General features: G+C 66.4%; 86 protein-coding genes, 1 tRNA gene, 5 pseudogenes and 1 riboswitch (2 of these 93 cut by a window edge). Of the genes and pseudogenes, 38 read left to right on the top strand and 54 right to left on the bottom strand.

Annotated features, from left to right (window positions below; all coding sequences use genetic code 11):
- A protein-coding gene (locus EVJ50_RS06520; protein WP_150883050.1) for a hypothetical protein crosses the window boundary here: on the top strand, positions 1–97 show its 3' end. It extends 101 nt beyond the left edge of the window; the window shows 97 of its 198 coding nt (coding positions 102–198); the start codon falls outside the window, past its left edge; its stop codon occupies positions 95–97.
- A 2-nt stretch (positions 98–99) separates the two neighbouring features.
- Here the strand turns inward: EVJ50_RS06520 and larB are convergent, their stop codons facing one another.
- The 5 genes and pseudogenes from larB to era form a co-directional block, all read right to left on the bottom strand.
- Positions 100–831, bottom strand: coding sequence for a nickel pincer cofactor biosynthesis protein LarB (larB, locus tag EVJ50_RS06515; protein WP_150883049.1), 732 nt, complete (start codon positions 829–831; stop codon positions 100–102).
- The gene (locus EVJ50_RS06510; RefSeq protein WP_150883048.1) at positions 828–1,265 is read right to left on the bottom strand and encodes a TIGR03792 family protein; all 438 of its coding nucleotides are present in this window, start codon (positions 1,263–1,265) and stop codon (positions 828–830) included. Before EVJ50_RS06510 ends, larB begins: the two co-directional genes overlap by 4 nt.
- A gap of 101 nt (positions 1,266–1,366) precedes the next feature.
- Positions 1,367–2,583: pseudogene (trmD, locus tag EVJ50_RS14980) on the bottom strand (tRNA (guanosine(37)-N1)-methyltransferase TrmD).
- Between the two features lie 10 nt (positions 2,584–2,593).
- Positions 2,594–3,133 carry a phycobiliprotein lyase gene (locus tag EVJ50_RS06495; RefSeq protein ID WP_150883047.1) on the bottom strand — a complete coding sequence of 180 codons (540 nt, stop codon included), beginning with the start codon at positions 3,131–3,133 and terminating at the stop codon, positions 2,594–2,596.
- Positions 3,134–3,161: 28 nt separating this feature from the next.
- Positions 3,162–4,067 carry a GTPase Era gene (era, locus tag EVJ50_RS06490; protein WP_150883046.1) on the bottom strand — a complete coding sequence of 302 codons (906 nt, stop codon included), beginning with the start codon at positions 4,065–4,067 and terminating at the stop codon, positions 3,162–3,164.
- Positions 4,068–4,116: 49 nt separating this feature from the next.
- Here era and EVJ50_RS06485 point away from each other — a divergent pair, with 49 nt between their 5' ends.
- Genes EVJ50_RS06485 through EVJ50_RS06475 form a run of 3 tightly spaced genes read left to right on the top strand, consistent with a single transcriptional unit; the run spans position 4,117 to position 6,277 of the window.
- Complete coding sequence (locus EVJ50_RS06485; RefSeq protein ID WP_150883045.1) at positions 4,117–4,632, top strand: hypothetical protein; 516 nt, start codon at positions 4,117–4,119, stop codon at positions 4,630–4,632.
- Positions 4,629–5,477 (top strand): sulfotransferase, encoded by an 849-nt coding sequence (locus EVJ50_RS06480; protein ID WP_150883044.1) that lies wholly within the window; start codon positions 4,629–4,631, stop codon positions 5,475–5,477. The genes EVJ50_RS06485 and EVJ50_RS06480 overlap by 4 nt, the downstream gene beginning before the upstream one ends.
- Entirely contained in the window at positions 5,471–6,277 is an 807-nt protein-coding gene (locus EVJ50_RS06475) for a glycosyltransferase (RefSeq protein ID WP_191964893.1), read from the top strand. The genes EVJ50_RS06480 and EVJ50_RS06475 overlap by 7 nt, the downstream gene beginning before the upstream one ends.
- Here EVJ50_RS06475 and EVJ50_RS06470 read toward each other — a convergent pair.
- The 6 genes from EVJ50_RS06470 to EVJ50_RS06445 form a co-directional block, all read right to left on the bottom strand.
- On the bottom strand, positions 6,238–7,089 hold the full coding sequence (locus EVJ50_RS06470) for a glycosyltransferase (RefSeq protein ID WP_150883042.1): 852 nt from the start codon (positions 7,087–7,089) through the stop codon (positions 6,238–6,240). The two genes, EVJ50_RS06475 and EVJ50_RS06470, sit on opposite strands and share 40 nt — an antisense overlap.
- A gap of 98 nt (positions 7,090–7,187) precedes the next feature.
- The gene (locus EVJ50_RS06465; RefSeq protein WP_150883041.1) at positions 7,188–7,925 is read right to left on the bottom strand and encodes a Bax inhibitor-1 family protein; all 738 of its coding nucleotides are present in this window, start codon (positions 7,923–7,925) and stop codon (positions 7,188–7,190) included.
- Between the two features lie 23 nt (positions 7,926–7,948).
- The gene (locus EVJ50_RS06460) at positions 7,949–8,971 is read right to left on the bottom strand and encodes a PhoH family protein (protein ID WP_150883040.1); all 1,023 of its coding nucleotides are present in this window, start codon (positions 8,969–8,971) and stop codon (positions 7,949–7,951) included.
- A 5-nt stretch (positions 8,972–8,976) separates the two neighbouring features.
- Positions 8,977–9,366 (bottom strand): 30S ribosomal protein S16, encoded by a 390-nt coding sequence (gene rpsP, locus EVJ50_RS06455; protein WP_150883039.1) that lies wholly within the window; start codon positions 9,364–9,366, stop codon positions 8,977–8,979.
- A 212-nt stretch (positions 9,367–9,578) separates the two neighbouring features.
- Positions 9,579–11,069, bottom strand: a complete 1,491-nt coding sequence (gene ffh, locus EVJ50_RS06450; protein ID WP_150883038.1) for a signal recognition particle protein — start codon at positions 11,067–11,069, stop codon at positions 9,579–9,581.
- Positions 11,070–11,161: 92 nt separating this feature from the next.
- Positions 11,162–13,243, bottom strand: coding sequence for an ARC6/PARC6 family protein (locus EVJ50_RS06445; RefSeq protein WP_150883037.1), 2,082 nt, complete (start codon positions 13,241–13,243; stop codon positions 11,162–11,164).
- 114 nt (positions 13,244–13,357) lie between these two features.
- Here EVJ50_RS06445 and pdhA point away from each other — a divergent pair, with 114 nt between their 5' ends.
- A complete protein-coding gene (pdhA, locus tag EVJ50_RS06440; protein WP_150884904.1) occupies positions 13,358–14,458 on the top strand; it encodes a pyruvate dehydrogenase (acetyl-transferring) E1 component subunit alpha in 1,101 nt (366 codons plus the stop codon).
- A gap of 77 nt (positions 14,459–14,535) precedes the next feature.
- Here pdhA and EVJ50_RS06435 read toward each other — a convergent pair whose 3' ends face one another.
- Together EVJ50_RS06435 and EVJ50_RS06430 are read right to left on the bottom strand one after the other, a co-directional pair.
- Positions 14,536–15,465, bottom strand: coding sequence for an RNA polymerase sigma factor, RpoD/SigA family (locus EVJ50_RS06435; RefSeq protein ID WP_150883036.1), 930 nt, complete (start codon positions 15,463–15,465; stop codon positions 14,536–14,538).
- A 133-nt stretch (positions 15,466–15,598) separates the two neighbouring features.
- A complete protein-coding gene (locus EVJ50_RS06430) occupies positions 15,599–17,266 on the bottom strand; it encodes an NAD(P)H-hydrate dehydratase (RefSeq protein ID WP_225323122.1) in 1,668 nt (555 codons plus the stop codon).
- A gap of 9 nt (positions 17,267–17,275) precedes the next feature.
- Between EVJ50_RS06430 and mnmA the strand changes: the two genes are divergently transcribed.
- Positions 17,276–18,523 carry a tRNA 2-thiouridine(34) synthase MnmA gene (mnmA, locus tag EVJ50_RS06425; protein ID WP_225323121.1) on the top strand — a complete coding sequence of 416 codons (1,248 nt, stop codon included), beginning with the start codon at positions 17,276–17,278 and terminating at the stop codon, positions 18,521–18,523.
- On the opposite strand, the gene EVJ50_RS06420 is transcribed toward mnmA, so the two are convergent.
- Entirely contained in the window at positions 18,415–19,932 is a 1,518-nt protein-coding gene (locus EVJ50_RS06420) for an apolipoprotein N-acyltransferase (protein WP_150883033.1), read from the bottom strand. The two genes, mnmA and EVJ50_RS06420, sit on opposite strands and share 109 nt — an antisense overlap.
- 70 nt (positions 19,933–20,002) lie before the next feature.
- Between EVJ50_RS06420 and EVJ50_RS06415 the strand changes: the two genes are divergently transcribed.
- The 4 genes and pseudogenes from EVJ50_RS06415 (at position 20,003) to sodX (ending at position 21,994) form a co-directional block, all read left to right on the top strand.
- On the top strand, positions 20,003–20,371 hold the full coding sequence (locus tag EVJ50_RS06415) for a phasin family protein (protein ID WP_150883032.1): 369 nt from the start codon (positions 20,003–20,005) through the stop codon (positions 20,369–20,371).
- 54 nt (positions 20,372–20,425) lie between these two features.
- Positions 20,426–21,030, top strand: a pseudogene (locus EVJ50_RS06410) (FKBP-type peptidyl-prolyl cis-trans isomerase).
- Positions 21,031–21,093: 63 nt separating this feature from the next.
- Positions 21,094–21,567: a superoxide dismutase, Ni gene (sodN, locus tag EVJ50_RS06405; RefSeq protein ID WP_150883030.1), complete on the top strand. Its 474-nt coding sequence runs from the start codon at positions 21,094–21,096 to the stop codon at positions 21,565–21,567.
- A 16-nt stretch (positions 21,568–21,583) separates the two neighbouring features.
- Positions 21,584–21,994, top strand: coding sequence for a nickel-type superoxide dismutase maturation protease (gene sodX, locus EVJ50_RS06400; protein WP_150883029.1), 411 nt, complete (start codon positions 21,584–21,586; stop codon positions 21,992–21,994).
- A gap of 6 nt (positions 21,995–22,000) precedes the next feature.
- On the opposite strand, the gene EVJ50_RS06395 is transcribed toward sodX, so the two are convergent.
- A complete protein-coding gene (locus EVJ50_RS06395; protein ID WP_150883028.1) occupies positions 22,001–22,627 on the bottom strand; it encodes an EF-1 guanine nucleotide exchange domain-containing protein in 627 nt (208 codons plus the stop codon).
- Positions 22,628–22,757: 130 nt separating this feature from the next.
- On the opposite strand from EVJ50_RS06395, the gene EVJ50_RS06390 reads away from it, so the two are divergent.
- Together EVJ50_RS06390 and EVJ50_RS06385 are read left to right on the top strand one after the other, a co-directional pair.
- Positions 22,758–23,867 carry a DUF389 domain-containing protein gene (locus EVJ50_RS06390; RefSeq protein WP_150883027.1) on the top strand — a complete coding sequence of 370 codons (1,110 nt, stop codon included), beginning with the start codon at positions 22,758–22,760 and terminating at the stop codon, positions 23,865–23,867.
- Between the two features lie 107 nt (positions 23,868–23,974).
- A complete protein-coding gene (locus EVJ50_RS06385; RefSeq protein WP_150883026.1) occupies positions 23,975–25,552 on the top strand; it encodes a mechanosensitive ion channel in 1,578 nt (525 codons plus the stop codon).
- Positions 25,553–25,571: 19 nt separating this feature from the next.
- Here EVJ50_RS06385 and EVJ50_RS06380 read toward each other — a convergent pair whose 3' ends face one another.
- Positions 25,572–26,003: a cytochrome c oxidase assembly factor Coa1 family protein gene (locus EVJ50_RS06380; RefSeq protein WP_191964892.1), complete on the bottom strand. Its 432-nt coding sequence runs from the start codon at positions 26,001–26,003 to the stop codon at positions 25,572–25,574.
- Between the two features lie 99 nt (positions 26,004–26,102).
- On the opposite strand from EVJ50_RS06380, the gene EVJ50_RS06375 reads away from it, so the two are divergent.
- Positions 26,103–27,614 (top strand): hypothetical protein, encoded by a 1,512-nt coding sequence (locus EVJ50_RS06375; protein WP_150883024.1) that lies wholly within the window; start codon positions 26,103–26,105, stop codon positions 27,612–27,614.
- 87 nt (positions 27,615–27,701) lie between these two features.
- On the opposite strand, the gene EVJ50_RS06370 is transcribed toward EVJ50_RS06375, so the two are convergent.
- The 4 genes from EVJ50_RS06370 to EVJ50_RS06360 form a co-directional block, all read right to left on the bottom strand.
- On the bottom strand, positions 27,702–28,076 hold the full coding sequence (locus tag EVJ50_RS06370; protein ID WP_150883023.1) for a hypothetical protein: 375 nt from the start codon (positions 28,074–28,076) through the stop codon (positions 27,702–27,704).
- Between the two features lie 22 nt (positions 28,077–28,098).
- The gene (locus EVJ50_RS14565) at positions 28,099–28,686 is read right to left on the bottom strand and encodes a rhodanese-like domain-containing protein (protein ID WP_191964891.1); all 588 of its coding nucleotides are present in this window, start codon (positions 28,684–28,686) and stop codon (positions 28,099–28,101) included.
- A 45-nt stretch (positions 28,687–28,731) separates the two neighbouring features.
- Positions 28,732–29,493, bottom strand: a complete 762-nt coding sequence (locus EVJ50_RS14560) for an MBL fold metallo-hydrolase (RefSeq protein WP_191964890.1) — start codon at positions 29,491–29,493, stop codon at positions 28,732–28,734.
- Positions 29,494–29,631: 138 nt separating this feature from the next.
- The gene (locus EVJ50_RS06360; RefSeq protein ID WP_150883022.1) at positions 29,632–29,886 is read right to left on the bottom strand and encodes a hypothetical protein; all 255 of its coding nucleotides are present in this window, start codon (positions 29,884–29,886) and stop codon (positions 29,632–29,634) included.
- Positions 29,887–29,938: 52 nt separating this feature from the next.
- Between EVJ50_RS06360 and EVJ50_RS06355 the strand changes: the two genes are divergently transcribed.
- Both EVJ50_RS06355 and EVJ50_RS06350 read left to right on the top strand, forming a co-directional pair.
- On the top strand, positions 29,939–31,003 hold the full coding sequence (locus tag EVJ50_RS06355) for a transglycosylase SLT domain-containing protein (protein WP_370455617.1): 1,065 nt from the start codon (positions 29,939–29,941) through the stop codon (positions 31,001–31,003).
- Positions 30,975–31,712, top strand: coding sequence for a hypothetical protein (locus tag EVJ50_RS06350; RefSeq protein ID WP_150883020.1), 738 nt, complete (start codon positions 30,975–30,977; stop codon positions 31,710–31,712). Before EVJ50_RS06355 ends, EVJ50_RS06350 begins: the two co-directional genes overlap by 29 nt.
- Positions 31,713–31,772: 60 nt before the next feature.
- Here EVJ50_RS06350 and EVJ50_RS06345 read toward each other — a convergent pair whose 3' ends face one another.
- Entirely contained in the window at positions 31,773–32,111 is a 339-nt protein-coding gene (locus EVJ50_RS06345) for a P-II family nitrogen regulator (RefSeq protein ID WP_150883019.1), read from the bottom strand.
- Positions 32,112–32,220: 109 nt separating this feature from the next.
- On the opposite strand from EVJ50_RS06345, the gene EVJ50_RS06340 reads away from it, so the two are divergent.
- Positions 32,221–32,742 (top strand): tellurite resistance TerB family protein, encoded by a 522-nt coding sequence (locus tag EVJ50_RS06340; RefSeq protein WP_370455616.1) that lies wholly within the window; start codon positions 32,221–32,223, stop codon positions 32,740–32,742.
- Between the two features lie 98 nt (positions 32,743–32,840).
- The gene (locus tag EVJ50_RS06335; RefSeq protein WP_191964889.1) at positions 32,841–33,071 is read left to right on the top strand and encodes a hypothetical protein; all 231 of its coding nucleotides are present in this window, start codon (positions 32,841–32,843) and stop codon (positions 33,069–33,071) included.
- Here EVJ50_RS06335 and EVJ50_RS06330 read toward each other — a convergent pair.
- From EVJ50_RS06330 to EVJ50_RS06295, 8 genes are all read right to left on the bottom strand, one after another.
- Positions 33,008–34,132, bottom strand: a complete 1,125-nt coding sequence (locus EVJ50_RS06330) for an aromatic ring-hydroxylating dioxygenase subunit alpha (RefSeq protein WP_150883017.1) — start codon at positions 34,130–34,132, stop codon at positions 33,008–33,010. The two genes, EVJ50_RS06335 and EVJ50_RS06330, sit on opposite strands and share 64 nt — an antisense overlap.
- Positions 34,116–34,883 (bottom strand): ABC transporter ATP-binding protein, encoded by a 768-nt coding sequence (locus tag EVJ50_RS06325; protein WP_150883016.1) that lies wholly within the window; start codon positions 34,881–34,883, stop codon positions 34,116–34,118. Before EVJ50_RS06325 ends, EVJ50_RS06330 begins: the two co-directional genes overlap by 17 nt.
- A gap of 6 nt (positions 34,884–34,889) precedes the next feature.
- A complete protein-coding gene (locus EVJ50_RS06320) occupies positions 34,890–35,705 on the bottom strand; it encodes an ABC transporter permease (protein ID WP_150883015.1) in 816 nt (271 codons plus the stop codon).
- 34 nt (positions 35,706–35,739) lie between these two features.
- On the bottom strand, positions 35,740–36,744 hold the full coding sequence (locus EVJ50_RS06315; RefSeq protein WP_150883014.1) for an ABC transporter substrate-binding protein: 1,005 nt from the start codon (positions 36,742–36,744) through the stop codon (positions 35,740–35,742).
- A gap of 58 nt (positions 36,745–36,802) precedes the next feature.
- Positions 36,803–37,519, bottom strand: a complete 717-nt coding sequence (gene hypB, locus EVJ50_RS06310) for a hydrogenase nickel incorporation protein HypB (protein ID WP_150883013.1) — start codon at positions 37,517–37,519, stop codon at positions 36,803–36,805.
- Between the two features lie 32 nt (positions 37,520–37,551).
- The gene (locus EVJ50_RS06305) at positions 37,552–37,959 is read right to left on the bottom strand and encodes a hydrogenase maturation nickel metallochaperone HypA (protein ID WP_150883012.1); all 408 of its coding nucleotides are present in this window, start codon (positions 37,957–37,959) and stop codon (positions 37,552–37,554) included.
- A 3-nt stretch (positions 37,960–37,962) separates the two neighbouring features.
- The gene (gene speB, locus EVJ50_RS06300; protein ID WP_150883011.1) at positions 37,963–39,153 is read right to left on the bottom strand and encodes an agmatinase; all 1,191 of its coding nucleotides are present in this window, start codon (positions 39,151–39,153) and stop codon (positions 37,963–37,965) included.
- 27 nt (positions 39,154–39,180) lie between these two features.
- Positions 39,181–39,306, bottom strand: a riboswitch (guanidine-I (ykkC/yxkD leader).
- Positions 39,307–39,374: 68 nt separating this feature from the next.
- Positions 39,375–40,100 carry a putative 2OG-Fe(II) oxygenase gene (locus tag EVJ50_RS06295; RefSeq protein ID WP_150883010.1) on the bottom strand — a complete coding sequence of 242 codons (726 nt, stop codon included), beginning with the start codon at positions 40,098–40,100 and terminating at the stop codon, positions 39,375–39,377.
- Between the two features lie 74 nt (positions 40,101–40,174).
- Here EVJ50_RS06295 and EVJ50_RS06290 point away from each other — a divergent pair, with 74 nt between their 5' ends.
- The 5 genes from EVJ50_RS06290 (at position 40,175) to EVJ50_RS06270 (ending at position 45,417) form a co-directional block, all read left to right on the top strand.
- Positions 40,175–41,116 carry a PfkB family carbohydrate kinase gene (locus tag EVJ50_RS06290; protein WP_225323120.1) on the top strand — a complete coding sequence of 314 codons (942 nt, stop codon included), beginning with the start codon at positions 40,175–40,177 and terminating at the stop codon, positions 41,114–41,116.
- Positions 41,117–41,211: 95 nt separating this feature from the next.
- Positions 41,212–43,383 carry a glutamine synthetase III gene (locus EVJ50_RS06285; protein ID WP_150883009.1) on the top strand — a complete coding sequence of 724 codons (2,172 nt, stop codon included), beginning with the start codon at positions 41,212–41,214 and terminating at the stop codon, positions 43,381–43,383.
- Positions 43,384–43,487: 104 nt separating this feature from the next.
- Positions 43,488–44,837 carry a Rieske 2Fe-2S domain-containing protein gene (locus EVJ50_RS06280; protein WP_225323119.1) on the top strand — a complete coding sequence of 450 codons (1,350 nt, stop codon included), beginning with the start codon at positions 43,488–43,490 and terminating at the stop codon, positions 44,835–44,837.
- A gap of 116 nt (positions 44,838–44,953) precedes the next feature.
- Entirely contained in the window at positions 44,954–45,163 is a 210-nt protein-coding gene (locus EVJ50_RS06275; protein ID WP_225323118.1) for a hypothetical protein, read from the top strand.
- A gap of 41 nt (positions 45,164–45,204) precedes the next feature.
- Positions 45,205–45,417, top strand: a complete 213-nt coding sequence (locus EVJ50_RS06270; protein WP_150883008.1) for a hypothetical protein — start codon at positions 45,205–45,207, stop codon at positions 45,415–45,417.
- Positions 45,418–45,459: 42 nt separating this feature from the next.
- Here the strand turns inward: EVJ50_RS06270 and EVJ50_RS06265 are convergent, their stop codons facing one another.
- From EVJ50_RS06265 to EVJ50_RS06245, 5 genes are read right to left on the bottom strand one after another with little or no spacing between them, the layout of a single operon-like run.
- Positions 45,460–46,863 (bottom strand): glutamate decarboxylase, encoded by a 1,404-nt coding sequence (locus EVJ50_RS06265; protein ID WP_150883007.1) that lies wholly within the window; start codon positions 46,861–46,863, stop codon positions 45,460–45,462.
- A 49-nt stretch (positions 46,864–46,912) separates the two neighbouring features.
- Positions 46,913–47,662 (bottom strand): amino acid ABC transporter ATP-binding protein, encoded by a 750-nt coding sequence (locus tag EVJ50_RS06260; protein ID WP_150883006.1) that lies wholly within the window; start codon positions 47,660–47,662, stop codon positions 46,913–46,915.
- 41 nt (positions 47,663–47,703) lie between these two features.
- Positions 47,704–48,750, bottom strand: coding sequence for an amino acid ABC transporter permease (locus EVJ50_RS06255; protein ID WP_150883005.1), 1,047 nt, complete (start codon positions 48,748–48,750; stop codon positions 47,704–47,706).
- Between the two features lie 7 nt (positions 48,751–48,757).
- Positions 48,758–49,645, bottom strand: coding sequence for an ABC transporter permease subunit (locus tag EVJ50_RS06250; protein WP_150883004.1), 888 nt, complete (start codon positions 49,643–49,645; stop codon positions 48,758–48,760).
- 8 nt (positions 49,646–49,653) lie between these two features.
- Complete coding sequence (locus EVJ50_RS06245) at positions 49,654–50,682, bottom strand: amino acid ABC transporter substrate-binding protein (RefSeq protein WP_225323117.1); 1,029 nt, start codon at positions 50,680–50,682, stop codon at positions 49,654–49,656.
- 117 nt (positions 50,683–50,799) lie between these two features.
- Here EVJ50_RS06245 and EVJ50_RS06240 point away from each other — a divergent pair, with 117 nt between their 5' ends.
- Positions 50,800–51,189: a hypothetical protein gene (locus EVJ50_RS06240; protein ID WP_225323116.1), complete on the top strand. Its 390-nt coding sequence runs from the start codon at positions 50,800–50,802 to the stop codon at positions 51,187–51,189.
- A 9-nt stretch (positions 51,190–51,198) separates the two neighbouring features.
- On the opposite strand, the gene EVJ50_RS06235 is transcribed toward EVJ50_RS06240, so the two are convergent.
- The gene (locus tag EVJ50_RS06235; RefSeq protein WP_150883003.1) at positions 51,199–51,441 is read right to left on the bottom strand and encodes a DUF2811 domain-containing protein; all 243 of its coding nucleotides are present in this window, start codon (positions 51,439–51,441) and stop codon (positions 51,199–51,201) included.
- Positions 51,442–51,832: 391 nt separating this feature from the next.
- Positions 51,833–53,179 carry an FAD-binding oxidoreductase gene (locus tag EVJ50_RS06230; protein WP_150883002.1) on the bottom strand — a complete coding sequence of 449 codons (1,347 nt, stop codon included), beginning with the start codon at positions 53,177–53,179 and terminating at the stop codon, positions 51,833–51,835.
- Positions 53,180–53,233: 54 nt separating this feature from the next.
- On the opposite strand from EVJ50_RS06230, the gene EVJ50_RS06225 reads away from it, so the two are divergent.
- A complete protein-coding gene (locus tag EVJ50_RS06225; RefSeq protein ID WP_150883001.1) occupies positions 53,234–54,313 on the top strand; it encodes a sirohydrochlorin chelatase in 1,080 nt (359 codons plus the stop codon).
- Positions 54,314–54,614: 301 nt separating this feature from the next.
- Here EVJ50_RS06225 and EVJ50_RS06220 read toward each other — a convergent pair whose 3' ends face one another.
- The gene (locus EVJ50_RS06220) at positions 54,615–56,309 is read right to left on the bottom strand and encodes a GMC oxidoreductase (RefSeq protein ID WP_150883000.1); all 1,695 of its coding nucleotides are present in this window, start codon (positions 56,307–56,309) and stop codon (positions 54,615–54,617) included.
- Between the two features lie 35 nt (positions 56,310–56,344).
- On the opposite strand from EVJ50_RS06220, the gene EVJ50_RS06215 reads away from it, so the two are divergent.
- Positions 56,345–57,376, top strand: coding sequence for a mechanosensitive ion channel family protein (locus tag EVJ50_RS06215; RefSeq protein WP_150882998.1), 1,032 nt, complete (start codon positions 56,345–56,347; stop codon positions 57,374–57,376).
- 30 nt (positions 57,377–57,406) lie between these two features.
- On the opposite strand, the gene EVJ50_RS06210 is transcribed toward EVJ50_RS06215, so the two are convergent.
- On the bottom strand, positions 57,407–58,654 hold the full coding sequence (locus EVJ50_RS06210) for a Zn-dependent hydrolase (protein WP_150882996.1): 1,248 nt from the start codon (positions 58,652–58,654) through the stop codon (positions 57,407–57,409).
- 174 nt (positions 58,655–58,828) lie between these two features.
- Between EVJ50_RS06210 and EVJ50_RS06205 the strand changes: the two genes are divergently transcribed.
- Positions 58,829–59,737 (top strand): DUF1028 domain-containing protein, encoded by a 909-nt coding sequence (locus EVJ50_RS06205; RefSeq protein ID WP_150882994.1) that lies wholly within the window; start codon positions 58,829–58,831, stop codon positions 59,735–59,737.
- A 50-nt stretch (positions 59,738–59,787) separates the two neighbouring features.
- On the opposite strand, the gene asnB is transcribed toward EVJ50_RS06205, so the two are convergent.
- The 10 genes from asnB to EVJ50_RS06160 form a co-directional block, all read right to left on the bottom strand.
- The gene (asnB, locus tag EVJ50_RS06200; RefSeq protein ID WP_150882992.1) at positions 59,788–61,818 is read right to left on the bottom strand and encodes an asparagine synthase (glutamine-hydrolyzing); all 2,031 of its coding nucleotides are present in this window, start codon (positions 61,816–61,818) and stop codon (positions 59,788–59,790) included.
- A 98-nt stretch (positions 61,819–61,916) separates the two neighbouring features.
- The gene (locus tag EVJ50_RS06195) at positions 61,917–63,026 is read right to left on the bottom strand and encodes an aspartate carbamoyltransferase (RefSeq protein WP_370455615.1); all 1,110 of its coding nucleotides are present in this window, start codon (positions 63,024–63,026) and stop codon (positions 61,917–61,919) included.
- Between the two features lie 127 nt (positions 63,027–63,153).
- Positions 63,154–63,426, bottom strand: coding sequence for a hypothetical protein (locus EVJ50_RS06190; RefSeq protein ID WP_150882988.1), 273 nt, complete (start codon positions 63,424–63,426; stop codon positions 63,154–63,156).
- The gene (locus EVJ50_RS06185; protein ID WP_150882986.1) at positions 63,423–64,847 is read right to left on the bottom strand and encodes an urea transporter; all 1,425 of its coding nucleotides are present in this window, start codon (positions 64,845–64,847) and stop codon (positions 63,423–63,425) included. Before EVJ50_RS06185 ends, EVJ50_RS06190 begins: the two co-directional genes overlap by 4 nt.
- Positions 64,847–65,011 carry a hypothetical protein gene (locus tag EVJ50_RS14555; protein WP_191964888.1) on the bottom strand — a complete coding sequence of 55 codons (165 nt, stop codon included), beginning with the start codon at positions 65,009–65,011 and terminating at the stop codon, positions 64,847–64,849. Before EVJ50_RS14555 ends, EVJ50_RS06185 begins: the two co-directional genes overlap by 1 nt.
- 69 nt (positions 65,012–65,080) lie before the next feature.
- A tRNA-Met gene (locus tag EVJ50_RS06180) sits at positions 65,081–65,157 on the bottom strand.
- Between the two features lie 77 nt (positions 65,158–65,234).
- Entirely contained in the window at positions 65,235–66,221 is a 987-nt protein-coding gene (locus EVJ50_RS06175) for an asparaginase (RefSeq protein WP_150882984.1), read from the bottom strand.
- Between the two features lie 55 nt (positions 66,222–66,276).
- Positions 66,277–66,783, bottom strand: a complete 507-nt coding sequence (locus tag EVJ50_RS06170) for a CGLD27 family protein (RefSeq protein WP_150882982.1) — start codon at positions 66,781–66,783, stop codon at positions 66,277–66,279.
- A 26-nt stretch (positions 66,784–66,809) separates the two neighbouring features.
- Positions 66,810–67,175 (bottom strand): ribosome silencing factor, encoded by a 366-nt coding sequence (gene rsfS, locus EVJ50_RS06165; RefSeq protein ID WP_150882981.1) that lies wholly within the window; start codon positions 67,173–67,175, stop codon positions 66,810–66,812.
- Positions 67,168–67,803, bottom strand: a complete 636-nt coding sequence (locus EVJ50_RS06160) for a DUF3318 domain-containing protein (RefSeq protein ID WP_150882979.1) — start codon at positions 67,801–67,803, stop codon at positions 67,168–67,170. Before EVJ50_RS06160 ends, rsfS begins: the two co-directional genes overlap by 8 nt.
- 116 nt (positions 67,804–67,919) lie before the next feature.
- Between EVJ50_RS06160 and carB the strand changes: the two genes are divergently transcribed.
- The 7 genes from carB (at position 67,920) to EVJ50_RS06125 (ending at position 79,681) form a co-directional block, all read left to right on the top strand.
- The gene (carB, locus tag EVJ50_RS06155) at positions 67,920–71,237 is read left to right on the top strand and encodes a carbamoyl-phosphate synthase large subunit (RefSeq protein ID WP_150882977.1); all 3,318 of its coding nucleotides are present in this window, start codon (positions 67,920–67,922) and stop codon (positions 71,235–71,237) included.
- Between the two features lie 63 nt (positions 71,238–71,300).
- Positions 71,301–71,996 carry a DUF3386 domain-containing protein gene (locus tag EVJ50_RS06150; protein ID WP_150882975.1) on the top strand — a complete coding sequence of 232 codons (696 nt, stop codon included), beginning with the start codon at positions 71,301–71,303 and terminating at the stop codon, positions 71,994–71,996.
- 122 nt (positions 71,997–72,118) lie between these two features.
- On the top strand, positions 72,119–73,447 hold the full coding sequence (locus tag EVJ50_RS06145; protein ID WP_191964914.1) for a sodium:alanine symporter family protein: 1,329 nt from the start codon (positions 72,119–72,121) through the stop codon (positions 73,445–73,447).
- Between the two features lie 153 nt (positions 73,448–73,600).
- Entirely contained in the window at positions 73,601–75,334 is a 1,734-nt protein-coding gene (locus EVJ50_RS06140) for an ABC transporter transmembrane domain-containing protein (protein WP_150882973.1), read from the top strand.
- An 86-nt stretch (positions 75,335–75,420) separates the two neighbouring features.
- Entirely contained in the window at positions 75,421–77,499 is a 2,079-nt protein-coding gene (locus EVJ50_RS06135) for an ATP-binding cassette domain-containing protein (protein WP_225323115.1), read from the top strand.
- A gap of 22 nt (positions 77,500–77,521) precedes the next feature.
- Positions 77,522–79,015 carry an HlyD family type I secretion periplasmic adaptor subunit gene (locus EVJ50_RS06130; protein WP_225323114.1) on the top strand — a complete coding sequence of 498 codons (1,494 nt, stop codon included), beginning with the start codon at positions 77,522–77,524 and terminating at the stop codon, positions 79,013–79,015.
- Between the two features lie 186 nt (positions 79,016–79,201).
- The gene (locus EVJ50_RS06125; RefSeq protein WP_150882971.1) at positions 79,202–79,681 is read left to right on the top strand and encodes a hypothetical protein; all 480 of its coding nucleotides are present in this window, start codon (positions 79,202–79,204) and stop codon (positions 79,679–79,681) included.
- 192 nt (positions 79,682–79,873) lie between these two features.
- On the opposite strand, the pseudogene EVJ50_RS06120 reads toward EVJ50_RS06125, so the two are convergent.
- The 3 genes and pseudogenes from EVJ50_RS06120 to EVJ50_RS06105 all read right to left on the bottom strand — a co-directional run.
- Positions 79,874–80,821: pseudogene (locus EVJ50_RS06120) on the bottom strand (IS5 family transposase); the annotation flags it as partial.
- A gap of 33 nt (positions 80,822–80,854) precedes the next feature.
- A protein-coding gene (locus tag EVJ50_RS06115; RefSeq protein WP_370455477.1) for an IS3 family transposase occupies positions 80,855–82,446 on the bottom strand; the annotation gives its coding sequence in 2 pieces (ribosomal slippage) (positions 80,855–81,973 and positions 81,976–82,446; 1,590 coding nt in all).
- Positions 82,447–82,497: 51 nt separating this feature from the next.
- A pseudogene (locus EVJ50_RS06105) lies at positions 82,498–82,716 on the bottom strand (IS5/IS1182 family transposase); the annotation flags it as partial.
- Between the two features lie 123 nt (positions 82,717–82,839).
- Here EVJ50_RS06105 and EVJ50_RS06100 point away from each other — a divergent pair.
- The gene (locus tag EVJ50_RS06100) at positions 82,840–83,520 is read left to right on the top strand and encodes a hypothetical protein (protein ID WP_150882967.1); all 681 of its coding nucleotides are present in this window, start codon (positions 82,840–82,842) and stop codon (positions 83,518–83,520) included.
- On the opposite strand, the gene folP is transcribed toward EVJ50_RS06100, so the two are convergent.
- The 3 genes and pseudogenes from folP to EVJ50_RS06085 all read right to left on the bottom strand — a co-directional run bounded on the left by folP (position 83,505) and on the right by EVJ50_RS06085 (position 85,326).
- The gene (gene folP / locus EVJ50_RS06095; protein ID WP_225323113.1) at positions 83,505–84,344 is read right to left on the bottom strand and encodes a dihydropteroate synthase; all 840 of its coding nucleotides are present in this window, start codon (positions 84,342–84,344) and stop codon (positions 83,505–83,507) included. The two genes, EVJ50_RS06100 and folP, sit on opposite strands and share 16 nt — an antisense overlap.
- A gap of 10 nt (positions 84,345–84,354) precedes the next feature.
- Positions 84,355–85,085, bottom strand: a pseudogene (gene tpiA, locus EVJ50_RS06090) (triose-phosphate isomerase).
- A 28-nt stretch (positions 85,086–85,113) separates the two neighbouring features.
- A complete protein-coding gene (locus EVJ50_RS06085) occupies positions 85,114–85,326 on the bottom strand; it encodes an RNA-binding S4 domain-containing protein (RefSeq protein WP_150882965.1) in 213 nt (70 codons plus the stop codon).
- A gap of 42 nt (positions 85,327–85,368) precedes the next feature.
- On the opposite strand from EVJ50_RS06085, the gene EVJ50_RS06080 reads away from it, so the two are divergent.
- The 4 genes from EVJ50_RS06080 to EVJ50_RS06065 all read left to right on the top strand — a co-directional run.
- Positions 85,369–87,108: an ABC transporter ATP-binding protein gene (locus EVJ50_RS06080; RefSeq protein ID WP_150882963.1), complete on the top strand. Its 1,740-nt coding sequence runs from the start codon at positions 85,369–85,371 to the stop codon at positions 87,106–87,108.
- 102 nt (positions 87,109–87,210) lie between these two features.
- Positions 87,211–87,621, top strand: a complete 411-nt coding sequence (locus EVJ50_RS06075; RefSeq protein WP_225323112.1) for a hypothetical protein — start codon at positions 87,211–87,213, stop codon at positions 87,619–87,621.
- Positions 87,622–87,645: 24 nt separating this feature from the next.
- Positions 87,646–87,879 carry a DUF6447 family protein gene (locus EVJ50_RS06070; protein ID WP_150882961.1) on the top strand — a complete coding sequence of 78 codons (234 nt, stop codon included), beginning with the start codon at positions 87,646–87,648 and terminating at the stop codon, positions 87,877–87,879.
- Between the two features lie 346 nt (positions 87,880–88,225).
- Positions 88,226–115,343 carry the 5' portion of a DUF5801 repeats-in-toxin domain-containing protein gene (locus EVJ50_RS06065; protein ID WP_150882959.1) on the top strand. It continues 7,013 nt past the right edge of the window, so only the first 27,118 of its 34,131 coding nucleotides appear in the window; it begins with the start codon at positions 88,226–88,228; its stop codon lies beyond the right edge, outside the window.

Raw genomic sequence — 115,343 nt, 5'->3', positions numbered from 1 at the left:
CGCCCTGGTCGAGCGTCTGAGCCGGTTCGAGTCCGCCAGCCACGGTGAGGAGCTCGAGCGCCTGTCCGCTGATACCCCCGCTGCGATCAGTGCCTGACCTCAGGCCTTCTGCCCGGGCCGCCCATTCAGCAGTCGCAGGGCGGCCATCCCGGCTCCGTAGCCGTTGTCGATGTTGACGACACACAACCCGGGCGCGCAGCTGGCCAGCATCCCCTCGAGGGCCGTTCGTCCTCCGGCGCTCACGCCGTACCCCACCGCCACCGGAACGCCGATCACCGGTTGGGGCACCAGCCCCGCCACAACGGTGGGCAATGCCCCCTCCATGCCGGCGCAGACGATCAGCACCGCGAACTCCTGCAGCCGCTCCAGTTGAGCCAGCAGCCGGTGCAGCCCGGCCACGCCCACATCGGCGATCAGCTCGGTGGCCATGCCGTGGGCCCGCAGGCAGAGCTGTGCCTCCAGGGCCACGGGCAGATCGCTGCTGCCGGCACAGAGCACGCCCACCCGGGCCGATCCGGCGGGGATGGGTGGCGGCGGCCCGACCATCAGCAGGCGGGCGCAGGGCTCGTAGGTCCAGGGATGCAGCAGCGCCTCCACCGTTATGTCCTGGTTCGCAGCGGCGAGGCAGGTCCGCACAGCCGCCTCCTTGTCCGTGCTCACCCGGGTGACGAGAGCCAGTTCGCCGGCGCGCCGCAGGCCCGTGATCACCTCGGCGATCTGCTGGGGGCTCTTGTGCTCCCCCCACACCGCCTCCACCATCCCCAGCCGCTGCCGCCGCTGCAGATCCAGCCGCGCCAGCCGGTCGGCCGGCGGGGTGGCCGCGTCGCTCATCGGGTCGGCGGCGGGGTGGTTCGCAGCGGCTGCAGCTCACCCTCGCGGATCAGGGGGAAGGGCTGATCAAGGTCCAGGACAGCCTGGTCCCCAGTCCCGGCTGCCGCGGGCCCCGGCTCCGGGTCACGAGCCAGGATCGCCCGCACCGTGCGCTCGAACTCCTGCTGCACCTGCTCCACCTCCTCCGCCGGGATCGCCTTCCACTGGCTGCGGCTGGCCCAGCGGATCAGCAGCACCCCTTCCTCACGCTCCGGGTCCCAGAGCAGATCCCGGCCCAGGAAGCCCTCCTGGTCCGCCAGCCAGGGCTCCCATGTGGCAGCTTCGGCTTCCAGCCACACGGCGCGGAAGCGGGCCGGAACCCGCAGGTTCAGCTGTTCCACCACCTGGACCTCCGCCGCCCGGGCGGGAGGGGGCGCATCGGGGCCCGCGAGCATCAGCAGCACTGCAGCCAGTGCGAGCACGCTATGCAGAAGCCGCCGCCGAACGGGCCGGAGACGGTCATGGCGAGGGGGAGAGCCAGGCATGGGGTTCAGGCTCAGCACCGCTCCAGCAGCGCCACGGCGTGGGCGGAGATGCCCTCCTCGCGTCCTTCGGCTCCCAGCCGCTCGTTGGTGGTGGCCTTCACGCCCACGGCGGAGGGCTCCAGCTTCAGCCGGGCCGCCAGATTGGCGCGCATGGCTTCGATGTGGGGCTTGAGCTTCGGGCGCTCGGCGATCACGACCGAGTCGATGTTCACCACGCGCCAGCCCTGCTCCGTCACCAGAGCCAGCACCTGTTCCAGGAGCATCAGGCTGTCGGCACCGCGCCAGCGGGGATCCCCGGGGGGAAGTGGAGCCCGATGTCCCCCAGCGAGAGCGCTCCCAGCAGGGCATCCATCACGGCATGCACAAGCACGTCGGCGTCGCTGTGGCCATCCAGGCCCAGGCCGTCCGGGTGCTCGAGCTGCACGCCACCGAGGATCAGCGGCCGGCCCGCCGTCAGGCGGTGGATGTCGTAACCGTTGCCGATGCGCAGACCCATGCTCCAGGCGCCCTCTGGGGACGCTTCCGATGATGGCGCCCCGGCCCGTCGGGCCAGCCAGCGGCGGTGGAGGTCGGGGCGACGGGCCGCGGTGCGCTGCTCCTGCTGGGTGGTGCGCCAGCGCTGCACGGCGCCGTGGTCGCCGCTGCGCAGCACATCGGGCACCGCCATGCCCCGGAACTCCGCCGGCCGGGTGTAATGGGGGTGCTCCAGCAGCAGATCGCTGTGGCTCTCCTCCTCCAGCGAGGCCGGGCTGCCCACGGTGCCGGGCAGCAGGCGAACGACGCCATTGATCACGGTCATGGCCGGCAGCTCCCCGCCGGTCAGCACGTAGTCCCCCACCGACACCTCCTCATCGGCCAGGCTGCGGATGCGCTCGTCGAAGCCTTCGTAGTGGCCGCAGAGCAGCACCAGCTGCTCGCAGTCCCCGGCCCAGCGCCGCAGGTGGGCCTGCTGCAGGGGTCTGCCCTGCGGGGTCATCAGCAGCACCCGCCGGTTCGGACACTGCGGGATTGCCGCCATCGCCGCGAACACCGGCTCGGGCTTGAGCACCATGCCCGCCCCGCCGCCGTAGGGAATGTCGTCGACCTTGCGGTAGCGGTCGCTGGCGTGGTCCCTCGGGTTGTGGGTGTGCAGCTCGGCGATCCCCGCCGCCAGGGCCCTCCCCACCACGCCGAGTTGCCGCAGCGCGTCGAAGACGCCCGGCACCAGGGTCACCACATCGATGCGCATGGGGCGGCGGTCAGGATCTCAGGCGGCGGATCTCCGAGCAGAAGCTGGCCTGAACCGGGGTGCCGTCGGCCCGCTGGGCCGTGGTGCTGCGCAGGCGCAGATTCGGCTTGGTGAACCAGATGCGCTCGCGCCGCTCGTCGTCGCTGCCGGCGCCGCTCAGCAGCTCCAGGCTGCCATCGGGCCAGAACTGCCAGCGGCTTCCGGCTCCGGCCGGCTCGGGGGCTCCATCGGCGCTCCCGCCCTGCCGGCGGCAGCCCAGCCCGCCATCGGGGTGAAACCAGAGCCAGCTGCTGCCGCCGTCCGGCCCCTGCACCCGGAGACCGCTGACGCCGTCGTGCTCGGCGGCCGGAAGGGCCGTGATCTCCAGCTCACCCCGCTCGCTGCTGTGCCACTCGTCATCCGCCGCGCTGAGCACGAAGCGGCTGCGCAGGCTGAGCCAGCGGCCGCCGCAGAGGCTGAGGAAGGTCTCCAGATCCGCCGGCGGGAAGGTCGGCTCGTCCGCCGTGCCGGCCGCCTCGTCGGTGGCGGAGGCTGAAGGGGTGTCGGACATGGCAGGGGGCGGGTCGCCGGCGCCTCATTCAATCGCCCCGGTAGCCGAGCTCGGCCAGGCGGGCCGGACGGCTGCGCCAGTGGGGCACCACCTTGACGAACAGCTCCAGGTAGACCGGCCCATCGATCAGTTTCTGCATCTGCCGCCGGGCGGCGCTGCCGATGTCGCGCAGCATGCGGCCGCCCTTGCCGATCAGGATGCCCTTCTGGCTGGTCCGCTCCACCAGGACGGTGGCGAGCACCGCGGTGCGGGGTCCATCCGGCACCACGCGCTCCACCTGCACGGCCACCGAATGGGGCACCTCCTCGCGGGTGCGGTGCAGCACCTCCTCGCGGATCAGTTCCGCCAGCAGCAGCCGCTCGGGCTGGTCGCTCACGGTGTCAGCGGGATAGAGCTGGGGCCCGGGAGGCATGGCGGCGGTCAGGGCCTCCTGCAGAGCGGGACAGCCCTCCCCCTCCAGCGCGCTGCAGGGATGGATGGGCCAGTCCACACCCGCCTCGTGCAGCCAGCTCCGGTGCCCCTCCAGGCGGTCCTGCCGCTGCGCCGCGGTGACCTGATCCCACTTGTTCAGGGCCAGGAACACCGGCTGCCGCTGGCGGGTCAGCAGGTCGGCGATGAAGCCGTCTCCCCGTCCCGGCGCCTGGGACCCGTCCAGCAGAAACAGCACGGCGTCCACGTCCCCGATGGCGTTGCGGGCGCTCTGCACCAGCCGCTCGCCGAGCAGGTGATGGGGCTTGTGGATGCCGGGCGTGTCCACCAGCACCAGCTGGGCCGTGTCGGTGGTGAGGATCCCCCGCAGCCGGTTGCGGGTGGTCTGGGCCACGGCGGAGGTGATCGCCACCTTGCGGCCCACCAGCCGGTTGAGCAGGGTTGATTTCCCCACGTTGGGCCGGCCGATCAGGGCCACGAATCCGGAGCGGTGCGTCTGGGGCATGGCTCCAGCCTGGCAGCGATGATGACGGGGGTTGCCCGCACCCCGCGTCATGGATGCCGCACCGACCTTCGAGGAGGCGATGGAGACCAGCGCCCGCCTGCTGCGGCTGTGGGACGAGGAGCAGATCAGCGATGAGGTGCTGGCCGATCAGGTGGCGGGCCTGGTGAGTCATCGCAACGGGGCCCGCGGCTTCTTCGTGGTCGCCCTCTCCGGCGAGTCCGCCCTGATGGACCGTCTGCCGGAGGCTCTCGCCCGCTGCCTCAGCGATGCGGGCCCGCCCGTGGTGGACCTCACCGCCCGCAATCTGGCCATGTGCACGGCGATGGCCCTGCACCACGGCCGCCGGAACAACCCGGGCCAGCAGGAGGGCTCACTGCGGGTGCAGGAGCGCTGCATCGAGCTGCTGCGGGTTCTCGATTCCGCCGCGGTGAGCGAGCGACTCACCACCCTGCTGGCCGCCGCGCGGGATGGTCAGGGCAGCGATGTGGCCTTCCTGGAGCGCTGGGGCTACGACGCCGACCAGCGTGCCGCCATCGTTGAGGCGATCGCCCGGGTGCCCAGTTGACGGCGCCGCTGCTGGTGACGGGGATGCACCGCAGCGGCACGTCGCTCCTGGCCCGTCTGCTGAGCCGGCTCGATCTGGCGATGGGCGGTGATTTCCCGCCCGCTGATGCCGGCAACCCCGACGGCTACTTCGAAGACCGGAGCGTTCTGGCCTTCAACCGTTCCCTGCTGCGCCGGCTGGTGCCGGCCGGTGAGGAGGGCTGGCCCGACTGGGGCTGGACCCGCTCCGGTGTCCTCGCCTCAGCCTGCTCGCCGGAATGGCTCGACGGAGCCCGGCGGTGCCTGAACCGCCTCGCTGAGCAGCATGCCTCTCCCTGGGCGGTGAAGGACCCCCGCTTCTGCCTGCTGCTCGATCTCTGGCTTCGCGTCAGCCCCGATTCGCTGGTGCTGGCGATCTACCGCCACCCCTGTGATGTGGTGGATGCCCTGCAGCGGGTGCGACCACCGCTCTTTCTGGAGCATCCCTCCTGGTGCGTCCCGATCTGGTTGCACTACAACCGCCCGCTGCTGGCCCTGAAGCGCCGCCACCCGGACCGGTGTCTGCTGCTCAGTGCCCAGCGCCTGGTGGCGGACATCGATGGTGTAGCCGCCTGGTTGAGCCGGAGGCTGCTGCCGCAGCTCCCGACCCCATCGGCAGGGTCCTACCGCTCCCTGCTGCGCGTTGGCCGGCTGGCCTGCACGTCCCCCACATCCCATCTGCGGGGCCTGTACCGGAGCTGCGCTCCCGACGCCGAGGCGCTGCACGCCGACCTGGAGGCCCTGGCCGATCGGCCCAGCCTCGCCTCGCCGGCCGCGGCGAGCCCCCCGGCCATCGGGCCTCCCCCGGGCCGGACGCTCCCGTGCTGAGCGTGATCATCGCCACCTTCAATCCCTCTGAGCTGATCCTGGAGGCCCTGGCGAGTGTTCGGGATCAGCAGCATCTCCTCAGCTGTGGTTCGCTTGAGATCGTTGTGGTGGACGACGGCTCCACCGATCCGGCCAGCCTGGCCCTGCTGGATGGAATCGCCGCCGAGGGAATCGCGGTGCTGCATCAGCCCAACCGCGGGCTTTCCTCGGCCCGCAATGCCGGCATCCGGGCGGCGCGTGCCCCCATCCTGCTGCCCCTGGATGACGACAACCGTCTGCTGGCGCCCTATCTGCGCAGCGGTGTGCCGCTCCTGCTCGAGCATCCCGAACTGGCCGGGGTCTACGGCGACCGCCAGGACTTCGGCATCGACAACGGTGTGCGCCGGATCGGGGCGCTGACGCTGCCGGAGCTCTGCAGCATGAATCGGATCGATGCCTGTGCGCTGATCCGGCGTGAGTGGTGGGAGCGGTGCGGCGGCTACGACGAGTCGCTGACCGCCCTGGAGGATTGGGACCTCTGGCTCGGCATCCTGCGCCGTGGCGGGGTCCTGCACCATCTGCCGGAGCTCTGCTTCGCTTACCGGACCCGGCCCGGATCGATGGTGCGACGGCTCTATGACCAGCCCGCCAGGCTGGCGGAGCTGCATCGTGTTCTCTCGGCGAAACACGGGCTTCAGCTGGGGGTCGCCCGCCAGGAGTTCAGTGCCTCGATCACCCTGCCCGACTGCCGCACCTGGCTGGATCTGTCCGCCTACGGGCGCTACGGCGATGGGGCCATGGCCCAGGGACCCACCCGGTAGAGGCGGTAGGGATCCGATGCCGCTCCCGTGGGATCCGGCGGCCCATCGGACTGGGGATGCAGGGAGACCCTGCCGTCGAAATTCAGTTGCAGCCTGAAGCGATCGGCCCAGCCCCTGCGGTACAGCGCCTCCCGGGCCACCGCGTAGGCCTCGGCCACGGTGCGCTGCCGATCCACGCTTGAGGCGCTGGCGGTGTGGAGGCGGTGCCGATAGAGCGTCCGCGGCAGATGGGCCACATCCCCGATCTCGGCCAGTCTCAGGCTGAGGTCGTAATCACCCGCGTAGGGAAATTCCGCTCTGTAGCCACCGATGGCCCGGTAGGACGACATCCGCACCAGCCGCAGGTGGAACGGGATGAACTGCACCAGGCTGGCGAGCGGCGAATAGGGCGTGAGGCTGCGGTCGCCCTGGCCGATCAGGGCTCCCTTCTGATCGATCTCCTCATAGCGTGAGTAGACGAAGCTGCAGGACGGATGCTCCCGGAGCGCCTCGGCGCAGAGCGCCAGGGCCTGCGGATCCAGGACGTCGTCTCCATCGAGCTGAGCGAAGGCTTCCGCTTCGGCCTGGCGGAGCATCCGGTTGAGGGACCCGAAATTGCCGAGGTTGCGGCGGCCGACGAGGACCGTCAGCCTCCGGTCCCGGGCGGCCTCGTCCTGCAGCCAGCGGCCCAGATCCTCTCCGCAGGCGCCGGGACCATCGATGCGCAGGATCAGGCTCAGATCCTGATGGGTCTGGGCGCGCACGCTGGCGATGGCCTGCTGCACCATCCACAGCGGCTGCCGGTAGATCGAGGTGGCAACGACGATGTGCATGGCGCAAGTCGGAGGCTCTCTGGGCTCCCCGGTGCGTTCCGCCCAAAGAAAAAGGCACCCCGCGAAGGGTGCCTGGTGAGGATTCTCTGGAAGCGGGTTCAGTCTCGCCGTCCGCCGCCCTGAATGGCGATGATCAGGCGCAGGATGAAGATGAACAGATTGATGTAGGTGAGATACATGCCCAGCGCACCGGCCAGGTACTGCTCATCGCTGTAGGTGCGCGGCATCGTGTAGAAGTCCACGAAGGCCGCACCCACAAACAGCACGGTGCCGAAGCCGGCGATCATCAGCTCGAAGCCGTTGCCGCCGAACATCCCCGGTGCGAAGAAACTGCCGATCAGCTGCACCACCATGGCGATGATCAGGCCGATCAGACCCAGGCCCACCACGGCCGAGAGGGACTGACCGACGCTGTCGCTCATCCGGCGCCCGGCGAAGGAGGCCACCACGAAGGTCAGGCCGGTGGCCAGAGCCGCGGTGCCGATGGCCCCGATGCCCGCCACGCCGATGGCGTAGGCCACCAGTCCGCTGAGGGTGAAGCCCGTGATCAGGCTGTAGGCCGAGAGCAGAGGGAGGGCGGTGCCGTTGTTGCCCTTCATGGCCACGTTCTGGGCCACGAAGAAGAGGATGAAGTTGCCGATCAGTGCCACCCAGAACAGGGGCATGAACAGGGGGCTGCCGCTGCCGATCAGGCTCAGGCCACCGATCACACCGGCGGCGGTGAGCACCATGCCGCCTCCCACGTAGGGAAGGGCCTTGTTGACGACGTTGGGACCCACCAGGGCGCTCGACTGCGCCTCGCGGATCGCTTGCTGAAAGTTGCTGCTGGCTGGCATCTGCCCCAGAAGACGAGTGCCAATCATCCTGGCAGGGATCGGCGGGAGACAGGTGCGGATCTCCCCATGCCCGCACGGCTGCGGTCGCGGGCGGCATAGGCATCCACGACCCGCTGCACAAGCGGGTGGCGCACCACATCGGCCGAGGTGAGCCGGCAGACGGCCACCCCGTCCACCCCGTCCAGCACCGAGGCCGCCTCCACCAGGCCGCTCGTCTGCCCCGGAGGCAGGTCCACCTGGGTCACGTCGCCGGTGACCACCATGCGCGAGCCCTCGCCGAGGCGGGTGAGCACCATGCGCATCTGGGCGGATGTGGTGTTCTGGGCTTCGTCCAGGATCACGAAGGCGTGGGAGAGAGTGCGCCCGCGCATGTAGGCCAGCGGGGCCACCTCGATCACCCCCTTCTCGAGCAGAGCGGTGGTTTTTTCGGCACCCATCAGGCTGTGGAGGGCGTCGTAGAGCGGCCGCAGGTAGGGATCCACCTTCTGCTGCAGGTCACCGGGCAGAAAGCCGAGCCGTTCCCCGGCCTCCACGGCGGGGCGTGTGAGGATCAGGCGCTCCACCGCCCGGTCGTTCAGCATCCGAACGGCCAGCACCGTGGCCAGGAAGGTTTTGCCCGTGCCGGCCGGACCCACGGCGAAGGTGAGGTCGTGCTCCTGCATCGCCTCCACGTAGGCCTTCTGGCGCAGGGTGCGGGGCCGGAGCAGGGTGCCGCGCTGGCTGCGGGCCAGCACCTGGCGGTTCATGCCGGCATGGTCATCACGGCGCCCGGTGTCCAGGGCGGTGAGGGCCGTGCGCAGGTCCACCTCCGTGACGTCCTGGCCCTCGCTCCAGAGGGGACGGACAAGCTCCACAACTGCAGCCGCCCGTTCGATCTGAGCCGGCCGGCCGTTGACCACGAGCTCCAGACCTCTCAGCACGCAGGAGGCGCCCGTCAGGGCCTGGATCTGGCGGAGATTGGCCTCGGCCGGCCCGGAGAGGGCCAGGGCGGCCTGGGGATCGTGCAGATCGAGGCTGAAGCGACCGGTGCTGGTGGCTTCAGCCATGGACGTCAGGAATCGGCGTCGCCATCGCTGCTGTCAGCCGCGGCGGCGGCTTCCGCTTCCTTGGCCGCGCTGGCTTTTTCAGCGGCAGCGGCTTTGGCCGCCTTGTCGCGCTCGGCCGCCTGCTTGGCCTTGCCGATGCGTTCGGCCGGCCGCACGGTCTTCTCCAGCAGACCGCCTTTCTCCAGCAGCGTGCGCACGGCGTCGGTGGGTTGGGCTCCCTGGTTCAGCCGCTCGCGCAGGGCCTCGGCATCGAGGCGGGTCTCCTTGGTGCGGGGGTTGTAGAAGCCGAGCTCCTGAAGAGGCCTGCCGTCGCGGCGTGAGGTGCTGTTGCAGGCGACGAGGCGGAAACTCGCCTCCCGTTTCTTGCCGAACCGCTTCAGGCGGAGCTTGATCATGACTGGGTTGGTGGGATGAGGATGCTGTTGGGAAGGTGAGTCGCCATGCCGATGAGGGCGGCACGCGAGCACTGGCCCTGCGGCACCCACTGGACGCTCTCAGATCGTCTCTGACTCAGGGACGAGCGGAGCCCTCATGGAACAAACGACGATCGTACCGTCCGGGTGGCCGCCGCGATCCGGAACGAAGGGGTCCCTCGCGGTGGCGGCGTTCACAGGTCGCCGAATCCCTTCTTCTTCTTGAACGGACGCTGCCGGCGGGGAGGAGCTCCCTTGCCGCCGCGGCCCATCGCCCCCATCGCCGGTGCACCGGGCATGCCGCCGCCCAGGCCGGGGAATCCTCCGCCCAGGCCGGGCATGCCGCCACCCATTCCAGGGAAACCACCGCCCATGCCCGGGAAGCCCCCACCGTTGGTCATCTGACGCATCATCCCGCGCATCTTCTGGAAGTCCTCCAGCACCTTGTCCACCTCGGCCGGGGTGTGGCCGCTGCCGGATGCGATCCGGCGGCGACGGGACGGCTGGGCGGCCAGAAGCTCGGGCTGGTTGCGCTCCACCACCGTCATCGAGCCGATCATCGCCTCGATGCGCCGGAGCTGCTGCTCGCCCTGTTCGAGCATGCCCGAGTCGATCTTGTTCATGCCCGGGATCATCTTCATCAGGCCGCCCAGGGATCCCATGCGCTTGATCAGACGCATCTGCTGCAGGAAGTCGTTGAAATCGAACGATGCTTCCTGCAGTTTTTTCTGCATCTTCTCCACGTCGGCGAGCTCCACCTCCTTCTGAGCCCGCTCCACCAGGGTCAGCACATCGCCCATGCCGAGGATGCGGCTCGCCATCCGCTCCGGATGGAACGGTTGCAGCGCCTCCACCTTCTCGCCGGTGCCGATGAACTTGATCGGCTGCCCGCTGATCTCGCGGATCGAGAGGGCTGCTCCCCCCCGTGAATCGCCATCCAGCTTGGTGAGCACGGCACCGGTGATGCCCACCTGGTCGTGAAAGGCGCGTGTGAGATCGGCGGCCTCCTGGCCGATCATCGAGTCCACAACCAGCAGCACTTCATCGGGCTGCACAGCGGTGCGGATCCGCACCATCTCCTGCATCATCCCCTCGTCGATCTGCAGGCGACCGGCCGTGTCCACCAGCACGGTGTCGAAGCCTTCAGCCCGGGCCCGGGCCAGGCCCGCCTCGGCGATCGCCTCCGGTCTGGCGTCGGGCCCGAGGCTGAACACCTCCACCCCGATCTGCTCACCGAGGGTGTGGAGCTGATCGATCGCCGCGGGGCGGTACACGTCGGCGGCCACCATCAGTGCCCTGCGCCCCTGGTCCTTGAGGTGGAGGCCGAGCTTGGCGGTGGCGGTGGTCTTGCCGGCCCCCTGCAGGCCCGCCATCAGCACCACCGTGGGCGGCGTTCCGGAGTGGGCCAGAGGCGCGTTGTCGCCACCCATCACCTCCACCAGCTGCTGATGCACCACCTGGATGAAGGTCTGGTCGGGACTGACGCCACGCACCACCTCGGTGCCCACCGCCTTCTGCCGCACCTCCTCCACGAAGCGCTTCACCACCGGCAGGCTGACATCCGCGTCCAGCAGCGCCCGGCGCACCTGCTTCAGCGCCCCCTCCACGTTGGTCTCGGTGATCCGGTCCTGCCCCCGCAGACCCTTGACGGCATCTTCAAAGCGTTGGGAGAGTTCGTCGAACATCAGCGGTCAACCGGGCGGAGCCCGCACCTGCAGCGGCTCCCATGGCCCGTGATGCTAGGAGCGGGCTGGATCGGATCTGCCCGACGCCGGCTTCAGCGGCCGCTGATGTACTCGTGCAGCCGCCACCGCTGGCCGTCCCGGCCGAGGATGTACGTGACTCTGAGATCGGTCGGCGCCGTCTCCTCGATCAGGCGCCCATCGGCGCCGAGCACCCGGTCCTGATAGCGAACGGTTGCGGACACCTCGATGCGTCCCGGTGCGCGGCTGCTCACCTCCAAGCCGCTGATCGCCGCCTCAATCTCCTGGCTCCGGCCGACGCTTTCGTCCTCCCTGCGCTCCTTCAGCACCCGCTGCTGCAGCGCCGGCCTGGCCACCTCGGCGAGAACCGAGCCGTTCTCCCGGCCGCTGAGCACAGCGGCCTTGGCATCGAGCCAACCACCGAGAAGCTCCTGTAACTGGTCGGTGGACGGGGCATCGTCGGTGAGTGGTGGCCGGGGGGCGCTCGATGGGGCTGGAGCCTCAGCGGTGGATGGCGGTTCTGTGGTGTCGTCGCTTTCCTCGCCGTCGTCCGCCGGGGGGGCCGTGGCGGTGGCGCCGGCTGCCGGTGTGGTGGCTTCCGGTCCGGTAGAGGTGGCTGCCCCGTTCGCATCGGCACTCTGCGGCTGCTCTTCCGGCGCGGTCTCGTTGCCGACTGCTGGTTTCTGGCCATCGGCCGGCAGGAGTGCCGGCCGGGGGCGGCTGGCCCACCAGGTGATGGCGGCCAGGGCGGCCAGCAGCCCCAGCAGCACGGCAAGAGCCGGCTTCGGCTGCAGCAGATCACGGTTCCGCAGGCGCTGCAGCCACGCTGCCCGCCACGGTGGGGTCAGGGGGCTGGTCGGTGCCGGGGACTCTGCAGGGGCTTCAGAGTCATCGCTCGACGCCTCATCGCTGGGGCCGGCAGCCAGGGAATCCGAGCCCGGCCAGTCCGTTTCGATCGGCGCGAAGCCCGTTGCCGGGGCGGGCGCCGGATCGCGCGACTCGATGTAGGCCTGCACATCCCGGTCGCTGAACCAGGCCTCGAGATCCGCCACCACCTCGATGTCCCGGTAGCCGGCCAGCACCTCCCGGTTCAGCCACTCGCAGCAGTATTCACAGAGCACCGCGAGGGGGTCATCCGCCTTCTGGCTGATCCAGTCCTGAATCGCCGGTGTGCTGCAGAGGCCGAAGCTGGCCTCGGCGCTCTCCACATCCCCGAGCAGCAGCTCCAGGCAGGCCAGCACGGGTTCCAGCCCCTCCGCGGCCGTGGCCCGCAGGCGGCCATGGGCTGAGCTGAGCCGATCGGGTTTGCGCTGGGCGTAGCCGCTGGCGATCAGGGTATAGCTGCCCAGAAACGCCGCCGTCGAGGACCCGTTCTGCTCCCAGCTCAGGAACAGGTCCAGCTGCTCCTGCACGGTGAGGTAGCAGCGGATCTGCTTGAAGAACGCCTGAAAGACGTCCTGATCCATGCCCGCCGCGTCCCGGCTGCCCTCCAGGCCGCCCCGCCGCTGCACCAGATCGCGCAGCAGCGCCAGGCCCTCCTGCCGTTCGCTGCGGTTGGACAGATCGCGGCTGACCAGATCGAGCACCCGGAAGGGCAGCAGCTCCTCGAGCTGCGCATCGATCTGACGCCGCTGCTGCGGCCACTGGCCCGTGCGCTGGAGCAGCTGGCTACCGCGACGGAGCAGGTGGGCCGAGGCCTCGAAGCGCCGTGCCTCCTGTTCCTCCTTCGCCGCGGCCCGGCAGGACAGTGCCGCCAGCAGGCCGAGGTCGCTCTCCCGGGTGCTGCCGAGAGCGGGAGCCCGCGGCGGCTGCAGCGCCCGGCTGGCCGCTTCGAACGCCTCGGCATCCAGACCGGCCTCATGCAGGAGCAGCAGTCCACCGAGATCCAGCGACGAGGCGATCTCCAGCCCGGCCACACCATCGGGATGCCGGTCCTGGAGGCTGGTCAGTTCGGATTCATAGGTCAGTCGCTGCTCCGGATCGGCCAGGCGCTCGGCGCTGCCCCGCAGCAGGGCGGCGCGCATGTCGAGGATCTCGTCGCTGAAGTCGCCGGCCGGGCTCTGGTCGAGGCGCCGTTCCAGGGCCCGCAGCACCGTCTCCGGGTCGGCCGATGGCGCCACACCCAGAAGGCGGAAATGATCGATCGGGAGCTCCAATCCACGCCGGCGATGGCGGGACTTTACGCATGGTGGCCCCGTCCGGCAGAGCCTTTGCGAACAGGCCCCGACAGGCGGCAACCCCTAAAGTCACGCCACATGCGCGTTCCTGATATGGCCCAGGAGGTCGCCGGTCATCCCCCCGGATCCGCCCTCGAGGCAACCAGCAGTGCATCGGCCGTGGGTGCCCATGCCGAACGACTCGATGGTCTGGCGGTGAGCAGTCGCGCCTCCATCGATCGCGACCAGGGGCTGATGCTCTTCCGCGACATGACCCTGGGGCGCCGCTTCGAGGACAAGTGCGCCGAGATGTACTACCGGGGCAAGATGTTCGGCTTCGTGCATCTCTACAACGGTCAGGAAGCCGTCAGCACCGGCGTGATCAAGGCGATGCGCAGCCAGCACGACTGGTTCTGCAGCACCTATCGCGACCACGTGCATGCCCTGAGCGCCGGTGTGCCGGCCCGTGAAGTGATGAGTGAGCTCTTCGGCAAGGCGACCGGCTGCAGCAAGGGCCGCGGCGGCTCGATGCACCTGTTCTCACACGAGCACCACCTGCTCGGTGGCTATGCCTTCATCGGCGAGGGCATTCCGGTGGCCCTCGGTGCGGCCTTCACCAGCCGCTACCGCCGCGACGCCCTCGGCGAAGCCGACAGCGATGCCGTCACGGCGGCCTTCTTCGGCGATGGCACCTGCAACAACGGTCAGTTCTATGAGTGCCTGAACATGGCGGCGCTCTGGAAACTGCCCATCGTGTTCGTGGTGGAAAACAACAAGTGGGCCATCGGCATGGCGCACGACCGGGCCACCAGCGATCCGGAGATCTGGCGCAAGGCTGCCCCCTTCGGCCTCGCCGGTGAGGAGGTTGATGGGATGGATGTCCTCGCCGTGCGTGCCGCCGCCGAACGGGCGGTGGAGCGTGCCCGGGCCGGTGAAGGACCCACGCTGCTGGAATGTCTTACCTACCGCTTCCGCGGCCATTCACTGGCCGACCCCGACGAACTCCGCCGTGAGGAGGAGAAGCAGTTCTGGGCCCGGCGCGATCCCATCCAGGCACTCGAGCGGGATCTCACCAGCCAGGGCCTGGTCGCGGCCGGGGAGCTGCGGGCGATCGAGAAGGAGATCGATGCCGAGATCACCGATGCGGTGAGTTTCGCGCTGGCGGCGGATGAGCCTCCGGCCGAGGAACTCACCCGTTACATCTGGGCTGACTGAGTTCGTCGCGGGGGGCAGGTGAACCTGATCCTCTCGCGACGCATCGTCACTCCCGCCTGGGGAGTAATCCCCGGGTTTCAGAGGATCACCGAGCAGCGGCGGGTCAGGTTGCGCAACTTCCGCAGCGATTTGAGCTCCACCTGACGCACCCGCTCCCGTGAGACCTCCAGCAGCCGGCCGATTTCGGCCAGGGTGTGACGCTCCTGGCCGTCGAGGCCGAAGCGGAGCCGCAGCACCTGCTGCTCCTGATCGCTCAGGTGGGAGAGCCAGCGCCCGAGCTGCTCCTGATGCATGCCCCGTTCGACCTGCTCGAGGGGTTCCTCCTGCCGGCTGTCGGCGATCAGGTCGCCGAGGAAGCTGCGGCCCTCGTCGCCGTTGACCGGCGCGTCGAGGCTGCTGGTGGTGAGTGCCTGACGCAGCAGCGCGTCGAGTTCGTCGAGGGGAATGTTCATGGCCTCGGCGATCTCCGTCCTGCTGGGCAGGGCTCCGAGCTTGTGGGCCAGATCGAGACTCACCTTGCGCACGGTGGTGAGTCGTTCGCTGAGATGCACCGGAAGCCGGATCGTGCGGCTCTGACAGGCGATGGCCCGGGTCATGCTCTGGCGAATCCACCAGAAGGCGTAGGTGGAGAACTTGTAGCCGCGCGTGGGATCGAATTTCTCCACGGCGCGCTCCAGACCGAGAGACCCCTCCTGAATCAGATCGAGCAGCTCCAGCCCCTTGCCCTGGTATTTCTTCGCCACGCTCACGACCAGCCTCAGGTTGGCCTGGATCATGCGCTGCTTGGAGCGCCGGCCGATCCGAACCAGCTTGCGGTCGTGCTGGCTGAGGGACTCCTCGGTGTTCTCCTCCAGCAGACGCATCATCGTCTGCACCTGATTGCCCAGTTCAATCTCCTCAGCGGCCGTGAGCAGGGGCACCCGGCCGATGCTCGAGAGGTACCAGCTGACGGGGTCCGATCCCCGACGTCTGAGAGCCTCGCTGTTGCGTGTCGCGCTGACGGTCATGGGCACAGCGAAGGTGGAGGTTGACTGTGCTACGCCGACAGAGAAGCAGCGAGTGTTTTCAAGAACCTTTCAGAATTGAGAAAGGAAAAGCACACATAGTTCATCTAAAATTGCGTCTTGAGACCCATGCGAATCAGTGTTTCGGCCGGGTCTGACGGGCCAGTGCGCCGGCCACGGCCGAGGCCGTCGTCTCACCGGCTGCCGCGGCGCAGTGGCGTCCCGCTTCGGCATGGCTCAGGGCCGCCCAGGCCAGGTGGGCGGCATCGGCGGTCTCCATCTGCGCGCCGATGCCGGCGCTGAAGCCCGCCAGCACGTCTCCGAGTCCCGCCCGGGCCACGGCGCCGGAGGCGTGGCGCAGCTGCCAGCGGCGCCCATCGGGGGCGGCCACCACGCTCCGGGCCCCCTTGAGCAGGATTGCGGCACCGCTGCTCCCGGCGGCGGTGGCCGCCGCCTCCAGGGGCTCGGCGCCCCTCAGCTCCGGAAACAGCCGCCCGAATTCGGCCGGATGGGGAGTCAGCCATGTTGGGCCGTGCCGGCCGGACAGCCAGGCCGCTGCCTCGCCTCGGGCGGCCAGCCGGTTGAGGCCATCGGCATCCAGCACGAGCAGCTGCGGCCAGCGGCGCAGCGCCTGCCAGATGCCCTCGCTCGCGGCTGCGCCGGCGGCCGGAGCCGGGCCGATCCCAGGACCGATCAGCAGGGCATCCAGTCGCCCGGCCCAGGCCCCTGCGTCATCCAGCAGGGGCAGAAGCGGCTCCAGCTGGAGACTTCCATCCGCCGCACCGCTGAGGGCGATCTCGGGCACCACCTCCGGCATCCCGAGCCAGAGGCTCTCGCAGAGAGCTCGGGGCAGGCAGGCTCTGAGGCTGCCGCAGCCGCTGGCCAGGGCTCCGCGCAGGGCGAGGGCGGCCGCTCCCCGGTAGCGCTCGCTGCCGGCGATCACCATCAGCCGGCCCCGCTCGTATTTGGAGGCCGCGGCGGGCGGGTGGGGCCCGGGCCCAGCGCCGATGTCCTCGCCGCTCAGCGCCAGCGGCGTGTCGGCCGGCAGGGAGGCCAGCAGCCTGGCCGGCAGCCCGAGATCGATCCGCTCCAGCCGGCCCACCCAGGCCAGCGCCGGATCCTGGATCAGGCCCCGCTTGCAGAGCCCGATGGTCAGGGTGAGCGCGGCGCGGCAGGCGGAATCGCCGAGGGGCGTGCCCCTGTCGGAGCAGAGCCCGGAGGGCACATCCAGCGCCACGACGCGCCCCGGACGGCAGCGGTGCCGCCGCGCGAACAGCTCCTGCAGGGCTTCGGGGAGTGGGCGCTGCTGGCCCACCCCGAACAGGGCGTCGACCCAGAGGGCGGGATCGGCGGGATCGGGGGGCTGCTTCAGCTGCGGCAGGCCGAGCCAGCTGGCATGGCGCCAGTGGTCCTCGCAGAGGGGTTTGCGCCGTTGGAAGGGGGCCCAGATCCGCGTTGCGATTCCCGCCTGCGCCAGCTCCCGTGCCACCACCAGGCCGTCCCCGCCGTTGTGGCCCGGTCCGGCCAGCACCAGCACCCCCCGGCCGAAATCCACGCCATTGCCGGCCGCCGGTTCACGCCCGAGGGCGAGAAGGGTGCGAACCATGGCCAGGGCCGCCTTCTCCATCAGGGCGGCCACCGGCAGGCCCGTCTCGAACAGCTGCGCCTCCAGCTCCTGCATCTGCCTGCCGCTGACGAGCAGGTGGGCGGCATCCCGCTCCGGCCAGGCCGCCGGCGACCCGCCCCGGTCTCGCGGGCCGGCAGTCGCGTCGCGCTCCATCCGAGCCAGGCAGAGGGCCAGCATGATGGTGTCATGGCTCTGACGCCCGCCACCGGCACGACCCCGGCCTTCGCCACCACTCCGGCGCCCGCCGAGGTGGTCGAGGCGCTGCGCCGCTGGCCGGGCTCGCATCGGGTGGCGGTCGGTCTCTCCGGCGGAGTGGACAGCTCCCTCACGGCGGCGCTCCTGGTGGAGGCCGGCTGGCAGGCGGAGGGAGTGACGCTCTGGTTGATGCAGGGCAAGGGGGCCTGCTGCTCCGACGGCCTTGTGGATGCGGCCGCCATCTGCGACCAGCTGGGGATGCCGCACCACGTCGTCGATGCCCGCGAGCGCTTTCAGGCCCAGATCGTCGACACCCTGATCGAGGGCTACGGCTCCGGCCTCACCCCGCTCCCCTGCTCGCGCTGCAACCGGGAGGTGAAGGTGGGACCGATGCTGCACTGGGCTTTGGAGGAGCGGCAGCTGCCCGTCGTCGCCACGGGGCACTACGCCCGCGTCAGGCCGAGGCTCCATCCCGAGAACGGCACCGATCGTCATCAGCTGCGGCGCGGCCTCGATCGCGGCAAGGATCAGAGCTATTTCCTCTACGACCTGCCCCAGGAGGTCCTCGGCCGGCTGGTCTGCCCCCTGGGAGATCTGCGCAAACAGCAGACCCGTGAGGAGGCCCGGCGCCATGAGCTGCGCACGGCCGCCAAGCCGGAAAGCCAGGACCTCTGCCTGGTGGAACGGCACGGTTCGATGCGTGCCTTCATCGATGCCCACCTGCCGCCCCGGCAGGGGGAGATCACCCTGGCCGACGGCACGGTTCTGGGTCAGCACGACGGCATCGCCCACTTCACCATCGGGCAGCGGCGCGGGCTCGGCATCGCCTGGCATGAGCCGCTGCATGTGGTCCGCCTGGACGCGGCGATGAACCGGGTGGTGGTGGCGCCCCGCTCGCAGGCCGCCAGGGATGCCTGCTCGGTCGGTGCGGTCAACTGGGTCTCGATCCCGCCACTGGATCGGCCGCGCGAACTGATGGTGCAGGTGCGTTACCGCAGTGAGCCCCAGCCGGCACTGCTCACTCCGGTGCCCGCGCTCGAGCTGGATCGGGCCAGCGGTCGCCCCCATCGGGTGGCGATTCGCTTCCGGGAGCCCCAGTTCTCCCTCACCCCAGGCCAGGCGGCGGTGTTCTACGAGGGTGATCTGCTGCTGGGAGGCGGACTGATCGATCGGGACGCCACCCTCAGCCCCGAGGCCACCAGCAGGGCCAGCAGCGGCCACGAGCCCCAGCGCGCGTAGAGCGTTCTGTCGTTCCGGGGCTGCAGCTCCACCGGCAGCAGGCCGGGACGGCCGCCGGTGAGCAGGGCCTCGATCGCTCCGTCCGGCCCAAGTGAGGCGGTGGGGCCGGTGTTGGCCGCCAGCAGCACGGGACGCCGGGTCTCGATCGCCCGCAGCCGCGCCAGGGCGAGGAACTGCTGCTGCAGCATCACCGGGTAGGGATCGAGATTCGCGATCGCCAGCAGCCAGCCGGCCCCCCGGCGCACAGCGGCGGCCAGGCTCTCGCCGTCGCTGATCTCGTAACAGATGGCCAGGCCGAGATCGGCTCCGGGGCGCCTCATCAGCCGCGAGGGGGCGCCGGGCTCCACACCGCCCACAGCGGACAGGCCCGTCCAGCTCCACCAGCGGGCCAGGGGGACCCATTCCCCGAGCAGCACCAGGCGGTGTTTGTCCAGCGCCGATCCCGGGCGCGCTCGACCATCCTCAAAACGCAGCAGGCTGCTCCGCAGTCCGGTGGCGGTGCGTCGGAATCCACCGCTGAGCAGCTCGCCGTCCCAGGGTTCGGGCCGCAGGGCCCCCGCGCTCAGCATCCCCTCGGGCGCCACCACCCCGGCCAGACCCATCGCCCGGGCCGCGGCCTGGGCCGCTTCCAGGCCGCGCCGCATCCGCCGGATCTGGCCGGGATCGAACTTCTCCCGTGTCGGCACCGCCGGCTGGTAGGCCAGCAGGGCCACGGAGGCCTGATCGGGCTCGGGCCTGAACGTCTGCGCCGGCGGCGGGGTCGCGCCCACCAGTGCCCAAGCCCCCAGCCCGTGAAGCGCGAGCACGACTGCCGCAAGACTCAGGCCCCGCCGGGCCGCTGTTGTCCACGGTTCCAGTCTTGGCCGGCCGCTCCGCACCGGCCAGCAGCGATGCAGCCCCCAGCCCAGCATCAGCTGGACGGTGGCCAGACCCCCCGCCCCGATCCCGCTCGCCAGCCCCGCCAGGGCCGGATCGCCGGGCAGGACGACGGAGCCCAGGCCGAGCCAGAACAGGGGCAGCCGGGCCAGCACCACTTCCGCCAGACCCCAGAGGCAGGCCAGCAGCAGGGCCCGGTCCGCCGTGATCGGAGTGAGGCGCCCCGCCAGGGCGGCCCAGGCCCCCACCAGCAGCGCGGCCAGTGCCGCGCAGAACAGCCAGAGCATCACCACCAGCGGCAGGCTGATGGGCAGGGGAATCCCCAGCCAGTCGAGCGGGTGCAGGGCCAGGAGCCAGCGGTGGCTCACCAGCACCGCGGTTCCTCCCCAGAGCGCGCCGGCCAGGGCGGGCCGGGGCGCCGCGGCGCACAGCCGCCAGAGCACGGCCAGGCAGGGCCAGAGCAGCCAGGGCCACCCCTGCGGCGGCAGCGCCAGGCCGGCGAGCAGACCGGCGATGGCAGCCCGGATCGGCATCGATGCAGCCACTCCGTCATCGCCGCCGACCCTAGGGAGGGGTCAATGTGGGGGCAGGTCATCGCCACCGATGGAGCAAGCCAATCCCCTTCAGCAACTTCTCCTGCGCGGGCTGGGCACCACCACCCTGGTGGCTGACCGGCTGCGGGAGGTGACCCAGGCCTGGGTCGTGAGCGGCCGTCTGGACCCTGTCCAGGCCTCCGCCCTGGTGGATGACGTGATGAAGGCCCTGCGCGGTCAGGACCCGGAACTCGAGCAGCAGGCGGGTCGGTCGCTTGAGCGCAATGTCGATCATTTCCTCCAGGACCTGGGCCTGGCCCGGCAGCGCGAGGTGGACGAGCTGCGGGGGAGGATCGACCGGCTGGAACGCCAGGCGCGCGAGCAGCGGCGGGAGCCACGCGATGCGCCAGCTGCCGGACCGGAGAGCACAGCCGACTGAGGGCCGGGCGCCGCTGGCAGAATCCGGGCACCGAATTCCGCCCGACCGGCCTTCATGCGCGACATCCTGATCAGCACCGCCGTCTGCGTGGCCTGCCTCGCCCTGGCCCTGGTCAGCCAGCTCGTGTCGCCTTCGGTGGTCCAGGCCGATCAGGCCGCTGAGGCTGTGGTGGCCGCCCCCCTTCGCAGCCCGCCGCGGCCGCGGTTCCGGCAGTGTCCCTGGCGGGCGCTCCGATGGAGCTGGATCCCGACGATCCCAACCCCCGCCTGTTCATCATGGCCTCAGCCGATGCATTGGGTGGACCGATGGACGCCGCCAAGGAACGCATGACAGCCAGTGGCCTGCGGATCACGGACCTGGAGACCGGCAGCGGTGCGGAAGCCGTTCGCGGCGCCACCGTCTCGGTCAACTACCGCGGCACCCTGGAGAACGGCCGTGAGTTCGACAGCAGCTACGGGCGCGGCCCCTTCCGCTTCCCCCTCGGTGCCGGTCGCGTGATCAAGGGCTGGGACGAAGGCGTGGCCGGTATGAAGGTCGGAGGCAAGCGCCGTCTGGTGATTCCCCCGGATCTGGCCTACGGGGAACGGGGTGCTGGCCGCGTCATCCCGCCGAACGCCACCCTGATCTTCGAGGTGGAACTGCTTGAGGTCCAGCCCTGAACGCGTCCCGGCCGTGTTGGCCACGCGGGTAGGGTTTCAGAAGGATTTGCTTCTCCCCCGCTGATGTTGCGTTCGGCACTCTCCGCCATCCTTCGCCGTCGTCCCGCCGCTCCGGTGCAGGCCCACTGCGATGGCCCCTGCGGCGTGTATGACCCGGCCTCGGCCCGCGTGGCCGCCGAAGCCGTGCTCTCGATGACCAAGAAGCTCCTGGCCATGACCCCGCCGGACGGGGCCGATGCCGCAGCCTGGGCCACCTACAACAACACCTTCTCCCGTTTCGTGGCGGTGAAGGAGGAGCAGGCCCAGCTCACGAAGAAGGAGCTCCTGATCCTCTGGACCGACTACTTCAAGCCCGAGCACCTCGCCACCTTCCCCGACCTGCACGACACCTTCTGGAAGGCCGCCAAACTCTGCAGTGCCTGCAAGGTCAGCATCGATCAGGCCAAGGCCGAGGAGCTGATGAAAGCCGTGGAGGCCATCCACACCATGTTCTGGACCAGCAAGGGTCGTTCCGACGCCTGGGTCACCGCCAGCTGAGGCCCTCCTGAACCCCATGCCCGGCTCCGGCACCCCTCCCCGCGCCGGAACCGGGCATCTGCTTTCTGTTCTGATCGGGCGGCGCGATCAGTGCCGTGTGGAGGGGGATTCCATGCTGCCGGCCCTTGCCGACGGCGATCGGGTGATCGTCAGGCGTTGGTCACCGGTCCCGAGCTCAGAGCGGCGCGATCTGGAGCCGCTGGTGGGCGCAATCGTGGTGCTGCAGCATCCGCTCGAGCCCGGCACCCGTCTGGTGAAACGGGTGCGGTCCGTATGCGGGGCGGCGCTGGATGTGCGCGGTGACAATGCAAGCGCCAGCCGGGACAGCCGCCAGTTCGGGCTGGTGTCCGCGGCTGCGCTGCAGGGAGTGGTGGAGGCGGTGCTTCCCCGGCGGGCGCTCCGGGCCGGGCGCCCGCCGGGGAGCTGACGCTGGTCAGTGGCCCTCGCCGGAGCCGTTGGCCTCGGCGTGATCCCGCAGCAGGCCCTCAAGCTCGTTCAGGCTGCCGGAGACAGCCGTTCGGGCCCGCTCAAAATCGCCATCGGCACGCTCCAGCAGCCGGCCGGCGACCCGATCGAGCAGGTCCTCGCGGATCTCCTGCACCATCGCCAGCAGCTCGTTGTCCACCAGCTCCCGCAGGGCCCGGGCCCTCAGGGGATCGGCGTTCACGGTGGCGTAGGTGCCCTCCACCAGCTCCTGCACGAAGAGGTGGTGCACCTCCGGGCTGCGAAGGAAGCTCTCGGTGGCATTGATCATGCCGTCCACCAGGGTCTGATCCGGCTCTCCCGGTGCCGTGGCATCCCCCTCCACCCGTGCGCTGTCGCGGCTGAGCTTGAACTCCCAGTCGAGGTGGCGCCGCTGCCAGCCCGGGGCGTTCAGGGTCGGCAGGACCTGCTCGGAGAAGGTCTCCACGGAGATTTCATAGATCCGCTCCGCCAGACGCTCGCACCAGTGGCGTCCATGGCTGGAGAGGTTGCGCTGCATGACGGCCCGGCGCACGGCGTGGCCGCCGTGGTGGCTGTGACAGACCCCATTGGGACATTCGATGGCAGTGAGGGCCATGGACGGGGTTGTGTCTCGCTGGCCCCGGCTTAGCCGCGTCCGGATGGTGCCGGAACACCCGTTAGGAAAAGTGCCGATCCGATACGAAATGATGAAGCAGGCGTCGGGCCCGCTCCGCCGGCTGCGCACGATGAGCGGGGATGGTGTGCCTGCTGTGGCCGTCTGGCAGCGATGGATCGACCGCTTCACCGGTCAGTGGGCCATGCATCTGGAGCGCCCGATCGATCGGAAGGACCTGCATCGCGACCGCATCGCCTCGTCGCTGCCGTCCTTCGGGTTCTTCGTGCTGCTGGTGACCTCGGCCATGCTCGCCAGCTTCGGGCTGCTGGCCGACAGCGCGGCTGTGGTGATCGGGGCAATGATCGTCGCCCCGCTGATGAATCCGATCCTCAGCATGGCCTTCGCCATCGTCATCGGCGATGGACGGCTGGTGAAGCGCTCGCTGGTGACCCTGGTGCTCGGGGTGGTGGTGGTGGTGATCACCGCGATGCTGATCGCCCTGCTGCTGCCGGTGTCCATCGTGGGCTCGGAGATCCTGGCCCGCGCCACACCCAACCTCATTGATCTGGGGATCGCCGTTGCCGCCGGCGTGGCCGGGGCCTTCTCCCTCACGCGCGCCCGCATCGCCAATTCCATCGCCGGTGTGGCCATCGCCGTGGCCCTGGTGCCACCCCTGTGCGTGACCGGAATCGGCCTGCTGCTCGGTCCCGAGGTGGGGGCGAGCTTCGGTCAGGACGTGGTCAGCGGCCTCAATCTCGATGTCTCCCAGGGGGCCTTTCTTCTCTTCCTGGCCAACCTGATCGGCATCACCGTTGCCGGTTCGCTCACCTTCCTCAGCCAGTCCTACGGGAGCTGGCGCCGGTCCTGGCAGCCGCTGATGGCCTGGCTGGCGCTGATGGCCGTGATCAGCGGGCCGCTCAGCTTCGCCCTGCAGGAGTTCATCCTGGCCAAGCGGATCGACATCGAACTCTCCCGCATCGCCGCTGAGGACGCCGCCACCTGGCGGCAGGTGCAGGTGCGCTACATCAACATCGATGTGGCGGGTCGCGCCGCCAGCCTCGATCTGGTGCTCAATGCCCCCGAGGGACTGCTCAGCGATGCCGTGCTCGCCCGCACCAATGAAGCGCTGTTCCGCTCGCTGCTGCGCTTCGGGATCCGGGATCTGGATCTGCACCTGCGCATCGTGCCGGTCCGGGTGAAGGACTTCCGCGACAGCCTCTCGGAGCCCGGGAATTCTTGAGGTTTGATTGCAGCTGCGGGTCATCCCTCAGCGGCTGGTCAGGGTGAATCGAGTGGTGGCTCCGCCAGAGCGGGGTGCACCCTCCCAGATCGCATCCAACCTCTGCCATGGCCTACCTGCCGCCCTGGTCTCCACCGCTTGCCGCTGTGGAACTGCCGGTGCAACCCGCCCTTCTGCCCCAGACGATCAATCTCATCTCCGCCCTGCTGATCCTGCTGGTGGGCTGGATCGTGGCCGGGCTGGCCCAGCGCCTGGTGCGCAGCCTGCTGCGGCGCACCCGCGTCGACGAGATGATCACCTCCGCGGTGGTGCCGACCGACGGCAAGGGGGAACCCCTCTTCCGGCTCGACCGCACCCTGGCGGCCCTCACCTTCTGGGTGATCCTGATCCTGGCCGTGGTCGCCGCCCTCAACCGGCTGGACCTCACGGCGGCGTCGGAACCGCTCAACGCGTTCCTCAATCAGATCTTCGGCTTCCTGCCCCAGCTCGGTGCCGCCGCGGTGCTCGCGGCCGCCGGCTGGATCGTGGCCAGCCTGGCGCGCACGGTCGTGCTGCGGGTGACCCGCCAGTTCCAGCTCGACGACAAGCTGTTCGAGTCCGACGCGGCCGACGCCACCCCTGGGCTGGTGGTGAGCGAGACCCTGGCCAACGTTCTCTACTGGCTGGTTCTGCTCTTCTTCCTGCCGCTGGTGCTCAATGCCCTGAATCTCGGCAGCCAGCTGCAGCCCCTGCTCAACCTCGTCAACGACTTCATGGCCGCGCTGCCGCGCATCGCCAAGGCCGTGGCGATCGGCGCGGTGGGCTGGTTCATCGCCCGCACCGTGCGGCTGCTGGTGAGCAACCTGCTCAGCGCCACCGGTGTGGACAAGGTGGGCCAGGAGTTCGGCCTCGATCCCGCCCAGCCCGGCCAGTCGGTCTCGGCGCTCAGCGGCACCGTGGTGTTCGTTCTGATCCTGATCCCGGCCGCCACCGCCGCTCTGGATGCCCTGGAGATGCCCGCCATCGCCGGCCCGGCCGTGGCGATGCTGGAGCGCACCCTCAATGCCCTGCCCCAGATCTTCACCGCCGCTGTGATCCTCGGAGCGGGTGTGGTGATCGGCCGCTTCATCGGCCAGCTGGTCACGCGTCTGCTCAGCGGCATCGGCTTCGATCGCGTGGTGCAGTGGCTCGGTGTCGTCGAGGCTGCCGATGCCGCGGCGGCGGCCCCAGCCGCAGCGGAGAACGGTTCTGCCGCCACCAGCCGCCGGACCCCCTCGGAGATCATCGGGGTGCTGGCCCTCGGTGCGGTGGTGCTCTTCGCCGCGGTCGCCGCGTCGAACGTGCTGGATCTGCCGGCGCTGACGGAGATCATCAGCGGCCTTCTGCTGCTGTTCGGCCAGATCCTCTCCGGTCTGCTGGTGTTTGCGGTGGGCCTCTATCTGGCCAACCTCGCCGCCCAGCTGATCCGGAGCTCCGGCACCCATCAGGCCCAGCTGCTGGCCCAGATCGCCCGCGTGGCCATCCTGACCTTCAGCGGCGCGATGGCGCTGCAGCAGATCGGTGTGGCTACCACCATCGTCACCCTCGCCTTCGGGCTCACCCTGGGTTCGATCGCCGTGGCTGCGGCGGTGGCCTTCGGTCTCGGCGGCCGCGAGGTGGCCGGCGAGCAGCTGCGGGCCTGGCTGAAGGGGACCGGGCAGAGCTGAAGGGCCGTGGGTGGATCGTTCAGATGACCGGTCCGCCCGAGCCGGGGAGCCCCTCCCGGCAGGCCGGAGCCGCTTCGGCCGGCAGCAGGTCCAGCTCCGCTCCAGCGCCGGCCCGCAGCTCCAGCTGCAGGAAGCACCAGCTCCCCTTCTCGCGCCGGGCGTCGATCCGCAGCCTGCCGGAGGCCCGGCTTCCCTCCACCGGCAGAGTCAGACGAGCCATGCCGGCGTCGCCGTTGCGGCGCACCTGGCCGGTGAACCACCAGCCCCTGCGGACCGGCTCTCCCAGCTGCCGCACGGCCTGAGGGTTCTCGCGCAGGGCCTCCAGGGCCTGTCTGGACGGTCCGCTGGTCTGCACCAAATGGACCACCAGCAGCAGGATTCCGCCGGTCAGCGCAACCCCGGCCAGGATCAGGCCGGCCACCAGGACCAGCACCGTGCGCAGGGTTCCCATGGGGCGCCGGATCAGGGCGTCTAGTGTGGGCTCCGATGAGGGGAGCTGCCGCGGCAGGGAGACCAGCTTCCGCATCATCAGCTGTTCAATCTGTTGGGTATGAAGAACGGCTTCTTCGATCACTCTCTGGACCAAGGTGCGGTCAAACGCCGCATCCGGGCGCTCGAACAGGGACGGGTGGGCTTCTACAGCGTCGGCCTCTACCCCGGCTCGCTGGCCTACAACTGCGCCATGCAGACCGATGGCTCGCGCCTGGTGCTGGCACCCCGGCCCGGGCGCACGCTGCTGGGGGCGTTCGGCGGGCAGGCGATCGAGGGGATGGACCCCGATCACGTGGCCACGATGGAGCGGATGGCCACCCACGACGAGGACGGGGTGCGCGTGCTCAACACGCTGGAGCATCTGATCGCCACCTGCGAGATGGTGATCCTCAGCGCCAACAGCAATCACATCGAGGAGGATCTCCGTCTCGCCTGTGAGCTGCGCCGCGACATGGACCGTGAGCAGGTGCTGCTGGCCTGCCTCGCCGGCTCGTTCAGTCACGATTTCATCAACAACGAGTCCTACGTGCTGTGCGAGAAGGAGCCCAACCTGGGCTTCTTCTCCGGCTTTCACCGTCACGGTGCCCTGCGCAACCCGGTCGACAGCTTCACGGCGAACTTCTGCCATCCCAATGCACTGACCGCTCTGTTCGGTGCCCGGATGCTGGACAAGCTCTCGCCCAACATCCAGGTTTCACCGGGAATTCACAACGTCGAGGCTCAGTACATCAAGGCGGCGAAGAACATGTCGTCGATCTTCGCCGGCTTCGGCTACACGTTCCATCGCGACAACCCCGGGGTGCTGCCGACGCTGCTCACCCTGCTGCTGGATCAGTGCATGGACCAGGCCGCCAGCGTGTCGATGATGCGCCGCGACCGGCAGCGTCTCTACAACCGCCAGCCGATTGCGCTCACCGAACTGGGCTACGGCGTCCAGCGCATTGAAGCGGCCCTCAGCCGGGGCGGTGACATGGAGAAGGTCCGGGACCACACCTTCGCCCAGCTCACGGCCATGGTGGCTGATCTGCGCGGCAGCATGATGATGCCCGTCACAGGAAGCCCGACCCGCAACTTCCAGGCCGGTCAGATCCTGGCCGAACGCATGCGGGAGCTGCAGCGCTGCCCCCAGGGGATCGAGGAGCTGGAGAACTGGTGCGAGAGCGCCGGACTCAGCAAGGGAGGCCTGGAGGGTCTCAAGGCTCTGCGCTACTGGCCCCAGATCGTGCGCAAGTACCAGATCCAGGTTCACGACGCCTCGATGATCAATCTCCTCTACATGTCGTTCTACGGCAGGCCGTCCACCAAGGACGTGGCGTTCTCGGTGATGACGGAAAGCCGCGAGCTCAGCAATTACTGCCAGGAATCGGTGCGCCCGTCACACGGAAGGAAATATGCGGAAGCCCTCCAGAATCTCGAGCTTCCAGGAGCTCTGGAGCTTGTGGCCAACGTGGTGATTGCTGATGTGGCCCGCAATGCGATTGAGAATGAGAGCTTCCTTGAAGACAGCGACCTGGTTTCGGATCCCCCCGCCTACATCCAGGCCATGAATGTGATCGAAAATGTCTGGTGAGCGCTCCTGCCTCCGGCCTGCGAGCGCAGCTCCTGATGTGCCAGTTGGTTCGAACCGGGCCAGTCGCGAGCCATCACTCCTTCTGAATCACTGCCGTTTCTCGAGCGATCTGCAGCGCCCCGAGCTCCTTTCGCCTGAGCGATGCGCCACTCCGCTGCGGCGCTCGATCCGGATCGAGGCGGCTTTCGAGAGGGATCCTCCCTCCAGGTACGACACGCTCAGGCGGTTGTCGGTGAAGACCGCCTGTGCCGGCCGGCTCTCCCCATCGGGAAGGCGGTGCAGCGTGGCCACCGAACGCTCCGGGTCGGCCTGGATCAGGATCAGCTCCTCGGGCGGCTCCGCGTCGGGGAAGCGGCACTGCAGCACCAGAGCCTGAGACTGGGCCCGGGCCGGGCCCGTGATCGCGGGGAGCAGCAGAAGCGCCAGGCCGATGGGCGCTGGCAGGCGGAGGGGAGGGGCCATCGGAGCGGCGAACCTCGGTCCATCATCCCCGCGTCTGGGCGACCCGGTTCCAGGGCATGGCGGCCAGCAGGCGGGCCATGCCGCAGAACCCGCTGATGCCGGCGGCGATCAGCCCGGCGCCCACGAAACCCGAGAGCCAGACCCAGCCGGGTGCCACCAGCTGACTGAGCAGAACACCGGCCAGCACCAGGCTCCCGGCCGCGATCTGCACCTGCCGCATCAGGGGCAGGGGCGCTCCCTTCCGCCGGCGCAGGGGCTGCCCGGCCCGGATCCAGGCCTCCAGCCCCCCCTCCAGCTGCATCAACGTGGCGGGCTCGTTCCCGGACCTGCCGAGCAGGGCCATCAGACCCTGATGGCTGCGGCGGCCGCTCTGGCAGACCAGCACGATCGGCCCGCCCGGCAGCGCCTCGTCGGTCAGGCGGCCCAGGGGTCGGTTGTGGCTGCCGGCGATATGCCCGGCGATGAACTCCACCGGTTCCCGCACATCCACGATCGTCACCTCGCCGGCGGCGTGCCGCTCGGCCAGCTCAGCCGGGCTGATGCTCCGCTCGCCCGGCCCGGCTGCTGCAGAGGAGGTGGCGGGGTTCGCGTTCGAGGTGGAGAGTGACATGGTCGGCAAGACGTGGCGGTGATCGGCAGGGGCTGAGGCCGGGGCTTAGGGGAGCGGAACGGCCGGTGGGCCGTGCTCCGGGCGGGGCCGGCCGGAACGGAGGTTGGCCGGCAGGGCTTCCGCGATGCGGCCGGGCGGGGGGAGCTGCAGCTGCTGCATGGCCTCGATGAAGGCCTCCTCACTCGCCTGATGACCCAGGCGGGCATTGAGGGTGATCTCCTCGGCCACGCTGGTGACCGTTCGGCCCTGGTAGTCGTGGGCGGGGTAGAGCCGGCAGTGAGGAGGCAGGGAGAAGATCTGCTCGTGGATCGAGGCGAACAGCCGGCGGGGGTCTCCCTGCTGGAAGTCGCAGCGGCCGCAGCCCCGGATCAGCAGGGCATCGCCGGTGAAAGCCATGCTCCGGTCGTCCAGCACGAAGGTCAGGCAGCCGTCCGTGTGGCCCGGGGTGGCCCGCACCTCCAGCCAGCGGGGACCGAAGACCACACGATCGCCGTGCCGAAGGCTCCGGGTCACGTTCGCGGCTCCCGCAGCCGCCGCCAGGCCGATGCCGCAGCCGGTGGCCTGGTGCATCAGCCAGCTGCCGGTCACGTGATCGGCGTGGGCGTGGGTGTCGAGGCAGATCAGCAACCTGAGCCCCAGCTCGTCGATCAGGCCGAGATCACGCTGGTGCCGCTCGTCCACCGGATCGATCAGCACCGCCTCGCCAGTGTCCACATCGGCCAGCAGATGGGTGTAGGTGCCACTGGCGGCATCGAACAATTGCCGGAACAGCAGATCGGCACCACCGGCGGCGTCCCGCAGGTTCACTGCCGCCGCCGGTGGAGATGGGTGCCGGGAAGAGGCGTGCAACGACCCAGGAGGAAGTGCCTATGAGCTTACACGCATAAGCGGGGCGACCTGCTGGGTGTGGCGCGCGCGTGATGCCGTGATCCCCGTTCGGCCAGCTCAGGGGAGCAGTCCCAGCTCCTCGAACCGGGGCACCAGCCAGTCGGGGATGCCGTCGCGGTCCCAGCACCAGGAGCTGCCACGCTCCAGGAACACGGTTTCGTTGGCCAGGTAGGCCTGAGCCAGGGTCGTCAGGCTGACGGCGCGCATCGCCTCATCCCGGCGGCTCTCCAGCAGGCGGCCCGCTGCGGAACCGCCGGGAGCCGCCCTGTGCGCTGCCCGTCGACCGCTCAGACCGAGGAAAGGCAGTGCCATCAGCCCGATGCATGGAAGTCCGGCGAAGATAACCGCCGCGGCCCTCGATTCCGTGCCTGTCTCCCGCCGCCGTCATGCCGTGCGCCTGCTGCTGGTTCTGGCGCTGGCGCTCTCCGCCCTGGTGCTAGCCCGCGCGGGCCGCGAGCCCTCGTCCGCGCCGGCCCTGGCCGGAGACGATCCCCCGCTGCGTGAGAACTCACCCCAGGCGGACCCGCTGCTCCTCCCCACGGCCCCCGGCCTGCCCCGCACAGCCGATGGCCGCCACCATCCGCTGGTGCCGGCGGAACCCGTTGCCACCGCAGCCCTGCTGGCCTGGGTGGAGGAGGCCCTGAGGGACCCGGGCACCCCGGATCAGCAGCTTCCGCGCCTCGGCCATCAGCAGCAGGTGATCTACCGGGTGCTCTCGCGGGATGAGCCGCGCAGCCGCCGCGTGCTGGCCCTGCTGCCCGATCGCTGGCGCCCGGTCGCCGAACGGCATCTGGCCGCCCGGCGGGAGTTTCTGGCCATGCACAGGCGCAGCCGCCCGCCGGAGCGGCTGCCGGCCTGGCGCATCCGCGCCCCCGAGCCGCCGGAGCAGCTCCTGGCGCACTACCGCAAGGCGGAGGCCGCCACCGGCATCGCCTGGGAGGTGCTGGCGGCGGTGAATCTGGTGGAGACCGCCATGGGGCGGATCGATGGCGTCTCGGTGGCCAACGCGCAGGGGCCGATGCAGTTCCTGCCCACCACCTGGGCCGAAGCCGGCATCGGCCGCGGCGACATCCGCGACCCCCACGATGCGATTCAGGCCGCGGCCCGTTATCTCGTGCGTCGCGGCGGTCTGGAGGACATCCGCCGAGGGCTCTGGGGATACAACAACAGTGACCGCTACGGCCGCGCCGTCCTGCACTACGCCGCGCTGATGGAGGAGGACGAACGGGCCTTCACCGGCCTGTACCACTGGGAGGTGCACTTCGCCTCCGCCCGGGGCGATCTCTGGCTGCCGGTGGGCACCGTCCACCGCGCCCCGGTGACGGTGGAGGCCTTCCTGCAGCGCCAGCCCGCCGGGGCTCCGCCCGAGCTTTACGCTGCTTTTCCCGTTTCCGCCGCTGATGCCGAAGGATCCGATCAGTCGCGCTGACGAGCTGACCGCGCTGGGCTGGCCGTCTGAGGAGGTGGCCCGCTACGCCGAACTGTGGGAGTACCGCCGGCGCTGGGGGTCGATGAACCTGGAGCGGGAGGACCGTCTGTTTCTGCGCAAGGCCGAAGCCGCCCTGCCGCCCCTGCCCACCGGCAAGGCCGCGGCGCGCAAGAGCATCCGGGAGAAGTCGTATTACCGTTGGCTGCGCTTCAACCTTGAGGCGATGCAGGCCGCCGAAGCCTCCATGGGCCTGGCTGAGGGCGAGTGCGGAGCCTGGACCATCGTTCTGGAGGAGGAGCTGAAGGTTCTGGACAGCTGCCAGCCGGTTCTGGGCCTGCCGGACACGATCAAGGCCCGCGAGCTCACGCCGATGCGCGAGGCCTGGGCTGCCGAGGCGGCTGAGCTGGGCCGAAGCCTGAGCTTCGATTTCGCGGCACCCCTGATCGCTCTGAAGGAGCAGCAGACCACCAGCTGGAAGCCGCTGCGCGACCCCTCTCAGGCCGGGGACACGAGCTACCCCGTGCTCGACACGGATGGCGCAGCCGCGTTCCGCGCCCGCATCGGGGCGGCGATCGACCAGCAGATCCGCAGCAGCTTCCCCTCACTGGCCGACTCCAACCCGGCCCCGGAACCGGCTGCCCCCGAGAGCGGCTCCGAGACGCCATCTCCTGAGGCGACCCCTGGCGCGGTTGAGGAGGCCACGGTCTGAGGGCCATCCCCGGCGCCATGGCGACGCCGGGCTCAGCCCCGCAATCCGATGGAACTGAGCTCAGACGACGGCTGCGTCGCGCTCGCCGGTGCGGATGCGTACGACGGTGTCGAGCGGGGTGACCAGGATCTTGCCATCGCCGATGTTGCCGGTCTGGGCCAGGGCCACGATGGTCTCGATGGCGGTCTCGACCAGCTCGTCGGCCACGATCATCTCCACCTTGGCCTTCTTGACGAAGTCCACCTTGTATTCGGCACCCCGGTACACCTCGGTCTGACCGAGCTGCTTGCCGAATCCCTTCACGTCGGAGACGGTCATGCCGACGATGCCCTTCTCGACAAGTTTGTCCTTGAGTTGATCCACCGTGGTGGGCCGGATGAAAGCCGTGACCAGCTTCATGGTGAGAAGCAGAGAGTTCTCTCGGATTCAAGCGAAAGTTGCGGCAGCCTGCTGCAAAACCGGTCGCCGTTGCTACAAGAACACTGATGCGTCTCCTCGCTTCCCCGTCATGGCCGTCTCCTGTCCATCGAGAGTGCTGATCGGTAGCGTCCGCTACCCCGGCCAGGGTGCTGTTTCGGCCATGACCGCTCCAGAGGTGTTCACCGTCGGTTTGGACTCCCTGACCGCTTTCGCCGCCATCGCTCTTACCGCCGTCTCCTGGGATGGTGTGCTCTCCCAGGCGGGCTCCAGGGCGCTGCGCCATGAGCTCGACTACCGCGAACCCTTCGCCTCGATGAAGGACGGTGAGATGGTGGCTCTGATGGATGAGCTGCTCGAACGGATGCGGCGGCTCGGCGTCCACGAGCTGATGGTGGAGGCCGCCCAGGCGCTCAGCCCGGAGCAGCGGCGCACCGCGTACGCCGTGGCGGCCGAGATCATGCGCTCCGACGGTCCGCTGGTGGAGGAGGAGCGCTGCATGCTCGGAACGCTCGCCACCACCCTTTCGATGGAGCCGGGCGATGCCCAGCGGATCAGCTCGGTGATGGATGTGCTGCATGGCAGCGTCGTTGACTGCGCCATGACCGTCTAAGTCGATTCGGCGGGCAGGTCGGGAACCCGCCGACGGCCCAAGCCGGGCAAAGGTGTTAGAACCGCTACAGAATTCGCCAGTTTCAGGCGTTCCCGGCCATGGCCTTCCACGATTCCAGCTCCGCTGCGCCTGCCTCCTCCTCCGTGGGCCTTCGCGGTAATGGTGCGGCTCATTCGGCCCCCCGGCGTGACGCTCTGCTCGGTTCGCTCCGCCTGCGCTACGGCCAGGCTCTCGAGCGCGGAGACCGTGAGGCGCAGCTGGAGATCTACCGCGAGGCGGTGTACCTCGGCGTGCAGCCCGAGGAGCTCAGCCGCCCGGCCGCGGCCTGACGGTAGAGCCGGTGGTGGTGCAGGATCCGAGCCTCCAGTCTGTGGGCCGGGCCCGGCTCCACTCCGGCTTCAAAGCCCCGCTGGGCGGATTCCACCAGGGCGGTGTCCTCGTCGAGAAATCGCTCCATCTCCGCCAGCCAGGCGTCGGCTGTGTCCCTCAGTGCCTCCGGCCCAAGCAGCCGCAGCGCCATCCGGCACTGGCCAGGCCCGTCGGGCACGAAGCTGATGGCCGCCAGGCGCCCGTCCGGCCAGAAGAGCAGGTGGTGACAGGGGGGCACACCGAAGGTCAGAAACTCACCGGCGAGCGTCGCCTGGTCTGATGGTCCCGTCCAGGGTGTGGCCAGCAGGTTCGATTGCCGTCCGAAGCCGTGCCGGTAGCCGCTGACCGGTCCCTGCAGAGGATGCAGGGTGCGGGGGTGGGCAATGGCCACGTGGTAATCATCGAGCGTGTTGTCGTGCGCCAGCTTCCAGTCGCTGCGCAGCGGCCGGTTCAGGCAGCGGAAGCCGGACCGCGGAGTCTCCAGCAGCCCGCCGGCCTCCTCCAGCACCAGATCCAGCTGCGCCTCCAGATCGATGGCAGACGGGCCATCCGGTTCTTCTCCAACGGAGGAGCCACCCTCCGGTGCAGGCCGAAGCCGGATCCAGATCAGCCCGGCCAGCTCCCGGAAGGGCAGAGGGATGAGGTTCCAGCGGCTGCGCTCGAAGGGCTCATGGAACTCCCCCTCCCGAGCGGCGGCCCGCAGCCGGCCGTCGGTGGTGAAGGTCCATCCGTGATACGGACAGACCCATTTCCTGCAGGCCCGGGCCGGCCCGTCCGCCAGCAGGGCCACTCCGCGGTGCGGGCAGGCATTGGCGAAGGCCGACAGCAGCCCGTCCGGGCTGCGGCTCAGCAGGATCGGCTGATCCAGCCACTGCAGGGCCTGGCTGTGGCCCGGCGGGAGATCCCCGGCGCAGGCCACCGGGTGCCAGAAGGAGGGCAGGTAGGCAGCCCGCTCCCATTCGAGCAGGGCCGGGTCCCTGTAAAGCCGGGCCGGCAGGAAGCCCTCAGCTGAGGCGTCCATCCAGGCTGCGCAGCTGGTGCACGAGCTCCTGGCGCACGTGCAGGAAATCGGGATCCACCCGCAGCCCTTCGAGATCGCTTTTCTCCAGCGTCACGTCCACCGTGTGGATGATGCGGCCGGGATTGGGGGCGAGCACATGGACCCGCTGGGCCATGATCAGCGCCTCCTCCACGTCGTGGGTGATCAGCAGCACCGTGAGGCCGGTGCGCTGCCAGAGCTGCACCATGAAGTCCTGCATGGACTCCCGGATCTGAAGGTCCAGGGCCCCGAAGGGTTCATCCAGCAGCAGCACGCGGGGGTCGGTGGCCAGGGCCCGGGCGATCGCCACCCGCTGCTGCATGCCGCCGGAGAGTTCCTTCGGCAGCCTGCGGGCGGCGTCCTGAAGGCCCACCACCTCGAGGAAATAGGCCGTGCGCTCCCGCACCTCCCGCTCGGGCATCCGCCTCAGACGCATCCCGAAGGCCACGTTGTCCGCGGCGGTCAGCCAGGGATAGAGGCTGTACTTCTGGAACACCATGCCCCGGTCGGGGCCCGGTCCGCGCACCGGTTCGCCGTCCACGGTGATCGAGCCGCTGCTGGGGTGATCCAGCCCGGCCACCAGGCGCAGCAGGGTGCTCTTGCCGGAGCCCGAACTGCCGACCAGGGCGGTGAAGTCGCCCGAGCGCATCGTGAAGCTGATGTCGCTGAGCACGAGCTTGCGGCGGGCACCCTCGCCGAACTGCTTGTTGACGTTGCGGACCTGGAGTTCCATGGGGGGTCAGGTGGCCCAGCGGCAGCTGACGCGCAGCAGCAGACGGAAGGCCATGTCGATGGCGAAGCCGATCAGGCCGAGCACCAACAGCACAGCGAAGATCTGATCGGTGAGGAAGAAGCGCTGGGCCAGCTGGATGCGCTTGCCCAGGCCGGTTTCAGCGGCCACTAGCTCCGCGATCACCACCAGGTTCCAGGAGGTGGCGATGTTGATGCGGAGGGTGTCGATGATGCTGGGCATGCTGTAGCGGCTGATCACCTGCAGCAGCAGCTGGCGCGTGTTGCCGCCCAGGGTGAGGGTGGTCTCCACCAGCTCCTCAGGCACGAATTTCACCGCATCCATCACCATCAGCACGTTGAAGAAGACCGTGCCGATGAAGATCAGCGCGATCTTAGGCTCTTCGCCGATGCCGAGATAGATGATGAGCAGCGGAATGAACGCGGCCGCCGGCATGTAGCGCAGCATCGCGATCAGCGGCTCCAGCAGGGCGCGGATGCCCGGATAGGAGCCCATCAGGATCCCGATCGGAATCGCCGCCAGCGTGGCGAGGGCGAAACCCGCCATCACCCGGCCGGTGCTGGCGGTGATGTCCTGGAACACGATGCCGCTGCGGATCATCTCCACGAGCGAGCGATACACCGCGCCGGGTGAGGGCAGGAAGGCGCTGTCCACCCAGCCGAAGGCGCTCACCGTCAGCCAGATCAGCAGCGGGACCAGCAGGGAGCTGGTCTGGAGTGCCGTGCGGGTCTGGCGACCGGGCACCTGGCCGAAGCGGAGCCAGCCCGGGGGCTGGGCGTCACCGGTGAACGCAGTCGGGGTCATGGGTGGTGGAGGCTGAGGGCGGTGGGAGTCGGCCTCAGCTGAGGGCCTTGATGAAGCTGGGATTGAACAGGTTGCTCATGTCCGGCTTCTCGGGGATGAAGCCCACCTTGACCATGAAGTCCGCCATCTTCTCGGCTGCGTAGGGCATGTGCTGCATGCCTTCGCCGGGTGAGAAGGCCTCGATGTTGTCCTCGATCGTGAAGAAGCGGGTGCCGTCGCGGTACTGGTCGTATTCCTCGGGCGTGATGCCGGCCCGGCGGGCCATGATTTCATCGGAGCGCTCGGGCTCGGCCGCCATGAAGTCGCGCACATCCCACCAGGTCTGCACGATCTTCTGCACATCGTCGGGCCGCTGATCGATCAGATCCGCGCTGACGGCCATCAGGTCGGGGATGGCGCCGGGGTACTCCTTGGAGCTGGCGATCACGTGGGCTCCCTCACGCTTCATCGCGGTGCCGGTGAAGGGCGGGAAGGCGCCCACCGCATCCACCTGACCGGCGGCGAAGGCCGTGGCCGCCTGATCGGTGGGCAGGCCCTTGATGATCACATCGTCCCGGGTCATGCCGTTGTCCTCCAGCGCCAGGCTGAGCAGGAAGTCGTCGACAACGCCCTCCTCGACGGCCACGGTCTTGCCCTTGAGCTCCTTGATCGAGCGGATCGACTCATCGGCGATGATCTGGTCGTTGCCGGCCGAGTTGTCGTTCACGAGCACCACCACTGCTCCACCGTTGGCACCGGGCAGAAAGGAGATGGTGTCGTTGAGGGTCTGGCTGTTGCCGTCGATCTTGCCGGCGGCGAACGTCTCCATCGACTGCACGTAGCCGTCGAACCACTGCATCTCCACATTCACGCCGTTCTTCTCGAACAGCTTCTCCTCCACCGCGATCGCCCAGGGCCACCAGCCGGCCCAGTTGCTGTAGCCCAGCACGATCGGTTCACCGGTCGCGGAGCCGCCACCGCCGGGTCCGCCGCGGGCGCAGGCCACGGCGAGAACAAGGGCCAGGGCGGCGAGAGCAAGGGTGCGGAGTTGTCGCAGCATGGGAATCGGGAAATGGGTGGGAAGTCGGAACGGAACGGACGCCGGGCGGCGCCGGCGGTCAGCGCGGACCAGCCGCGAGGGCTGCGGGCTGCTCTGAGCCGGCCTGGAGGCTGCGCTGGCGCTCGATCCAGGCATGCCAGAGATCGAAGCCCCGGCCGTTGATGGCCGAGAGCTGCAGCACCGTGGCTTCGGGGTTGACGCTGTGGATGTTGCGCTCGAGTGCGGCCACATCCAGGGGAAGGTGGGGCAGCAGATCCACCTTGGTGATCAGCACGCAGTCGGCCTCCCGGAACATCACCGGGTACTTGAGCGGCTTGTCCTCGCCCTCGGTCACGCTCAGCAGGGCCACCTTGAGGTGTTCACCCACCTCGAATTCCGCCGGGCAGACGAGATTGCCCACGTTCTCCACCCAGAGCAGGTCCAGTTCCTCCGGGTTCAGGCGCTGGCGCAGCAGCTTGAGCCCACCGGAGACCATGGCGGCATCCAGATGGCAGGCCCGACCCGTGGTGATCGGCACCACGGGGATCCCGGTGGCCTCGAGCCGTTCCGCATCGAGCCGGGTGGTCATGTCGCCCTCGAGCACCGCCATTCGCAGGCTGCGGGCCAGCACCGGCAGGCTTCGCTCCAGCAGGGACGTCTTGCCGGCTCCGGGGCTGCTCATCACATTGAGACAGAGGGTGCCCCAGGCATCGAAATGACTGCGGTTGTGCTCGGCCTGCCGGCTGTTGGCCGCCAGCAGATTGATGCCGAGCGTGTCCTGAAGGGGCATGTGCATGGTGCTTGGCGGGTCCCGATGGGGTGAGGGTTTCAGGTGCGATGGGCCGCCGCTGCGGCGAGGGGGGCGGCGATCGATTCGCCGGAGGGAAGCGTGTACTCCACATCCCGGATGCGCAGTTCCCGGCCGGAGACGATCTCCTCGAGCGGCCGGTCGCAGCAGGGAGAGCGGTAGGCCTCTTCGGCGCTGGGGGAATAGGTGGCCCGGCAGCAGGAGCAGCGGCCCACCAGGGGAATGGTGTGGATGGTCAGACGGGAGCCATCCAGCCAGCTGCCGGCGACGGCGGCGGCGTAGGTGCCCAGGAGGGCGTCGGGTTCGACGCAGGTGAAGCGACCCACGTCGAGGTGAACCGTCTCCACCCGGGGCCGGTCGGTGTGGTGCTGCTGGCGCCACTCCTCCAGGGCCAGCAACAGGCAGCGGGTCATGTCCACTTCATGCATGACTCACCTCCAGGCCTGATCGACGGCCATGTTGCAGGTGTCATGCAGCCAGCCCGGACGCTCGCGGCGGGGCAGCTGACCGCTCACCACGAGGTGGGCCATGGTGTCGCAGATCACACGGGTCGCCATCAGCGAGGTCATGTCGCTGATGTCGTAGGGAGGGGAGACCTCCACCACTTCCAACCCGCAGACGGGGACCCGACGCACGATCAGCTCCAGCAGTTTCAGGGCCTCTCGGGGCAGCAGGCCGCCGGGCTCCGGCCAGCCGGTCCCCGGCACGAAGCCGGCATCGATGCAGTCGATGTCGAAGGAGATGTAGACGCAGTCGGTGCCGTCGGTGGCCCGCTCGATCGCGAACTCCGCCGCCGCCTCGAGGCCCATGTCGCAGATGTCGGTCACCGTGAGCACGTTGGTGCCCCGTTCCCGGCACACCTTCACCCCCTCGCGGGGCACCTGCCAGCCGCCGATGCCCAGCTGCACCAGATTCCGCGCCGGTGCATTCGCCATGTTGGTGGCGTGGAACCAGGGACAGGTGTGCATCCGTTCATCCAGATCCGTCTCCTGGGTGTCGACGTGCCGGTCGAAATGGATGATGCCCACCTTGCGATCGCCCAGATGGCGGCAGACCCCCCGCACCGTGGGAAAGCCGATCGAGTGATCGCCACCGAGAATGATCGGGAAGGCGCCGCTGGCGAAGACGTGGGCGACCCCCTTGGAGATCTGGTCGAAGGACTTCTCGTTGTTGGCGGGAATGGTGAAGATGTCGCCCACATCGCAGAGGCTGATCTGCTCGCGCAGGTCCACCCCCATTTCGTAGTTGTAGGGGGTGTAGAGAGCTGAGATGCGGCGGATGCCCTGGGGCCCGAAGCGTGTGCCGGGGCGGTAGGTGGTGCCGCTGTCGTGGGGAACCCCCAGGATGGCCACGTCGTAGTTCCCCACCTGGTTCACATCCTCCAGATAGGGCGCCTTCATGAAGGTGTTGATGCCCGCGTAGTGGGGCAGCTCGCCGCGGGAAAAGGTGGAGAGGCGTCGATCGACGATGCTGGCGGCGGCCTCGAGGCCGAGGGCCTTGCCACGGTCCACCTCCTGCTGCCAGCCGGTGAGCGGGAGCCGGGCTTCCTTCTCCAGGGCCTCCATGCCCTGGCTGGGGTCGCGTCGCTCGAAGGCAGCGCCGGACGCTTGGGACGAGGTCATGGGCGGCGGGAGGTCTCTGGTTGAGCGGTCTCCCGGGCTTTTATCCCTCCGTGACCCGGCAGCGGTGCTCCCGGGTCGCCCCTCTCGGACCAGTCATCGCCGCCCTGGTGGGGGCACCACCGGATGGCGACCGGAACCCTAGGAGCGATGTCCGCCCGTTCATCCTGCGCAGCGGCCCGGCCCGGGGATGTGGCCGTCACTACCGAATGATCGGCATCGGCTCAGAAGCCCGAGGGTCGAGGCCGCTCGCTCGAGAGCGACACATTGCCGGCCGCCGCCGCCCGCCGCGGCTCCTGCACCGAGAGGGACGGCGCGGACGGCCCCGACGGCTGCGGCACCGCCAGCACGTTGAAGGCCAGAGACCAGCGCTGCCCCTCGCCCCGGAACGGGGCCACCGAATGGGGCTGCCAGGCCGGGAACACATAGAACGCCCCGGGTTCCGGCATCACGTAGTGCGCCATGCCGGTGCGAAAGCTCTGGATGTGCCATTCCTCGGGGCCGTGGAAGCAGAGCTGGCCATCGAAGCGATCCGGACGGATCTGATCCGGCACCTGGAGGAACACCACCCCGGAGAAGCTGCCGCCGTGGGTGTGGGTGGGGTTGTAGTCGCCGGCGCACTGGCAGTTGAGCCAGACATCGATCAGCTGCAGGCGGTAGCGACCCGGCGTCCAGGGGCCGCGGCCCTGCGGCGGCTGACGGTCGATCACGTGGCGGATCCAGCGCTCGCAGCCCGGCAGCAATGCCGTGCGGCACAGCTCCTCCACCGCCGGCTGGGCCGGATTCAGCTCCCGCTGCTGGCTGAGCTGCCCCGCCAGTTTCACCGAGGCGTCGGGGCTGGCCTCCGGTTGCCGGAGCACGCTGCGGGAATGGGCGATCAGCCGTTCGAGCAGATCCGGCTTGAGTTCGCCCCGGAGAATGGAGCGCGGAAACAGATCCAGCACCTCCACGGGTGGACTCGGCGGCTGTCCGCACTGTGGCAGGGCCCTCGAGCAGGATCCCGGCAGTCGTGCCGGACAGGGCCGTGCCAGCTCATCCACCCTCGCGGCAGGAGGCGCTCTCCGTCCCTTCGGACCTCTGGTCGCCCCTGCCCCTGGAGGCTCTGCCACCCCTGAGCGACCTGCAGCTGGCGGTGGTGGGGCACACGGAGGTGGTGACCTTCGTGCGGGTGGACCGGTTGCCCCGACCCGGAGAGGTGGCCCACGGCCGGGATCTGGCGGTGATGGCGGCCGGGGGCGGGCCGGTGGTGGCGGCTCAGATGGCGCGGCTGCGGCCCGGTCGCGTGCGCTTCCTCACGGCCCTGGGCCGGGATGCGGCCGGTGCGCGCGCCGCCGAGGAACTGGTGCGGCTGGGGCTCGACCCTCACATCGCCTGGCGGGATGCTCCCACCCGCCAGGCGATCACCTTCGTCGAGAGCGGTGGCGAGCGCACGATCACCGTGATCGGCGAACGCCTGCAGCCGTGTGCCGCCGACGCTCTGCCCTGGACGGAGCTGGCGGACCGCCACGGTGTCTTCGCCACGGCGTGCGATGCGCCGGCGCTGCAGCTGGCCCGCCGGGCGAGGGTCCTCACGGCCACCCCGCGCGTCCGGCAGGCCGTTCTCGAGGCCTCGGGGGTGCGTCTCGATTCCCTGATCGGCAGCGCCCTCGACCCTGGTGAGGCGCTGGCGGCTGATCAGCTGCCCGCTCCGCCGGTTTGTGTCATCCGCACGGCCGGTGCGGCGGGGGGCGAGGTCTTCCCCGGCGGCCGGTTCTCGGCGCCGCCGCGCACCGCTGCGGTCGTGGATGCCTACGGCGCCGGCGACAGCTTCGCGGCGGGGGTGACGGTGGGACTGGCGGCGGGCTGGAGCCTGCGGGAGGCCATCAGCCTCGGCTGCCACTGCGGCTCCGCCTGCCTGGACGGTCAGGGCCCTTACGCCACGCAGCTGCGTCTGCCGGACGATGGCCGCTCAGATGAAAGCCATTGAAACGAAAGGGGATTCGGTAACAATCGCGTCATTCGGGATCCACCTCGGTTCCGTTGCATGAGGGTTCGGCCATTGGTCACCAACGCCCTCTCTTCATGCCCAGCCCCAACCGTTTCTCGGCCATTCAGCAGATCGCCGGGAGACCGCCTGTGCCCACGCCAGAGGTGGAGTCGCTCGAGAGCCTCTGGGCGCGCGATGTGTTCACCCTCGCGAAGATGAAGGATGCGCTGCCCAAGGCGGCCTTCAAGTCGATCCAGCGCACCATCCGCGACGGCGGCAAGCTGGATCTCTCGGTGGCCGACATGGTGGCTCAGGCCATGAAGGACTGGGCGATGAACCGGGGCGCGCTCTACTACGCCCACGTCTTCTATCCCCTCACCAGCCTGACGGCTGAGAAGCACGACGGTTTCATCGTGCCCCAGGGCGATGGAACGGCCCTGGCGGAATTCTCCGGCAAGCTGCTGGTGCAGGGCGAGCCTGACGGCTCCTCCTTCCCCAACGGCGGCATCCGCACCACCTTCGAGGCCCGCGGCTACACGGCCTGGGATGTGACCAGTCCGGCCTACCTGATGGAGACCGAGAACGGCATCACTCTGTGCATTCCCACGGTCTTCGTCTCCTGGACCGGTGAGGCCCTCGACAAGAAGACACCGCTGCTGCGCTCCAACGCCACCCTCAACAAACAGGCCCAGCGTCTGCTGCGTCTGCTGGGTGAGGAGACCATCGCCCCGATCAACTCCAGCTGCGGCGCCGAGCAGGAGTACTTCCTGGTGGACAGCGCCTTCCTGCCGCTGCGCCAGGACCTGATGCTCACCGGCCGCACCCTCCTGGGAGCCCCCTCGGCCAAGGGACAGCAGTTCGATGACCACTACTTCGGTGCCATCCCGGAGCGGGTGCAGGTGTTCATGCAGGACGTGGAGCACCGCCTCTACCGGCTCGGCATTCCCGCCAAGACGCGTCACAACGAGGTGGCGCCCGGTCAGTTCGAGATCGCGCCTTACTTCGAGGCGGCCAACGTGGCCACCGATCACCAGCAGCTGATCATGACCGTGCTGAAGAACACGGCCAAGAAGCACGGCTTCACCTGTCTGCTGCATGAAAAGCCCTTCGAGGGCATCAACGGCTCCGGCAAGCACGTCAACTGGTCCCTGGGTAATTCCAGCCAGGGCAATCTGCTCGACCCGGGCAAGACTCCCCACGAGAACATGCAGTTCCTGCTGTTCTGCGCGGCGGTGATCCGCGGGGTGCATCTCTACGGACCGCTGATGCGGGCCGTGATCGCCAGCGCCAGCAATGACCACCGCCTCGGCGCCAACGAAGCCCCGCCGGCGATCATCTCGGTCTATCTGGGCAGCCAGCTGGAGGATGTGTTCAATCAGATCCGCGCCGGCGATCTCAAGGCCTCCACTGACGGTGGTCTGATGAGCCTGGGCATCGACACCCTGCCCGAGTTCCCGAAGGATCCCGGCGATCGCAACCGCACCTCCCCCTTCGCCTTCACCGGCAACCGCTTCGAATTCAGGGCGGTGGGCTCCGGTCAGTCGGTGGCGGGTCCCCTGATCGCGCTGAACACCCTGCTCTCGGATTCGATCAGCTGGGTCTGCGACCAGCTGGAAAGCCGCATGGCGGGTGGAGCCACCCTCGACGCGGCGGCCATGGGCACAATCCAGCAGATCATGAACGAGCACGGAGCGGTGGTCTTCGGTGGCGACGGCTATTCCGAGGCCTGGCACCGGATGGCCGTGGAGGAGCGGCATCTGGAGAACCTGCCCACCACCGCCGACTCCCTGCCGGTGCTGACCCGGCCCCAGGTGCGGGATCTGTTCGACCGCATGGGCGTGCTCAGCCCCGTGGAGCTGGAGAGCCGCTTTGAGGTCTATGGCGAGCAGTACGTGCTGGCCATCGAGGTGGAGGCCAAGGTGCTGCTGCGCATGACGCGAACCCAGGTGTATCCGGCGGTGATGGAGTACCTCGACGCCCTGGCCCAGTCCCTGCGCGACCAGGAGTACCTCGGCCTGCCGCCCGACCGCAGCAGCGCCGGCAAGGTGGCCCAGCTCAATCAGAGCCTGCTGGCCGAATGCGCCGCGCTGGAATCGGCCATCGCCGAAACGCCGGAGGACGGGGTGGAAGCCTCCATGCGCCACTGCGCCGATGTGATCCTGCCCCTGATGACCCGCATCCGCGAGGCGGTGGATGGACTGGAGATCATCGTTGCCGATGACCTCTGGCCGCTGCCCACTTACCAGGAGATGCTGTTCAGCCGCTGAGGCGGCGGGGATGGCCGGAGCCCATGGCTCCGGCCATCTCACAACCACTCCCGCAGCCTTGCCAGGATCGCGCCGCCAGCTGATGCACTGACGCTCCGATCGCCATGGTTGCCAGTCCGACCCGCGCCGAAGCGCCGACCCGCTGGAGCGTGGGCCCCGTCTGGTGCGATCAGTGGTACCCGGTGGCCTATCTGCGCGACCTCGATCCGGGCCAACCCACCGCCTTCACGCTGCTGGGGCGCGATCTGGTGCTCTGGTGGGATCAGCAGAGCAGCCGCTGGCGTGCCTTCGAGGACCGCTGCCCCCACCGGTTGGTGCCCCTCAGCCAGGGGCGCATCAACGAAGCCGGCCAGCTGGAGTGCCCGTATCACGGCTGGTCGTTCGATGGGGCCGGCACCTGCCAGGCCATTCCCCAGGCCGAGGAGGGGGTGTCTCCGGGCAGTCGCCGTGCCAGCTGCCTGGCGCTTCCCACGGCGGAGGGTCAGGGGCTGCTGTTCGTCTTCGCCGGAGAGGCGGGCCGGGCCGACGCCACACCGCTGCCCCTGATCCCCTCGCTGGAGGAGGAGGGTGACGCCTGGCTCATCCAGGACACCTTCCGGGACCTTCCGATGGATGCGGTGACCCTGCTGGAGAACGTGCTCGATGTGAGCCACGTGAACTTCACGCACCACCGCACCGTCGGCCGGCGCGACAACGCGGCTCCGGTCCGCGCCGAGCTGCTGCGGGAGGGGCCGGACGGCTTCGAGGCCACATGGGCCGAGGGCCCCAGGCGGGGCCGTCTCGGCTCACAGCACACCACGTTCCGGGCGCCCCAGCTGATGTGGCACGAGCTGGAGGCCAAGGGGTTCGCGCGCATTCTCACCGTCGTCTACGCCGTGCCGATCCGCCCCGGTGAGTGCCGGCTGTTCGCGCGTTTCCCCTTCCGCTTCGCCTCCCCCTGGTCGAGGCGGCTGCTCAGCCTGAGGCCCCGCTGGCTGCAGCACGTGGCCAACCACACCGTTCTGGAGGACGATCAGGTGTTTCTGCACTGGCAGGAGCGCAGCCTCGCCGCGGCGGGCGGCAGCGAGCGGTTCGAGCAGGCCTGTTACCTCCCCACCGGCAGCGACCTCTACGTGAAGGCCCTGCACCGCTGGCTCAACGGACCCGGTTCGGCTCCCTTCCCCGGCCAGGCCCCGCCGCCGCGGCTCGAGCTTCCGGACCTGATGGATCGTTACCACAGCCACACGATCCACTGCCGCAGCTGCTCGGGAGCGCTGCGCCGCCTGCGGCAGCTGCAGCCGCTCGTCCTGGTGGCCCTGGCCCTGGCCCTTGTGGCCTCGGCCTGGGCGGGCCCCTCCTGGAGCGGCGGGCTCGATCTGGGCCTGGCCGGGGCCCTGTGGCTCGCCTGGCGCTGGATGCGCGGCAAGGAGCAGGGGCTGCTGCGGGGATCGGGCCTGCCCCCGCGCAACCGCTGATCCCGGGCTGGCCGCCGCTGTGTGACGGAATGTGGTGCTTCCGCACGCACCCGGAGGATCGGACCGGAACACCAGGTCTGCTGTGCCACTCTGTCGGCTGTCCTCTTCCTGGGCCGATGACTGCTTCCGTTGCCGCTCCTCATGACCTGTCCGGTGAGTGGCTGGATCGCCTGAGCCGGCTCCGCCAGCGGGTGGATCTGTTGCGCCGGCGCCTGTCGCGCCAGGTGCAGCTGCTCCCCAGCGGCAATGACAGCTGGCTGGAGACCGAGCGGGAGCTCTGCGCTGCCGAATCGGCTCTGAATCAGCTGGCGGACGACGCGATCTGAGGCCCGCCTCTGCGTAGGGTGCGGCCAGCGCTGCCGCCGGCATGTCTGCCCACCAGGCCAAGCTCGATGCGATCGAGCTCATGATCCGCGACCTCCAGACCCGCCACGAGGAGATCCGCCACCGTGCCGCCTTTCGCGGCTGCTCCGCCGAGCTGCGCATCCTCCAGGAAGAGCTGCTCGCCTACCTCCACAGCAAGCGCCAGGGGCTGAGCGAGGCCGGCGCGGCCGCTGCCGAGAACCCGGCGGACTCCTGAGCCGCGCTCCGCGTCGATGCCGCCGTGTGGCGCGCCGCGCGTCTAGAGGTGGGAGAAGGAGGCGGCTTCCGAGGCGGTGAGCGGTGCGCTCACCGGGTGGGCCTGGAAGAAGACCAGGGCCTGGCGGATGTCCTCCAGCAGCAGATCCGCCATCTCGCGCGAGAAGTCCCGCTTCACCAGGATTCGTTGGTACGCCGTCCCGGCCAGCGATCCGGTGAAGGGATAGGCCGGCACCTGCCAGCCGCGCATGCGCAGCCGGTCGGCCAGGTCGTAGAGGCTGAAGCGAGTCTCGGCGCCCTCTGCCAGAGTCCAGACCACGGCGGGGATCCCTGACGCGGCGTCGCCGTCGTGCACCAGCGTGAAGGGACCGAGGGCGGTCAGCCGTTGGGCGAAATGGCGGGCATTGTCCGCACAGGCCTGCTGGATCAGGCGGTAGCCCTGGCGGCCGAGCCGCACGAAGTCGTAGTACTGGGCGATCACCTGCCCGGCGGGCCGGGAGAAATTGATCTGGAAGGTGGGCATGTCGCCACCGAGGTAGCTGACGTGGAACACCAGCTCCTCGGGAAGATCCTGCCGGTCCCGCCACAGCACCCAGCCCACCCCGAGCGGCGCCAGCCCGAACTTGTGCCCCGAGGCGTTGATCGATCGGACCCGCTCCAGGCGGAAGTCCCAGATCAGCTCGGGAGCGGTGAAGGGGGCCAGGAAACCGCCGCTGGCCGCATCCACATGCACCGGCACATCCAGGCCGGTGCGCTCCTGCAGTGCGTCGAGGGCGGCGCAGAGCTCCGCCACCGGTTCGTAGAGGCCGTGATAAGTGACCCCCAGGGTTGGCACCACCATGATCGTGTTCTCATCCACCTGCTCCAGCATCCGCTCGGGATCCAGGCAGAGGCGGCCCGGTTCCATCTCCACCTCGCGCAGCTCGATGTCCCAGTAGCGGGCGAACTTCTTCCAGCAGATCTGGACGCTGCCGCAGACCATGTTCGGCCGGTCCGTGCTCAGTCCCCGGGCGCGGCGACGGGCCCGCCAGCGCCATTTGGCCGCCATTCCGCCCAGCATCGCGGCCTCGCTGCTGCCGATCGTGGAGCAGCCGACGGGGGACCCGGGCGCATTCCAGAGATCGGCGAGGAAGGCCACACAGCGGCGCTCGATCTCGGCGGTCTGGGGATACTCGTCCTTGTCGATGAGGTTCTTGTCGACGGCCAGGGCCATCAGTTCCCTGACCTCGTCGCCTTCGTAGGTCTGGCAGAAGGTGGCGAGGTTCTGCTTGCTGTTGCCGTCCAGCAGCAGTTCGGCCCGCAGGGTCTGCATCGTGACCTTGGCATCGCGCCCCTCGCTCGGAAAGCGGTCGTGGGGGAGCGGAGTGACCAGCAGTTGCAGGTTCAGGTCCTGGTCGGCTGACGTCGCCCCGCTGGCACGGCCGGAGCGGGGTTGATGCAGAGGCATGGAAGCCGTCGGCGGTCTGGCCGGAGCCTATTCCCGCTGCGCTGTGGGGTCAGAGGATGCGGCTGAGGAACAGACGGCTGCGCTCCTCCTGCGGGGTGCTGAAGAACGTGCCCGGCGGGGCGATCTCCACCACCTGACCGGCATCCATGAACACCACCCGGTCGGCCACCTCGCGGGCGAACCCCACCTCATGGGTCACCACCACCATGGTCATACCGTCGGCGGCGAGGGCACGGATGGTCTCCAGCACCTCCTTGACCCGCTCGGGGTCCAGGGCGCTGGTGGGTTCATCGAAGAGCATCAGCTCCGGCCGCAGGGCGAGGGCCCGGGCGATGGCCACCCGCTGCTGCTGGCCGCCGCTCAGCTGGGAGGGGTACTTGTGGGCCTGCTCGGCGATTCCCACCTGCTCCAGCAGCGCCATGGCCCGCTGCTCCGCCTCGGCGCGGCTGCAGCGCTGCACCTGCATCGGGGCGAGGGTGATGTTGCGCAGGATGGTCAGGTGGGGAAAGAGATTGAACTGCTGGAACACCATCCCCACCCGCCGGCGGATGCGACGGATCGCGCGGATGTCCCGGTCGGCGTCCAGGGCGATGCCGAGCACCTCCAGCCGACCCTCGTCGACCGACTCCAGCCCGTTGAAGGTGCGGATCAGGGTGCTCTTGCCCGAGCCGGAGGGACCCATCACCACCACCACCTCGCCCGGGTCCACCTCCAGATCCACCCGCGTCAGGGCGCGGTGGCCATTGGGATAGGTCTTGCTCAGGGCTTCGGCCCGCACGACCGGTGAGCTCTCGCTCAAGGGGCTTGCATCCGTTGGCTGGGCATCATCCTCCCTGCCCGTCACTGGCCGCGGTTGAGGCGGTTCTCCAGACGCCGGGCCATCAGGGCCATCACGGTGCACACCGCCCAGTAGAGCAGGGCCAGCCAGCAGTAGACCTCCAGGTGACGGCTGAGGAAGGCGGGGTTGGCCAGCAGGCTGCGGCTGATGCCCAGCAGTTCCACCAGGCCGAGGATGGCCAGCAGGCTGGTGTTCTGGAGCAGGCCGACGGCCTGGTTGGCCAGGGCCGGCAGGGCGATGCGGAGGGCCTGCGGCAGCAGCACGAAGCGGGTGGCCTGCCAGTCGCTCAGTCCGAGGGCATGGGCCGCTTCGGACTGGGTGCGCGGCAGGGCCTGGAGGCCGCTGCGCACGTCCTCGGCCACATAGGCGGCCGCGAAGGCCGCCAGGGTGAGCACGGCCCGCAGCACCCGGTTCACCTCCCAGTCGCCGGGGAGGAAGAGCGGGATCAGCAGCTGCCCGAAGAACAGCACCGAGATCAGCGGCACGGCCCGCATCAGCTCGATGTAGGCGCTCGCCGTCCCATGCACCAGGGGCAGGCTCGAGCGACGGGCCAGGGCCAGAACCGTGCCGAGGGGCAGGGCGATCACGCCGCTCGCCGCCGTGAGCATCAGGGTCAGGGCGAGGCCGCCCCACTGGCGCGTGCTCACCCCCTCCAGCCCCAGCCCACCGGCCAGCATCACCAGCCCCACCGGCAGCAGGGCGATCCAGGCCGCCGGCAGCCAGCGCGCCACCGCGGCCGATCCCGGCCGCAGGGTGAGGCCGCTCAGCAGCAGCAGCGCCGCCATCCAGCTCAACGGCCGCCAGAGCTGATCCGGCGGGTAGCTGCCGGCCAGGTACAGCGGCAGGTTGCCGCTCACCACCTGCCAGTCGGCGGCGGTGAAGGCCCACTGCAGCGTGGCGCCCAGCACCCACCCGATTCCGCTCAGCAGCACCAGGGTGATCAGCGCGTCGAGGGGCGTGCGGAAGAGCTCCCGCCGCAGCCGGGTGAGCAGGCTGCCGGCGCGACGGCCGGGCCTGGAGGCGGTGGCAGAGGGGGTTGATGGGGTCATCGTGCGATCAGCGTCGCCGCAGCACCAGACGGTTGAGCAGCCCCATGGCCCCGCTGATCAGCAGATCGAGCAGCAGGAACCCGGCCAGCAGCATCAGGAAGCCCTCGATCGCCCGGCCGGTCTGGGTGATGGTGGTGTCGCTGACGGCATAGAGGTCGGCGAAGCCCACTGCGATCGCCAGCGTGCTGTTCTTGGCCAGGTTGATGTACTGGCTGGTCAGGGCGGGCAGGATCGCCGGCAGGGCCTGGGGCAGCACCACCCGCGTCAGGCCGGTCGGGTCGCTGAGGCCGAGGGAGCGGTAGGCCTCCCACTGGCCGCGGGGCACGGAGCTGATGCCGCCGCGCACCACCTCGGCGATGGTGGAGCCGGTGAACACCGTCAGCCCCACCAGCAGGGCCGAGAACTCCACCGACAGGGGAAGGCCCAGCAGTCGGATGCCCTGGTTGGAGAGGGTGAGCAGCTCTCCCAGCGGAGCCAGCGGCGTGCGCGGCAGGCCGAGGAAGGCCACGAAGTACCAGAACAGGAGCTGCAGCAGCAGCGGCACATTGCGGGCGAGCGCCACGTAGCCGAAGGCCAGGCGCCTCAGCAGCAGGTTGGTGGAATAGGTGGCGCTTCCGGCCAGGGCCCCCAGCAGGGTGGCGAGCACCAGGGCGATCGCGATCACCAGCAGGCTGTTGGTGAAGCCCACCAGCAGGGCCCAGGCGTAGCTGTCGGACGGGCTGTAGGGCAACCAGTGCTGCCCCAGCGCGAAGCCGGCCGGCTGGCTCAGCCAGCCGAAGCTCAGGCCCAGGCCGGTGCGGGTGAGATTGACCTGCAGGTTGTGGGCCAGAAGGGCGAACAGCCCGGCCAGTGCCCCGGCAAGGATCAGTTGGGGGCCCCAGCGCCTCCAGCCCATCTGCCGCCTCAGTTGAAGGGCGGGGCGGACTGGAGACCCCCCTGGCTGGCGAGAGCGTTCTGGCCCCGCGGGATCGGCACCGGGCTTTCGGGACCGAGGTGGCGGTCGTAGATCTCGCCGTAGTTCCCCACCGCCTTCACGGTCTCAACAACGAAATCGTCGGAAAGGCCCAGCTTGCTCCCGAGTCCGCCATCCACCCCGAGGAAGCGTCGTAGCGCCGCCTGATCCGGGTCGGCGGCGGCGGCATCGCGGCGTGCCTCCACGTTGGCCTGGGTGATGCCCAGTTCCTCGGCCGTGATCAGGGCGTAGACGGTCCAGCGCAGGGCGTCGGTCAGAGAGGGCTCGCCGCCCGCGGTGGCCGGTGCCAGGGGCTCCTTGCTCATCACCACATCGAGAATCCTGTGCTCACCGGGATCGGCGTAGCCGGAGCGCAGGGCGGCCAGCTGCGACCGATCGGAGGTCATGGCGTCGCAGCGGCCCTGCAGGTAGCCGGCGGACACCTGGCTCACCTCCTGGAACTTGAGCGGTGTGTAGCTGAGCCCGCGGCTCTGGAAGCTGTCATTGAGGTTCTGCTCGGTGGTGGTGCCCGAGCCGACGCAGATGGTGGCGCCGTCGAGATCCTCGATCGTCTCGATGCCTGAGCCGGCCTGAACCATCAGCCCCTGGCCGTCGTGGAACACCACCGGCCCGAAGCTGACACCGTTGCCGCCACTGGCATCACGGCTCAGGTTCATGGTGGTGTTGCGGGAGAGGAGATCGATCTCACCGCTGCGCAGCGCCGTGAATCGCTCCGGTGCCGTGAGGGTGCGGAAGGCCACGCGGTCGCCATCGCCCAGCGTGGCCGCGGCCACGGCGCGGCAGATGTCCACATCGATGCCGGCGTAGCTGCCGTCGCTCTCGAGAAAGCTGAAGCCGGGAATCCGGCCGCTCACACCGCAGTTCAGCTCCCCGCGCTGCTGCACCAGCGCCAGCCGGCCGGCGCCGCCATCGCTGCTGGCGCAGGCGCCGAGAACGAGGCTCATCAGCAGCGGCGCCATGACACGGCGGAGCCGGGGCCGCTGACCGATCAGCCTCGACAGACGTGCCCGCACCGTTGATCACCGCAGTGCGGGCAGCTTGACAGGCCGCCACCCATCCCCGGCGGCGGCATCATCATGAGCGTTGTAGCTCCGGTCACCCCCGCACCGATGCGACCCCATCCGGCTGCCCTGGTCGCGCTGATCGTCGCTCTGGCGCTGGGGGTTCCGGCTGGCGCCAGCGCCCAGACCGCTGAGGCCGGCCGCTGGCGAGACGGTGACCGCCAGCTCTACGACAACAAGATGGCCCTGCTGGTGGTGCTGCTGGAGGCCGCCCTGCAGCGCGCCCAGGAGAGCGGAGACGAGGAGACGGCCTGCCTGATCATGAGCATCGGCAACGACGTGACGGCTCAGTACCTGATCAGTGCACCGGGCGATCAGGCCATCCGCGATCGTCTCAGCGGCCTGAAGCGCGATCTGGCCTCCTGCCTGGAGCGGATGCCTCCCCGCCTGGGCCCAGGGTTCTGAGGGCTCCGCTCAGCCGCGCTCGGGCCGGCTCTGCACCGGAATGCGAAAGAGACCGTCGAGGTAGTGGCGTGCCACGGCCCGGTCGCCGCAGCCCTGCTGGAACAGGAATCCGGCCAGGGCGGCCTGCATCAACCGGTACTGATCCCACTCCGGATGGTTCTGGATGAAGATCCGCATGGCCTGAAACAGGTCTTCCGGGAACTGATTTTCCACACTGACGCTGACGGGGGCGTGATCAGGGATCAAGGTCATCTCGGCGACGTGGCTCTGCGGTCCTGAGCACCATCACGCCACGGCGGGGCGGGGTCCGTCAAAGGGCGGCAGCCCGGCACCTCTGCAGCCATCTCCCTTCGAGAATGCCTGCGCGGCAATCGATCTCAAGGACAGGACCGAACCCTGCGCTCTGCCCTGAGTGTGGATCGCGCCAGCGTCAAGGGGAAAGCGCTGATTCCCCAGCAACCCGGTGAATGCCCGTTCTGGCGCGCTGTTCTCGGTCACGCTGCTGTGAGGAAATCAGCAGGAATTGTGGAAAACCCCTGTTCCGTGTGGAAAAAGGTGGGGTGGTAGCGGGGCTTAAGCGCTGCTGATCAGTCGCAGGTCGCTCGCCGACGCCACACACCTCTTCATCCCCGTTCGGCGGCCCTCAGACCAGCGGCGGCAGGACGCCGTGGGGATCCCAGGAGGTCTTCATCCGGTGCAGCTCCGGCAGGCAGGGGCCGAAGGCCCGTTCCAGCTCCTCCCCGTGCCGGGGCGAGTCCGGTCTGTGCTGGGCGAGATGAACACCGCCGAAGTGCGGCGCCAGAGCGTCCCAGCAGCCATCCAGCCAGTAGTGGGCCCTTGCCTCTCCCTCGGCGTCGCCGCGTTCCCAGACGGCCGTGATCCAGGGCTTCCAGCCACTGCGGTGGTGGGGGAAGGCCCGGCTGTCCGCTGCGGGCTCCGCCATGGCTCCGCCCATCTGCTGACTGGCGATCTGGCAGGCGGGGTGCGGACGCTGTGCGATCAGGGATCGCAGCAGCTCGGCGCAGCGTTCCTCCGAACCGCTCAGGCTCTGGTCCGCCCGCTCGAGCAGCCCGATCACCGCCTGCTGCGGGCGGGACCGGCGCGGCGCCGGCCCATGGCCGGACTCCCCCCGGTCCTGCCTTGGCCAGCGGAAGGGGGGCAGCTGCTCCTGGCCAGCCACGGTCACCGTCTCCTCCCAGAGCAGCCGGCCCCGGGGACCCGCCAGCAGCGCGGCCCGGAAGCGATCCAGATCGCTTCCGCTGTCGCCGGCCAGCACATGCAGATAGATCCGCCCAGGCTCCAGCTGCCAGTTCACGCACAGATCCCGCGGCAGCCCGGCGGCCAGGCGATGCAGCGGGCCCAGCAGAGCGTCCGGCACCAGGGCCCGCCAGCAGCGCAGGGGCTGGCGGGGAACCGTCTCCAGGGTCAGGGCCGTGACCACGGCCAGGAAGGGAGCGGCCCCAGTCAGGGCCCAGGCCTCCGCATCGCCTGCCGCGAGGGTCTGCGCCTGACCATCCCCGCGCACCAGCTCGATCTGCCGCACCGCTGCGATGGCCAGCCCATGCCGCCGTCCCAGGGGGCCGATGCCGCCGCTCAGCACGTATCCCATGCCCGGTGCCCCTGAGAGCCCCTGGGGCACGGTGCGCCCGTGGATGGCCAGGGCACGCACCAGCTCTCCCATGCTCACGCCCGCTTCCACGCGCACCTGCTGGGGCCGGCCCTCCCGCCCCTCGAGCATCCGCAGGCCCCGGAACCCCGGCCGCAGATCGAGCATCCAGCCCCCGCTGCCGCTGCAGAGGGCCGAGCAGCCACCGCTGCAGACGTGAACGGCCCGCCCCTCGCCGGCGGCCTGCCGCAGCAGCGGGCCGAGCTCTGCGGCGCCGGCCGGCTGCAGGATCCGCTCCGGCGCCGAGGCGGCCGCCACCGGGTGAAACAGAGAGGCCAGGCAGCGCTCGTAGGCGTCCTCACCCGGCAGGAGCACGGTGGTCATGGGCAAGGGCAGGGAGTGCCCCTAGGGTCGCTGAAGCCGTTTCAGCGCCTGCCGATGCCCACCTCGCTGGAGGATGCCTCCCTTCCTTCGGACGGTTCGGTGGGGGTCATGGTCTGCGGCCATGGCAGTCGCAACCGCCTGGCCGTGGACGAGTTCGCCGCTCTGGCCGACCGCCTGCGGCAGACGTTCCCGGGCGTGCCGGTGGAGCACGGCTACCTGGAATTCGCCCGCCCGATCCTGCGCGATGGCCTCGAGGCGCTGAAGGCCAGGGGCGTGCGGCGGATCCTGGCGGTGCCGGCCATGCTTTTCGCCGCCGGGCACGCCAAGAACGACATCCCCTCGGTGCTGAACCAGTGGGCGTTCGAGTCGGGTGTGCCGGTGGACTACGGCCGCGAGCTCGGGGTGGATCGCCTGATGCTGCAGGCGGCCGGGGCCAGGCTGCAGGAGGCGCTGAACCGGTCCGACCGGGAGGACCGGGCGGCGGGACGCGAGCCCACGGCTGCGGCGGAGACCCTGCTGGCGGTGGTGGGCCGCGGCTCCTCCGACCCGGATGCCAACTCGAATGTGGCCAAGATCACGCGCCTGCTGGTGGAGGGCTTCGGTTTCGGCTGGGGCGAGACCCTCTACTCCGGTGTCACCTTCCCTTTGGTGGAACCGGGTCTCAGACAGGTGGCCCGGCTCGGCTACAGCCGCATCCTGGTGTTTCCTTACTTCCTCTTCTCAGGCGTGCTGGTCAGCCGCATCCGCCAGCACACCGGGCGTGTGGCCGCCGACCATCCCGCCGTCCACTTCTGCCATGCCGACTACCTCGGCGACCACGACGGAGTGATCGCCACCCTGCGTGAGCGGGTGCTGGAGGTGGTGACCGGCCAGACGGCCATGAACTGCGCCCTGTGCAAGTACCGCGATCAGGTGCTGGGATTCGAGTCCGAGGTGGGTTCCCCCCAGCACAGCCACCACCATCACGTGGAGGGTCTGGCCGAGAGCTGCAACCTCTGCGAAGCCGAGTGCACGGGGGCCTGTCAGCCGGATGGCGTGCCCGCCGTCGCGCCGCACAGCCATCACGCCCCCTACCCCCATGCCGACCATCCGCTGGGACCGCGAACGCTTCGGCGCATCGATCAGGGACGCTGATCCAGCTGCGTTTTCCCCGGCGGCACCACGTTTTCCCCAGGTTTCCGGCCTGTTTTCCCCAGCCCGCGGTCAAAGGACCTTCTTGGTTTGCTGAATCTGTGGAAATTCTTCAGGTGTTCACAATTGGCTTGACAGAATCCCGGGCACTGCATCTCTGACCTGCTTCATGCCTTCCCATTCCTCCATCGTGCAGTCGAGGACAGGGATCCTGCTGCGGTCTCAGGCTGGGATCGCTTCCGGCCCCGGGTCTTGCCTGCTGTGGGGTGCTGTGGCTTGATCGGAGGCTGACGGGGCGGACCGCTCATGCCGGTGTCCGCTCCCCGCGCCTCCGCAGCGCCTGTTCGCAGGCCCGCCAGCTGAGGGCCATCGAGGTGAGGGTCGGGCTCTGCCAGCCGGAGGAGGGCCAGCAGGAGCCGTCGGTGACCAGGCAGTTCGGGCAGCGCCAGAGCCGGTTCCACGGGTCCAGCACACCCTCCTCTTCGCTGGCGGCCATGCGCGCTCCGCCCAGTTCGTGGATGTAGAAGCCGGGCGGCGCGGCCTCGCCGTCCCGGCCCCCCTGGGCGCGACGCAGCACCGGTTCCACCAGGGGCAGGCGGAAGAGATCTTCGAACCGTTCGGGGGTCCCTCCCGCCGCCTCGATCACCTGGCCCATGCGCAGCGCCATGTGCCTCACCATCCGCGTTTCATTGGGGCCCCAGCGCATGGTGATCCGGGGCACCTGCAGCCCCCAGGCGTCGCGCCGCTCGCTCAGCTCCACCCGATTGGCGGGGTCGGGCAGAACTTCGCCGTGGCCGATCAAAAAGCCACTGGCACAGGCGGGGTGGCGCCGCAGTGCCGCCGGCGGGTCGAACCGCTGCACCGCTCCCCAGAGGCCGTAGTGGCGCAGGAAGGGAGGCGCTCCGATCTCGCCGGGCAGGAGCGGATCCGGCAGAAAGATGCTGCCAGCGCCCGAGAGCTCCGCCGCCGCATCGGGAACCGCCCCCACGGGCAGACGGAAGAAGCAGCTGGTGGACACGTGGTCCATCAGATGTCGCCCCAGGCCGCCGGAGGGGTCCACCAGAACCCCGCCGGAATCCTCCGCCTCACGGGAGGCCAGCAGCAGCCGCACGCTCTCGATGGTGGAGGCGCACAGCACCACCAGATCGGCCCGGAGCCGGTGCCGCCGGCCGCTGCTCCGCTCCAGCGCCAGCACCCCCTCCGCCCGCTCACCGGACCGGTTCAGCAGCAGCCGGGCCACGATGGCGCCGGAGGCCAGCTGGGCGCGCCCAGTGGCCAGGGCATGGCCCAGCGCGCCGCCCTGGGCACTGGAGCCCGGCCAGCCGGCCAGGCCGGGATGGGCCAGGCGGAACCCGCGCGAGTGGATCAGCGCCAGACCCAGCGCGTCGCGGCAGTGGCGCTGCAGCCAGAGCTCGCCGGGGGTGAAGGGCAGCGGCGGCTGCAGATCGCCGTCCGGCAGATCCGGCAGGCCATCCCGGCCGCCATGCACCCCCAGCAGTCGCTCCAGTCGGCGGTAGTGGGGCTCCAGGTCCCGGTGGCGGATCGGCCAGTCGATGCCGATGCCGTCGCGGCCGGCGGCGGAGAACTCCCGGTCCGAAAGGCGCAGGGTGATGCCGCCCCAGGTGAGGCTGCGCCCGCCCACCTGGCGGCCCCGTGTCCAGAGGAAGGGGGCGTCGGCCGGTGTCTCGTAGGGATGGCGGTGCTCGTCGACGTACAGGCGCGGATTGGCCTTCCAGTAGCCGGGATGGCGGGCCTGCAGGCGGTGGCGACCACTGGCCACACCCACCGCCCGGCGCAGACCGTTCAGCGGTTCGCCGGAGAAGGCCTCCGCCGCCGCGAGGGCCGGACCGGCCTCCAGCACCAGCACCCGGCAGCCGCCGCGGGTCAGCACCATCGCGGCCACACCGCCTGTGGCCCCGGACCCCACCACGATGGCGTCGAAGGTCTCGCCGGCCAGTTCGGCGAGGCTCAGGCGGCGCTTCCCCCCGGCCGGTCCCATACGCTGCCATCTCTTCGCCCAGTCTGAGCGACCCGATGCCGGTGCCCGATTTCCTGGTCGACAGCAGCGCCAGGCTGGTGCTGGGATGCCTGATCGTCTGGCTCGTGACGCGGCTGCTGCGCCGCGTCCTGATGGGCCTGGCCCAACGCACGGTCAGCAGGGCGGATGACTTCGTGGTCAAGGCTGTTCTGGCCACCGCCGAACCCCTGGGCTACCTCGGCGTGGCCTACTGGGCCTGGCAGAGCCTGCCGATCGAGGGCCGCGGCGACTGGATCGTGTCCTTCATCACCCGTCTGCTGGCGGTGGTGCTGGTGGTGCGTCTGGTCAACAGCGTGCTGCTGCGTCTCCTCCGGGGAGTGCTGGCCCGCGTTCCCAGCTCGGTCACCACCGAGACGCTGGTGGCGCTCTCGCCCCTGATCCGCACCAGCGTCTGGATTTTGGGGGCCCTGATCTTCCTGCAGAACCAGGGGGTGCAGCTGGGGGCGATCTTCGCCACCCTGGCCGGGGCCGGCATCGGCCTCGGCCTGGCCTTGCAGGGGCCGGTGAAGGATTTCATCGTGTACGTGACGATCCTGCTGGACAAGCCCTTCGTGGTGGGGGGCGTGATCCGCTACAAGGACCTGATCGGTGTGGTGGAGCGGGTCGGGGTGCGCTTCACCCAGATCCGCAGCCTCGACGGCCAGCGGGTGGTGGTGGACAACACCGCCCTGCTCTCCGATGAACTGCAGAATCTCGACGATCTGCCGCGTCGGCGCATCGTGCATCGCATCGGCGTCACCTACGACACGCCGGCGGAAACCGTGGCGGCGATTCCCGGGATGATGGAGGAGATCGCCACTTCAGTGGAGGGCGTGGAGTTCGATCGGGCCCACTTCATCAGCTTCGCCGATTCCGCCCTGCTGTTTGAGTTCGTCTACGCCGTGCCCAGCAGCGATTTCGTGCACGCCCTCGACCTGCAGCAGGTGGTGAACCTGGCCCTTCTGCGCCGCTTCGCCGCGGAGGGCATCCAGTTTGCCTTCCCCAGCCAGACCCTCTACCTGCAGCAGCAGAAGACCGACCCGGCCTGAGGCCCGCTGCCGCCGCGGGCCACCACCGGATCAGGCCAGCTTCTGATCCAGTGCGATCAGGCTGCGCAGCAGCACCTCGGTGCCCTGGGCGCACTGCTCATCGGAGGTGTATTCCTCGCCGGAGTGGCTGACGCCGTCGCGGCTGGGCACGAAGATCATGCCCATCGCCGTGAGCCGGCCGATCTCCTGGGCGTCGTGGCTGGCCCGGCTGGGCAGGTGGGTGTGGGAGAGCCCGAGCCCATCGCAGCAGTCCACGATCACGTCCTGGATCGTGCCGTCGGCCGGGGTGGGATCCACCACGAACTGGGGCTCCATCTCGATCCTGTTGCGGCTGGTGACGGCGATGTTCTCGATCTTGCGCTCCAGGTGGGCGCGCATGTGATCGATCACGGCATGGGACAGATCACGCATGTCCAGGCTCATGTCCACCCGTCCCGGCACGATGTTCGCGGCATTCGGCCAGACCGAGAGCTTGCCGATGGTGGCCACGGGATCGCCGGGGAAATGGCGGGCCATGTCCTCCACCGCCAGGATCAGCTGGGCCGCCGTGGTGAGGGCGTCGTGCCGCATCCCCATGGGAGTGGTGCCGGCATGGTTCGCCTGGCCGTGCACCGTGAGGGTGTAGCGCTGCTGCCCCACGACGCCCTCCACAACTCCGATCTGGCGGTTCACCGCCTCCAGCACGCCGCCCTGTTCCACATGCAGTTCCAGGTAGCAGGCCAGATCGGCCGGGCCCCGGCGGGCGCTGGGCAGGCGGTCCCAGTCACCGCCGATCCGCTCCAGGCAGGTGCGGATCGGCAGATTCACATTCGTGCGGAACCGTTCGGGATCCGATGCCGCGGTGCCCACGATCGACTTGCAGCCGATCATCGTGTTCTCCTCATCGGCGAAGGCGATCACCTCGAGCGGGTGATCGAGCTGCAGGTCGGCCTCCTGCAGGCACTGGGCCACCTCAATGCCGGCGATCACACCCAGCGCCCCGTCGAAGCGGCCACCGGTGGGGACGGTGTCGATGTGGGAGCCGGTCACCAGAGCCCCCGCAGCGGCCCGGTTGCCCTCGCGCCGCCCGATCAGGTTGCCGGCGGCGTCGATGCGCACCGTCAGCCCCGCCTGCTCCATCCAGTCGCGCACCACGGCCCGGGCGGCCACGTCCTCATCGCTGAACGCCAGTCGCTTGACCGCGCCCGAGGGCAGGCCGCCGATCCGCGCGAGCTCGCTGATGCGGCCCATCAGACGGCCGGGATCGATGCGCAGCTGGGGAGGGGAGAGGGTGGTCATGGATGTGACGGCGACGGTGCGGACGGAAGCGGACGGATGACCAGGGGGTGATTCGGTGGCGGATGACACAGAGGGTCACAGCACTCCAGTTTTAAGACCCATGCACCACCCTGGGATGATCATGGCCCCCGCCGTGACCCGGCCACGGCCTGCCCGGCCAGCTCTGCCCCGTCCATGACGTATTCCATCGTCGCCTGGGATGCCCGCACGGGGATGACCGGCGTTGCGGTGGCCACCAAGCATCTGGCGGTGGGTTCGCTGGTCCCCCATGCCCGCGCCGGCGTGGGGGCAGTGGCCACCCAGGCCAGCACGAATCCCTACCTGGGTCCCTGGGCCCTGGATCGTCTGGAGCAGGTGCACGGCCATCTGCGCGATGCCCTGCCCGCGGCGCGGCGACCGTGGATGAGCGCCGTGCAGGAGAGCGACAGCATGCGGGCGAGTGAGAGCGGCTCCGAAGCCCAGGCGGTGCTGGATTCGCTCCTGCAGGACGACCCCGGCCGCGACAGCCGGCAGGTGCATCTGGTCGATGCCAGCGGTCGCTGTGCGGCCTGGACCGGATCCCTCTGCGGCGCCTGGGCCGGCCATCTCTGCGGCGACGGCTTCTCGACCGCGGGCAACTTCCTCACCGGTCCGGAGCCGCTCGAGGCCATGGCCCGCGTCTACAGCGATGGCGGCGACACGCCGTTCCTCGAGCGCCTGCTGCTGGCGCTCGAGGCCGGTGAGGCGGCGGGGGGCGACCGCCGCGGCAGGCAGTCGGCCGCCGTGCTGGTGATGCAGCACGAGAGCTACCCGCTGCACGACTACCGGGTGGATCACCACGACGACCCGCTTAGCACGCTGCGGCTGATCATCCGTGAGGCCAGCCAGCCCTACTACACGGAATTCCGCGAGCAGCTGCCGAGCACCCGCCTGCTCACGGGCGCCTCGGCTCTGGAACTGGAGACCGCGGCCGCTGGCGAGGACCCCCAGCCCTCGGACTCGTCGGCCGGCAGCGCGAAGCCGCGCTCCTCCCCCTGGACCGCCTGGCTCCGGCCCCGCTGGCTGGGGCTGCCCGACCGCTCCTCCCCCGGCCGCGTGGCCTGATCGCGTGGCCTGATCGCGGCGGGGGCCTGCCGGCGCGAGCGACCTCCGCTTCAGGCCGCGGTGGCGGCCACGGTCCAGCCCAGACGATCCGCCTCGCGGCGGGCCAGGGCGGGCACGTCCCTGGCGATGAACAGCTTGTGCAGGATCTGCACGCCGAGCAGGTGGTTGATCACCGCATCCATCTGCACCCGATCCGCGTCGCTGGTGTCCGGATTCTCGTGGCGGGCGAAGAGCTGGCGCACCCCCTCGCTGCTGAGCAGTCCGGCGGACTCGATCGCCTCCTCGCTCAGATGCTCATCGGCCAGGTCGAGCATGCGGCGCCACTTGCTGGCGTCCGTGTGGGCCGGGGGAGCCATGAAGGCGAATTTCTCGCGCTTGTAGAGCACCTCGGGCAGCAGGCCCTTCATCGCCTCACGCAGCACGTATTTCTCGGTCCGCCCCTTGATGCGCAGCTCCGGCGGCACCTGCACGGCCACCTCCGCCAGGTGGTGGTCGAGGAAGGCGGGCCGGGCCTCCATCGAGTTGGCCATGTCGACCCGATCCCCGCCCCAGGTGAGGATCTGGCCCTCGAGCATCGTCTTGATCCAGACGTACTGGGCCTTGTCGAGGGCGTGGCGACCCTCCAGCTGATCGCGGTCGAGCGTGGCGGCGATCGCCTGGCCAGGGCTGTAGTCCCGCAGCTGCTCGCGCAGCTCGGGATGCAGCAGGGGCAGCACCAGCGGAGCGCAGGCGAGCCAGGGTTGCAGGCAGCTGGGGGTGAAGCCCACCACCGCATCGAGCGCGGGGTCCTCCACGGCATCGGCCGCCAGCATGGCCCCCTTGACCAGGGCGTTGCTGCGCTGCAGCAACTCCTGCCATTCGGCCCGCTCCGCCGGCGGCAGGTCGTCCAGCCCGTGCAGGAACATGTCGCGGCGGAAGGCCGGATAGCCCCCGAAGAGCTCATCGGAGCCCTCGCCGGTCATCACCACCTTGTAGTCCACCTCGTTGACCCGGTGGCTCATCAGGTACTTGGCCACTGCCAGCGTGTTGTAGATCGTGCGCTCGGTGTGCCAGAGGGTGGTCTCCAGGTGGCCGTAGAGCTCCTCGGCCGAGAGGGTGATCACGTCCTGGTCGGCGCCGCAGGAGTCGGCCATCTCCCGGGCGATCGGGGTCTCGTCGTAGCGGGCGTCGTCGAAGCCGATGGTGAAGGCCTTCACCGGAGACTGACTGATCGCCCCGGCCAGGCCGAGGATCGAGCAGGAATCGATGCCGCCGGAGAGGTAGCAGCCCACCGGTACATCGGCGACCATCCGCACCTCCACTGCCTCGAGCAGAGCGCGGCGCACCGCGTCGATGTGCGCGTCCTCGTCCAGATCGGTGCGCCGCTCCCCGAGCCGCGGGAAGCCCACATCCCAGTAGCGCTCCTCCTCAATCTGGAGCCTGCCGCCCTCCAGGCGGCGGATGCGCACCAGGTGACCCGGCTTGACCTGATGGATGCCCTCGAAGGCGGTGGTGCCCGGCACCATCGTCTGCATCAGCTGGTGGTACAGCCCCTCGGGGCTGAAGCGCCGCTGCACCGAGGGGTGGGCGAACATCACCTTCAGCTCGGAGCCGAAGACGATGCCTTCCTCGGTCTCGCACCAGTACTGGGGTTTGATGCCGAACCGGTCCCGCACCAGGGTCAAACTGTCCTCGTCGCGGTCGTAGAGGGCGAAGGCGAACTCGCCCCGGAGCAGGGGCAGGCTGGCCGCCAGTCCCTGCTGCTGATAGAGCCGCAGCAGGATCTCCGAATCGCTCTTGCTGGTGAAGCGCACCCCGCGGGCGATCAGATCGGCCCGGATCCGCTGGAAGTCATAGAACTCGCCGTTGTGGGCCATGAGAACCCGGCCGTCCTCGGAGCGGAACGGCTGGCGGGCCCGCTGTTCGTTGAGGTCGATGATCGAGAGGCGGGCGTGGCAGAAGCCCACCCCGAGACCCTCCGGTGTGGCGATGCCGAAGCCGTCCGGGCCGCGGTGAACCTGAATCGCGGCCATGTTCACCAGCAACTGGGGATCGACAGCACGATCCGCGTGACGATGAAGGATGCCGCCGATGCCGCACATGAGGGGAGATCGCTGAGGGAGGAAGAAATGGAGCTGCGGCGCAAGGCTGGCTGCCCCGGCCGGGTGAACAGGCGGGTCGGGCTGACCCGCGTCTGGCGTCAGATCACATCCATGACGCGATCCATGCGCTCCACCAGACAGGTGAGCAGCGCCATGCGGATGAACACCGCCCCGCGCGCCTGGGCGAAGTACCAGTTGTGCGATGTCGCGTCGAGACAGGTGCTCAGCTCGGGGCCGCGCGCCAGGGGGTGCAGCACGATCGCCTCCTCCTTCAGCGGCAGATCGGCGCTGAGCCGGAAGCTGGTGCCGAGCCGCTCGAAGCTGTCCTCGACCCAGGCGATGGCGTTGATGTACACCACATCGAGCTCCGGCAGCTGGCCGTGCAGGTCGGTGGCGATGCTGATGCGCAGGCCCACCTCCTGCAGCTCCTCGAGCTGACCGGGCGAAAACACCTCCTCCTCACTGAGGGAGGGATCGTGGAAGATCACGATCTCGCTGGAGATGGTGGGGAACTGGGCCAGGGTGCGCAGCAGGCTGCGGACGGTGCGCATGCGACTGGGAACGCCGACGATCCCGATCCGAACCCGCTGATCGGCCGGTACCTCGGAGGCGATCAGCTCCGGCCGCCATTTGAAGATCGTGTAGAGATCGGCCATGGCCTGGGTGGGATGTTCATCCACACCGTTGCCGGCATTGATGATAGGAATCCGCAGCGTCTTCGCCATGGTGTAGACCGATTCGGCATGCGAATCGCGCAGCACCACACAGTCGCCGTAGTTGTTGAACATCTCCGCCACATCCTCCAGGGATTCCCCCTTGGCCATGCCGGTGCTGGCCCGATCGGTGATGGTGATGATCGATCCGCCGAGCCGGTGCCAGGCGCTGGCGAAGGAGAGGCGGGTTCGCGTGCTCGGTTCGTAGAAGGCGTTGATCAGAACCTTGTGGTTGAGCGGCGAATTGATGTTGATGTAGCGTTTCGGATTGCTCTCGAACTTGGCCGCCAGCCGGAAGACCTGCAGCAGCAGTTCGGCGTCGAACTGGCTGGAGGAGATGATGTGTTCCGTGGCCAGGGGCTGCAGCGCATCGCCGTTCTCGTTGATGGTGCGCAGCAGGGCCTGGGGGTGGGCGTTGCCGTAGACGTCGGGGCTCTGACGCTTGAAGTGGGTGGTGGGTTCAAGCTCCTGCCGGCGGATCTGAAGTGCCTTCACGCTGTCTGCTGCCGCACGACTTCTCACATCCATAGAGAAGAACGCCCCGGGCGGCAACCGGATCGCAGCGGTTGTTCGCCAATGGACGCAGGGTCTGCCTGGATCGGACCCGGCCGATCGGGCCGCCCTACCAGACCTTGCCGTTCCGCCATTCGTGCAGCCAGATCAGCACGATCGTGAGGGTGGCGGCGGCGAGCCCCAGCAGGCTGCCCTGAACTATCAGCCGGTAGACCCCTTCCGAGGCCAGCCACACCGGCGCCGCGGGCTCCGGCGAGGACTGGGCGATCAGCAGGGGCTCGCTGCCGGCCCGGCCGGCCAGCCAGGGCGTGAGAGCAGCCAGGCCCGAGGTCAGGAGCACGGCCCCGGTGCGGAGCAGGCGTGGGGTTCCGGAGGTCTTCATCCCTCGGCCAGCTCCCGCCAGTTGAACGCTTCAGGGGCCAGCTGGGTCCAGGCGGCCATCACCACGGCCGACACCGCCGCCGAGAGCAGGGCCGCGCAGTAGGGAGCGATCAGGAAGTACGCCGCCAGCCCCACCGCCGAGCCACTGGCCATGGCGGCGAGGGCGCCCCAGCGGTTGGCGGAGCGCCAGTAGAGGCCATAGGCGATGGGCCAGATGGTGGAGGCCACCAGGGCGCCGGTGAACAGGAGCAGCTGGTACATGGAGGTGACATACCGCCACGACAGCAGCATCGTCACCACACCGAGCAGCACCACGAAGCCACGGGCGGCCCGCTTGACCCGGGCGTCATCCGCACCGGGATGGAGCATCTTCACGTACACATCCTCGGCCAGCAGGTCGGCCGTGGAGGCCAGCAGGGAATCGAGGGTGGAGGTGAGCGAGGCGAAGATCAGCACGAAGACCATCATCGCCCCGCCGCTGCCCAGCAGCCTGGCGGTGACGATGGGAAAGACCATGTTCACCTGGGGGACGTCAAAGTCCTGGGCCAGGGCCATCAGGGCCACGGCGCCGGTCACGATGGGAACGGTGAACCAGGCCAGACCGCCGAAGATGAAGGAGCGGAACACCACCGATTCCCGGCTGGCGAAGACGCGCGACCACCAGATGTTGTTGTGAAACACCTCGCCCATGCTGAAGAGGCCGGTGTTCCAGGCGAACAGCAGACCGGCCGGCAGCAGCAGGTTGAGATGACCGGGGTGATTGACGCTCAGGCGGCTGTAGATCGCCTCCACCCCGAAGCGGTTGTAGCCGAGCACGGCCACGACGATCAGCACCACCATGATCAGGAGCGACTGGATGAAGTCCGTGCCGATCACGGCCCGCATGCCCCCGAAGAGGGTGTAGATCGTTGACACGCCGATCACCGCCACCATGCCGAGCCGGTAATCGAATCCCGACAGGGATTCGAGCAGCAGTCCGGCTCCCATGCCCTGGGTGATCAGGAATCCGGCCGTGTAGATCAGGGTGATGATCAGAAACAGCACCCACACGGCCCGTCCGTAGCGCAGCCGCACAAAGTCACCGCTGGTGCGTGCCGATGGCATCAGGCGCTTGATCCGGATGGCCAGCGGGGCGAACAGCAGCAGGCCGAGGCCGGCCAGGGCGTAGCCGAACATTCCCCAGAGGCCGAGGGTGTAGCCCACCTCCGGTGCGGCGAGTGTGGTGTTGCCCGTCACCCAGCTGGCCATCAGGGTGGCGGTGCTGAGGGCGAGGCCGATGTTGCGTCCGGCCAGCAGGTAATCGTCGGTCGTGCCGGAGCCCCGCCGGCCCCACCAGACCCCGAGCGCGATCCAGAGCACCGAGAAGCTGATCAGCAGGAACCAGGCGATTCCAGGGGCCAGGAAGGGAGCGTCGGTCGTCATCAGCGGCCCGCCCGATGGGCCCCATCCCGCCCCGTGGCGGGGGTGGGGTCATAGGGGTCGCGGCCGCGCCAGTGGTTGTGTCCCCGCAGGATCATGATCAGCGTGGAGAGGGTCACGATGCCTCCGAGCACGAACAGGAGGATGGCACGCTGAAACTCATCCACGGCGGACGGGGGCAACAAAGAAAAACCCCCGGAGATGCCGGGGGTTGTGCTGAACAACAGCAGGTGAATTGGTGGCGGGGGGGAGATTTGAACTCCCGACCTTCGGGTTATGAGCCCGACGAGCTACCAGACTGCTCTACCCCGCGTCGATGTGTTGAATCATACAGGCCGGGGGTGGTGCCTCCCGCCGGCGCAGGCCGGCTGAGGGGGCATCGACTGCCCCTCAGGCTCCCTGGTCGGCGAAGCGCAGCTGGCCCTGCACATCCAGCTCCAGGCCGTTCTCCAGGCGCATGAACGCCTCGTCCAGCTCCTGCAGCCCCATGGGAGTGAGCCATTCCAGCTGGTGCAGCAGATGGAGGGCAACGGCCTGCTTGGCCCGCCTGGCGCCGTCCTCCACCTTGATCGCGATGCCCAGGCCCTCGCCGAGGCGGCTGAGGCACTGCACCCCCTCGGCGCCGCCCTTGCTCAGCACCTGCTGGTGGCTGCGGCGCATGAGCTCGGTGTCGAAGCGTCCGTCTCCGGCCACCAGGTCGGGGTGGGCCAGCATCGCCCTGCAGAGGCGCTCGAGCTCACTCTGCTCGGAGGCTCCGAGGTGGGCGAACAGCAGGGCCATCTGGGCCAGCTGCAGCCGCAGCGTCGGTGCGCCGCAGTCGTCGCGGGCGGTGAGCAGTTCGGCGGGGGGCAGGCCGAGCAGCTCACCCACCCGGCGCACCACCTCGACCTGCAGAGGGTGATCGTCCTGCAGGTAGCTCGCCTCGGGCCAGCCCATCTGGCGGCAGGTCAGCAGGAAGCCCGCATGCTTGCCGGAGCAGTTGTGCTCCAGGGCGCTGCGCGCACCGGCCGGCACCGGGCACTGCAGCATGCTGCTGGGCAGATCGGCATTCCAGAGCAGGCGGAAGGCCTCCCGGGCCTGCCTGGGCTCGCCGGCGTGGGAGGCGCAGGCGATGGCCAGGCCACGATCGCCGGCATCGAAGCGGTCGGCGGCGCCACTGCTCAGGAAGGGCATCGCCTGAAACGGTTTCAGGGCCGAGCGGATGAAGCTCTCGTAGTGGGGATCTCCCGCCCGCATCAGGATGCGGCCGCGCCGGTCGCAGACCACGGCATGCACCCGATGGCGCGACTCCAGGATGCCGCTGCGCCTGAGGTGAACCTCCAGCGGTGGGATGGCGGTGATGGAACCGCTGCTGCGCAGTCCGGAGGGCAGGCTCATGGGTGCGGGTGGGGTCCGGTGAGCCTGGCAGAGCCTCCGGGCCGGGCGTCGGCGGTCAGAGGGCCTGGCAGAGGGTGGCTCCCGACAGGAGCAGAGCGGCGAGGATGCCCATACCGCTCTGAAGCCGCATCAGCACGGGCCGCACCTGGTGGCGGGCCACCAGCAGATCCTGCTGCCGCCAGGCCAGGGGCTTCTCCCAGACCTGCCCGTCGTACCAGCCCGATTCCTCGTAGGCCACCCGCTCGCTGATCAGGCGGCGCTGCACGTAGGTCCAGCCCAGCCACTGGCGCACCAGCAGCAGCAGGGGCAGCGCCAGGGCCGCCACGGCCCCGGCGATCACCAGCCGGGGCAGGTTGTGGCGCAGGGGCACGCTGCCGCTGGCGATCAGCAGGGTCAGGGGCAGCAGCAGCACCCAGCTGGTGACCAGAGCCGTGCGCAGCCGGCCGGCTCCGTCGCTGGGCCAGCGGAAGAACCAGGACCGCTCCAGCTGGCGGTATTCCTCGAGCGGGCGTTGCTCGTGCGGAACGGGGCAGGTGTCGTCCTGCTGGCTGACCTCAGCCATGGAGTGCGGAATGGATGAGGCGGCCTTCAGCCGGCTGCGGACTCGACGGAGCCTAGGAAGGGGCGTCGGGTGCCGTGCGCCCAGAAGGATTCCAGGTCGTAGTAGCGCCGTTCGGCCGGCGTGAGGATGTGCACGATCAGCTCGCCGTAGTCGAGCAGCACCCAGGTCCCCTCCCGGATCCCCTCCTTCCGCAGCGGCTGGCGCCCGATGGTTTCGAGGCGGTCCTCGACCGAGGCGGCGATGGCCCGCACCTGCACATCGGAGAGGCCGCCGGCGATCACGAACCAGTCGGCCAGGGACGAGACGTCCTCCACCTGGATCAACTGAATGTCCACCGCCTTGCGGTCGTCGCAGGCCTCGGCGGCCAGCAGGGCCAGCTGTTCACTATCCATAGACGTTCTCGCTGGTGACCGACTGGCGGCTGCCCTGCTGCTGGGCCATTTCGGCCCGGGCGCGGCTGGCGCTCTTGCGCAGAGCCTCGAGCCGGTTCTCGTAGAAAGAGCGCTTCTTCTTCTTGCGGGTGCGCTCGACCAGGTCCTTGAGGGCTCCGCCGAGGCTGCGGTAGGCGTTCGGGAGGCTGTAGCCGAAGCGGCCGGCCAGGTCGATGGCGCGCTCGTCGGCGGCGATCGCATCGGCGAGGCGCTTCTCGGAGTTGTTCTTCAGATAGAGGCGATAGCCGGAGAAGCCCGAGAGGCCGAGGGCGAGCACCAGCAGGAGGCCGTCCTGAACCCAGAGCTCACCGATGGCACCGCCGAGGCCGATGGCCAGGGCGGCCATCTCCCAGCCGTCCCGGGGAACGGTGTCGTTCTGGATGCGGCCCACCTCGTGCCAGAAGAGAAGGTTGCGATGGTCGATCGCCAGCTGGTCCCACGGGTCGAGATCCACCTGGATCTCCACCTCATCGCGACCGATCTCCTCAATGCTGATCAGGGGCGGGTCGGCAGCGGCGGCGGCTTCCACGAACACCCAGCTCTGCATCTCCGGGGGTAGCAGCCCCTTGAGGCGCTGGAGCTCGCTCATCGACGGATTCGGTGCGCGGGAACAGGCCTACGCTAGCGATCGGCTGCAGGCCGTTCGGAGAGAACGACTCCGAAGCGCGTGAGAGGGTAAGCAGGACTCACCGCCGCCGTCCGGTCATGCCACGCCGCACCGATCTGCGCCGCATCCTGCTGCTCGGGTCCGGACCGATCGTGATCGGGCAGGCCTGCGAGTTCGACTACTCCGGCACCCAGGCCTGCAAGGCCCTCCGGGCCGAGGGGTTCGAGGTGGTGCTGGTGAACTCCAACCCGGCGTCGATCATGACGGACCCGGCCCTGGCGGATCGCACCTACATCGAGCCGCTCACGCCCGAGGTGGTGCGGCGGGTGATCGAGGCGGAGAAGCCCGACGCCCTCCTGCCCACCATGGGCGGTCAGACGGCGCTCAACCTGGCGGTGGCCCTCGCTGAGGACGGCACCCTCGAGCGGCACGGCGTCGAGCTGATCGGCGCCAATCTCGAGGCGATCCGCAAGGCGGAGGACCGGCTGCTGTTCAAGCAGGCGATGGAGCGCATCGGGGTGAAGGTGTGCCCCTCCGGCATCGCCTCGACCCTGGAGGAGGCGGAGGCGGTGGGGGCGGCCATCGGCAGCTTCCCTCGCATCATCCGCCCGGCCTTCACGCTCGGTGGCTCCGGCGGCGGCATCGCCTACAACCCGGAGGAATTCTTCGCGATCTGCAAGAGCGGCCTCGAGGCCAGCCCCGTCTCCCAGATCCTGATCGAGCAGTCGCTGCTGGGCTGGAAGGAATTCGAGCTGGAGGTGATGCGCGACACCGCGGACAACGTGGTGATCATCTGCAGCATCGAGAACGTGGACCCGATGGGGGTTCACACCGGCGATTCGATCACGGTCGCCCCGGCCCAGACCCTCACCGACCGCGAGTACCAGCGCCTGCGCGATCAGGCCATCGCGATCATGCGCGAGATCGGCGTCGACACCGGCGGCAGCAACGTGCAGTTCGCCATCAATCCCGCCGACGGCGAGGTGGTGGTGATCGAGATGAATCCCCGCGTGAGCCGCAGCTCCGCCCTGGCGAGCAAGGCCACCGGGTTCCCGATCGCCAAGATCGCCGCCCGCCTGGCCGTGGGCTACACGCTCGACGAGATCATCAACGACATCACCGGCAAGACGCCGGCCTGCTTCGAGCCGACCATCGATTACGTGGTCACGAAGATCCCCCGCTTCGCCTTCGAGAAGTTCCGCGGCAGCCCGCCGCTGCTCACCACCTCGATGAAGTCGGTGGGCGAGGCCATGGCCATCGGCCGCAACTTCGAGGAGTCCTTCCAGAAAGCGGTGCGCTCGCTGGAGACGGGGCATGCCGGCTGGGGCTGCGACCGCCCGGAGCCCGACTGGCCGGCTCCCGAGCTGGAACGCCGGCTGCGCACCCCCTCGCCCGATCGTCTGTTCGCGGTGCGGGCCGCGCTCTGCCTCGGCCGCAGCGACGAGGAGATCCATGAGCTGAGCGCCATCGATCCCTGGTTCATCGCCAAGTGGCGCCGGATGATCGAGAGCGAGCGCCGCCTGCTGCAGGGCAGAGCGCTCGAGGAGCTGGATGGATCGGCTCTCCTGGCTCTCAAACGGCTCGGCTACAGCGATCGCCAGATCGCCTGGGCCACCGGCAGCAGTGAACTCGAGGTGCGCCGGCACCGGCTCGATCTGGGCATCCGGCCCGTCTACAAGACAGTCGACACCTGCGCGGCCGAATTCGCCTCCAGCACGCCCTATCACTACTCCTCCTACGAGCGCCCGGTGGAGCGGCTCGATGCGGAGGGCGGCCTCACGCTGGAGACCGCCGGTGCCGACGAGGTGGCCCCCGAGACGCGCCGCAAGGTGATGATCCTCGGCGGCGGGCCCAATCGCATCGGTCAGGGCATCGAATTCGACTACTGCTGCTGCCACGCCTCCTTCTCGCTGCGCGATGCCGGCTTCGCCACGGTGATGGTGAACAGCAATCCGGAGACGGTCTCCACCGACTACGACACCAGCGATCGCCTCTACTTCGAGCCTCTGACGCTGGAGGACGTGATCAATGTGATCGAGGCCGAGCGCCCCGAGGGCGTGATCGTGCAGTTCGGAGGGCAGACGCCGCTCAAGCTGGCGATTCCGCTGCTGCGCTGGCTGGCGGGGCCCGAGGGCCTGGCCACCGGCACCCGCATCTGGGGCACCTCGCCGGAGTCGATCGACCGGGCCGAGGACCGGGAGCAGTTCGAGGCGATCCTGCGCCAGCTCGACATCCGCCAGCCACGCAACGGCCTGGCCCGGAGCGAGGAGGATGCCCGCCGGGTGGCGGCCTCGGCCGGCTATCCGGTGGTGGTGCGGCCCAGCTACGTGCTCGGCGGCCGGGCGATGGAGGTGGTGTACGACGAAGCCGAACTCAACCGCTACATGCGGGAGGCGGTTCAGGTGGAGCCGGATCATCCCGTGCTCATCGATCACTACCTCGAGAACGCGATCGAGGTGGACGTGGATGCCCTCTGCGACAGCACCGAGCAGGTGATCATCGGCGGGCTGATGGAGCACATCGAGCCCGCCGGCATTCACTCGGGCGACTCCGCCTGCTGCCTGCCCTCGGTGTCGCTCAGCGACTCGGCTCTGGCCACCATCCGCGAGTGGTCGGCGGCCCTGGCGGTGAGCCTGCAGGTGCGCGGCCTGATGAATCTGCAGTTCGCCGTGCAGAACGACGTGGTGTACATCATCGAGGCCAATCCCCGTGCCTCGCGCACCGTGCCCTTCGTCTCCAAGGCCACGGGGGTGCCCCTGGCCCGTCTGGCCAGCCTGGTCATGGCCGGCCGCACCCTCAGGGAGCTGGGCCTGACGGCCGAACCCCGGCCACCGCTGCAGGCGGTGAAGGAGGCCGTGCTGCCCTTCAAGCGCTTCCCGGGCTGCGACTCGGTGCTCGGCCCGGAGATGCGCTCCACCGGCGAGGTGATGGGCTCCGCGGCCGCCTTCGGCATGGCCTATGCCAAGGCCGCCCAGGGGGCCGGTGAGGCCCTGCCGGTGGAGGGTCGCGTGTTTCTCTCCACCCACGACCGGGACAAGCCGGCGCTGGTGCCCGTGGCCGCCCGCCTGGTGGATCTCGGCTTCTCCCTGGTCGCCACCAGTGGCACGGCCCAGTCGCTGGCCGATGCGGGCCTGCCCGTGGAGCCGGTGCTCAAGGTGCATGAGGGGCGCCCCAACATCGAGGACGCGATCCGCTCCGGCCGCATCCAGCTGGTGATCAACACCCCGATCGGCCGCCAGGCCGCCCACGACGACCGCTATCTGCGGCGGGCCGCGCTCGACTACGCCGTGCCCACCGTCACCACCCTGGCGGGCGCCCGCTCTGCGGTGGCCGGCATCGAGGCACTGCAGACCCAGCCGCTCTCGATCGCCGCCCTGCAGGATCTGCACGACCAGGCCGCTCCCCATCTCGCCTGAGGCCATGCGTCAGCGTCCCCGCGCCTGCGCTGGGTAGGGTCATGGACCCGACGCTGCGTGCCCATGACCACCACTGCCAGCCCTGCAGGGGAACGGACCGAGCCGACCGCCGTCGTTCCGGGAAGCGACGTGCGGGAGCTGTTCCGTGCCGCCTATGAGAACCGCTACACCTGGGCACCCGGCTTCCAGGGGTATGCCGGCACGTGCCAGTGGCAGCAGGGTGAGCGCAGCGTGGAGGGTCGTTTCCGTGTGGGCGCCGACCTCAAGGGTGTGGTGGAGGGTGTTGATGATGCCGAGGTGAGCAAGGCGATCGGTTCCCAGCTCTGGGAGGTGTGCATCCACCGCGTGCGCCGCCCCTTCGATCAGGTGCACGGCGAGAACGGCTTCACTGCGGGCGATCGCACCGATGAGGGCCTGGAGGTGCTGATCTCCGGCAAGGGTGAGGGCGACCGCTACCGCATCCGCGACAACGTGGTGACGATGGTGCACCGCCACATTCACGGCACCGTGGTGACCATCCACACCGGCTCGATCACCGACACCGGCTCCGGCTACCTCAGCCGCACCTACACCAGCCGTTACGCCGACCCGGCCAGCGGCGCACCCCGCGGTGGCCAGAGTGCCTTCACTGACACGTTCGTGCAGCTGCCCGGTTCCGATGTGTGGGTGCTAGCCGAACGTCGGATCGACACGGACGCCCACAACGATCAGCCGGCCGCCAGTCAGACCTTCCGCTTCAGCGACCTGCAGGCCCTCTGAGCGTTGCCGGCCCGGTTCAGGTGTGACACCATCCGCCAAATTATGACTGAACCGCGGTGATCACGGCCCCTGCCGGCGGACCTCCGGCTCTCCTCCCCCTTCTGGCTCAGGCCCCAACGGGCGTGGAGGACCTGATCAGCGCCATCAACGGGCCGATCAACAGCTTCGCCTGGGGCTGGCCCACCGTGATCCTGATCGCCGGCACGGGGCTCGTGCTGATGGTGGGCCTGGGCTTCATGCCCCTGCTTCGCCTTCCCTACGGCGTGCGGATGATGCTCGGCCATGCCGGCAGTTCCAGGGACGGGGAGATCACCCCCTTCCAGGCCCTGATGACCTCCCTCTCGGCCACGATCGGCACCGGCAACATCGCCGGAGTGGCCAGTGCCATCGCGGTGGGGGGCCCCGGGGCGGTGTTCTGGATGTGGCTGATCGCCGTCTTCGGCATCGCCACCAAATACGCGGAGGCGGTGCTGGCGGTTCGCTTCCGGGAGGTCGATTCCCTCGGCAACCACGTGGGCGGGCCGATGTACTACATCCGCAATGGCCTCGGGCCCCGCTGGGCCTGGCTCGGCGCGCTCTTCGCCCTGTTCGGCATGCTGGCCGGCTTCGGCATCGGCAACGGGGTTCAGTGCTTTGAGGTCTCCAGTGCCCTGGCCGATGCCGGAATCCCCAGGCTGGTGACCGGCGTGGTGCTGGGGGCGCTGGTGTTCAGCGTGATCATCGGCGGTATCCACCGCATCGCCCAGGCCGCCTCGGCCGTGGTGCCGGCTATGTCGATTCTTTATGTGGTCGCCTGCCTGGTGATCATCATCAGCAATCTGCCCGAGGTACCCGGCGCCTTCGCCACCATCTTCTCCAACGCCTTCACCGGCAAGGCCGCCGCGGGCGGCACCCTGGCCCAGGTGATCCTGATGGGCTTCAAGCGCGGCATCTTCTCGAACGAGGCCGGTCTCGGCAGCGCCCCCATCGCCCATGCCGCCGCCAGCACCCGCGATCCGGTCCGCCAGGGCACCGTGGCCATGCTCGGCACCTTCATCGACACTCTGGTCATCTGCACGATGACGGCCCTGGTGATCATCACCACCGGCGTGTACGGCTCGGGTGAATCGGGCGCCAACCTGTCCATCGATGCCTTCAACACCGGCCTGGCCGGCACGGGTTGGGTGGTGACGGCCGGCCTTGTGGTGTTCGCCTTCACCACCGTGCTGGGCTGGAGCTTCTACGGGGAGCGCTGCACCGAGTACCTGTTCGGCGTGCGGGCGATCCTGCCCTTCCGCCTGGTCTGGGTGGCGGTGGTGGTGATCGGCTCGGTGGCGGGCGATCGCGGCGCGGTCTGGGCCGTGGCCGACACCCTCAACGGCCTGATGGCGCTGCCCAACCTGATCGCCCTGCTGCTGCTCTCAGGAACTGTGTTCAACCTGACCCGATCGTATCGGTTTATGTCGGATTAGAACCCAGTGGCTTCAATCGTGTATGGGAAACGACCTGCGATTGTCTCCCGCTGCGACATATGGAACCACTTTGGTGTTATGTCTTCCATTCCTTGATGGGCGATGTCAATCCACCCAGGATGGCTAGCGTAGGACGGTTTATAGCTCAGCTCAGTGACCGAAGCAGCCAGGGCCGACGACAGCCAAGGCCTTAGAAGCTGGTGGCGGGATCCGCTGGGGCAGTTTCGACGCGTCAATGAAGAGAATATTGACCTTCTTGCTGAATTCTTTCAGCACCCCTTCTTTCAGTCGGTCATTGATTCTGACTGGAGTCGATACCAAATTGGTCCGATCATCACAGCCTCGATCGTCATCAACCTGCTCGAACTAGCAAGTCCGCTGTATATCAATCTCGTCTACACGCAGGTTCTGCCAACCGGATCTCTCCCCAGTCTGGCTGTTCTGACGTTGTTGGTGCTGCTGCTGCTGCTGCTGTCGGGGGTGATGAAGATCTTTCGCCTGTCGTTAACCGGTAACGACAGCGCCCATATCGAGCATACGCGCCGCATGAACGCGCTGAGCCACTTCACTCAACTGCGTTTGAGTGAGTATCTCAGAGCGTCTCCATCAACCCACGCTGATCGGCTCAGCACGATCAGCATTCTTCGCGATGAAAGCTCCATTCAGGCCTTGACGACATCGATTGATCTTGTCTTTTCCCTGTTTTTCGTCCTGGTGCTTTTTCTTATTGGTGGCACCATCGGTTTCATCGGTTTGATCGCAATCGCTGTTTATCTGCTGAGGGCTCTCTCGTTTGCTCGACAGCTTGAGAGCGCAGCCAAGCAACGAGATCTTCTCGAGCAGGATCGGCTTGGTTATCACGGACAAATCGTCCGAGCAATCAGCCAGATCAAATCCAACGGACTTGGGCGAAAGTTTCTGGTTGGCAATGAGGAGCGTCAGGAAGACCTGTCTCGGGTTCGCATCCGCAGCAACACGATTGCAGCCAAGTATCAGTCGTTTTCGTCTTTGATGAGCCAGATCACCTTGGCTGCCACCGTGACCTGGGGAGGCATTCTCGTCATCAATGACAGGCTGCTTGTTGGGGCCTTGGCGGCATGCCTTCTCCTGGCGGGGAAGGTGCTGTCGCCATGGCAGCAAGCCATGTCCCTTTGGAATAGTTACCGCCGCTTCACCCATTCTCGCTCAGAGTACGAGCACCTCATGAATACTCCCACGGAAGATGAGGGCGGCTCCATCAAGTTTGAGATTGGGGATGTGTTCGCTGTGTCGATGGGATCGCGCCAGATCGCAACTGTTCCAACGGGAGGATGTCTTCTTCTGCGCGACAGCAATTATGGGACGGACGTTCGGCACCTCTTCATGGGGCTTCTCCAGATCGAGACTGTCGATGACCTTCAGATCGGAGGGCGTCCGATCCATGAGTTCAATCGCTACTCACTTCGTCAGAGCATTGCCTACGCCGATCCCTCGCTTGACTTTTTCGAGGGGTCTCTTCTCCAGAACATCACCAGCTTTCAGCCAGCTGTTTACCGACGCCACGCACTCTTCTGGTCGTTTCTCACAGGCCTCGATAGCAAAGTGAGGTCACTTCCTCAAGGCTACGCAACGACAATGGGCTCGAGCGTCCCGAGTGGTCTGTCTTCGGACGTGGAAGGTCTGTTTCAGATCATCCGTGCTCTGACCACGGGCCCTGATGTTCTTCTCCTGAACCTTTACAACAGCTCATTCGGTAAGGAATTCATTGTCGGGCTGGAAAAGATCCTCAAACGTTGTCGAGGGCGAACGACTGTTCTCCTCGCTGGCTCCGGCAATGTTCTGAGCAAGTTGTCTGACCACAGCGCCGACCTGCCCCTTCTTGACCAGGCTCTTTCACCTTTCGCATGACCAGTACTGCTGACCGCCCTGCGCCCGCTGAGAGGCCGCCCAGCCAGATGCTCCTCAGGGATCTCACGCTCAGTCCTCAGGCGCCCATGGCGTTCTGTGTGCGTCTTCTCCTGCAGCAGTTGATGTGGACGGGGCGACCGGAAGAGCTCTACGAGCTGATTCGGCGAGACCCCAGGGAGATGGATCTGGTTGATGCACGCAATTTATTACTTCGACTCGGATACAGCAGCCGTTTGGAGAGGGTTGAGTCATGGTCCCAGATCAGCCCACAGCTCCTACCGGGCCTTTATGTGAGTCCTGATAACACACCCTACGTGGTGTCTCAGGCCCGCAACGGCCAGCTTTATGCAGCCAATGCCTACGGTCGTGCCGATCTTGAAGCTGTTCAAGCCGGTGGGGAACTGGCTCTGCTGCAGGAGCGAGCCACCACGGAGCGGATCTCACTGCTGCAGCAGCTCTTCTATCGCTTCACAAAGCGAATTCGTCTGCTGTATTTCACCAGCTTTGTTCTCGCACTCCTGGCCTTAACTCTCCCGTTTTACCTGCGGGCCATCTACAGCATCTCCATACCCGGTTCCAGCGTCTCGTCCGCCCTGTGGCTCTTCCTGGGCGTGATGGTTCTCTTTGCGCTCGACTGGTCGCTGAGGATGTGGCGCGCCGGTGAACTCTCGAAAATCACCGGTCGGCTTGAAGCGATCATCGGTGTCAGCATTCTTGAGAAGCTGTTCGGCCTCGATTACAAGCAGGTCGAAATTCTCGGCCGCTCGGGCCTGAACAATCGTCTCCGAAACCTTGACAGTCTTCTGGCTTATGTGCAGGGGCCGTTGGCACTGGCATGCCTGGACTTCCCATTTGTCATCATCTACCTCCTGGCCATCGCTTTCATTGGTGGCTGGCTGGTGCTGGTACCACTCGTGATGATGCTGGTCAGTGCTGTGGTTGTGCTGACGCTTGCTCGCCTGTACACCGGTGCGGCCCAGCTCCAGATCACCACAGGATCAACCATTCTGCAAACACAGGAAGAGCTGGCCAATCGCTTCATCGAGGTGAAACTGGCCAATCTCGAATGGGTGTGGTTGCAACGTCTGCGAGGACTCTCGGCCCAGAGCACCAGCAGTGGGCGTGACATCAACCGACAGGTTGGGCAGCTTCAGATCATTGCCAGCATGTCCGCTCAGTTGGCTGGAGTTCTGACGTTGTCCTTCGGTGCGTGGGTCGCCTTCCAGCAGCCATCAGGCCCTGTGGCTCTGGGCAATCTGATTGCTGCCATGTTCTTTGTTTGGCGTGTCTTCAGCCCGTTCCAACAACTGATGAATGCACTGCTCCGCTACAGCTCGATGCGGAATCAGTACCAACAGCTCAGTCAGTATTTCAAGCTTCGCACACCGCCCCGCGTTGATTCGGGAACAGCTCTGGGCCGGTTCCGCGGCAGCATCATCCTTGATTCAGCGGCCTGCCGACTGGGCGCCGAGAATCAATTGGCCATCACTCGAGTGAGCCTGTCCGTCAATCCAGGCTCCATGCTTGCCCTCACTGGAGCCAGTGGCTCCGGCAAGACCACGACCCTACGAGTCATCGACCAGGTCAACAGCCTCGCCAGTGGCAGCTTGTTTTTTGATGGCATTGATTATCGCCAGTTCAGCCTTGAGGACATTCAGAGAAACATCTCTCTGTTGCTCAAGGATCCGCAGCTCTTCCCTGGCACGATCTGGAGCCACCTCACGATGGTCAACCCTGATGCCACCGAAAGCATGGTTCGGGAGGTCTGCACTCGCCTCGGCATCATGCAGATCATCGACCGCCTTCCTGAAGGAATCCATACGCCGCTTGAGAGTGGCACTGTCTATTTTCTTCCCAATGGTGTCCGCAAGCTAATCTCCTTTGCCCAAGCCGTGATCAAAGATGCCCCGATCCTCCTGATCGATGACATCACACGAGGCCTCACACCGGCACAGTTTCAGTCTGTGATTGCTTACCTGCCTGATCTTCGCCGTTGTATTGGAAGTGGCCAGGATCGATCCATCATCCTTGCCACTGACAACATGGCCCTGCTTCAGATGTGTGATCAGATCTGCATCCTCGACAAGGGTGTCACAGCCTTCATGGGTACCCCTGATGAGCTCAAACAGAAGATGCAGAATCGACCTACCGCGCCAAGCCGCTAGTTGATTGCATCCGGCATTTTCCTTGCACCATCCCTCCACCTCCTCAGACCTGATCTGTCTCACGACCCACGCCTGCGATGACCGACTCTTCCCCTCCAGCTCCTCTCCGAAGTCAGACTCCCTGGCTCTTCCCATCTCGGAGGGTGTTCTCTCCAAGCTTCCCGGGATTGACAACAGGGACACCATCGCACTGGTTGGTCGACAGCGCCTCAGTCAGGCGCTGGAGCTTGAGGAGCAAACCGATAATCGCTTCTTGCGTTACAGCGTCTATGCAGCCGGTGCCGCCCTCCTGATCTTCCTTCCCTGGGCCGCGTTGACCCCGATCACGCAAGTGGCCTACGCCTCAGGTGAGGTGATCCCCGAGGGGGAAGTGTCCGTTGTTCAGCACCTTGAGGGTGGCATCGTTGATGAGGTGCTGGTTCAGGATGGTGAAACAGTCGTTGAAGGCCAGGAGCTCCTCCTCCTTAGGCCCAACCTCCTCGAGACCGAATATCGGGCCATGCAGCAGAAGCTCGCCAACCTCACCCTTCAGCAGCGGCAGCTTCAGGCCGCGATTGATGGCGAAACTGCCTTTGAAGCGGGTGACGATGACCCTGTGGCCCAAGCTCAGTTGGAACTTCTGGCTGTCCGACAGCAAAACCGGCGCGACCGGATTTCCTCGCTAGAAGCACAGATTGCGCAGAAAGAGGCTGAAATTCGTGGGATCGATGATCAAATTCGACAGTTCCGCTACGAGCAACAGCTTTACCGCCAGGAAAAGGGTATGTACAAGGATCTTGTTGACCAGGGAGCTGCCTCTGAGCTCAATCTCCTCGATGCTGAGCAGAATGTTGCCTCGTCCCTCACGAAGATGGCTGAGCTTCAAGGGACCCGTGCTGAAGCCGTCAAATTGCTTCAGGAGGCTAGAGCCGAGCTGCAGGGCCTGAAATCGGGCCTTCAGTTTGAGCAGACCTCAGAGAAAGCAGCCCTCATCAACGAGCAGGAGGTTCTTGCCGACGATATCAATCGTGTCGAGATCCAGCTGGAGCGAACACGGATCAAGGCCCCGGTTACGGGTGTGATCAATGACCTCCGCTTTCCCAATCCTGACTCCGTGGTCGCACCGGGCGCCACTGTCCTTCAGGTGGTCCCGAATGACACCACCAAAGTGGTCCAGGCCCGTGTTCGCGCGACCGATATCGGCTTCATTTACGAGGGTCAGCCCGTTGAAGTGAAGGTGGAACCGTATGACTCCAACATCTACGGCACGGTCTGGGGAACCGTTGAGAGCATTTCTCCATCCACAGTGCAAGACCCTGACACAAGAGCCTATTTCTACACAACCCAGATCGCTCTGAACTGCCAAGCTGTGTCCAGAGACAACAGCAAAACCAGCTGCGGTGAGAAAGGCGCGTTGCCGATTCAGGTCGGCATGCCTGTTGTTGCCGACTTCCAGGGACCGAAACGCTCCGTGCTCCGCTACCTGTTCCAGCCCTTCACCCGCACGCTCGATTCGGCCTTTCGTGAGCAGCGCTGAGCATTCCCTCAGTGAGCTCTCAGCTAGCACAACTCCAGTCATGGCCTGGCTTTTGCCATGGCGCCGTCCCCCTGGCTCCCAGCAGCGTCATGGCGCCCTGCCTCTTCAGGCGTCCATGCCGGGCAGGGCAAGTAGGTTTGGATCAGTGGTGACTCCGTCACGTCTGACGCACGTCCCACGCATCCCATGGAACCAACCCCTCCTGAGAACGGGCCGACCCTCTTCTCCGACATCGGTCAGCTGGTCGACAGCCTGTCCAAGTTGGAGGCTCCGAGTGTGGATATCGGTCCAACGTCCATTGATGGGCTGGCGCAGTCGTTCATGAGCTCCGTCGAGCAGCTGGAGCCTTCCGACGCCCCTCTGCGCCTCGAGATTGCCTACGAACTTGACCAGGCCATCAGCGATTTCATTGATACACACGGACTCTCCCCTGAGGAGCATGCCCAGCTCCAGAACGACGTTCTCGGCTCCATCCGACACAGTCTTGAGCATCGCGGCATTCTTGAAGCCGCCGAGGCCGATGATCCCAGCGGCGGTGCTGATGACGGCCTGAGTGTGCTTTTGGGCCTCGAGCAGCTCTCCGGTGCCGATGATCCTCTGACCACCCAGTCTGATCCATTGGCCTTTGAGCCCCTTGACGACGCCCCTGGCTTCCCTGAGGTTTGATCCCCCTCCTTCAGATGGCCTAAGAGGCTGCTGAAATTGCAGCCGAGACAGGAGCTGGTCCTGCTGTTTCCCACCTCGGTGCTTCTGGCAGCGATTCCCGAGTCGCCGGAGTGACGGCTTTGATGCAGCCGCCAGCCGGCACTATGTCGGAGAAGGCTCTTATTTGCATCGGACCACCCGGTTGCCTGCGTTTCATGCCATGGCCTCCCGTGAGCTGAGCAGGTTGGCCAGTCGGATCAGGTTGTAGGCCGCCACATGCAGCCGGAATACTGCCCCGACCCTGGATCGCCCTCTGGCCTTGAGCTGCCGCAGCCCCGCAGCCTGTTTGATCCAGCCAAACACCTGCTCGATCCGCTTCCTGGCCTTGATCGATTGGCCGTAGCCGGCATGGCGGACGGTTCGCCCGTCGATTGCGGAGCGGCGACGCGGGCCGCTGTTCTGGGCGACATGCGGCGTGACGCCGGCAAAGCGAACACCTGCCACGAAATCCCTGGTGTCATAACCCTTGTCCGCGGCGAGAGTCTTCTGGTGAGTACCCGGCAGAGCCTGTGCCATCCGCAGCGCAGCGGTTCGTTCCCCATGGCCATCCGCCCGGGTCACTTCACTGGCGACCACCAGGCCATGGCGGTTCTCCATCAGGCAATGACCCAGATAGCTGAGAAACGCTCCAGTGCCGCTGGATTTGCGGAACAGCCGCGCATCGGCGTCACTGCCGGATCGATGGGTCCGGTTGGAGAGCAGCAGCCCCCTGAAATCACCTCTGGTCCGTTTGCGGCCTTTCGCGGGAGCCCCACCAAATCCATGGCCACCACTGGGCGGTGGTGGACCGTCACCGTCATCCACTCCGTCCAGACGCTCGAGAGAGCTGTGGGATGCCCAGGCCCGCAGCAGGGTGCCATCGACCGAGAAGTGCTCGGAACTCAGCAGCGGCTTGACCTCGGGCGAGGCCAGCAGCAGCTCAAGGAACCGGGCCATGAGGTCCTCATTGAGCAACCGATCCCGGTTCTTGGTGAAGGTGGTCGGATGCCAGACGGGATCGTCGGGGTTGAGGCCGACGAACCAGCGGAACAGCAGGTTGTAGTCCAGCTGCTCGATCAGCATCCGCTCCGAGCGGATGCCATAGATCGCCTGCAACGGTGACTTTCAGGAAAGTTGTCACTCCTGGGCTGCTCTTCAGGCGGCCTGACCCAATGGTATGGCCAGTGCCCTCTGCGGCTCTTCTGGTGGCTTGTTGATCCACACCACCGCTGGCTGACGCCAGCAGCGGGTGGATCGGCTCCATCGACGCGGGTGCTTCTGCCGGGCCTTCTCGTAGACATCGGCACGACGCCGGCAGAGTTCGGCCGCATCCCCGCTGTGGCGCTGGTCCGGCGTCACGAACTTGATGCCGCTGTGGCGGTGCTGGTGGTTGTACCAATCCACGAACGACGCCACCCACTCGCAGGCCTCTGCCTTGCTGGTGAATGGCCTTTTCGGGTAGTCAGGACGGTATTTGACGGTTCGGAACAGGGATTCCGAGTAGGGATTGTCGTTCGACACCCGGGGCCGGGAGAACGAACGCAGCACCCCCAGCTCTTCCAACCGGGCCTCGAGGGTGGCGGCCCGCATGGCGTTGCCGTTGTCGGCGTGGAGAACCAGCGGTTGGCGGCAGCCTCTGCTGATCCGCTCCCGCAGACAGGCCCGACCCACCAGGTCAGCGGCGATCTGCGCGTCTTCTCGTTCGGCGACATCCCAGGCCACCACCTTGCGGCTCCAGACGTCGATCACCAGATAGAGGTACAGCCACACACCCCGCACCGTGGTGGGCAGATAGGTGATGTCCCACGACCACACAGCATTGGGGCGATCCGCTCGCAGCCGTGGCACAGGCCGTGGCTCCTGTGGTGGTCGTGCACGGCCCCGGCGATGGGCCTGACCATGCGCGTGCAGCACCCGGTACAAGCTGGACTCGGAGCCGATGAACAGGTCCTGATCGGCCAGTGCGGGCACGATCTGTCCCGGCGGCAGCGAGGCGTACTCCGGTTGGTTGCAGGTGAGCAGGATCCGCTGGCGTTCTTCCTCGCTCAGGCGGTGGGCGACATGGCGAGGGCTGCCTCTACGGCGGTCTTCTCCGTCCCCATCACCCAGAAAGGCCTTCCGCCAGCGCTTGAGGGTGCGCAGGGAAATGCCGATCTCCCCGCAGGCAGCGCTGAGGGTGGCTCCGCTGGCCTTGGCCTCACCGATCAACGCGATCGCCTTTTGCCGATGCGCGGCACTCGTCAGCCTTCCGCGTCCTCCGAGCAGAAGGCCTCCCACTTTTTTCGCAGCACCAGCAGTGCTGCTGCCTCCGCCAGGGCCTTCTCCTTGCGCTGCAGCTCCTTCTTGAGGGCCTTGATCTCTCGCTGGTCCCGGGCGCGGAGCCTCTCCAGATCCTTCTGCTCGGCCCTCGTCAGCACTGGCGCGGCGTTGGCATCGGTGGCGGCCTGACGCCAGCGGCTCACCTGCTCAGGGAACAGCCCCCGCTCACGGCAGTAGGCACCGAGCTCGGTGTCGTTGAGGCCAGCGGTCTCCAGCACCACCGTGAACTTGTCGGCAGCGCTCCAGCCTTCTGGCTCCCTCTCGGATGCGGGCACCACCTCTCCCTGCAGACGCCAGGCCTTTCTCCAGTTGTAGAGGGTCACCACGTGGATGCCCAGCTCCTCGGAAATCCGAGCCACGCTCTGTCGCTCGGGCGGGCTCATTCGTCTCTTGACATCAGCCTTGACGGCCTCGCTGTAACGACGCATTGAACTGCTCCATCAAGCCCCCGGGTGTGCGATTGAGAGGGGTGACAACTTTCCTGAAAGCGGGGGCAACAACAGGGCCAGCAGCAGCTGTTCCGGTGGGATGGAGGGACGACCACCCTCGGGATAGAGCCTGCAGAAGGTGGGATTCAGTCGGTCAAGGGCGTGATCCGCAAGACGCCGCACCTGCCTCAGGGGATGGGCCTTGGGAATCCGATCCTCGGTGGAGACATAGGAGAACAGGGGACCGGTCCGCTCCTGCTGTCCGCGCATTCGCCTGGTGCCGTTGGCTCATTCTCCCGCAGCTGACAGGGTTTTTCAGCAGCCTCCTAACTCCGTCACACGAAGCCATCAGGCCTGCATGGGGCTACCCTGAGCTGGCTGAGTTGCCGCGTCATGTTCCGTCTGCGTCTTCGCTCCGACCATGCTCAGATCGAGCTGATCGCGAACGGCACATCACGACAGCTGCCCTTTCAGGTCGTTGGCCCGGTGACCGAGGCTTGTTTCATCGAAGAGTTGTTGGAGCAGGAGTTTGGTTCCCTCAACCTCAATCCAGCTGATCTCTTCCGCTTTCTCAGCGACGATCCCTTCGTTCAGGAGAAGTTCAAGGGGCCTGATCTGATTGAGGGAGATCTCCAAAGCCATGCCAACTCCACCGAAACCGAGCTTCCGTTCTCACGCCAGGCTCTGGGAAGCAAGTTGGTCAACGTTGGTGCCATCGATAGTGCTCAACTGGACGATCTCCTTGAGCAGTACAGACCTTTTTCGGCCACGCAACGCTTCGGGGAGTTCTTGCGACTCAACATGGAAGTTCCTCCTGCGCTGCTTGATCTGCTTCTGAACCCAGACCACTTTGACTCCAAATCCTTTTCCTCTCTCCGCCTGGGAGAGAAGCTGGTCGAGGTGGGAATGATTACTCCTGAGCAACTGCAGCAGGCCCTCAAGGAGCAGAGGCAGACGTCTGGTCGTCTGGGAGAGTGCCTTGTCAGGATCGGAGCCATCAGCGAGAAGACCGCCGACTTCTTTTCCACAGCCCGTCTCTCCGAGGAAGGCGACCTCACTTACGCGGCTGTCTGAGGGGCTCGGGGCCACAAGGCCTCTGCCATTTTCACCGTAGCCACCATGGCTCCAACGTCATGGACGCGCACAATGTCAGCGCCCTCAGCCACGGCGAGGCATACGGCGGCCGCCGTGCCCCAGATTCGCGCTTTTGGCCGGGGTTGATTGAGCACGTCTCCGATGAACCGCTTGCGCGACGGTCCAACCAAGAGTGGAAATCCCTCCCGTTTCAGTGTGGAGAGATGGCGCATCAGGGCAAGCGACTGGTCTGTCGTTTTGGCGAAGCCGATACCGGGATCCCAGATGATCTGATTCTGTTTCACCCCCGCTTTGATCACTCGTTCGGTGGCAAAAAGCAATTCCTCGTGAACCTCCCGAACCACGTCGGTGTAGTGGGCATGCTGATTCATCACGCTGCTGGGTGCTCTGTGGTGCATCAGGACATAGGGGCATCCATTCGTCCGCACGCAATCCAGAATGGCGGGGTCACGCTTTCCCCCCGTGACGTCGTTGATCCAATCGGCCCCGACGTCAAGCGCTGCCTCGGCCACCGCCGCATGGAAGGTGTCGACCGAGAGAATGGCCTCGGGAAAGCGCGTCCGCACGGCCCGAAGCGCCGGCAACAGCCTGGTGGCCTCCTCCGCGGCTGTGACCTCCACGGCTCCCGGTCGGGTGCTCTGGCCACCGAGGTCCAGAACCGCCGCCCCCTGCTGCAACTGGCGGCCTGCGGTGCGGCAGGCATCGGCGATGCTCGCCAGCGCTCCGCCATCACTGAAGGAGTCGGGAGTGAGATTCATCACACCCATCACATGGGTGCAGGCTCCCCAGCGCAGCGTGCGCATCGGCGTGGTGTCAGCCCTCCCCGTACCGGGCGATGCGGGCAAAGCTCTCGGGTTGCAAAGATGCCCCTCCCACCAGCACACCGTTGATTTCCGGCTGCTGCATGATCTCGTCGATGTTGGAGGGCTTCACCGACCCTCCGTATTGGATGAGGAGATTGTCCTCACAGCTCCAGCGCCGGATCAGGCCACAGACCCGATTGGCCTCCTCGGACGCGCACGTCTTGCCGGTGCCGATGGCCCAGATCGGTTCGTAGGCCACCACCAGTTTCTTGAGGTCCAGCCCATCGAGGCCCTGATCCACCTGCCTCCGGATCACACGCTCGGTGTCGCCGGCCTCCCGCTGGCTGTCGCTTTCACCAACGCAGACGATCGGAATCAGCCCTGCCTGCTGCGCTGCCCGGGCGCGGCGGTTGATCTGCTCGTCGCCTTCACTGAAGTACTTGCGAGGCTCACTGTGGCCCACGATGGCGTAGCGGACGCCGTGTTCCAGCAGCATCGGAGCCGCGATCTCGGCTGTGTAGGCACCGTCATGCTCCCAGTGCACGTTCTGACTGGAGAGATCCACAGGGCTGCCGCTCAGGGCCTGGGCCACCGCCTCCATGGCGGTGAAGGGGGGGCCAGCACCACGTGGCGATCCGCAGGGAGGTCACCAAGCAGGGGCAGAAACGCTTGCACGTAGGACCTGGCTTCAGCACAGGTCATGTGCATCTTCCAGTTTCCCGCGATCACGGTCTGCGCCACGACGCTCCATCCACTCCCAGCCGCCAACTTACGGGGTGACCGGACCGGCGCCGCCCCCGTTGTCGACCGGCACGATCACCCGCTCCCCATGGCACTCAACAGCATCGCCCGGGTTGAGTTCGCGGCCCCGCCGCGTTTCCACGCTGCCGTTCACGCGCACCTCCCCAGCCTGGACTGAGCGTTTCGCCTGTCCGCCGGTCAGTGCGAGCCCCCGCCACTTGAGGAACTGATCAAGCTTCACGTCGCTCCGAACTCCATGGATGCTGACCCCTAATCTGCCGCCATGGCCCATGTCTCATCCGCAGGCTTCCGGAGGCTGCTCCCCCTGCTGTCGCCGTACCGCGGTCAGCTCATCGCCGGCGGAATCTGCATGCTGGTGTACGTGGCCTGCTGGCCCCTGCTCGCCTGGCTCGCCGGCCGGCTGATCCCCGCCATCGGCTCAGGAGAGCTGCCTGTGGTTCTGCGGGTGATCGCAGGCGCCCTCAGCGTGTTCCTTCTGCAGAAGCTGGCCCAGTTCGGCCAGGACACCCTGCTCGCGGAGCCCTCCCTAATGGTGGGTCAGAGCTTGCGACGCGACCTCTTCCGGCGGCTTCAGACCGTTCGCCTCGGGGCACTGGAGCGCCTCTCCTCCGGAGATCTCACGTACCGCCTCACGGAGGACGCCGATCGGGTGAGCGAGGTGATCTACAAGACCGTTCAGGACACCACGCCCAGCGTGCTGCAGCTGGTCGCCGTCTTCGGTTACATGCTCTGGCTGGACTGGCGTCTGTCCCTGGCGACTCTCGTGCTGGCACCGATGGTGGCGGTTCTGGTGGGTCAGTTCGGAGCCCGCGTCATGGAGGCTGCTGAGCGCAGTCAGCAGCGGGTGAGCCGCCTGGCGGCATTGCTGGGGGAGGCAATCCAGAGCCTGCCGCTTGTGCGGGCGTATGCGGCCGAACCCTGGCTGCAGGCGCGTTTCGAGGATGAGATCGATCGTCACCGCCAGGCGCGATTCACCACGATGCGACTGCTGGCGTTGCAGCATCCCGTTGTGGGGTTCATCGAGGCGGCCGGGATCCTGGCCGTTCTGGCCATCGGCGCGGCCCGCATCCAGAGCGGCGCTCTGGATGGAACCGGCTTCAGCAGTTATGTGGCCGCCCTGTTGATGCTGATCGACCCCATCAGCCACCTCACCAGCAACTTCAACGAGTTTCAGCAGGGTCAGGCGTCGCTCCGGCGCCTGCGGGCGATCGAGGCCGAACCGGTGGATCCACCCGACCGGGCCGATGCCAGGCCGCTGCCGCGCCTGCAGGGAGCGGTGGATCTCGAGGGCGTCTGCTTCGCCTATGACGATCAGGCTCCGGTGCTCCGCCGCATCACGCTCTCGATTCAACCAGGAGAAGTGGTGGCCCTGGTGGGTCCCTCCGGGGCAGGAAAGAGCACCCTGTTTTCCCTGCTGCTTCGCTTCAACACGCCTCAGGAAGGGGTCGTGCGGCTCGATCACCAGGACCTGAGCTCGCTGCGAGCGCGGGACCTGCGCAGGCAGGTGGCGTTGGTGCCCCAGCGCCCCACCGTCCTTTCAGGCACCGTGGACGAAGCGATCCGTTTCGGGCGTGAGGCCAGCCCGGAGCAGGTGCATACAGCGGCCCGACTGGCCAATGCGGATGGCTTCATCCGGGCGCTGCCCAATGGCTACAGCACGGTTCTTGAGGAACGCGGCACCAACCTGTCCGGTGGTCAGTTGCAGCGCATCGCCATCGCTCGTGCCGTGCTGGGTGACCCAGCCCTGCTGTTGCTGGATGAGGCCACCAGTGCTCTGGATGCGGAAGCGGAAGAGGCCGTGCAGGATGGTCTGCATCAGGCCATGCGCGGTCGCACGGTGCTGGTGATCGCCCACCGTCTCTCCACGGTGCAAGGCGCCGATCGCATCGTTGTGCTTGAGCAGGGTCGCGTGATCGAGCAGGGCAGCCATGATGACCTGATGTCCCGTGGTGGCCGGTATCGCGACCTCTGCAACCGCCAGCTGATCCGCGCGGCCTCCTGATGGCGTCGTTGCCTCCGCCACCCCCGCGCTTCATCTCTCATGGCAGATCCTGACTCCTCAACACCTGCTGGTCGGCCGTCGACTGACGCGTCGTCGGACGCCGTGGAGGGTGCTCCTGAACGCAAACGTTGGGAATACCGAGTCATCCATATCAACATCAACACCAATGCCGGCAAACCCACACCGGGTGATGCCAGCCGCCACATGCATGGCGCATTGAGTCCGGAGTTTCTGCAGCGGGAGTTTCCCGATCTGTACGCGAAGAAGAAGGCCGCCCCGCATCCTGCTGAGCAGCTTCAGGTGTTCCTTAATTCTCTGGGCGCCAAGGGTTGGGAGATGGTCGAAGCAGCCCAGGTGGGCGCTCTGCTGATGTTCTTCTTCAAGCGGGAGCAGCTGGATGCCTCCGAAGCGAGAGCGGCCGGAAGCAGCGATCGCGGCGCTGCTGCAACCACTCCCACGCCAGCACCGGCTTCAGCACCTGCACCTGCGGACAGCCCGCCAGACCCCAGTTAATCTGACACGGCTTCCGGTACCTCCATGACCAGCTCCGATTCCTCGACCCCGCCCGTGCTCACCTTCGAGGGTAAACGGTACGACCTCAATTCTCTGCCGGATGAAGTGAAGCAACTCGTCCGCGGCATGCAGGTGGCCGATGCTCAGCTCCGCATGCACGAAGACACGATCAAGGTTCTTGCCGTTGGACGTCAATCATTGGCGGCCCAGCTGAACGCCAAGCTCCAGGACATTGCTCCTCTGCCCGAGGACGGCTGAGCCTCAATCCCCGATCGAGCCGCTGGCCACCCGGGTGCGTCGACTGAGTCCGACGCCGGGACTGGGCCAGCGCGACCCACTGGATCAACGCAGCCAGGCTGGCTGGTCCCCTGGTGACACACCCGTCAAATTGGTGCAGCTTTCAGGGAGCTCTCAGACTGCTCAGATCCCTTCCCCTGCAACGTCTTTCCTCGCTGGATGCCGCCCAATGGATGCGACCCCGGGGATTGCTGTGATTCGGCAGGCGTTGTTCGCCTGATGCCAGCCTGAATCAGGGACATAGTACGTACATGGCAGACCCTGGCTTGCTGCCAGGACCCTGTTCGTACTGCCCGGTTTCTGAGTCATGGCTTCCTCCAACCCCGCTGATTTCCTGCAGCAAGGCCTGGATCCCGAGCTCGAGGCCGAGCACAACGAGGAGCTCCGGAAGGAAGGCCAACAGGGAGTGTCCGTGCCGGAGCACCAGAGCGCGGGTTCGCTGGACAACCCCGAGGGAGCCACTCCCCCCACCCCGGTGACTCCCGACAGCTTCGTTGAGGAAACGGAGATTCCCTCGCCGGGTCAGGTCGGCGCCACCACCCCCGTCACCACGCCCACCGGCGGCAACCCCGAAGTCACCGAGGCAGGCGGTGGCACGGGGGGACTGCTGGGCGAGGCGCCCGTTGATCAGCCGCTTCAGGATCAACCGGTGCTGGCGGACGAGCTGGGTGCTCCGGATGGCGATGCTCTCCCAGAGGTGGAGGCGGCCGCTGCGACACCGGAAGCGGAGACGCCACCGGAGCCCGAACCTCCTGCAGAGCCCGAGGCGGTCACGCCGGAGCCCACGCCGGCCCCGGAGGCGGAGGCACCGGAAACCATCATCCCGCTGCCTCCGGCACCTGAGTTCCCCGGGATCACACCACCGCCTCCCACCACTCCGACCCCGCCTCCCACCACAACAACCCCAACCCCACCCCCGATCACCACCCCTCAGGTGGGAATCGACAAGTCGGTTGTTTCGGTGATCCGCGCTGACGGAACCGTGGTCGATGACGGCTCTGTGACCGGTGCTGGTGATCAGATCGAGTATCTGATCACCGTCACGAACGACGGCGACACTGCTCTCACCAACGTGGTGGTGAACGATCCACTGCTGGGTGATCTCGGTGCGCCGGATGGCGACACCAACAGCAATGGGGTGCTTGACATCGGCGAAACCTGGACCTTCAGCGGCACCTACACCGTCACGCAGGAGGACATCGACAGCGACGGCACTCTCGAGCCCAACGACCTTCTCGCGGGTTTCCTTGAGAACGTGGCGACCGTCGTCACCGATCAGACGCCGGATCCGGAGACCGACGAGGCCAATGTCCCTGTCGAACAGAACCCGGATCTCGCCATCGCGAAGGTGGCTACCGCCATCGATGGCGTGGCCATTCCCGATGGCCAGGACGGTGTGGTCACGGCTGCGGATCAGGTGATCAGCTACACGATCACTGTGACCAATGAGGGCAACCAAACCCTGACCGATGTCGTGGTGACGGATCCGCTGACGGGTCTCAACCAGACCATCGCCAGCTTGGCTCCTGGTGCAAGTCAGAGCTTTGAAACTGAATACACAGTCCAGCAGGCTGATATCGACAGCGCTGGAGGTGGCGACTTCGACATCGACAACGTTGCTGCGGCATCCTCTGAGCAGACTCCTGACCCCGAGCAGGCCGGTGAAGAGGTTCCCCTGCTGCTCACGGACGATGAGACGGCCGAGGTTGAGGAAGAGGCCCTTCCCTCCGGATCCAACCCCACAAGTCTCGGTGATGTCGCCACAGGAACGCTTGTGGCTGGGAGCCCCACCGATGTCGACTTCTCCAGCAATGACCCCAACAGCACATCGTCAAACGGTGTCACCACTGTGCCGGGCACCTATGGCACGCTTGAGATCAATGAGGAAACCGGTGAATACACTTACACGCTGACCTCTCCGGTTTCTGATGCACCCGGTCAACCGGGCCAGAACGTCGTCCCGGATGCGGAGCAGTTTGAGGTTGTGGTGACCGATGAGAACGGGAACACCACCACCACCACACTCTCGATTGACGTCGTTGACGACGTGCCCACGGCACGCGCCGATCTGAACTCCGTGGGCGAGGGTGCTGTCGTCACCGGCAATGTTGTGGGTGGGGACACGGCCTCGCCTGGGGATGCGGCCGATGAGTTTGGTGCCGATGGGCCGGTGAGCACCTCCCCGGCAGGCGGTGTTGTGGCCGTTGGCAGTGCAACGTCGGAGCTCTCCTCAGCTAATGTCGGTAATCAGATTCAAGGTGAGTACGGCACACTCACTCTCAATGCCGACGGTAGTTACACCTACCAGTCGAACCCCAACACCATCACGGATGGTGTGCTTGACGTCTTCCAATACACTATTGAGGACGCAGACGGTGATCTGAGCACAACCACGCTCACCATCGACGTCAGTGATAGCGGCATCAGCGCCTTTCCTGAGATTGCCCGGGTTGAAGAAGAGGCTCTCCCGTCCGGCTCCAATGCGTCCTCTCCGGATGAGACGGCACGTGGCACCCTCAAGGCCGATAGCTCGACCGATGTCAGCTTCTCCGTGCCCGGCGGCACATCCAGCAACGGAGTGACCACCGTCGATGGCACCTACGGCACACTTGAACTGGATGAGGAGACAGGAGAGTTCACCTACACACTCACCTCACCTTTCACCGATCCAGTCAACATCCCCGGTCAGAACCTTGTTGTCGAGGCGGATGTTTTCACCTATGTGGTGACGGATGTCAATGGCAACACCACCACTCAGACGCTCTCGATTGACATCGTGGATGACGTCCCACAGGTGAGTGGTGCCACGCCTGGGACTGGCGTGACACTGGACGAGACTGATGCCGGTGAGGCCTTTGCTGATGGTCCGATCAGCGCGAGCAGCACAGATGCGGCCGTGACGGCCACGACTCTGTTCGGAGCCGATGCAGCGGCAGCGGCGAACGCAACGCAGTACAGCCTGGAACTGACCGGTCAGTCGGGTGTGACGCCACTGGAGACCACGACAGGTGAGTCGATTGAGCTGGTTCAGATCAGCGACACGGAATTCGAGGGTCAGTTCGGACCGAATGCCGATGCGGCTTTCAGCGTGTCGATCGACGCTGCGACGGGCGTGCTGACTGTGGAGCAGGGCGTGGCTTTGAACCACCCCGATCCCAGCGATCCGGATGATGCAGTGGATCTGGATGGTCTGTTGAGCGCGCGGATCACGATCACCGATGGAGATGGTGATCAGGCCAGTCAGGCGGTGGACATCGGCGGTGAGGTGATCTTCAAGGACGATGGCCCGAGCATCGAGCTGGGCGACGATGCGATTCCGTCCCTGACCACGGACGACAGCGACATCACCGACACCGATGGTCCGACCAGCTTCGAGGGTGTGTTTGATACCAGCTTCGGCGCGGATGACTTCAAGGACAGTGATGGCGACGGTGAGGAGGATGCGGATGCGATCAGCTACGAGCTGGGCATCAGTGGTGCGGATGCCCTGAGTGGACTGACGGACACGCTGACCGATGAGGCCGTTGTGCTGAATCTGGTCAACGGCGACGTGGTGGGCACCACGGAGACGAGCGGTGAGGTGGTGTTCAGCATCACCGTCGATCCGGAGAACGGCGAGGTGTCTCTGACCCAGAACCGCGCGGTGGTGCATCCCGATACGACGGATCCTGATGATTCGACTGGCCTGGCGTCAGCGGACCTGGTCACGCTGACGGCGACGATCACTGATGCCGATGGGGATAGCGACAGTGAAACGGTTGAGATCGGCGAGGCCTTCAGTTTCCGGGATGACGGTCCGGAGGTGAGTGGTGCAACGCCCGGGACTGGCGTGACACTGGACGAGACTGATGCCGGTGAGGCCTTTGCTGATGGTCCGATCAGCGCGAGCAGCACAGATGCGGCCGTGACGGCCACGACTCTGTTCGGAGCCGATGCAGCGGCAGCGGCGAACGCAACGCAGTACAGCCTGGAACTGACCGGTCAGTCGGGTGCGACGCCACTGGAGACCACGACAGGTGAGTCGATTGAGCTGGTTCAGATCAGCGACACGGAATTCGAGGGTCAGTTCGGACCGAATGCCGATGCGGCTTTCAGCGTGTCGATCGACGCTGCGACGGGCGTGCTGACTGTGGAGCAGGGCGTGGCTTTGAACCACCCCGATCCCAGCGATCCGGATGATGCAGTGGATCTGGATGGTCTGTTGAGCGCGCGGATCACGATCACCGATGGAGATGGTGATCAGGCCAGTCAGGCGGTGGACATCGGCGGTGAGGTGATCTTCAAGGACGATGGCCCGAGCATCGAGCTGAGCAATGCTGCGATTCCGTCCCTGACCACGGACGACAGCGACATTACCGACACCGATGGTCCGACCAGCTTCGAAGGCCTGTTCGCCAATCCGGATTTTGGCGCGGATGACTTCAAGGACAGTGATGGCGACGGTGAGGAGGATGCGGATGCGATCAGCTACGAGCTGGGCATCAGTGGTGCGGATGCCCTGAGTGGACTGACGGACACGCTGACCGATGAGGCCGTTGTGCTGAATCTGGTCAACGGCGACGTGGTGGGCACCACGGAGACGAGCGGTGAGGTGGTGTTCAGCATCACCGTCGATCCGGAGAACGGCGAGGTGTCTCTGACCCAGAACCGCGCGGTGGTGCATCCCGATACGACGGATCCTGATGATTCGACTGGCCTGGCGTCAGCGGACCTGGTCACGCTGACGGCGACGATCACTGATGCCGATGGGGATAGCGACAGTGAAACGGTTGAGATCGGCGAGGCCTTCAGTTTCCGGGATGATGGCCCCTCGATCGCCGACGCTGGTGCGCTGGATGATTCGGCCACGCTCGATGAATCACCACTCCCGACTGCCGGCGATGGCATCTATGTGGCGACCCTGGATCTGTCTGATGTCTTCGGTGCTGAGGACTTCGGCAATGACCAGCCTGGCGAGATCGACTATGCCGTGAGTGTTCAGGGGGATGCTGCAGCCTCAGGGTTGTTCGTTGTTGATGCCACTGAGCCCAATGGCAAAGGTGCGGCCATCAATCTCGTTGATAACGGCGATGGAACTGTCTCTGGTCTTGTTTCAGGTACCGGGCAGACTGTGTTTGAACTTTCCGTCGATGCCACCGGTCAGGTCAGCTTTGCCTACAGCGATCAGGTCAACCCGCAGAACATCTGGCATTCCGATGCAACGGATGCTGACGATGAAGAGGCTCTTCAGACATCCGGTGAGAACATTCTCATCGTTACCAAGACCGTGACCGATGCTGATGGCGACTCAGTTGATCAGTCCATTGACATCGGCCAATCCGCCCTTCGGATCGGTGATGACGGCCCTTCCATCGCGGATGCCAGCACGCTCCAGCTCACGGCAGCTCTTGATGAGTCTCCGCTGACAGAGGGTGGTGCTTATGAGGCCACACTCGATCTCTCCACCACCTTCGGCGCAGAAGACTACGGGACCGATGCTGCGGGCCAGACGCTCTACAGCGTCAGCGTTCAAGGAGGAACAGCTCCTTCGGGTCTGTTTGTTCTGGATGAGTCCGTCCCCGGTGGTCAAGGGGCTTCGATTGACCTCGTGGACAACGGTGACGGCACGGTCTCTGGGGTCGTGGCCGGATCTGGTGAGCAAGTCTTCGACATCACTGTGGATGATGCCGGTGAGGTGACCTTCGCTTACAGCGATCAGTCGAACCCCCAGAACATCTGGCACGGCGATGCCACAGATCCTGATGACGATGAGGCCATCCAGACTACTGGAGATAATGTGTTGATCGTCACCAAGACGGTGATTGATGCTGATGGCGACAGTGCTGATCAAAGCGTCGACATCGGCCAATCCGCTCTCCTGATTGGCGACGACGGTCCTGAAGCGAAGCTTGCTGAACTGCCGAGCGATCCGGGCGAGCTGGAGTCATTCCTGGAGGGAGTGCAGCTGACGGTGGATGAGAGCGCCGGAGCGCAGGCCGATCCGAAGGACAACGTTGCGGATCGGATTTCGGAAGCGGATCTGACGGCGTATTTCAACAGCGATCTGGATCAGACGACGCCTGAGGGTTCAGATGACGTGGACTTCGGGACGGATGGTCCTGGGTCTGTGGAGTACAGCCTGACGCTGACTGGAACGAGCGGAACGCTGGCGGATGGAATCGAGGTGGGTTCGGGCCTGTATGCGCTGAATGCGGTGGAAGGCGATGTGAGCCGCGGGGAAGAGATCCAGGTGGTGAGTGACGCCGGAGTGATCAAGGGCGTGATCGGCGATGAGGTGTATTTCACGATCAGCAATGCTGACGGGACGGTGCGCCTGGAGCAGACGGAGAACAACATCTGGCATCCGGTTGCTGGCGACGACAGCGCCGGTGAACACGATGATGTGGTGTCGCTGGACGGAGAAGGAGGCGACGGAGAAGGCGGAAAGACGTTCGGGATCGTGTTCACGCAGACGGTGACGGATCAGGACGGCGACACGTCTGAGGTGAGCGTGGATCTGACGCAGAACCTGGATCCGCAGTCGGAGACGGGTGAGTTCACGTTCAACTTCAACGACGACGGTCCTGAAGCGAAGCTTGCTGAACTGCCGAGCGATCCGGGCGAGCTGGAGTCATTCCTGGAGGGAGTGCAGCTGACGGTGGATGAGAGCGCCGGAGCGCAGGCCGATCCGAAGGACAACGTTGCGGATCGGATTTCGGAAGCGGATCTGACGGCGTATTTCAACAGCGATCTGGATCAGACGACGCCTGAGGGTTCAGATGACGTGGACTTCGGGACGGATGGTCCTGGGTCTGTGGAGTACAGCCTGACGCTGACTGGAGCGAGCGGAACGCTGGCGGATGGAATCGAGGTGGGTTCGGGCCTGTATGCGCTGAATGCGGTGGAAGGCGATGTGAGCCGCGGGGAAGAGATCCAGGTGGTGAGTGACGCCGGAGTGATCAAGGGCGTGATCGGCGATGAGGTGTATTTCACGATCAGCAATGCTGACGGGACGGTGCGCCTGGAGCAGACGGAGAACAACATCTGGCATCCGGTTGCTGGCGACGACAGCGCCGGTGAACACGATGATGTGGTGTCGCTGGACGGAGAAGGAGGCGACGGAGAAGGCGGAAAGACGTTCGGGATCGTGTTCACGCAGACGGTGACGGATCAGGACGGCGACACGTCTGAGGTGAGCGTGGATCTGACGCAGAACCTGGATCCGCAGTCGGAGACGGGTGAGTTCACGTTCAACTTCAACGACGACGGTCCTGAAGCGAAGCTTGCTGAACTGCCGAGCGATCCGGGCGAGCTGGAGTCATTCCTGGAGGGAGTGCAGCTGACGGTGGATGAGAGCGCCGGAGCGCAGGCCGATCCGAAGGACAACGTTGCGGATCGGATTTCGGAAGCGGATCTGACGGCGTATTTCAACAGCGATCTGGATCAGACGACGCCTGAGGGTTCAGATGACGTGGACTTCGGGACGGATGGTCCTGGGTCTGTGGAGTACAGCCTGACGCTGACTGGAACGAGCGGAACGCTGGCGGATGGAATCGAGGTGGGTTCGGGCCTGTATGCGCTGAATGCGGTGGAAGGCGATGTGAGCCGCGGGGAAGAGATCCAGGTGGTGAGTGACGCCGGAGTGATCAAGGGCGTGATCGGCGATGAGGTGTATTTCACGATCAGCAATGCTGACGGGACGGTGCGCCTGGAGCAGACGGAGAACAACATCTGGCATCCGGTTGCTGGCGACGACAGCGCCGGTGAACACGATGATGTGGTGTCGCTGGACGGAGAAGGAGGCGACGGAGAAGGCGGAAAGACGTTCGGGATCGTGTTCACGCAGACGGTGACGGATCAGGACGGCGACACGTCTGAGGTGAGCGTGGATCTGACGCAGAACCTGGATCCGCAGTCGGAGACGGGTGAGTTCACGTTCAACTTCAACGACGACGGTCCTGAAGCGAAGCTTGCTGAACTGCCGAGCGATCCGGGCGAGCTGGAGTCATTCCTGGAGGGAGTGCAGCTGACGGTGGATGAGAGCGCCGGAGCGCAGGCCGATCCGAAGGACAACGTTGCGGATCGGATTTCGGAAGCGGATCTGACGGCGTATTTCAACAGCGATCTGGATCAGACGACGCCTGAGGGTTCAGATGACGTGGACTTCGGGACGGATGGTCCTGGGTCTGTGGAGTACAGCCTGACGCTGACTGGAACGAGCGGAACGCTGGCGGATGGAATCGAGGTGGGTTCGGGCCTGTATGCGCTGAATGCGGTGGAAGGCGATGTGAGCCGCGGGGAAGAGATCCAGGTGGTGAGTGACGCCGGAGTGATCAAGGGCGTGATCGGCGATGAGGTGTATTTCACGATCAGCAATGCTGACGGGACGGTGCGCCTGGAGCAGACGGAGAACAACATCTGGCATCCGGTTGCTGGCGACGACAGCGCCGGTGAACACGATGATGTGGTGTCGCTGGACGGAGAAGGAGGCGACGGAGAAGGCGGAAAGACGTTCGGGATCGTGTTCACGCAGACGGTGACGGATCAGGACGGCGACACGTCTGAGGTGAGCGTGGATCTGACGCAGAACCTGGATCCGCAGTCGGAGACGGGTGAGTTCACGTTCAACTTCAACGACGACGGTCCTGAAGCGAAGCTTGCTGAACTGCCGAGCGATCCGGGCGAGCTGGAGTCATTCCTGGAGGGAGTGCAGCTGACGGTGGATGAGAGCGCCGGAGCGCAGGCCGATCCGAAGGACAACGTTGCGGATCGGATTTCGGAAGCGGATCTGACGGCGTATTTCAACAGCGATCTGGATCAGACGACGCCTGAGGGTTCAGATGACGTGGACTTCGGGACGGATGGTCCTGGGTCTGTGGAGTACAGCCTGACGCTGACTGGAGCGAGCGGAACGCTGGCGGATGGAATCGAGGTGGGTTCGGGCCTGTATGCGCTGAATGCGGTGGAAGGCGATGTGAGCCGCGGGGAAGAGATCCAGGTGGTGAGTGACGCCGGAGTGATCAAGGGCGTGATCGGCGATGAGGTGTATTTCACGATCAGCAATGCTGACGGGACGGTGCGCCTGGAGCAGACGGAGAACAACATCTGGCATCCGGTTGCTGGCGACGACAGCGCCGGTGAACACGATGATGTGGTGTCGCTGGACGGAGAAGGAGGCGACGGAGAAGGCGGAAAGACGTTCGGGATCGTGTTCACGCAGACGGTGACGGATCAGGACGGCGACACGTCTGAGGTGAGCGTGGATCTGACGCAGAACCTGGATCCGCAGTCGGAGACGGGTGAGTTCACGTTCAACTTCAACGACGACGGTCCTGAAGCGAAGCTTGCTGAACTGCCGAGCGATCCGGGCGAGCTGGAGTCATTCCTGGAGGGAGTGCAGCTGACGGTGGATGAGAGCGCCGGAGCGCAGGCCGATCCGAAGGACAACGTTGCGGATCGGATTTCGGAAGCGGATCTGACGGCGTATTTCAACAGCGATCTGGATCAGACGACGCCTGAGGGTTCAGATGACGTGGACTTCGGGACGGATGGTCCTGGGTCTGTGGAGTACAGCCTGACGCTGACTGGAGCGAGCGGAACGCTGGCGGATGGAATCGAGGTGGGTTCGGGCCTGTATGCGCTGAATGCGGTGGAAGGCGATGTGAGCCGCGGGGAAGAGATCCAGGTGGTGAGTGACGCCGGAGTGATCAAGGGCGTGATCGGCGATGAGGTGTATTTCACGATCAGCAATGCTGACGGGACGGTGCGCCTGGAGCAGACGGAGAACAACATCTGGCATCCGGTTGCTGGCGACGACAGCGCCGGTGAACACGATGATGTGGTGTCGCTGGACGGAGAAGGAGGCGACGGAGAAGGCGGAAAGACGTTCGGGATCGTGTTCACGCAGACGGTGACGGATCAGGACGGCGACACGTCTGAGGTGAGCGTGGATCTGACGCAGAACCTGGATCCGCAGTCGGAGACGGGTGAGTTCACGTTCAACTTCAACGACGACGGTCCTGAAGCGAAGCTTGCTGAACTGCCGAGCGATCCGGGCGAGCTGGAGTCATTCCTGGAGGGAGTGCAGCTGACGGTGGATGAGAGCGCCGGAGCGCAGGCCGATCCGAAGGACAACGTTGCGGATCGGATTTCGGAAGCGGATCTGACGGCGTATTTCAACAGCGATCTGGATCAGACGACGCCTGAGGGTTCAGATGACGTGGACTTCGGGACGGATGGTCCTGGGTCTGTGGAGTACAGCCTGACGCTGACTGGAACGAGCGGAACGCTGGCGGATGGAATCGAGGTGGGTTCGGGCCTGTATGCGCTGAATGCGGTGGAAGGCGATGTGAGCCGCGGGGAAGAGATCCAGGTGGTGAGTGACGCCGGAGTGATCAAGGGCGTGATCGGCGATGAGGTGTATTTCACGATCAGCAATGCTGACGGGACGGTGCGCCTGGAGCAGACGGAGAACAACATCTGGCATCCGGTTGCTGGCGACGACAGCGCCGGTGAACACGATGATGTGGTGTCGCTGGACGGAGAAGGAGGCGACGGAGAAGGCGGAAAGACGTTCGGGATCGTGTTCACGCAGACGGTGACGGATCAGGACGGCGACACGTCTGAGGTGAGCGTGGATCTGACGCAGAACCTGGATCCGCAGTCGGAGACGGGTGAGTTCACGTTCAACTTCAACGACGACGGTCCCTCTGTTGAGATCGGCGATATCGACATCAGCGGACTTGGAGTGACGACGTCGGATGCGGCGGCGGAACCCGGTACCGGCAACTTCCCGGGAGGCTTCCCGGCGAGCGACAGCTCGGATTACGAGTTGGCGTTCGAGAACGCGGTGACGCCGGACTACGGAACAGATGGCCCTGCTCAACTGGACGCGGATGATTTCGAGCTGAGCCTGACGGGCACGCCGAATGCGTCTGGTCTGATCGATTCGGGTCTGACGGAGGAGGGAAGTCCAGATGCGCCGATCTATCTGTTCGTGAGTGCGGATGGCCAGACGGTGTATGGCTCGACGGATGCGGCGTTTGATGTGTCAGCGCCCGGAGCGTCGTCGTTCACGGTTGAGGTGACGGACAGCGACAAGGGGACGGTGACGCTGACGCAGAACGCAGCGTTGACGCACGATCGTGTGGATACGGATCCGAGTGATCCGAATGCGGTGTTCCCGAGCGACCAGGTGGATCTGGCCGGTCAGGTGGCGCTGTCCGCGACGGTGACGATCACCGACAGCGACGGCGATGTGGTGACGGAGGACCTGACGACGCAGATCGGCGGGAACCTGAAGTTTGCCGATGACGGTCCTGCGGTGGATGACGTTGCTGCGATCGACATCAGCGATCTGGGTGTGACGACATCGGATGCGGCGGCGGATGCCGGCAACTTCGATGGTGGCTTCCCGGCGAGCGACAGCTCGGATTACGAGGTGGCGTTCGAGGACGCTGTGATCGAGAGCTATGGAGCGGATGACGATGCTGGAGCGAGCAAGGATGCGGATGATTTCGAGCTGAGCCTGACGGGCACGCCGAATGCGTCTGGTCTGATCGATTCGGGTCTGACGGAGGAGGGAAGTCCAGATGCGCCGATCTATCTGTTCGTGAGTGCGGATGGCCAGACGGTGTATGGCTCGACGGATGCGGCGTTTGATGTGTCAGCGCCCGGAGCGTCGTCGTTCACGGTTGAGGTGACGGACAGCGACAAGGGGACGGTGACGCTGACGCAGAACGCAGCGTTGACGCACGATCGTGTGGATACGGATCCGAGTGATCCGAATGCGGTGTTCCCGAGCGACCAGGTGGATCTGGCCGGTCAGGTGGCGCTGTCCGCGACGGTGACGATCACCGACAGCGACGGCGATGTGGTGACGGAGGACCTGACGACGCAGATCGGCGGGAACCTGAAGTTTGCCGATGACGGTCCTGCGGTGGATGACGTTGCTGCGATCGACATCAGCGATCTGGGTGTGACGACATCGGATGCGGCGGCGGATGCCGGCAACTTCGATGGTGGCTTCCCGGCGAGCGACAGCTCGGATTACGAGGTGGCGTTCGAGGACGCTGTGATCGAGAGCTATGGAGCGGATGACGATGCTGGAGCGAGCAAGGATGCGGATGATTTCGAGCTGAGCCTGACGGGCACGCCGAATGCGTCTGGTCTGATCGATTCGGGTCTGACGGAGGAGGGAAGTCCAGATGCGCCGATCTATCTGTTCGTGAGTGCGGATGGCCAGACGGTGTATGGCTCGACGGATGCGGCGTTTGATGTGTCAGCGCCCGGAGCGTCGTCGTTCACGGTTGAGGTGACGGACAGCGACAAGGGGACGGTGACGCTGACGCAGAACGCAGCGTTGACGCACGATCGTGTGGATACGGATCCGAGTGATCCGAATGCGGTGTTCCCGAGCGACCAGGTGGATCTGGCCGGTCAGGTGGCGCTGTCCGCGACGGTGACGATCACCGACAGCGACGGCGATGTGGTGACGGAGGACCTGACGACGCAGATCGGCGGGAACCTGAAGTTTGCCGATGACGGTCCTGCGGTGGATGACGTTGCTGCGATCGACATCAGCGATCTGGGTGTGACGACATCGGATGCGGCGGCGGATGCCGGCAACTTCGATGGTGGCTTCCCGGCGAGCGACAGCTCGGATTACGAGGTGGCGTTCGAGGACGCTGTGATCGAGAGCTATGGAGCGGATGACGATGCTGGAGCGAGCAAGGATGCGGATGATTTCGAGCTGAGCCTGACGGGCACGCCGAATGCGTCTGGTCTGATCGATTCGGGTCTGACGGAGGAGGGAAGTCCAGATGCGCCGATCTATCTGTTCGTGAGTGCGGATGGCCAGACGGTGTATGGCTCGACGGATGCGGCGTTTGATGTGTCAGCGCCCGGAGCGTCGTCGTTCACGGTTGAGGTGACGGACAGCGACAAGGGGACGGTGACGCTGACGCAGAACGCAGCGTTGACGCACGATCGTGTGGATACGGATCCGAGTGATCCGAATGCGGTGTTCCCGAGCGACCAGGTGGATCTGGCCGGTCAGGTGGCGCTGTCCGCGACGGTGACGATCACCGACAGCGACGGCGATGTGGTGACGGAGGACCTGACGACGCAGATCGGCGGGAACCTGAAGTTTGCCGATGACGGTCCTGCGGTGGATGACGTTGCTGCGATCGACATCAGCGATCTGGGTGTGACGACATCGGATGCGGCGGCGGATGCCGGCAACTTCGATGGTGGCTTCCCGGCGAGCGACAGCTCGGATTACGAGGTGGCGTTCGAGGACGCTGTGATCGAGAGCTATGGAGCGGATGACGATGCTGGAGCGAGCAAGGATGCGGATGATTTCGAGCTGAGCCTGACGGGCACGCCGAATGCGTCTGGTCTGATCGATTCGGGTCTGACGGAGGAGGGAAGTCCAGATGCGCCGATCTATCTGTTCGTGAGTGCGGATGGCCAGACGGTGTATGGCTCGACGGATGCGGCGTTTGATGTGTCAGCGCCCGGAGCGTCGTCGTTCACGGTTGAGGTGACGGACAGCGACAAGGGGACGGTGACGCTGACGCAGAACGCAGCGTTGACGCACGATCGTGTGGATACGGATCCGAGTGATCCGAATGCGGTGTTCCCGAGCGACCAGGTGGATCTGGCCGGTCAGGTGGCGCTGTCCGCGACGGTGACGATCACCGACAGCGACGGCGATGTGGTGACGGAGGACCTGACGACGCAGATCGGCGGGAACCTGAAGTTTGCCGATGACGGTCCTGCGGTGGATGACGTTGCTGCGATCGACATCAGCGATCTGGGTGTGACGACATCGGATGCGGCGGCGGATGCCGGCAACTTCGATGGTGGCTTCCCGGCGAGCGACAGCTCGGATTACGAGGTGGCGTTCGAGGACGCTGTGATCGAGAGCTATGGAGCGGATGACGATGCTGGAGCGAGCAAGGATGCGGATGATTTCGAGCTGAGCCTGACGGGCACGCCGAATGCGTCTGGTCTGATCGATTCGGGTCTGACGGAGGAGGGAAGTCCAGATGCGCCGATCTATCTGTTCGTGAGTGCGGATGGCCAGACGGTGTATGGCTCGACGGATGCGGCGTTTGATGTGTCAGCGCCCGGAGCGTCGTCGTTCACGGTTGAGGTGACGGACAGCGACAAGGGGACGGTGACGCTGACGCAGAACGCAGCGTTGACGCACGATCGTGTGGATACGGATCCGAGTGATCCGAATGCGGTGTTCCCGAGCGACCAGGTGGATCTGGCCGGTCAGGTGGCGCTGTCCGCGACGGTGACGATCACCGACAGCGACGGCGATGTGGTGACGGAGGACCTGACGACGCAGATCGGCGGGAACCTGAAGTTTGCCGATGACGGTCCTGCGGTGGATGACGTTGCTGCGATCGACATCAGCGATCTGGGTGTGACGACATCGGATGCGGCGGCGGATGCCGGCAACTTCGATGGTGGCTTCCCGGCGAGCGACAGCTCGGATTACGAGGTGGCGTTCGAGGACGCTGTGATCGAGAGCTATGGAGCGGATGACGATGCTGGAGCGAGCAAGGATGCGGATGATTTCGAGCTGAGCCTGACGGGCACGCCGAATGCGTCTGGTCTGATCGATTCGGGTCTGACGGAGGAGGGAAGTCCAGATGCGCCGATCTATCTGTTCGTGAGTGCGGATGGCCAGACGGTGTATGGCTCGACGGATGCGGCGTTTGATGTGTCAGCGCCCGGAGCGTCGTCGTTCACGGTTGAGGTGACGGACAGCGACAAGGGGACGGTGACGCTGACGCAGAACGCAGCGTTGACGCACGATCGTGTGGATACGGATCCGAGTGATCCGAATGCGGTGTTCCCGAGCGACCAGGTGGATCTGGCCGGTCAGGTGGCGCTGTCCGCGACGGTGACGATCACCGACAGCGACGGCGATGTGGTGACGGAGGACCTGACGACGCAGATCGGCGGGAACCTGAAGTTTGCCGATGACGGTCCTGCGGTGGATGACGTTGCTGCGATCGACATCAGCGATCTGGGTGTGACGACATCGGATGCGGCGGCGGATGCCGGCAACTTCGATGGTGGCTTCCCGGCGAGCGACAGCTCGGATTACGAGGTGGCGTTCGAGGACGCTGTGATCGAGAGCTATGGAGCGGATGACGATGCTGGAGCGAGCAAGGATGCGGATGATTTCGAGCTGAGCCTGACGGGCACGCCGAATGCGTCTGGTCTGATCGATTCGGGTCTGACGGAGGAGGGAAGTCCAGATGCGCCGATCTATCTGTTCGTGAGTGCGGATGGCCAGACGGTGTATGGCTCGACGGATGCGGCGTTTGATGTGTCAGCGCCCGGAGCGTCGTCGTTCACGGTTGAGGTGACGGACAGCGACAAGGGGACGGTGACGCTGACGCAGAACGCAGCGTTGACGCACGATCGTGTGGATACGGATCCGAGTGATCCGAATGCGGTGTTCCCGAGCGACCAGGTGGATCTGGCCGGTCAGGTGGCGCTGTCCGCGACGGTGACGATCACCGACAGCGACGGCGATGTGGTGACGGAGGACCTGACGACGCAGATCGGCGGGAACCTGAAGTTTGCCGATGACGGTCCTGCGGTGGATGACGTTGCTGCGATCGACATCAGCGATCTGGGTGTGACGACATCGGATGCGGCGGCGGATGCCGGCAACTTCGATGGTGGCTTCCCGGCGAGCGACAGCTCGGATTACGAGGTGGCGTTCGAGGACGCTGTGATCGAGAGCTATGGAGCGGATGACGATGCTGGAGCGAGCAAGGATGCGGATGATTTCGAGCTGAGCCTGACGGGCACGCCGAATGCGTCTGGTCTGATCGATTCGGGTCTGACGGAGGAGGGAAGTCCAGATGCGCCGATCTATCTGTTCGTGAGTGCGGATGGCCAGACGGTGTATGGCTCGACGGATGCGGCGTTTGATGTGTCAGCGCCCGGAGCGTCGTCGTTCACGGTTGAGGTGACGGACAGCGACAAGGGGACGGTGACGCTGACGCAGAACGCAGCGTTGACGCACGATCGTGTGGATACGGATCCGAGTGATCCGAATGCGGTGTTCCCGAGCGACCAGGTGGATCTGGCCGGTCAGGTGGCGCTGTCCGCGACGGTGACGATCACCGACAGCGACGGCGATGTGGTGACGGAGGACCTGACGACGCAGATCGGCGGGAACCTGAAGTTTGCCGATGACGGTCCTGCGGTGGATGACGTTGCTGCGATCGACATCAGCGATCTGGGTGTGACGACATCGGATGCGGCGGCGGATGCCGGCAACTTCGATGGTGGCTTCCCGGCGAGCGACAGCTCGGATTACGAGGTGGCGTTCGAGGACGCTGTGATCGAGAGCTATGGAGCGGATGACGATGCTGGAGCGAGCAAGGATGCGGATGATTTCGAGCTGAGCCTGACGGGCACGCCGAATGCGTCTGGTCTGATCGATTCGGGTCTGACGGAGGAGGGAAGTCCAGATGCGCCGATCTATCTGTTCGTGAGTGCGGATGGCCAGACGGTGTATGGCTCGACGGATGCGGCGTTTGATGTGTCAGCGCCCGGAGCGTCGTCGTTCACGGTTGAGGTGACGGACAGCGACAAGGGGACGGTGACGCTGACGCAGAACGCAGCGTTGACGCACGATCGTGTGGATACGGATCCGAGTGATCCGAATGCGGTGTTCCCGAGCGACCAGGTGGATCTGGCCGGTCAGGTGGCGCTGTCCGCGACGGTGACGATCACCGACAGCGACGGCGATGTGGTGACGGAGGACCTGACGACGCAGATCGGCGGGAACCTGAAGTTTGCCGATGACGGTCCTGCGGTGGATGACGTTGCTGCGATCGACATCAGCGATCTGGGTGTGACGACATCGGATGCGGCGGCGGATGCCGGCAACTTCGATGGTGGCTTCCCGGCGAGCGACAGCTCGGATTACGAGGTGGCGTTCGAGGACGCTGTGATCGAGAGCTATGGAGCGGATGACGATGCTGGAGCGAGCAAGGATGCGGATGATTTCGAGCTGAGCCTGACGGGCACGCCGAATGCGTCTGGTCTGATCGATTCGGGTCTGACGGAGGAGGGAAGTCCAGATGCGCCGATCTATCTGTTCGTGAGTGCGGATGGCCAGACGGTGTATGGCTCGACGGATGCGGCGTTTGATGTGTCAGCGCCCGGAGCGTCGTCGTTCACGGTTGAGGTGACGGACAGCGACAAGGGGACGGTGACGCTGACGCAGAACGCAGCGTTGACGCACGATCGTGTGGATACGGATCCGAGTGATCCGAATGCGGTGTTCCCGAGCGACCAGGTGGATCTGGCCGGTCAGGTGGCGCTGTCCGCGACGGTGACGATCACCGACAGCGACGGCGATGTGGTGACGGAGGACCTGACGACGCAGATCGGCGGGAACCTGAAGTTTGCCGATGACGGTCCTGCGGTGGATGACGTTGCTGCGATCGACATCAGCGATCTGGGTGTGACGACATCGGATGCGGCGGCGGATGCCGGCAACTTCGATGGTGGCTTCCCGGCGAGCGACAGCTCGGATTACGAGGTGGCGTTCGAGGACGCTGTGATCGAGAGCTATGGAGCGGATGACGATGCTGGAGCGAGCAAGGATGCGGATGATTTCGAGCTGAGCCTGACGGGCACGCCGAATGCGTCTGGTCTGATCGATTCGGGTCTGACGGAGGAGGGAAGTCCAGATGCGCCGATCTATCTGTTCGTGAGTGCGGATGGCCAGACGGTGTATGGCTCGACGGATGCGGCGTTTGATGTGTCAGCGCCCGGAGCGTCGTCGTTCACGGTTGAGGTGACGGACAGCGACAAGGGGACGGTGACGCTGACGCAGAACGCAGCGTTGACGCACGATCGTGTGGATACGGATCCGAGTGATCCGAATGCGGTGTTCCCGAGCGACCAGGTGGATCTGGCCGGTCAGGTGGCGCTGTCCGCGACGGTGACGATCACCGACAGCGACGGCGATGTGGTGACGGAGGACCTGACGACGCAGATCGGCGGGAACCTGAAGTTTGCCGATGACGGTCCTGCGGTGGATGACGTTGCTGCGATCGACATCAGCGATCTGGGTGTGACGACATCGGATGCGGCGGCGGATGCCGGCAACTTCGATGGTGGCTTCCCGGCGAGCGACAGCTCGGATTACGAGGTGGCGTTCGAGGACGCTGTGATCGAGAGCTATGGAGCGGATGACGATGCTGGAGCGAGCAAGGATGCGGATGATTTCGAGCTGAGCCTGACGGGCACGCCGAATGCGTCTGGTCTGATCGATTCGGGTCTGACGGAGGAGGGAAGTCCAGATGCGCCGATCTATCTGTTCGTGAGTGCGGATGGCCAGACGGTGTATGGCTCGACGGATGCGGCGTTTGATGTGTCAGCGCCCGGAGCGTCGTCGTTCACGGTTGAGGTGACGGACAGCGACAAGGGGACGGTGACGCTGACGCAGAACGCAGCGTTGACGCACGATCGTGTGGATACGGATCCGAGTGATCCGAATGCGGTGTTCCCGAGCGACCAGGTGGATCTGGCCGGTCAGGTGGCGCTGTCCGCGACGGTGACGATCACCGACAGCGACGGCGATGTGGTGACGGAGGACCTGACGACGCAGATCGGCGGGAACCTGAAGTTTGCCGATGACGGTCCTGCGGTGGATGACGTTGCTGCGATCGACATCAGCGATCTGGGTGTGACGACATCGGATGCGGCGGCGGATGCCGGCAACTTCGATGGTGGCTTCCCGGCGAGCGACAGCTCGGATTACGAGGTGGCGTTCGAGGACGCTGTGATCGAGAGCTATGGAGCGGATGACGATGCTGGAGCGAGCAAGGATGCGGATGATTTCGAGCTGAGCCTGACGGGCACGCCGAATGCGTCTGGTCTGATCGATTCGGGTCTGACGGAGGAGGGAAGTCCAGATGCGCCGATCTATCTGTTCGTGAGTGCGGATGGCCAGACGGTGTATGGCTCGACGGATGCGGCGTTTGATGTGTCAGCGCCCGGAGCGTCGTCGTTCACGGTTGAGGTGACGGACAGCGACAAGGGGACGGTGACGCTGACGCAGAACGCAGCGTTGACGCACGATCGTGTGGATACGGATCCGAGTGATCCGAATGCGGTGTTCCCGAGCGACCAGGTGGATCTGGCCGGTCAGGTGGCGCTGTCCGCGACGGTGACGATCACCGACAGCGACGGCGATGTGGTGACGGAGGACCTGACGACGCAGATCGGCGGGAACCTGAAGTTTGCCGATGACGGTCCTGCGGTGGATGACGTTGCTGCGATCGACATCAGCGATCTGGGTGTGACGACATCGGATGCGGCGGCGGATGCCGGCAACTTCGATGGTGGCTTCCCGGCGAGCGACAGCTCGGATTACGAGGTGGCGTTCGAGGACGCTGTGATCGAGAGCTATGGAGCGGATGACGATGCTGGAGCGAGCAAGGATGCGGATGATTTCGAGCTGAGCCTGACGGGCACGCCGAATGCGTCTGGTCTGATCGATTCGGGTCTGACGGAGGAGGGAAGTCCAGATGCGCCGATCTATCTGTTCGTGAGTGCGGATGGCCAGACGGTGTATGGCTCGACGGATGCGGCGTTTGATGTGTCAGCGCCCGGAGCGTCGTCGTTCACGGTTGAGGTGACGGACAGCGACAAGGGGACGGTGACGCTGACGCAGAACGCAGCGTTGACGCACGATCGTGTGGATACGGATCCGAGTGATCCGAATGCGGTGTTCCCGAGCGACCAGGTGGATCTGGCCGGTCAGGTGGCGCTGTCCGCGACGGTGACGATCACCGACAGCGACGGCGATGTGGTGACGGAGGACCTGACGACGCAGATCGGCGGGAACCTGAAGTTTGCCGATGACGGTCCTGCGGTGGATGACGTTGCTGCGATCGACATCAGCGATCTGGGTGTGACGACATCGGATGCGGCGGCGGATGCCGGCAACTTCGATGGTGGCTTCCCGGCGAGCGACAGCTCGGATTACGAGGTGGCGTTCGAGGACGCTGTGATCGAGAGCTATGGAGCGGATGACGATGCTGGAGCGAGCAAGGATGCGGATGATTTCGAGCTGAGCCTGACGGGCACGCCGAATGCGTCTGGTCTGATCGATTCGGGTCTGACGGAGGAGGGAAGTCCAGATGCGCCGATCTATCTGTTCGTGAGTGCGGATGGCCAGACGGTGTATGGCTCGACGGATGCGGCGTTTGATGTGTCAGCGCCCGGAGCGTCGTCGTTCACGGTTGAGGTGACGGACAGCGACAAGGGGACGGTGACGCTGACGCAGAACGCAGCGTTGACGCACGATCGTGTGGATACGGATCCGAGTGATCCGAATGCGGTGTTCCCGAGCGACCAGGTGGATCTGGCCGGTCAGGTGGCGCTGTCCGCGACGGTGACGATCACCGACAGCGACGGCGATGTGGTGACGGAGGACCTGACGACGCAGATCGGCGGGAACCTGAAGTTTGCCGATGACGGTCCTGCGGTGGATGACGTTGCTGCGATCGACATCAGCGATCTGGGTGTGACGACATCGGATGCGGCGGCGGATGCCGGCAACTTCGATGGTGGCTTCCCGGCGAGCGACAGCTCGGATTACGAGGTGGCGTTCGAGGACGCTGTGATCGAGAGCTATGGAGCGGATGACGATGCTGGAGCGAGCAAGGATGCGGATGATTTCGAGCTGAGCCTGACGGGCACGCCGAATGCGTCTGGTCTGATCGATTCGGGTCTGACGGAGGAGGGAAGTCCAGATGCGCCGATCTATCTGTTCGTGAGTGCGGATGGCCAGACGGTGTATGGCTCGACGGATGCGGCGTTTGATGTGTCAGCGCCCGGAGCGTCGTCGTTCACGGTTGAGGTGACGGACAGCGACAAGGGGACGGTGACGCTGACGCAGAACGCAGCGTTGACGCACGATCGTGTGGATACGGATCCGAGTGATCCGAATGCGGTGTTCCCGAGCGACCAGGTGGATCTGGCCGGTCAGGTGGCGCTGTCCGCGACGGTGACGATCACCGACAGCGACGGCGATGTGGTGACGGAGGACCTGACGACGCAGATCGGCGGGAACCTGAAGTTTGCCGATGACGGTCCTGCGGTGGATGACGTTGCTGCGATCGACATCAGCGATCTGGGTGTGACGACATCGGATGCGGCGGCGGATGCCGGCAACTTCGATGGTGGCTTCCCGGCGAGCGACAGCTCGGATTACGAGGTGGCGTTCGAGGACGCTGTGATCGAGAGCTATGGAGCGGATGACGATGCTGGAGCGAGCAAGGATGCGGATGATTTCGAGCTGAGCCTGACGGGCACGCCGAATGCGTCTGGTCTGATCGATTCGGGTCTGACGGAGGAGGGAAGTCCAGATGCGCCGATCTATCTGTTCGTGAGTGCGGATGGCCAGACGGTGTATGGCTCGACGGATGCGGCGTTTGATGTGTCAGCGCCCGGAGCGTCGTCGTTCACGGTTGAGGTGACGGACAGCGACAAGGGGACGGTGACGCTGACGCAGAACGCAGCGTTGACGCACGATCGTGTGGATACGGATCCGAGTGATCCGAATGCGGTGTTCCCGAGCGACCAGGTGGATCTGGCCGGTCAGGTGGCGCTGTCCGCGACGGTGACGATCACCGACAGCGACGGCGATGTGGTGACGGAGGACCTGACGACGCAGATCGGCGGGAACCTGAAGTTTGCCGATGACGGTCCTGCGGTGGATGACGTTGCTGCGATCGACATCAGCGATCTGGGTGTGACGACATCGGATGCGGCGGCGGATGCCGGCAACTTCGATGGTGGCTTCCCGGCGAGCGACAGCTCGGATTACGAGGTGGCGTTCGAGGACGCTGTGATCGAGAGCTATGGAGCGGATGACGATGCTGGAGCGAGCAAGGATGCGGATGATTTCGAGCTGAGCCTGACGGGCACGCCGAATGCGTCTGGTCTGATCGATTCGGGTCTGACGGAGGAGGGAAGTCCAGATGCGCCGATCTATCTGTTCGTGAGTGCGGATGGCCAGACGGTGTATGGCTCGACGGATGCGGCGTTTGATGTGTCAGCGCCCGGAGCGTCGTCGTTCACGGTTGAGGTGACGGACAGCGACAAGGGGACGGTGACGCTGACGCAGAACGCAGCGTTGACGCACGATCGTGTGGATACGGATCCGAGTGATCCGAATGCGGTGTTCCCGAGCGACCAGGTGGATCTGGCCGGTCAGGTGGCGCTGTCCGCGACGGTGACGATCACCGACAGCGACGGCGATGTGGTGACGGAGGACCTGACGACGCAGATCGGCGGGAACCTGAAGTTTGCCGATGACGGTCCTGCGGTGGATGACGTTGCTGCGATCGACATCAGCGATCTGGGTGTGACGACATCGGATGCGGCGGCGGATGCCGGCAACTTCGATGGTGGCTTCCCGGCGAGCGACAGCTCGGATTACGAGGTGGCGTTCGAGGACGCTGTGATCGAGAGCTATGGAGCGGATGACGATGCTGGAGCGAGCAAGGATGCGGATGATTTCGAGCTGAGCCTGACGGGCACGCCGAATGCGTCTGGTCTGATCGATTCGGGTCTGACGGAGGAGGGAAGTCCAGATGCGCCGATCTATCTGTTCGTGAGTGCGGATGGCCAGACGGTGTATGGCTCGACGGATGCGGCGTTTGATGTGTCAGCGCCCGGAGCGTCGTCGTTCACGGTTGAGGTGACGGACAGCGACAAGGGGACGGTGACGCTGACGCAGAACGCAGCGTTGACGCACGATCGTGTGGATACGGATCCGAGTGATCCGAATGCGGTGTTCCCGAGCGACCAGGTGGATCTGGCCGGTCAGGTGGCGCTGTCCGCGACGGTGACGATCACCGACAGCGACGGCGATGTGGTGACGGAGGACCTGACGACGCAGATCGGCGGGAACCTGAAGTTTGCCGATGACGGTCCTGCGGTGGATGACGTTGCTGCGATCGACATCAGCGATCTGGGTGTGACGACATCGGATGCGGCGGCGGATGCCGGCAACTTCGATGGTGGCTTCCCGGCGAGCGACAGCTCGGATTACGAGGTGGCGTTCGAGGACGCTGTGATCGAGAGCTATGGAGCGGATGACGATGCTGGAGCGAGCAAGGATGCGGATGATTTCGAGCTGAGCCTGACGGGCACGCCGAATGCGTCTGGTCTGATCGATTCGGGTCTGACGGAGGAGGGAAGTCCAGATGCGCCGATCTATCTGTTCGTGAGTGCGGATGGCCAGACGGTGTATGGCTCGACGGATGCGGCGTTTGATGTGTCAGCGCCCGGAGCGTCGTCGTTCACGGTTGAGGTGACGGACAGCGACAAGGGGACGGTGACGCTGACGCAGAACGCAGCGTTGACGCACGATCGTGTGGATACGGATCCGAGTGATCCGAATGCGGTGTTCCCGAGCGACCAGGTGGATCTGGCCGGTCAGGTGGCGCTGTCCGCGACGGTGACGATCACCGACAGCGACGGCGATGTGGTGACGGAGGACCTGACGACGCAGATCGGCGGGAACCTGAAGTTTGCCGATGACGGTCCTGCGGTGGATGACGTTGCTGCGATCGACATCAGCGATCTGGGTGTGACGACATCGGATGCGGCGGCGGATGCCGGCAACTTCGATGGTGGCTTCCCGGCGAGCGACAGCTCGGATTACGAGGTGGCGTTCGAGGACGCTGTGATCGAGAGCTATGGAGCGGATGACGATGCTGGAGCGAGCAAGGATGCGGATGATTTCGAGCTGAGCCTGACGGGCACGCCGAATGCGTCTGGTCTGATCGATTCGGGTCTGACGGAGGAGGGAAGTCCAGATGCGCCGATCTATCTGTTCGTGAGTGCGGATGGCCAGACGGTGTATGGCTCGACGGATGCGGCGTTTGATGTGTCAGCGCCCGGAGCGTCGTCGTTCACGGTTGAGGTGACGGACAGCGACAAGGGGACGGTGACGCTGACGCAGAACGCAGCGTTGACGCACGATCGTGTGGATACGGATCCGAGTGATCCGAATGCGGTGTTCCCGAGCGACCAGGTGGATCTGGCCGGTCAGGTGGCGCTGTCCGCGACGGTGACGATCACCGACAGCGACGGCGATGTGGTGACGGAGGACCTGACGACGCAGATCGGCGGGAACCTGAAGTTTGCCGATGACGGTCCGAAGATCGCCAATGCAGGCGCGCTGGATGCCGTGGCGACTCTGGACGAGTCGGCACTGTCGGATGACGGCGTCTACAGCGCCACACTCGATCTCTCGAGCGTCTTTGGTGTTGAGTCCTACGGAGCTGATGCTGCTGGTGAGACGACCTATGCGGTGTCGTTCAGCGGAGCGGATGCTCGTTCGGGTCTGTTCATTCTCGATCCGAGCGAAGGTGATCCCACCGACCCAACGACGGACCCCGGCAAGGGAGCATCCATCGACCTGGTCGACAACGGCGATGGAACTGTTTCCGGTGTTGTGTTCCGGAATACGCCTGGTTCCATCCGCGGAGAACGCATCTTTGAGATCTCGGTCGACAACGCTGGTGTTGTGACATTCGAGTACAGCGATCAAACAGACCCGGCGAACATCTGGCATTCGGATGCAACGGATGCGGATGACGAGGAAGCGATCAAGACGGCGCTCGAGAACCAGCTCATTGTCACCAAAACGGTTGTTGACTCTGATGGAGACACTGCCACCCAGAGCATTGACATCGGCCAGGAAGCGCTGTTGGTCGGCGATGACGGCCCGTCGGTCGAATCTGGCGCGATCGATATCACTGGGCTTGAGCTGACAACTTCTGATGCAGCCGCCATCGGAGCGGATGGCAATTACACCGGTGGATTCCCTGCCACCGACTCCGTGGACTATGAGGCCGCGTTTGAGGCCTCCACGACCGAACTCTATGGAACGGACGGTGCCGGGCAGCTTGAGGTCGGAGACTTTGCTCTGAGCATCAGCGTTGACCCTGATCCTCAGACTGGTCTTGTGGATTCGGGTCTGACCGAGGAGACGGGCGATGACCCCATCTATCTGTTCCTCAGCGGCGATGGAACCACCATCTACGGTTCGACCGACCAAGGGTTTGATCCCAACGCCCCTGGTGCTGAGCAGTCCTTCACCGTTGAGGTGACTGACAGCGACAAGGGAACTGTCAAGCTCACCCAGAAGGCTGCACTGACCCACGGCCGCAAAGATGCATCTCCGGCCAATCCCGCTGCAACAGTCCCAACGGACCAAGTGGATCTGGCGGGTCTTGTCACCCTCCTGGCCACGGTGAGCGTTGTTGACGCAGACGGTGACTCGGTGAGTGATGACCTCTCCACTGAGATCGGCGGTAATCTTCTGTTCGCTGACGACGGTCCGAAGGCTGAGGTTGGTGATGTGGATATCACCGGACTGGATGTGACCACGTCCGATGCCGCTGCTGTTGGCTCCGACGGCAATTACACCGGCGGTTTCCCGGCCACTGATTTCGCCATCTACGAGACGGCCTTCGAAGCCGCAGTGACTGAGCGCTTCGGTGCTGACGCTGACGGCGAGAAGGATGCGGCCGGCTTCGAGCTGAAGCTGGGTGCGGATCCCGATCCGCAGACCGGCCTTGTCGATTCCGGTCTGACTGAGGAGAGCGGCGACGACCCGATCTATCTGTTCCTCAGAAGCGACGGCAGCACGATTTATGGCTCCACCGACGACACGTTCGACGCCGACGCACCATCGGGTGACGAAGCCTTCACGGTTCAAGTGACCGATGCCGCCACTGGGCAGGTGACTCTGACCCAGAAAGCTGCAATCACACAGCCCACGGCACAAACCGACCCGACCAACCCCAACGACCCCACCAGCGGCTTCCCCAGTGATCAGGTGACTCTGGCCGGCCTGGTGACCCTGGCTGCAACGGTGACGGTGACCGACAGCGACGGCGATTCAGAGGCAAACGACGTTGAAACGGACATCGGCGTCAACCTCTCATTCGCTGACGATGGACCGAAAGCCGATGTCGGAGTGGTCGACATCAGTGGTCTTGCGATCACCACCGCGGATGCTGCGGCTGTCCCCAGTGATGGCAACTTCACAGGCGGCTTCCCCGCGTCTGATTCCGCCAGCTATGAAGTGGCGTTCGAAGCGGCCATCACTGAGCGCTACGGCGCCGATGCCGCTGGCGAGAAGGATGCAGCCGAGTTTGCGCTGAGCCTGAGTGTTGATCCCGACCCCAGTACAGGCCTGGTGAGTTCTGGCCTGACCGAGGAGAGCAGCGATGACCCCATCTACCTGTTCCTCAGTGCTGACGGCAGCACCATCTATGGCTCGACCGATAGCGCCTTTGACGCCTCCGCCCCCAGCGCCGATGTGTCCTTCACCATCGCGGTGACCGATGACACCACGGGTGAGGTGACCCTGACCCAGTCCGCTGCCATCACCCAGCTGACTGCTCAGACCGACCCCGCGGCTCCCAACGATCCGGCGACGGGCTTCCCCAGCGATCAGGTGAATCTGTCTGGTCTGATCACGCTTTCGGCTGTGGTGACTCTCACCGACAGCGATGGGGATGTGGTCAAGGAGGACGTCTCCACCGAGATCGGCAGCAATCTGCTGTTTGCCGATGATGGACCGGTTCTGGATCTGACGCTCGGAGGCGGTCTGTTGCAGACCGACGACGGCGGACTGAGCGGCGGCAACGAAGGCGGGACCACGACGGACACAGAGGGCGCTGGAAGCCTCTTCACCGTCACCGCTGAGTTTGGCGCCGATGGCGCTGAGAACGACCCGGCAGTGGAGTACGACCTGGTTCTGGGAACGAGCACCACAACGACGCTTGAGGATGTGGCGACCGGTGAGGTTGTGGAACTGAGCGAGACGGCCGGCGGCGTGATCGAAGGCCGTACGGAGACGAGCGACGACCTGGTGTTCACGCTGAGCGTGGATGCATCGACGGGAGCGGTGACGCTGGATCAGCGGCGTGCTGTGGAGCACGGTCGCAGCGACACGAACGACAGCCCGTCGTTCGACACGGATGTGACGGGTCTTGGCGTTGCGGATGCGGTGCTGCTGAAGGGAACGCTGACGGACGCCGATGGCGACGTGGCGACGGACACGATCGATCTGAGCGGGAACATCAAGTTCACCGATGACGGACCGGTTCTGGATCTGACGCTGGGAGGTGGTCTGCTGCAGACCGACGACGGCGGACTGAGCGGCGGCAACGAAGGCGGAACGACGACGGACACCGAGGGAGCAGGAAGCCTGTTCACCGTGACGAGCGAACTGCCCGGAGCGGATCAGGGAAGCCCTGCACCGGAGGTGACCTACGACCTGGAGGTTGGAAGCAATGCCACGACGTCAGTTGTGGATGTGGCGACCGGTGAGGTTGTGGAACTGAGCGAGACGG

Origin of the sequence: Synechococcus sp. RSCCF101 (assembly GCF_008807075.1) — a bacterium.
Taxonomy (GTDB): domain Bacteria; phylum Cyanobacteriota; class Cyanobacteriia; order PCC-6307; family Cyanobiaceae; genus RSCCF101.
This window is presented reverse-complemented; position numbering and strand designations above follow the sequence as displayed.

What these genes read in the sequence shown, in the direction of transcription:
- EVJ50_RS06420 (WP_150883033.1), bottom strand. Translation starts at nt 19,932, where the DNA reads ATGCCGATCCGGGCTGCCATCGCCGGTCTGCTCGCCGGCCTGGCGCTG.
- EVJ50_RS06465 (WP_150883041.1), bottom strand. Translation starts at nt 7,925, where the DNA reads ATGCCAGCCAGCAGCAACTTTCAGCAAGCGATCCGCGAGGCGCAGTCG.
- EVJ50_RS06275 (WP_225323118.1), top strand. Translation starts at nt 44,954, where the DNA reads ATGACTGCTTCCGTTGCCGCTCCTCATGACCTGTCCGGTGAGTGGCTG.
- folP (WP_225323113.1), bottom strand. Translation starts at nt 84,344, where the DNA reads ATGCGCACGCTGCGCTGGGGAGCCTGCACCCATGTGATGGGTGTGATG.
- ffh (WP_150883038.1), bottom strand. Translation starts at nt 11,069, where the DNA reads ATGTTCGACGAACTCTCCCAACGCTTTGAAGATGCCGTCAAGGGTCTG.
- EVJ50_RS06415 (WP_150883032.1), top strand. Translation starts at nt 20,003, where the DNA reads ATGGAGCAAGCCAATCCCCTTCAGCAACTTCTCCTGCGCGGGCTGGGC.
- EVJ50_RS06225 (WP_150883001.1), top strand. Translation starts at nt 53,234, where the DNA reads ATGCCCACCTCGCTGGAGGATGCCTCCCTTCCTTCGGACGGTTCGGTG.
- hypB (WP_150883013.1), bottom strand. Translation starts at nt 37,519, where the DNA reads ATGCACATGCCCCTTCAGGACACGCTCGGCATCAATCTGCTGGCGGCC.
- larB (WP_150883049.1), bottom strand. Translation starts at nt 831, where the DNA reads ATGAGCGACGCGGCCACCCCGCCGGCCGACCGGCTGGCGCGGCTGGAT.
- EVJ50_RS06215 (WP_150882998.1), top strand. Translation starts at nt 56,345, where the DNA reads ATGCCGGTGCCCGATTTCCTGGTCGACAGCAGCGCCAGGCTGGTGCTG.
- EVJ50_RS06265 (WP_150883007.1), bottom strand. Translation starts at nt 46,863, where the DNA reads ATGCCTCTGCATCAACCCCGCTCCGGCCGTGCCAGCGGGGCGACGTCA.
- EVJ50_RS06230 (WP_150883002.1), bottom strand. Translation starts at nt 53,179, where the DNA reads ATGACCACCGTGCTCCTGCCGGGTGAGGACGCCTACGAGCGCTGCCTG.
- EVJ50_RS06080 (WP_150882963.1), top strand. Translation starts at nt 85,369, where the DNA reads ATGGCCCATGTCTCATCCGCAGGCTTCCGGAGGCTGCTCCCCCTGCTG.
- EVJ50_RS06435 (WP_150883036.1), bottom strand. Translation starts at nt 15,465, where the DNA reads ATGACCGTCAGCGCGACACGCAACAGCGAGGCTCTCAGACGTCGGGGA.
- EVJ50_RS06495 (WP_150883047.1), bottom strand. Translation starts at nt 3,133, where the DNA reads ATGTCCGACACCCCTTCAGCCTCCGCCACCGACGAGGCGGCCGGCACG.
- EVJ50_RS06170 (WP_150882982.1), bottom strand. Translation starts at nt 66,783, where the DNA reads ATGGCTGAGGTCAGCCAGCAGGACGACACCTGCCCCGTTCCGCACGAG.
- EVJ50_RS06510 (WP_150883048.1), bottom strand. Translation starts at nt 1,265, where the DNA reads ATGCTCGCGGGCCCCGATGCGCCCCCTCCCGCCCGGGCGGCGGAGGTC.
- EVJ50_RS06255 (WP_150883005.1), bottom strand. Translation starts at nt 48,750, where the DNA reads ATGACCCCATCAACCCCCTCTGCCACCGCCTCCAGGCCCGGCCGTCGC.
- EVJ50_RS06330 (WP_150883017.1), bottom strand. Translation starts at nt 34,132, where the DNA reads ATGGACGCCTCAGCTGAGGGCTTCCTGCCGGCCCGGCTTTACAGGGAC.
- EVJ50_RS06280 (WP_225323119.1), top strand. Translation starts at nt 43,488, where the DNA reads ATGGTTGCCAGTCCGACCCGCGCCGAAGCGCCGACCCGCTGGAGCGTG.
- EVJ50_RS06250 (WP_150883004.1), bottom strand. Translation starts at nt 49,645, where the DNA reads ATGGGCTGGAGGCGCTGGGGCCCCCAACTGATCCTTGCCGGGGCACTG.
- EVJ50_RS06100 (WP_150882967.1), top strand. Translation starts at nt 82,840, where the DNA reads ATGTTCCGTCTGCGTCTTCGCTCCGACCATGCTCAGATCGAGCTGATC.
- EVJ50_RS06235 (WP_150883003.1), bottom strand. Translation starts at nt 51,441, where the DNA reads ATGACCTTGATCCCTGATCACGCCCCCGTCAGCGTCAGTGTGGAAAAT.
- EVJ50_RS06210 (WP_150882996.1), bottom strand. Translation starts at nt 58,654, where the DNA reads ATGACCACCCTCTCCCCTCCCCAGCTGCGCATCGATCCCGGCCGTCTG.
- carB (WP_150882977.1), top strand. Translation starts at nt 67,920, where the DNA reads ATGCCACGCCGCACCGATCTGCGCCGCATCCTGCTGCTCGGGTCCGGA.
- EVJ50_RS06360 (WP_150883022.1), bottom strand. Translation starts at nt 29,886, where the DNA reads ATGGCACTGCCTTTCCTCGGTCTGAGCGGTCGACGGGCAGCGCACAGG.
- EVJ50_RS06340 (WP_370455616.1), top strand. Translation starts at nt 32,221, where the DNA reads ATGGCCGTCTCCTGTCCATCGAGAGTGCTGATCGGTAGCGTCCGCTAC.
- pdhA (WP_150884904.1), top strand. Translation starts at nt 13,358, where the DNA reads ATGGCCCAGGAGGTCGCCGGTCATCCCCCCGGATCCGCCCTCGAGGCA.
- EVJ50_RS06485 (WP_150883045.1), top strand. Translation starts at nt 4,117, where the DNA reads ATGGATGCCGCACCGACCTTCGAGGAGGCGATGGAGACCAGCGCCCGC.
- rsfS (WP_150882981.1), bottom strand. Translation starts at nt 67,175, where the DNA reads ATGGATAGTGAACAGCTGGCCCTGCTGGCCGCCGAGGCCTGCGACGAC.
- speB (WP_150883011.1), bottom strand. Translation starts at nt 39,153, where the DNA reads ATGACCTCGTCCCAAGCGTCCGGCGCTGCCTTCGAGCGACGCGACCCC.
- EVJ50_RS06245 (WP_225323117.1), bottom strand. Translation starts at nt 50,682, where the DNA reads ATGGCGCCGCTGCTGATGAGCCTCGTTCTCGGCGCCTGCGCCAGCAGC.
- EVJ50_RS06240 (WP_225323116.1), top strand. Translation starts at nt 50,800, where the DNA reads ATGAGCGTTGTAGCTCCGGTCACCCCCGCACCGATGCGACCCCATCCG.
- EVJ50_RS06205 (WP_150882994.1), top strand. Translation starts at nt 58,829, where the DNA reads ATGACGTATTCCATCGTCGCCTGGGATGCCCGCACGGGGATGACCGGC.
- EVJ50_RS06430 (WP_225323122.1), bottom strand. Translation starts at nt 17,266, where the DNA reads ATGCTGGCCCTCTGCCTGGCTCGGATGGAGCGCGACGCGACTGCCGGC.
- EVJ50_RS06335 (WP_191964889.1), top strand. Translation starts at nt 32,841, where the DNA reads ATGGCCTTCCACGATTCCAGCTCCGCTGCGCCTGCCTCCTCCTCCGTG.
- EVJ50_RS06125 (WP_150882971.1), top strand. Translation starts at nt 79,202, where the DNA reads ATGGAACCAACCCCTCCTGAGAACGGGCCGACCCTCTTCTCCGACATC.
- EVJ50_RS06305 (WP_150883012.1), bottom strand. Translation starts at nt 37,959, where the DNA reads ATGCATGAAGTGGACATGACCCGCTGCCTGTTGCTGGCCCTGGAGGAG.
- EVJ50_RS06135 (WP_225323115.1), top strand. Translation starts at nt 75,421, where the DNA reads ATGGCGTTCTGTGTGCGTCTTCTCCTGCAGCAGTTGATGTGGACGGGG.
- EVJ50_RS14565 (WP_191964891.1), bottom strand. Translation starts at nt 28,686, where the DNA reads ATGTCACTCTCCACCTCGAACGCGAACCCCGCCACCTCCTCTGCAGCA.
- EVJ50_RS06470 (WP_150883042.1), bottom strand. Translation starts at nt 7,089, where the DNA reads ATGCACATCGTCGTTGCCACCTCGATCTACCGGCAGCCGCTGTGGATG.
- sodX (WP_150883029.1), top strand. Translation starts at nt 21,584, where the DNA reads ATGCCCGGCTCCGGCACCCCTCCCCGCGCCGGAACCGGGCATCTGCTT.
- EVJ50_RS06390 (WP_150883027.1), top strand. Translation starts at nt 22,758, where the DNA reads ATGAGCGGGGATGGTGTGCCTGCTGTGGCCGTCTGGCAGCGATGGATC.
- EVJ50_RS06175 (WP_150882984.1), bottom strand. Translation starts at nt 66,221, where the DNA reads ATGAGCCTGCCCTCCGGACTGCGCAGCAGCGGTTCCATCACCGCCATC.
- EVJ50_RS06370 (WP_150883023.1), bottom strand. Translation starts at nt 28,076, where the DNA reads ATGGCCCCTCCCCTCCGCCTGCCAGCGCCCATCGGCCTGGCGCTTCTG.
- EVJ50_RS06320 (WP_150883015.1), bottom strand. Translation starts at nt 35,705, where the DNA reads ATGACCCCGACTGCGTTCACCGGTGACGCCCAGCCCCCGGGCTGGCTC.
- EVJ50_RS06285 (WP_150883009.1), top strand. Translation starts at nt 41,212, where the DNA reads ATGCCCAGCCCCAACCGTTTCTCGGCCATTCAGCAGATCGCCGGGAGA.
- rpsP (WP_150883039.1), bottom strand. Translation starts at nt 9,366, where the DNA reads ATGATCAAGCTCCGCCTGAAGCGGTTCGGCAAGAAACGGGAGGCGAGT.
- EVJ50_RS06380 (WP_191964892.1), bottom strand. Translation starts at nt 26,003, where the DNA reads ATGGGAACCCTGCGCACGGTGCTGGTCCTGGTGGCCGGCCTGATCCTG.
- EVJ50_RS06325 (WP_150883016.1), bottom strand. Translation starts at nt 34,883, where the DNA reads ATGGAACTCCAGGTCCGCAACGTCAACAAGCAGTTCGGCGAGGGTGCC.
- asnB (WP_150882992.1), bottom strand. Translation starts at nt 61,818, where the DNA reads ATGTGCGGCATCGGCGGCATCCTTCATCGTCACGCGGATCGTGCTGTC.
- EVJ50_RS06315 (WP_150883014.1), bottom strand. Translation starts at nt 36,744, where the DNA reads ATGCTGCGACAACTCCGCACCCTTGCTCTCGCCGCCCTGGCCCTTGTT.
- EVJ50_RS06150 (WP_150882975.1), top strand. Translation starts at nt 71,301, where the DNA reads ATGACCACCACTGCCAGCCCTGCAGGGGAACGGACCGAGCCGACCGCC.
- EVJ50_RS06190 (WP_150882988.1), bottom strand. Translation starts at nt 63,426, where the DNA reads ATGAAGACCTCCGGAACCCCACGCCTGCTCCGCACCGGGGCCGTGCTC.
- EVJ50_RS06350 (WP_150883020.1), top strand. Translation starts at nt 30,975, where the DNA reads ATGCCGAAGGATCCGATCAGTCGCGCTGACGAGCTGACCGCGCTGGGC.
- EVJ50_RS06385 (WP_150883026.1), top strand. Translation starts at nt 23,975, where the DNA reads ATGGCCTACCTGCCGCCCTGGTCTCCACCGCTTGCCGCTGTGGAACTG.
- EVJ50_RS06185 (WP_150882986.1), bottom strand. Translation starts at nt 64,847, where the DNA reads ATGACGACCGACGCTCCCTTCCTGGCCCCTGGAATCGCCTGGTTCCTG.
- EVJ50_RS06345 (WP_150883019.1), bottom strand. Translation starts at nt 32,111, where the DNA reads ATGAAGCTGGTCACGGCTTTCATCCGGCCCACCACGGTGGATCAACTC.
- EVJ50_RS06395 (WP_150883028.1), bottom strand. Translation starts at nt 22,627, where the DNA reads ATGGCCCTCACTGCCATCGAATGTCCCAATGGGGTCTGTCACAGCCAC.
- EVJ50_RS06375 (WP_150883024.1), top strand. Translation starts at nt 26,103, where the DNA reads ATGAAGAACGGCTTCTTCGATCACTCTCTGGACCAAGGTGCGGTCAAA.
- EVJ50_RS06220 (WP_150883000.1), bottom strand. Translation starts at nt 56,309, where the DNA reads ATGGGACCGGCCGGGGGGAAGCGCCGCCTGAGCCTCGCCGAACTGGCC.
- EVJ50_RS06070 (WP_150882961.1), top strand. Translation starts at nt 87,646, where the DNA reads ATGACCAGCTCCGATTCCTCGACCCCGCCCGTGCTCACCTTCGAGGGT.
- EVJ50_RS06460 (WP_150883040.1), bottom strand. Translation starts at nt 8,971, where the DNA reads ATGGCTGAAGCCACCAGCACCGGTCGCTTCAGCCTCGATCTGCACGAT.
- era (WP_150883046.1), bottom strand. Translation starts at nt 4,067, where the DNA reads ATGCCCCAGACGCACCGCTCCGGATTCGTGGCCCTGATCGGCCGGCCC.
- sodN (WP_150883030.1), top strand. Translation starts at nt 21,094, where the DNA reads ATGTTGCGTTCGGCACTCTCCGCCATCCTTCGCCGTCGTCCCGCCGCT.
- EVJ50_RS06160 (WP_150882979.1), bottom strand. Translation starts at nt 67,803, where the DNA reads ATGAGCGAGCTCCAGCGCCTCAAGGGGCTGCTACCCCCGGAGATGCAG.
- EVJ50_RS06270 (WP_150883008.1), top strand. Translation starts at nt 45,205, where the DNA reads ATGTCTGCCCACCAGGCCAAGCTCGATGCGATCGAGCTCATGATCCGC.
- mnmA (WP_225323121.1), top strand. Translation starts at nt 17,276, where the DNA reads ATGGCTCTGACGCCCGCCACCGGCACGACCCCGGCCTTCGCCACCACT.